79 protein-coding genes, 1 tRNA gene, 1 pseudogene and 1 riboswitch (1 of these 82 cut by a window edge) are annotated in these 90118 nt (G+C 71.1%); of the genes and pseudogenes, 33 read left to right on the forward strand and 48 right to left on the reverse strand.

Translation table 11 applies throughout. The annotated features are described in order from the left end of the window. Positions 1–228, forward strand: partial view of an arsenic resistance protein gene (locus HMPREF9719_RS03195; RefSeq protein ID WP_004600523.1) — the final stretch only. Its footprint begins 801 nt before the window's first position; only the last 228 of its 1029 coding nucleotides appear in the window; its start codon lies beyond the left edge, outside the window; it ends in the stop codon at positions 226–228. Here the strand turns inward: HMPREF9719_RS03195 and HMPREF9719_RS03200 are convergent. After that, positions 225–923, reverse strand: a complete 699-nt coding sequence (locus HMPREF9719_RS03200; RefSeq protein WP_004600524.1) for a YceI family protein — start codon at positions 921–923, stop codon at positions 225–227. The genes HMPREF9719_RS03195 and HMPREF9719_RS03200 overlap by 4 nt on opposite strands. Positions 924–937: 14 nt before the next feature. Next, positions 938–1273, reverse strand: a complete 336-nt coding sequence (locus HMPREF9719_RS03205; protein WP_004600525.1) for a hypothetical protein — start codon at positions 1271–1273, stop codon at positions 938–940. Positions 1274–1445: 172 nt separating this feature from the next. Between HMPREF9719_RS03205 and HMPREF9719_RS03210 the strand changes: the two genes are divergently transcribed. Further along, positions 1446–1838: an RNA polymerase-binding protein RbpA gene (locus tag HMPREF9719_RS03210; protein ID WP_004600526.1), complete on the forward strand. Its 393-nt coding sequence runs from the start codon at positions 1446–1448 to the stop codon at positions 1836–1838. A gap of 149 nt (positions 1839–1987) precedes the next feature. Here the strand turns inward: HMPREF9719_RS03210 and HMPREF9719_RS03215 are convergent, their stop codons facing one another. The 17 genes from HMPREF9719_RS03215 to HMPREF9719_RS03290 all read right to left on the reverse strand — a co-directional run bounded on the left by HMPREF9719_RS03215 (position 1988) and on the right by HMPREF9719_RS03290 (position 20252). After that, positions 1988–2758 (reverse strand): polyprenol monophosphomannose synthase, encoded by a 771-nt coding sequence (locus HMPREF9719_RS03215; RefSeq protein ID WP_004600527.1) that lies wholly within the window; start codon positions 2756–2758, stop codon positions 1988–1990. A 78-nt stretch (positions 2759–2836) separates the two neighbouring features. Then, positions 2837–4375, reverse strand: a complete 1539-nt coding sequence (lnt, locus tag HMPREF9719_RS03220) for an apolipoprotein N-acyltransferase (RefSeq protein ID WP_004600528.1) — start codon at positions 4373–4375, stop codon at positions 2837–2839. A 28-nt stretch (positions 4376–4403) separates the two neighbouring features. Next, positions 4404–4970, reverse strand: coding sequence for an FxsA family protein (locus HMPREF9719_RS03225; protein ID WP_004600529.1), 567 nt, complete (start codon positions 4968–4970; stop codon positions 4404–4406). A gap of 65 nt (positions 4971–5035) precedes the next feature. Continuing rightward, complete coding sequence (locus tag HMPREF9719_RS03230) at positions 5036–6157, reverse strand: M24 family metallopeptidase (protein ID WP_004600530.1); 1122 nt, start codon at positions 6155–6157, stop codon at positions 5036–5038. A gap of 91 nt (positions 6158–6248) precedes the next feature. Beyond that, positions 6249–6410 carry a hypothetical protein gene (locus HMPREF9719_RS09600; protein WP_158501204.1) on the reverse strand — a complete coding sequence of 54 codons (162 nt, stop codon included), beginning with the start codon at positions 6408–6410 and terminating at the stop codon, positions 6249–6251. 202 nt (positions 6411–6612) lie between these two features. Continuing rightward, a complete protein-coding gene (locus HMPREF9719_RS03235) occupies positions 6613–6930 on the reverse strand; it encodes a hypothetical protein (protein WP_004600532.1) in 318 nt (105 codons plus the stop codon). A gap of 155 nt (positions 6931–7085) precedes the next feature. Beyond that, on the reverse strand, positions 7086–9833 hold the full coding sequence (locus HMPREF9719_RS03240; protein WP_004600533.1) for a DEAD/DEAH box helicase: 2748 nt from the start codon (positions 9831–9833) through the stop codon (positions 7086–7088). A gap of 18 nt (positions 9834–9851) precedes the next feature. Then, positions 9852–10868 (reverse strand): twin-arginine translocase subunit TatC, encoded by a 1017-nt coding sequence (gene tatC / locus HMPREF9719_RS03245; RefSeq protein WP_004600534.1) that lies wholly within the window; start codon positions 10866–10868, stop codon positions 9852–9854. Positions 10869–10889: 21 nt separating this feature from the next. After that, a complete protein-coding gene (tatA, locus tag HMPREF9719_RS03250; RefSeq protein WP_004600535.1) occupies positions 10890–11123 on the reverse strand; it encodes a Sec-independent protein translocase subunit TatA in 234 nt (77 codons plus the stop codon). Between the two features lie 4 nt (positions 11124–11127). Continuing rightward, complete coding sequence (locus tag HMPREF9719_RS03255; RefSeq protein ID WP_004600536.1) at positions 11128–12132, reverse strand: helix-turn-helix transcriptional regulator; 1005 nt, start codon at positions 12130–12132, stop codon at positions 11128–11130. Beyond that, positions 12125–13120, reverse strand: coding sequence for a helix-turn-helix transcriptional regulator (locus HMPREF9719_RS03260; protein ID WP_004600537.1), 996 nt, complete (start codon positions 13118–13120; stop codon positions 12125–12127). Before HMPREF9719_RS03260 ends, HMPREF9719_RS03255 begins: the two co-directional genes overlap by 8 nt. Before the next feature lie 11 nt (positions 13121–13131). After that, entirely contained in the window at positions 13132–14550 is a 1419-nt protein-coding gene (pafA, locus tag HMPREF9719_RS03265; protein ID WP_004600538.1) for a Pup--protein ligase, read from the reverse strand. 6 nt (positions 14551–14556) lie between these two features. After that, on the reverse strand, positions 14557–14751 hold the full coding sequence (locus HMPREF9719_RS03270) for a ubiquitin-like protein Pup (RefSeq protein WP_004600539.1): 195 nt from the start codon (positions 14749–14751) through the stop codon (positions 14557–14559). A gap of 99 nt (positions 14752–14850) precedes the next feature. Continuing rightward, complete coding sequence (gene dop / locus HMPREF9719_RS03275; RefSeq protein ID WP_004600540.1) at positions 14851–16380, reverse strand: depupylase/deamidase Dop; 1530 nt, start codon at positions 16378–16380, stop codon at positions 14851–14853. An 8-nt stretch (positions 16381–16388) separates the two neighbouring features. After that, positions 16389–17987, reverse strand: coding sequence for a proteasome ATPase (gene arc / locus HMPREF9719_RS03280; RefSeq protein ID WP_004600541.1), 1599 nt, complete (start codon positions 17985–17987; stop codon positions 16389–16391). A gap of 94 nt (positions 17988–18081) precedes the next feature. Next, a complete protein-coding gene (locus HMPREF9719_RS03285) occupies positions 18082–18918 on the reverse strand; it encodes a tRNA (adenine-N1)-methyltransferase (RefSeq protein WP_004600542.1) in 837 nt (278 codons plus the stop codon). Positions 18919–18992: 74 nt separating this feature from the next. Next, the gene (locus tag HMPREF9719_RS03290; RefSeq protein WP_004600543.1) at positions 18993–20252 is read right to left on the reverse strand and encodes a M18 family aminopeptidase; all 1260 of its coding nucleotides are present in this window, start codon (positions 20250–20252) and stop codon (positions 18993–18995) included. A gap of 558 nt (positions 20253–20810) precedes the next feature. On the opposite strand from HMPREF9719_RS03290, the gene HMPREF9719_RS03295 reads away from it, so the two are divergent. The 5 genes from HMPREF9719_RS03295 (at position 20811) to HMPREF9719_RS03315 (ending at position 26847) form a co-directional block, all read left to right on the forward strand. Next, positions 20811–21698, forward strand: coding sequence for a RecB family exonuclease (locus HMPREF9719_RS03295; protein WP_004600544.1), 888 nt, complete (start codon positions 20811–20813; stop codon positions 21696–21698). Positions 21699–23216: 1518 nt separating this feature from the next. Continuing rightward, complete coding sequence (locus HMPREF9719_RS03300; RefSeq protein WP_004600547.1) at positions 23217–24371, forward strand: hypothetical protein; 1155 nt, start codon at positions 23217–23219, stop codon at positions 24369–24371. Between the two features lie 9 nt (positions 24372–24380). Next, positions 24381–25343 carry an ABC transporter ATP-binding protein gene (locus HMPREF9719_RS03305; protein WP_004601900.1) on the forward strand — a complete coding sequence of 321 codons (963 nt, stop codon included), beginning with the start codon at positions 24381–24383 and terminating at the stop codon, positions 25341–25343. Further along, a complete protein-coding gene (locus HMPREF9719_RS03310; RefSeq protein WP_004600549.1) occupies positions 25340–26071 on the forward strand; it encodes a hypothetical protein in 732 nt (243 codons plus the stop codon). The genes HMPREF9719_RS03305 and HMPREF9719_RS03310 overlap by 4 nt, the downstream gene beginning before the upstream one ends. Further along, on the forward strand, positions 26068–26847 hold the full coding sequence (locus tag HMPREF9719_RS03315; protein ID WP_004600550.1) for an ABC transporter permease: 780 nt from the start codon (positions 26068–26070) through the stop codon (positions 26845–26847). The genes HMPREF9719_RS03310 and HMPREF9719_RS03315 overlap by 4 nt, the downstream gene beginning before the upstream one ends. A 256-nt stretch (positions 26848–27103) precedes the next feature. Here the strand turns inward: HMPREF9719_RS03315 and HMPREF9719_RS03320 are convergent, their stop codons facing one another. Next, entirely contained in the window at positions 27104–28762 is a 1659-nt protein-coding gene (locus tag HMPREF9719_RS03320) for a formate--tetrahydrofolate ligase (protein WP_004600551.1), read from the reverse strand. Positions 28763–28838: 76 nt separating this feature from the next. On the opposite strand from HMPREF9719_RS03320, the gene HMPREF9719_RS03325 reads away from it, so the two are divergent. Both HMPREF9719_RS03325 and HMPREF9719_RS03330 read left to right on the forward strand, forming a co-directional pair. After that, positions 28839–29219, forward strand: coding sequence for a YidH family protein (locus tag HMPREF9719_RS03325; protein ID WP_004600552.1), 381 nt, complete (start codon positions 28839–28841; stop codon positions 29217–29219). Beyond that, complete coding sequence (locus tag HMPREF9719_RS03330) at positions 29216–29560, forward strand: DUF202 domain-containing protein (RefSeq protein WP_004600553.1); 345 nt, start codon at positions 29216–29218, stop codon at positions 29558–29560. The genes HMPREF9719_RS03325 and HMPREF9719_RS03330 overlap by 4 nt, the downstream gene beginning before the upstream one ends. Before the next feature lie 121 nt (positions 29561–29681). On the opposite strand, the gene aspA is transcribed toward HMPREF9719_RS03330, so the two are convergent. The 6 genes from aspA to HMPREF9719_RS03360 all read right to left on the reverse strand — a co-directional run bounded on the left by aspA (position 29682) and on the right by HMPREF9719_RS03360 (position 35502). Beyond that, positions 29682–31292, reverse strand: coding sequence for an aspartate ammonia-lyase (gene aspA / locus HMPREF9719_RS03335; RefSeq protein WP_004600554.1), 1611 nt, complete (start codon positions 31290–31292; stop codon positions 29682–29684). Between the two features lie 118 nt (positions 31293–31410). Then, entirely contained in the window at positions 31411–32256 is an 846-nt protein-coding gene (gene hisG, locus HMPREF9719_RS03340; protein ID WP_038075667.1) for an ATP phosphoribosyltransferase, read from the reverse strand. A gap of 67 nt (positions 32257–32323) precedes the next feature. Next, the gene (locus tag HMPREF9719_RS03345; protein WP_174269524.1) at positions 32324–32596 is read right to left on the reverse strand and encodes a phosphoribosyl-ATP diphosphatase; all 273 of its coding nucleotides are present in this window, start codon (positions 32594–32596) and stop codon (positions 32324–32326) included. A 34-nt stretch (positions 32597–32630) separates the two neighbouring features. Continuing rightward, complete coding sequence (locus HMPREF9719_RS03350) at positions 32631–33323, reverse strand: HAD family hydrolase (RefSeq protein ID WP_004601899.1); 693 nt, start codon at positions 33321–33323, stop codon at positions 32631–32633. After that, a complete protein-coding gene (gene mshC, locus HMPREF9719_RS03355; protein WP_004600558.1) occupies positions 33313–34605 on the reverse strand; it encodes a cysteine--1-D-myo-inosityl 2-amino-2-deoxy-alpha-D-glucopyranoside ligase in 1293 nt (430 codons plus the stop codon). The genes HMPREF9719_RS03350 and mshC overlap by 11 nt, the downstream gene beginning before the upstream one ends. A 69-nt stretch (positions 34606–34674) precedes the next feature. Then, positions 34675–35502, reverse strand: coding sequence for an undecaprenyl-diphosphate phosphatase (locus tag HMPREF9719_RS03360; RefSeq protein WP_004600559.1), 828 nt, complete (start codon positions 35500–35502; stop codon positions 34675–34677). A gap of 119 nt (positions 35503–35621) precedes the next feature. Here HMPREF9719_RS03360 and HMPREF9719_RS03365 point away from each other — a divergent pair, with 119 nt between their 5' ends. Continuing rightward, positions 35622–36653 (forward strand): WD40 repeat domain-containing protein, encoded by a 1032-nt coding sequence (locus HMPREF9719_RS03365; protein ID WP_004600560.1) that lies wholly within the window; start codon positions 35622–35624, stop codon positions 36651–36653. A 130-nt stretch (positions 36654–36783) separates the two neighbouring features. Beyond that, positions 36784–37887: a quinone-dependent dihydroorotate dehydrogenase gene (locus HMPREF9719_RS03370; protein ID WP_004600561.1), complete on the forward strand. Its 1104-nt coding sequence runs from the start codon at positions 36784–36786 to the stop codon at positions 37885–37887. Positions 37888–38052: 165 nt separating this feature from the next. Here HMPREF9719_RS03370 and HMPREF9719_RS03375 read toward each other — a convergent pair whose 3' ends face one another. Further along, a complete protein-coding gene (locus HMPREF9719_RS03375) occupies positions 38053–38601 on the reverse strand; it encodes a YbhB/YbcL family Raf kinase inhibitor-like protein (RefSeq protein ID WP_004600562.1) in 549 nt (182 codons plus the stop codon). Positions 38602–38853: 252 nt separating this feature from the next. On the opposite strand from HMPREF9719_RS03375, the gene HMPREF9719_RS03380 reads away from it, so the two are divergent. The 4 genes from HMPREF9719_RS03380 to HMPREF9719_RS03395 all read left to right on the forward strand — a co-directional run bounded on the left by HMPREF9719_RS03380 (position 38854) and on the right by HMPREF9719_RS03395 (position 41036). Next, a tRNA-Leu gene (locus HMPREF9719_RS03380) sits at positions 38854–38939 on the forward strand. Positions 38940–39065: 126 nt separating this feature from the next. Further along, positions 39066–39683 carry a GNAT family N-acetyltransferase gene (locus tag HMPREF9719_RS03385; protein ID WP_004600563.1) on the forward strand — a complete coding sequence of 206 codons (618 nt, stop codon included), beginning with the start codon at positions 39066–39068 and terminating at the stop codon, positions 39681–39683. Positions 39684–39687: 4 nt separating this feature from the next. Next, positions 39688–40419 (forward strand): TVP38/TMEM64 family protein, encoded by a 732-nt coding sequence (locus HMPREF9719_RS03390; protein ID WP_004600564.1) that lies wholly within the window; start codon positions 39688–39690, stop codon positions 40417–40419. A 53-nt stretch (positions 40420–40472) separates the two neighbouring features. Next, entirely contained in the window at positions 40473–41036 is a 564-nt protein-coding gene (locus HMPREF9719_RS03395; RefSeq protein WP_004600565.1) for a hypothetical protein, read from the forward strand. 7 nt (positions 41037–41043) lie between these two features. Here HMPREF9719_RS03395 and HMPREF9719_RS03400 read toward each other — a convergent pair whose 3' ends face one another. The 3 genes from HMPREF9719_RS03400 to HMPREF9719_RS03410 all read right to left on the reverse strand — a co-directional run bounded on the left by HMPREF9719_RS03400 (position 41044) and on the right by HMPREF9719_RS03410 (position 44921). Beyond that, a complete protein-coding gene (locus HMPREF9719_RS03400; protein WP_004601898.1) occupies positions 41044–41886 on the reverse strand; it encodes a DUF3097 domain-containing protein in 843 nt (280 codons plus the stop codon). Positions 41887–41892: 6 nt separating this feature from the next. Continuing rightward, entirely contained in the window at positions 41893–42954 is a 1062-nt protein-coding gene (locus tag HMPREF9719_RS03405; RefSeq protein ID WP_004600567.1) for a ferrochelatase, read from the reverse strand. A 131-nt stretch (positions 42955–43085) separates the two neighbouring features. Continuing rightward, positions 43086–44921 (reverse strand): DIP1281 family NlpC/P60 protein, encoded by a 1836-nt coding sequence (locus tag HMPREF9719_RS03410; RefSeq protein ID WP_004600568.1) that lies wholly within the window; start codon positions 44919–44921, stop codon positions 43086–43088. 798 nt (positions 44922–45719) lie between these two features. Between HMPREF9719_RS03410 and HMPREF9719_RS03415 the strand changes: the two genes are divergently transcribed. From HMPREF9719_RS03415 to HMPREF9719_RS03425, 3 genes are all read left to right on the forward strand, one after another. Beyond that, complete coding sequence (locus tag HMPREF9719_RS03415) at positions 45720–48533, forward strand: aconitate hydratase (protein WP_004600569.1); 2814 nt, start codon at positions 45720–45722, stop codon at positions 48531–48533. Positions 48534–48674: 141 nt separating this feature from the next. Further along, the gene (locus HMPREF9719_RS03420) at positions 48675–49247 is read left to right on the forward strand and encodes a TetR/AcrR family transcriptional regulator (protein WP_004600570.1); all 573 of its coding nucleotides are present in this window, start codon (positions 48675–48677) and stop codon (positions 49245–49247) included. A gap of 53 nt (positions 49248–49300) precedes the next feature. Next, entirely contained in the window at positions 49301–50056 is a 756-nt protein-coding gene (locus HMPREF9719_RS03425; protein ID WP_038075662.1) for a glutamine amidotransferase-related protein, read from the forward strand. Positions 50057–50363: 307 nt separating this feature from the next. On the opposite strand, the gene HMPREF9719_RS03430 is transcribed toward HMPREF9719_RS03425, so the two are convergent. Next, a complete protein-coding gene (locus tag HMPREF9719_RS03430) occupies positions 50364–51047 on the reverse strand; it encodes an NAD(P)H-binding protein (protein ID WP_004600572.1) in 684 nt (227 codons plus the stop codon). A gap of 84 nt (positions 51048–51131) precedes the next feature. Between HMPREF9719_RS03430 and HMPREF9719_RS03435 the strand changes: the two genes are divergently transcribed. The 5 genes from HMPREF9719_RS03435 (at position 51132) to HMPREF9719_RS03455 (ending at position 58102) form a co-directional block, all read left to right on the forward strand. After that, on the forward strand, positions 51132–51401 hold the full coding sequence (locus HMPREF9719_RS03435) for an ACT domain-containing protein (protein ID WP_004600573.1): 270 nt from the start codon (positions 51132–51134) through the stop codon (positions 51399–51401). Between the two features lie 86 nt (positions 51402–51487). Further along, positions 51488–52852 carry a PFL family protein gene (locus HMPREF9719_RS03440; RefSeq protein WP_004600574.1) on the forward strand — a complete coding sequence of 455 codons (1365 nt, stop codon included), beginning with the start codon at positions 51488–51490 and terminating at the stop codon, positions 52850–52852. 171 nt (positions 52853–53023) lie between these two features. Beyond that, a riboswitch (SAM riboswitch) is annotated at positions 53024–53130 on the forward strand. A gap of 12 nt (positions 53131–53142) precedes the next feature. Continuing rightward, positions 53143–54222 carry a methylenetetrahydrofolate reductase gene (locus tag HMPREF9719_RS03445; RefSeq protein ID WP_004600575.1) on the forward strand — a complete coding sequence of 360 codons (1080 nt, stop codon included), beginning with the start codon at positions 53143–53145 and terminating at the stop codon, positions 54220–54222. Between the two features lie 205 nt (positions 54223–54427). Further along, entirely contained in the window at positions 54428–56785 is a 2358-nt protein-coding gene (metE, locus tag HMPREF9719_RS03450; protein ID WP_004600576.1) for a 5-methyltetrahydropteroyltriglutamate--homocysteine S-methyltransferase, read from the forward strand. Positions 56786–57025: 240 nt separating this feature from the next. After that, positions 57026–58102, forward strand: coding sequence for an inositol-3-phosphate synthase (locus HMPREF9719_RS03455; RefSeq protein WP_004600577.1), 1077 nt, complete (start codon positions 57026–57028; stop codon positions 58100–58102). An 88-nt stretch (positions 58103–58190) separates the two neighbouring features. On the opposite strand, the gene HMPREF9719_RS03460 is transcribed toward HMPREF9719_RS03455, so the two are convergent. The 8 genes from HMPREF9719_RS03460 to HMPREF9719_RS03495 all read right to left on the reverse strand — a co-directional run bounded on the left by HMPREF9719_RS03460 (position 58191) and on the right by HMPREF9719_RS03495 (position 66444). Next, positions 58191–59822, reverse strand: a complete 1632-nt coding sequence (locus tag HMPREF9719_RS03460) for an ABC-F family ATP-binding cassette domain-containing protein (RefSeq protein ID WP_004600578.1) — start codon at positions 59820–59822, stop codon at positions 58191–58193. 130 nt (positions 59823–59952) lie between these two features. Next, the gene (locus tag HMPREF9719_RS03465; RefSeq protein ID WP_004600579.1) at positions 59953–60393 is read right to left on the reverse strand and encodes a metal-sulfur cluster assembly factor; all 441 of its coding nucleotides are present in this window, start codon (positions 60391–60393) and stop codon (positions 59953–59955) included. Then, on the reverse strand, positions 60390–60836 hold the full coding sequence (sufU, locus tag HMPREF9719_RS03470) for a Fe-S cluster assembly sulfur transfer protein SufU (RefSeq protein ID WP_004601895.1): 447 nt from the start codon (positions 60834–60836) through the stop codon (positions 60390–60392). Before sufU ends, HMPREF9719_RS03465 begins: the two co-directional genes overlap by 4 nt. Further along, positions 60837–62117: a cysteine desulfurase gene (locus HMPREF9719_RS03475; RefSeq protein WP_004600581.1), complete on the reverse strand. Its 1281-nt coding sequence runs from the start codon at positions 62115–62117 to the stop codon at positions 60837–60839. Position 62118: 1 nt separating this feature from the next. Next, complete coding sequence (sufC, locus tag HMPREF9719_RS03480; protein ID WP_004600582.1) at positions 62119–62877, reverse strand: Fe-S cluster assembly ATPase SufC; 759 nt, start codon at positions 62875–62877, stop codon at positions 62119–62121. A 111-nt stretch (positions 62878–62988) separates the two neighbouring features. Next, positions 62989–64158 carry a Fe-S cluster assembly protein SufD gene (gene sufD / locus HMPREF9719_RS03485; RefSeq protein WP_004600583.1) on the reverse strand — a complete coding sequence of 390 codons (1170 nt, stop codon included), beginning with the start codon at positions 64156–64158 and terminating at the stop codon, positions 62989–62991. Positions 64159–64164: 6 nt separating this feature from the next. Then, a complete protein-coding gene (sufB, locus tag HMPREF9719_RS03490; RefSeq protein WP_004600584.1) occupies positions 64165–65610 on the reverse strand; it encodes a Fe-S cluster assembly protein SufB in 1446 nt (481 codons plus the stop codon). Between the two features lie 111 nt (positions 65611–65721). Further along, complete coding sequence (locus tag HMPREF9719_RS03495; RefSeq protein WP_004600585.1) at positions 65722–66444, reverse strand: helix-turn-helix transcriptional regulator; 723 nt, start codon at positions 66442–66444, stop codon at positions 65722–65724. Positions 66445–66627: 183 nt separating this feature from the next. Here HMPREF9719_RS03495 and mptB point away from each other — a divergent pair, with 183 nt between their 5' ends. The 4 genes from mptB (at position 66628) to HMPREF9719_RS03515 (ending at position 71153) form a co-directional block, all read left to right on the forward strand. Next, a complete protein-coding gene (gene mptB, locus HMPREF9719_RS03500) occupies positions 66628–68325 on the forward strand; it encodes a polyprenol phosphomannose-dependent alpha 1,6 mannosyltransferase MptB (protein WP_004600586.1) in 1698 nt (565 codons plus the stop codon). Beyond that, on the forward strand, positions 68322–69260 hold the full coding sequence (locus HMPREF9719_RS03505) for an ABC transporter ATP-binding protein (protein WP_004600587.1): 939 nt from the start codon (positions 68322–68324) through the stop codon (positions 69258–69260). Before mptB ends, HMPREF9719_RS03505 begins: the two co-directional genes overlap by 4 nt. 23 nt (positions 69261–69283) lie before the next feature. Beyond that, positions 69284–70072: an ABC transporter permease gene (locus HMPREF9719_RS03510; RefSeq protein WP_004600588.1), complete on the forward strand. Its 789-nt coding sequence runs from the start codon at positions 69284–69286 to the stop codon at positions 70070–70072. 91 nt (positions 70073–70163) lie between these two features. Further along, a complete protein-coding gene (locus HMPREF9719_RS03515; RefSeq protein WP_004600589.1) occupies positions 70164–71153 on the forward strand; it encodes a COX15/CtaA family protein in 990 nt (329 codons plus the stop codon). Between the two features lie 496 nt (positions 71154–71649). Here HMPREF9719_RS03515 and HMPREF9719_RS03520 read toward each other — a convergent pair whose 3' ends face one another. Beyond that, on the reverse strand, positions 71650–72618 hold the full coding sequence (locus HMPREF9719_RS03520; RefSeq protein ID WP_162857759.1) for a heme o synthase: 969 nt from the start codon (positions 72616–72618) through the stop codon (positions 71650–71652). Positions 72619–73044: 426 nt separating this feature from the next. Here HMPREF9719_RS03520 and tkt point away from each other — a divergent pair, with 426 nt between their 5' ends. The 5 genes from tkt (at position 73045) to pgl (ending at position 79972) form a co-directional block, all read left to right on the forward strand. Beyond that, positions 73045–75141, forward strand: coding sequence for a transketolase (gene tkt, locus HMPREF9719_RS03525; protein WP_004600591.1), 2097 nt, complete (start codon positions 73045–73047; stop codon positions 75139–75141). 82 nt (positions 75142–75223) lie between these two features. Next, complete coding sequence (gene tal, locus HMPREF9719_RS03530; protein ID WP_004600592.1) at positions 75224–76306, forward strand: transaldolase; 1083 nt, start codon at positions 75224–75226, stop codon at positions 76304–76306. A 122-nt stretch (positions 76307–76428) separates the two neighbouring features. Beyond that, a complete protein-coding gene (gene zwf / locus HMPREF9719_RS03535) occupies positions 76429–77973 on the forward strand; it encodes a glucose-6-phosphate dehydrogenase (protein WP_004600593.1) in 1545 nt (514 codons plus the stop codon). Positions 77974–78044: 71 nt separating this feature from the next. Further along, positions 78045–79022: a glucose-6-phosphate dehydrogenase assembly protein OpcA gene (locus HMPREF9719_RS03540; protein WP_004600594.1), complete on the forward strand. Its 978-nt coding sequence runs from the start codon at positions 78045–78047 to the stop codon at positions 79020–79022. Between the two features lie 83 nt (positions 79023–79105). Beyond that, on the forward strand, positions 79106–79972 hold the full coding sequence (gene pgl / locus HMPREF9719_RS03545; RefSeq protein WP_004600595.1) for a 6-phosphogluconolactonase: 867 nt from the start codon (positions 79106–79108) through the stop codon (positions 79970–79972). A 107-nt stretch (positions 79973–80079) separates the two neighbouring features. Here the strand turns inward: pgl and secG are convergent, their stop codons facing one another. From secG to HMPREF9719_RS03585, 8 genes are all read right to left on the reverse strand, one after another. Beyond that, positions 80080–80313, reverse strand: coding sequence for a preprotein translocase subunit SecG (secG, locus tag HMPREF9719_RS03550; protein ID WP_004600596.1), 234 nt, complete (start codon positions 80311–80313; stop codon positions 80080–80082). 106 nt (positions 80314–80419) lie between these two features. After that, positions 80420–81187, reverse strand: a complete 768-nt coding sequence (gene tpiA / locus HMPREF9719_RS03555; protein ID WP_004600597.1) for a triose-phosphate isomerase — start codon at positions 81185–81187, stop codon at positions 80420–80422. 73 nt (positions 81188–81260) lie between these two features. Further along, complete coding sequence (locus HMPREF9719_RS03560) at positions 81261–82484, reverse strand: phosphoglycerate kinase (protein ID WP_004600598.1); 1224 nt, start codon at positions 82482–82484, stop codon at positions 81261–81263. Positions 82485–82643: 159 nt separating this feature from the next. Then, complete coding sequence (whiA, locus tag HMPREF9719_RS03565; protein ID WP_004600599.1) at positions 82644–83651, reverse strand: DNA-binding protein WhiA; 1008 nt, start codon at positions 83649–83651, stop codon at positions 82644–82646. A gap of 95 nt (positions 83652–83746) precedes the next feature. Continuing rightward, complete coding sequence (locus HMPREF9719_RS03570) at positions 83747–84715, reverse strand: gluconeogenesis factor YvcK family protein (RefSeq protein WP_004600600.1); 969 nt, start codon at positions 84713–84715, stop codon at positions 83747–83749. Positions 84716–84736: 21 nt separating this feature from the next. Beyond that, the gene (rapZ, locus tag HMPREF9719_RS03575; protein WP_004600601.1) at positions 84737–85633 is read right to left on the reverse strand and encodes an RNase adapter RapZ; all 897 of its coding nucleotides are present in this window, start codon (positions 85631–85633) and stop codon (positions 84737–84739) included. A gap of 11 nt (positions 85634–85644) precedes the next feature. Continuing rightward, a complete protein-coding gene (gene uvrC / locus HMPREF9719_RS03580; protein ID WP_004600602.1) occupies positions 85645–87792 on the reverse strand; it encodes an excinuclease ABC subunit UvrC in 2148 nt (715 codons plus the stop codon). 176 nt (positions 87793–87968) lie between these two features. Beyond that, complete coding sequence (locus HMPREF9719_RS03585) at positions 87969–88556, reverse strand: PH domain-containing protein (RefSeq protein ID WP_004601892.1); 588 nt, start codon at positions 88554–88556, stop codon at positions 87969–87971. Positions 88557–88751: 195 nt separating this feature from the next. Between HMPREF9719_RS03585 and HMPREF9719_RS03590 the strand changes: the two are divergent. After that, positions 88752–90118, forward strand: a pseudogene (locus tag HMPREF9719_RS03590) (hypothetical protein); the annotation flags it as partial.

Raw genomic sequence — 90118 nt, forward strand, 5'->3', positions numbered from 1 at the left:
CTCGGCGAGCCGGCGCGCCGCGCGGTGGGTTTCGCGGGCGTGACGAGGAACTCGCTTGTCGTGCTGCCGCTGGCGCTCGCGCTGCCGGCCGGCTTCGAGGTCGCGCCCTTCGCGGTCGTCACGCAGACCATGGTGGAGCTCCTCGTCATGGTCGCGCTCGTCTGGCTGGGGCGCCGCGTCCCCGCTCGCACCGCGGCGGGCCCGGGCGTGCGGAGAGCTAGGGCTTAAGAGCCGGCCTTCTCGAAGGCGAGGCGGATGTTGATCTCGCCCTCCTCGGCGATCTTCGCGGCGACGAACTCGGGCGCCTCGAGGTTGAAGTCCTCGCGCTTGATCGGCAGGTCCCCGGAGAGGATGACCCGGTCGCCGTCGCGCAGCGCGCGCAGCTCGGCGGTCACGGGCCGGGTGGCGTCCTTGATGGTGAGCTTCCCGGAGACCGTCACCGTCGCCGCCGTGCCGTCATCGGGCAGGTGGGAGACGTCCTCTCCCCCGTCGAGCGTGAGGTGCGCGGTGGGATAGGTGTCGGTCTCGAGGATCTTGCGGCGCACGTTCTCGTCGCGGACCTGCTTGTCCGAGGAGACGTCCGTGACGTCCACGGTGACCTGCCCGTCCTGGATCTTCTCGCCGGCGATGGTGACCGTGCCCTCGATGTCCTGCGTGGACCCGGAGGTCACCCGCTCGTCGACGGGGAGGATCTCGGCGAACGTGTAGCCGAGCGAGGAGGTGTTGCGCCCCGAGCCGGAGACGACCTCCCAGGTGCCGTCCATCTCCTCGGTGGCGGGGCTGGCGCCGCTGTCGCTCAAGCCCTCGGTCTTCACGCCGGGCCCCAGGATCGCGGAGAAAACCATGGGTGCCACGCCGATCGTGGCGACGAGCACGATGGCGACGATGAAGCAGGTGATAATGAGTTTCCGGTGACGCAACATGGTGCCTCTAAAACTTACCTGAGTCTCTCGATGTCCTTGGCCATGGCGACGAGCTCCTCACTGAGCGCGGCGATCTCCGAACCGTCGGCGCCCTCCCTGGCCGCGGTGGCGACGTCCTCGGCGGCGCAGCGCAGCGCGAACAGCGAGTCGCGCAGCCTGTCCGCCCGCTCGGCGCGCAGCACGACGTCGCCCTCCTTGACGCGGCGCCCGGCGAGGCCGCGGCGCTGCTCGTAGGCCGCCTGCCGGCACGACGCCGAGCAGAACTCCTTGGGCCGGCCGCGCCCGCCGGTCTGTAGCTCCCCGCCGCACCAGCGGCAGCGCCGCGTCGGGGCGGTCCGGGCTTCTTCCACGCGGCTGATGCTACCCGCCGGGCGCGCGGAAATGGGAACGGGAACACTGGCCCACCCGGCCGCGTTATGATAGGTGGCCCGGTAAGCCCCCGCCCCCGGCCGTGCGCGGGCGGGGCGAGAACGAGGACGATCGGCGGCAGCGATTCTAGCGCCGCGAAAGGATGGATGCGAGATGGCAGACCGCGTTCTGCGAGGCAGCCGCATGGGCGCCGTGAGCTACGAGACGGACCGCGACCACGACCTGGCCCCCCGGCAGACCGCCAAGTACAAGACCGAGTCCGGCAAGATCCACGAGGTGCCCTTCGCCGAGGACGCCGAGATCCCCGAGACCTGGCTGTGCAAGGACGGCGAGTGGGGCACCCTCATCGAGGGCAAGGGCGTGGCCTCGAAGCCCTCGAAGCCGCCGCGCACCCACTGGGACATGCTCCGCGAGCGCCGCTCTTTGGAGGAGCTCGACGAGCTCCTCGAGGAGCGCATCGACCAGCTCCGCAAGCGCCGCCGCGAGGCGACCCGGCTGCTCAAGCAGCAGAAGAAGGAGGAAGAGGCGGCCAAGGCCAAGAAGTAAGGCCCGCCGCTCCCCTCTCGAGCTGAGCTCAGCGACGACGCGGCCCGCCCCGGGTAAGAGACCCTGGGGCGGGCCGCGTCGTCGTGTCTAGGGCTGAAGTCGTGGCCGCGCGCCGCTCGCGTCGCGCGGGAGCCGCGTGCGGCGGTTCCCTAGCGGCCGCGGCGCGAGCCCGCGATCGCGCGCAGCGGCGCGGCGATCTGGTTGAAGCGGTGGCGGATCGCCCAGCGGGTGACCTCGATGAGCGAATGGGCGACGAAGCTGCCCGAGAGCTTCGACTCGCCGAGCTCCCGGTCGGCGAAGGTGATGGGCACCTCGTCGATGCGGAAGCCCGCCTGCGCCGCGCGGAAGGTGAGCTCGACCTGGAAGATGTAGCCCTTGTTGGAGAGCGTCTCCGCCTCGCACTCGCGCAGCACCTCCGGCCGGTAGGCGCGGAAGCCCGCGGTCGCGTCGCGCACCCCGAGCCCGAGCGCGACCGAGATGTAGAGGTTGCCTGCCTTGGAGAGCAGCCGGCGCTTGGCGGGCCAGTCGACGGTGCGCCCGCCGGGCACGTAGCGCGAGCCGATCGCGAGGTCCGCGCCATCGTCGATCGCCTCGAGCAGCGCGGGCAGCTGCTCGGGGCGGTGCGAGCCGTCGGCGTCCATCTGGCAGAGCACCCCGAAGCCGTGCTCCTCGCCCCACGCGAAGCCAGCGAGGTACGCGGCGAGCAGCCCCTCCTTGTTCTCGCGGTGGAGGACGTGGATGCGCTCGTCGTCGGCGGCGAGCCGGTCGGCGATCTCGCCGGTGCCGTCGGGGCTGTTGTCGTCGGCGACGAGCAGGTGGACCGAGGGGTTCGCGTCGAGCAGCCGCGCCGCGATCGTCGGGAGGTTCTCCGCCTCGTTGAAGGTCGGGATGATGACCAGCGCCTCGTCGCGTGCCGCCATGAGCTCGTCGGCTCCTTACCAGGGTCTATCCGGGGATGAGATTTGCCGGGGCGGCGGGTAGCGCCGCCGGCTCCGGCTCTAGGCGGCCGACCGCACCGTCGCGGCCCGGCGGTTGAGCCCCGCGGGCGCGGCTCCGAGCAGCGCGGCCGCCGCTATAGCGCAGCCCATGATAACGGCGCCCAATTCCAGCCAGAAACTCGCCCACGTCGCGGGCGTGCGGGTCTCCTTGAGCGGCAGCTCGTAGATGAGCGTCGCGGGCCGCCACAGCTCGGTCTTCTCCTCGACGGTGCCGTCGGGGTTGATGATCGCCGAGGAGCCGGTCGTCGCGGCGACGACGACCGCCCGGTCGTGTTCAATGGCCCGCAGCCGGCTCATCGCCATCTGCTGGTACGTCATGTCCGTCTCGCCGAAGGTGGCGTTGTTCGTCGGGGTGGCGAGCAGCTCGGCGCCGGCGTCGACGGCGTCGCGGTAGGCGGGGTCGAAGGCGACCTCGTAGCAGGTCGCCACGCCGAGTCTCACGCCGGCCATCTCCACGACGCCGTTTCCGTTGCCGGGCTTGAAGTCGCCGGCGTAGTCGACGAGGTCGGTGACGTGGCGCAGCGTGTCGCGCAGCGGCATCGTCTCCCCGAAGGGCTGGAGGTACTTCTTGTGGTGGACGTCGCCCACCCGGCCGGAGGTCTCGATGACGGCCATGGTGTTGCGCTCGCCTACCTCGTCGGTGGTGCGGGTGCCCACGAGCACGGGCGCATCGACGGCGCGCGCCGCCCGCGCGACGCGGGTGCGGGCCTTGGGGTTGTCGACGGCGTCGACGTCGGAGGAGTTCTCCGGCCAGATGACGAGGTCGACATCCTCGTCGATCCGCTCGGTGACCTCGGCGTGGTTGTTGAGCACGGTGAGCGCCTGACGGGTCTCATCGAGCCCGGTGCGCGGCACGTTGCCCTGCACGGCCGCGACGCGCGCGGTGCCGGTGACCTCCCCGCTGCCGACCCTCGAGCCGGCGAGAAGCGCCGCTAGCGTCACCGCGAAGATCACGACGAGCCCGGCGACGCGGCGGCCGCGCAGCCCGACGAGCGCGGCGAGTGCGCAGCCCACGAGCGCCGCGGCGAGGCTCACCAGCGCGGGCCCGCCCCAGCGGGTGAGCGCCTCCAGGGGGCCGCCGACCTGCCCCCAGGCGAGCCGCACCCACGCGAACCCGCCCCACGGGAAGTGGGAGCGGGCGTACTCGACGGCGACGTAGAGGAACGGGAAGGCGAGAAAGCCCAGCCGCCAGCGCGCGACCAGCACCCCGAGCGCGCCGGTGAGCAGCGCGTAGAGCGACAGCGCGACGACGAGCGCGAGGTAGGGCATCGCGCCGACGAACGACGCGATCCACGGCAGGAGGATGAGGTACTGGGCGGCGGCGTGGACGAAGCCGATGAGCGCCCCGCTCGAGGCCTTCGGATAGGGGTAGCGCTCGTCGGGCGCGCCGGCGACGCCGAGGCGGCGCCGCCAGGGCTTGAGCGCCGCGAAGAGCAGCGCCATCCCCACCAGCGCCGCGGGCCACCAGCCGGCGGGCTGGAAGGAGGCGGCCACCAGCGCCCCGGACGCGGCGGCAACAAGCAGTCGGAGCGGAAGCACGGCGGCCCTCCCCTATCTCGTTTTCTGGCTAGTCGTCCCCGCGGGGCTTGTCGTCGCCCGGGCGTCCGAAGTCCTCCGGAGAGATATCGCGCATGAGGCGCTCGACTTCGTCGTTGTCGATGACCTCGCCCGCGCCGCTTCCGCCGGCGGGGCCCGCGTTGCCGGTCGCGTCGGACTCGTCGCGCATGGTGCCGTAGACGGTGTGGGGGAAGCGCGCGGCGGAGCGCTCGTAGCCGCGCACGCCCATGGTCTCGACGTGGGCCTTGAGCCGCCCGGCGAGCAGCCCCCGAAGGAGCGCGCGGGTCGGCGGGAGGATGAAGAGCAGGCCCACCAGCGCGGTGAACAGCCCGGGCAGCGCGACGAGCAGCGCGCCGACGGCGGTGAGCCCGACGTCGGCGAGCGCGCGGCCGGCGTCCGTGCCGCGCGACTGGGCGTCGATGGCGATGCGCCTCATCTGCCAGCGCGCCAGCGCGAGCCCCCCGAACAGGGAGAGCAGCAGGGCGAGGATCGCCCAGCCGGGGCCGACCCAGCTGATGACGAGCGCGAGGAAGGACACCTCGAGGACGATGTAGGCGATGAGCAGCAATATAGGCACGCCGTCCAGCCTATCCGGCCGGGGTCGGGCTCCTCGAGGCGCGAGCCTGTGATCGGCGTTCGCCCTTAGCGAAGGACCCGCGGGTTGGCGTTGAGGTGCTCGACGCCGTTGGCCGTGACGGTGACGATGTCCTCGATGCGCGCCCCGTAGCGGCCGCGCAGGTAGATCCCCGGCTCGATGGAGAAGCACATCCCCTCGCGCAGCGGCACCTCGGAGCCGGGCAGGAGGAAGGGTTCCTCGTGGCCGGCGAGCCCGATGCCGTGGCCGAGCCGGTGGAAGAACGCGTCGCCGAAGCCGGCGGCCTCGATGACGTCGCGGGCGGCGGCGTCGACCGAGCCTGCGGCGACACCCGGGCGCGCGGCCTTGGCGGCCGCGGCGAAGGCCTCCTCGAGGACCTCGTAGAGGTGGCGCTCCTCCTTAGAGAGGGACTCTGGGTCCCCGCCGACGACGTAGGTGCGGGTGCAGTCGGAGTGGTAGCCCACCCCGAAGCTCCCGCCGAGGTCGACGACGACGAGGTCGCCCTCGCTCAAGATCCGGTCGGAGTGCGAGTGGTGCGGGTTCGCGCCGTTGGGCCCGGAGCCGACGATGACGAAGTCGACCTCGTCGTGCTCGGCGCGGATGAGCCGGTCGAGCTCCGCGGCGACCTCGTTCTCGGTGCGCCCGGGGATGAGCAGGTCGGGCACGCGGGCGTGGACGGCGTCGATGGCGCGGGCCGCGCCGCGCAGCTGCTCGATTTCGTCGGGCTCCTTGACAACGAAGAGCTCGGCGAGCGCGCTCGTCGCGAGGCGCGCCTCGCGGCCGGGAAGCTTCTCCATCAACGGGAGGAGGTGGTCGGCGGTGAGCGACGCGCCGTAGCCCACGGGGCCGGGCGCCTCGCCGAGGCGGTCCGCGGCCAGCTGGTGGGCGTCGTCCCCGTCGCGCCAGGCAAGCACGTCGACATCGAGGCCGGGCACGGCCGACTCGTCGAGGTCCGCGAGGTCAGTCTCGGGGCTGACTACCGCGGGCCTGCCCTCGGCGGGGATCACCAGCGCGGTGAGCCGCTCGTGCGAGGAGGCCTTCGAGCCGAGCAGGTACTCGAAGTCCGCGCCGGTACCGATGATGAGGCCGGCCAGGCCGTCGCGGCGGCACACCTCGGCCGCCTTGTCCAGGCGCCGGGCGTAGGTATCGGTGTCGAATAGCGCTGTCATGACCGCCCACGATAGCCCCGCGGCTGAAGGCGGGTGTGCGCCGCCCGGCTCGCGGGGCCCGGGGAGCGTGCGCCTCGCGCGGGTGCTCGCACTAAGCAGTATCGGCGTTGGCCTCGAGCCCGAGGACCCGGGTGATGCGTTCGGCGGCGTCGTCGCTGCTACACGAGACGATGACGGGCATGCGGGTGAGCCGCTCGACCTTGATGAGTGGCGTGCCGGCGGCGAACAGGATGCCCATCGGGTGCCACATCACTCCGAAGAGCCACCTCGTAGCCCACGGCGAGCCGCGTCGGCAACGGGGCGAAGACGATCGATCTGACGTTCTCGCCCTGCCCATCCGAGGCGGAACCGGCGCTTAGTTCGGGCCGCTGCGAGGCCATGCGGCCGATCCTAGCGTGCCGTGTCCCCCTCGCGGCGGCGCTGTGCGCGCCCGATTCGAGGGGTCGGCGAACCGGCTAGCTCCCGGCGAGGCTCGCGCCGAGGTAGTACACCGCGACGGTGAGCAGGGCGCTCAGCGCGATGGCGGCAACCACGGCGATCGCCGCGACGGTGCCGCTCCGTGGCTTTGGCCTGGTCTGCACCCAGCCGAGCGCCGCGGCGATGCCGAGGCCGGCGCCGGCGACGAGCGAGTAGGAGACCTCTCCCCCGATGCCGCGGCCGAGCGCCCGGTAGAGCACGACGACGATCCAGATGAGCCCGGTCCCGAGCGCCACCCAGGCCGCCGGCCACCAGTCAAGGTTCCTGGCGCCCGGTGCTGGCTCGGTCGTCGTCATGGCGTTATCCCTCCGCGCGTCGTCGCTTTTTCGCCGGCTCCGTTGTCCCGACGGGCCGAAAACTCGTTTCCCCACCAGGCTAGCGGCGATCCAGCGCGGTTTCGGGCGTCGCGGGAATCGTTATCGAATCGTTAGCCTTGGCGAACCACGTCTGGCTAGTGGCCGATGGCGACGACGCCGCGGCGGATAGCGTCGATCGCCTGGCGGGCGCGGCGGCGGGTCTCGGGGGCATAAGCCGTCGCCGCGACCTGCTCGAGGAGGTCGACCGCCTGGCGGCACCAGCGCACGAAGTCGCCCGGGGTGAGTTCCGCGCCGCACTCGCGGGCCGCGGCGAGGCAGTAGTCGAGCGGCGCGCCGGCGGTCCACTGGTGCAGCGCGAGCGCGAACGCCGAGTCGGGCGCAGGGCTCGCCGGCAGGCGGCGCGAGTCTTCTTGTGCGGCGATCTCCTGCCAGACCTCGACGGTGCGCGACATCGCCTCGGCCATCGCCTCGCCCGCGGCCTGCGGCACCCCGTCGGAGGCCTTGCGGTTCTCAAAGGAGCACAGGGAGACCACCCCGGCGAGCTCCGCGGGGTCGAGGCCGTCCCACACGCCGCGCTTGAGACACTCAGCGACGACGAGGTCGAGGCTCGAGTGGATGCGCGCGAGGCGCTCCCCATCCTCGGTGGCGCGCGGCTCCTCGCCGCCCTCGACGTAGCCGAGCGACTCGAGCAGGCCTAAGATGCGGCGGAACTTGCGGGCCAGGGTGTCGGAGTGCTCGGCCTGGCGCCGCTCGAGGTCCGCGATGTCCGCGCGCAGCCGGACGAGCTGCTCGGCTGGGCGGGTGAGGCGCTCGCGGTGGTTCGCGGGCCACGAGTGGGCGGGGTGGTTGCGCAGCTCCTCACGCAGCGCCTTCGCCTCGGCGCTGGGCCGCACCCGGGGCCTGGTACGCATCTTCTTCGGTCGCCCGAAGCTCTGTCGCTTGAACACGCCGGTGATGTAGCGCTTCTGGCCGCGCGGGTTGCGCGAGATACCGCGGGGCAGCCTCATGTGGCCGAGGCGCTGCGGCGCGGCGGAAAGCTCCCGGGTGCCGACGCGGCCGGTCCAGCCGGCCTCCGTGACGATCAGCGGGCGCGGGTCGTCGGGGCGACCGGCGGGCTTGACGACGACGGCGAGGCTCGGGCGCTTCTGGGTGGGAAGGGCGACGACGTCCCCGAGCTGGAGCTTCGCCAAAAGCCTGGTGATCTCCTTGCGGTGCTCCTCGTTGGCGGCGCGGCGGTGGCGCTTCTCCTCCTTGGAGAGCCGCACCCTGATGTCGGAGTATTCGACGAGCAGCGCGGCGGGGTCGTCGCCGGGCAGGCCCGCGGCGGCGACCTGCCGGTCGAGGTCGACCTCCCGCTCGTTGGCCTCTGCTGTCTTGCGGTCGATCTCGCGGGCCCGGTCGACGACGGTGCCGTCGGCCTGGAACTGGGCGAACGACTCCTCGAGGAGCTCGATGCCGCGCTCGAAGCCCAAGGTGCCGAGCAGGTTGATGGACATGTTGTAGCCGGGCTGGAAGGTGGAGACCAGCGGGTAGGTGCGCGTCGAGGCGAGACCGGCGGCGGCCTCGACGTCGAGGCCCGGGGACCACTGCACGACCGCGTGGCCGACCTCGTCGATGCCGCGCCTGCCCGCCCGGCCAGTGAGCTGCGTGTACTCCGCGGGCGTGAGGTCGGCGTGGGTCTCGCCGTTGAACTTCACGAGCCGCTCGAGGACGACGCTGCGCGCCGGCATGTTGATCCCAAGCGCGAGGGTCTCGGTGGCGAAGACGACGCGCACGAGCCCCTTGACGAAGAGCTCCTCGACGATGTGGCGAAAAGCGGGCAGAAGGCCCGCATGGTGGGCGGCGAAGCCGCGCATGAGCGCGCCCTTCCACGCGCGGAAGCCTAAGACCTCGAGGTCGGCCTCGTCGATGCCGGCGACGCCCTCGTCGACGATGCGGCCGATCTCGGCGGCCTCGGCCTTGGTGGTGAGGCTGAGCCGGCTGCGCGCGCACTGGAAGAGCGCCTTGTCGCAGCCCGAGCGGGAGAACACGAAGAAGATCGCCGGCAGCATGCTCGCCTGCTCAAGCGCGCGGACGATCTCGGGGCGGCCGGCGGGCTTCGCGCCGCGCGCCCGGTCGCGGCGCGGGTTGTGCTTCCCGCCGCGGCGCTCGTAGCGGGCCTCGGAGCGCTGCCCGTCGATGCTCGCGCCGGCCTTCGCGACGGCGCGCACGAGCTCCTCGGAGAGCTCCCCGCCGACCCCGTTAGCGTCCGTGGTGCCGGGCTCGAACATGGGGTGCACGCGGGTGCCGACGAGCATCCACTGATTGAGCGGCACGGGGCGGTCCTCGGCGACGATGACGTCGGTGTCGCCGCGCACGGCGTTGAGCCAGCGGCCGAACTCCTCCGAGTTCGAGACCGTCGCCGAAAGCCCCACGACGCTCACCGACTCGGGCAGGTTGAGGATGACCTCCTCCCACACCGGGCCGCGGGAGCGGTCGGCGAGGTAGTGGATCTCGTCCATGACCACATAAGAGAGGTGCTCGAGCGCGGGGCTCGAGGCGTAGAGCATGTTGCGCAGCACCTCGGTGGTCATGACGACGACGTCCGCGTCGGCGTTGATCGACTGGTCGCCGGTGAGCAGCCCGATCGCGTCCTCGCCGTAGGTGTCCTGGAAGTCGTGGAACTTCTGGTTGCTCAGCGCCTTGATCGGGGTGGTGTAGAAGCACTTCGTGCCGTGGGCGAGCGCCAGGGAGACCGCGAACTCTCCGACGACGGTCTTGCCCGCGCCGGTCGGGGCGCACACGAGCACCCCGCGGCCCTCCTCGAGGGCGCGGGCGCCGCGGCGCTGGAAGTCGTCGAGCGGGTAGGACTGGCGGCGCTCAAACTCGGGGAGGTGGTCCATGGCCACCCACGCTACCGCCTAGAGCACGTCGGAATAGTCGCCGGCCTGGCCGCCGTCCCAGCGCCGAGACGAGTTCGCCGGCGCCCCGATGCCGCCGGGCCGGGAGATCGGCGCGGGCCTGGAAATGCCTCCGGCGCCGCCCAGCGGTGCGGGCCGATCGATCGGGCCGGAGGCCTCGTCGTCGGAGAGCGCCGAGTAGTCCGGGGAGTTCTTCTTGCGGCGCCGGTCGTTGAGCCGGCAGATCTGCAGCGCGATCTCGACGAGCACGTAGATCGACGTGCCGAGCAGCAGCATCGAGTAGGGGTCGCCGGTGGGGGTGGCGACCGCGGCGAAGCAGTAGGCCGCGACGATGATGAAGCGCCGCTTGCCCTTCAAGGCCTCGTACTCGAGCACGCCGACGAGGTTGAGCATGACGAGCAAAAGGGGGATCTCGAAGCTCACCCCGAAGATGAGCAGCAGGGCGAGCAGAAAGTTGAAGTAGCGCTCACCGGTTAAGGCCGCCACCTGCGACTCGTCGCCGATGGTGAGGAGGAACTCGAGCCCGTAGCCCACCACGAGCAGCGCGAGCGCCGCGCCGAGCACGAAGAGCGCCACGGCGATCGTGACGAAGAGGATGGTGAAGCGGCGCTCGCCCTTCTTCAGGCCCGGGGTGATAAACGCCCAGATCTCGTAGAGCCACACCGGTGAGGCGAACACCGCGCCGACGAGCGTGGCGACCTTGAGGCGCAGCTTGAGCATCTCGAAGGGGCTGGTGGCGAGCAGGCGGCACTGCCCGCCGATGTCGATGCGCTTCTCGGGCGGAAGCGCGCAGTAGGGCTGCCGGAGGATCTCGCCGAGGCTGGGCAGCGGGCCGGGCGCCCACTGGTACCACACAAAGGCGACGATGCCGCCGACGAGAAGCGCGAAGACCGAGACCACGAGCCTGGAGCGCAGCTCCTTCAAGTGCCCCATGAGCGGCATCTCGCCTTTGGGGTTGCGGCCGCGGCGCCGGCGCAGCAGCCGGCGGCGGGCGGGCGTGGTCTCGGCCTCGGACACGGTGACGCGGACGCGGGCCCTCTAGGAGTTGCGGTCCTCGCCGCGGGGCGCGTCCACCTCGCGCGCGGCCTCGCCCTGGCCGTCGCGCTCCCCGTCGGAGGAGTTCTTGCCGTCGTTGCTCATCTCGCTGACCTCGGACTTGAAGATCCGCATCGAGCGCCCGATGGAGCGCGCGGCGTCGGGCAACTTCTTCGCGCCGAAGAGCACGACGATGAGCAGGACGATGATGAGCAGCTGTGCCGGACCAACGGTCATGGGGTTAATCCGATCCTTCCGCGGTTGGCGTGGGTGAATCACCCCCACTATAGGCCTCGAGCGCGGCCCGCGCCGCATCGTCGACCGCGCGGGCGAGCCCGATGGGCCCGGCGAGCGCGATCCGGTCGCCGTTCTCGAGGAGGAAACGCGTCGCCCACTCGCGCCGCGCCACGGGCAGGCTCGCCTCGAGCCAGCCGTCGGCGGCCTCGCCGGCGACGTCGATCGGCGCGTAGTCCGCGAGCCACGCCGCCTCGCGGCGGATCCTCACCCGCGCGGTCTCCCCTGCCTTGTCCTTGAGCTCGAAGGGGTCAGCCTCGTCGATGTCGTCGGCGCCCGCCACCGGTTCGGCCGGCGCGTCGAGGACCTCGGGGTCGGCCATGCGGGAGAGCTTGAACCAGCGCGCCTCGCCCGCGTCGTGGTCGTGGGCAAAGAGGTACTGGCCCCCGTCGTGGTTGAGCAGCCGGCCCGGGCTGAGCTCCCGCCGCGAGCGCCGGTCGCTCGAGGCCGTGTAGTAGGTCACGGCTATCCGGCGGGAGCCCTCGAGCGCCTCGACGACCGCGGTGCGCGCCGCCTCCTCGGGGCCGGGCTCGTCCCCGGCGTCGAGGTCGTCGATCGCGGCGCCCCCGGCCAGCGGGGCGATCTTCCCCGCCGCGGAGCGCACCGCCCCGGCGGCCCGCGGGGAGACGGAGTCGACGACGTCGTGGAGGACGACGAGCAGCATCGCCGCCTCGAAGGGCGTGAGCCTCATCGGGCGGTCGAGGCCCTGCGGGTTGATCACCGTCACCGCCCTGGGGTCCGGGTCGAGGTCGATTAAGTCGCCGTGCGCGTAGCCGGGCACCCCGCAGGTCCACAGCTCCCAGAGGATGTCCTGGATGTCCGGCCCGTCGACGCCGAGCTCCTCGCCCGCCTCGAAGACGGTGGCTCCCTCGTGGTTGGCGAAGTAGGCCAGGACGTTGAGCGCGAGGCTTAGGTCCTCGAGCGCGTCGCGGCCCGCGGGTTTCTTAGCCATGAAGCACTTCCTTTGCTGCGGCGAGCTGGCGCTCGAGGAGCGCGACGACGTCGCCGCGGGCGTCTATGGGTTCCTCGAGGACCGCGTCGGCCCCCAGCCCCGCGCACGTGCGCACGAGCCAGTCGCGGTCGACGTCCACGAGCCTCACCATCCCCGTCTCGTTTTCGGGCGGGGCCTCTGCGGCGCTGCGGCGCAGCTCGTGGGCCGCGCCGGCCGCGACCCGCACCCTCGCGTCGACGAGCTCGCGGCCCAGGCGCCTCGTGCCGCGCACGATCTCGCCGATGTCCTCCCCGCGGTGCGGGTGCTCGGCGGGCACGCCCGCGTCGCGGAAGCCGGAGGTGCGCACGAGCCGAAACGCCCTCGGCGCCTCCCGGTCGACGTCGAAGCCCACGAGGTAGAGGCGCCGCTCGTGGATCGCGACGCGCCACGGGTCCATGACGCGGGGCTGGGGCTCCCCCACCGGGTCCTGGTGGTAGTCGAAGTTCAGGCGGCGCCCGCCGCGGATGGCGCGCAGCACGATGTCGAGGTCGCGGCGCCCGAGCCTCGCGAAGTCCCCGGCGTTGTGGGCGCGCGCCTCGAGCGCCGCGCCGGGGTCGACGCCCGCGCCCGCGGCGGCGAGCTTGCGCCAGCCGGAGCGCGCGAAGCCCGCGAGCTGGCCCGTCCCGGCGAGCCTCCCGGCGAGCGCGACGACGGCGGCCTCCTCGGCGTCGAGCTCGACGTCCTGGTAGCGCTGCTCCTCGGGGCGGAGCCGGTAGGAGTTCTCCCCGGACCCGCCCACGCGGGTGATGGGCACCCCGGCCTTCGCGAGGATCTTTAGGTCCCGGCCGAGCTGCTTGCGCGCGGCGTCGCGGCCCTTGTGCCGGTAGCCCTCGACGTTCGCCGCGAGCCAGGAGGTGGGAAGCTCCTTGCCCTCGGCGTCGAGGAGCGCGAGGTAGAGGTTGATCCTGCGCTGCAGGTCGCTGGTCGAGTCGGTGGCGGCGTCTGTCACGCCCTCCCAGCCTAGCGGGGAGTCGACGCGGCCGCCGGGAGGCGCCTAACGATCCGGTCGAGGCCCTTCGGCTCCGGCTCGAAGGGGTCGAGCAGGTCGAGGACGTGGGGCTCGGGCCGGTTGACCTTGAGGTGGGTCCAGTCGACCGCCGCGTTCGCGCCGAGCCGCTCGGCCTCGGCGACGAACCGGCCGCGCGCCGCGGCGCGGGTCGTTTCCGGCGGGTTCTCGCGGGCCGCCTCGATGGCGTCCTCGCCGATCCAACGGTTAAGAAGCCCGCGGCCCTCGAGCGCGGAGAAGAGCCCCCGGCCGGGCCTGATGTCGTGGTAGGCGAGGTCGATCTGGCGCAGCCGCGGGTGGGTCCACTCGCAGCCGAGCCGCTCCCGGTAGCGGGAAAGCAGCCGGTACTTCGCGACCCAGTCGATGTCGCGCTCGACGGCCTCGAGGTTGCCCGAGTCGAGCGCGCCGAGGACCCGCTGCCACAGCTCGACGACCCGGGCGAGCTCCTCGGTCGGGGTGCCGGCGTCGACGCGGTACTCGAGCCACTGTTCCGCGGCGTCGGCGAGCGCCTGCTGGATCTCCAGGGCGGTGACCTCTCCCCCGCCCTCGAGCGGCAGCGCGGCGCGCCCGGTGAGGTCGGCGGCGACCTCCCTGATGTGGAGCACCGGCGCGACGACGGGGAACTCGGGCACGGGGAAGCCCGCCTCGAGCATCTCGACGAGGAGCACGAGCGAGCCGACCTTGAGCGCGAGCGTGGGCTGCGCCATCGACGAGTCGCCCGAGATGACGTGCATGCGCCGGTAGCGCGAGGAGTCGGCGTGCGGCTCGTCGCGGGTGTTGATGATCGGGCGGGTGCGCGTCGTCGCAGAGGACACGCCCTCCCAGAGCTGGTCCGCGCGCTGGGAGAGCACGAAGCCCTTGCGCCCGATAAGCCCGGCGCCCGAGGTGAGCTGCCGGGTGATGAGGAACGGCAGCAGCCGCTCCCCGAGCGTCTTGAGCGTCGTGGAGCGGGCGATGAGAAGGTTCTCGTGGCAGCCGAACGAGTTGCCCAGCGCGTCGACGTTGTTCTTGAACAGGTAGACCTGCCCCTTGACGCCCTCGGCGGCCATGGCCTCCTCCGCGGCGCGCGCGAGCGCGTCCATGATGCGGTCGCCGGCGCGCTCGTGGGCGATGAGCTGGCTTAAGCTGTCGCACTCGGCGGTCGCGTACTCGGGGTGCGCGCCGACATCAAGGTAGAGCCTCGAGCCGTTGGCGAGGAACGCGTTCGAGGACTGGCGCCTGGCGACGACGGGCTTGAACATGTAGCGGGCCGTCTGCTCGGGGCCTAAGGTGCGCTGCCCGCCGTCGGAGGTGGTGATGCCGTACTCGGTCTCGATGCCTAAGATCCGGCGGCTCAGCGCCGCCTGGGGGTCGGGCGTCTCGGGGGTGGACACGGCTGGCTACTCCCCGCCCTTCTGCACGTAGGAGTTGACGAACTCCTCGGCGTTGTCCTCGAGCAGCCCGTCGATCTCGTCGAGCAGGTCGTCGGCGCCGTGGGTGGAGATCTGCTCCTGGGCCTGCGGGGCGGCGTCCTCGGGCTCGTCGCCGTCGCCCTTGCCGTGGCGCTGCTGGAAAGGCTGCGGTTGCGTCGACATGTGTCCTCCTTGCACGAAAGGCTCGAGTGGGGCCGCCCGCTGGTCTGCCGGGAGCCCCGGTCCCTCCCGCCCAGCCTAGCTGCGTCTGGGTAGCGTTGCCTAGCCCATCGGCTCGACCGAGAGGCCGGCGTCGGCCAGCGCGCGCAGGGTGGCCTCGAGGTCGAGGCCCTCGAGGTCCGCGGGGCTGATGGCGGGGCTGGGCCCGTCGCCGAGGCCGACGCGGATCTCGGCGGTGGGGTCGTTGGGGTCGGCGAGCGCGACGGAGCGCCAGTTCGCGGAGACGACCGCCGGGCGGAAGCGCTCGACGAGCAGGCCGCGCAGCCAGGCGCGCGTGTCGCCGGGCGCGCTCTCGACGGCGTCGCGGAGTTCCTCGTCGCTGAAGAGGCGGCGCATCCGCCCGGAGCGCACGAGCGCGGAGTACAGGGAGCGCGACTCGTCGACGTCGGCGTACTGCAGGTCGACGGCCTGGAGCTTCGCGTCGCGGACGGGCGCGCCGCGCTCGAGGTAGCGGGAGATGATCGCCCACTTTGCGACCCAGTCGAGCCGGTCGGCGGCCCCGAGCACGTCGCGGGAGAGCTGCCCGAGAAGCTCCGCGGCGGTATCCAGGGCGCGCCGCTCGCTGGGCAGGGCGGGCGTGAGCCTCGAGAGGTACTCCTCGAGGATCGCGAGCGCGGGAAGCCGGCGCCCGTCTGAAAGCTCGAGGCGGTGGGTGAGCGTCGGGTCGTAGGACACGGCGGTGAGCTCGCCCACGGGGTCTGCGAGCGCGAGGTCGGAGAAGTCCACCCCGTCCTCGACGGCGGCGACGACCATCGAGGTGAGCGCCAGCTTGAGGAACGTCGCGGTCTCGGAGCGGTTCGCGTCGCCGATGATCGTGTGGAGCCGCCCGAAGCGCCTGGGGTTGGCGTGCGGCTCGTCGCGGGTGTTGACGATCCCGCGGTTGAGCGTCGTCTCCAGGGAGACGACCTGCTCGAAGTAGTCGGCGCGCTGCGAGATCTGGAAGCCGGGCTCCTCGCCGCGCTGGCCGCGGCCCATCCGCCCCGCGCCGATGAGCACCTGGCGGGTGACGAAGAACGGCACGAGCGCCGCGGTGAGCTCCTCGAAGTCGAGGGCGCGGTCGTACTGGTAGTTCTCGTGCGAGCCGAAGGACGCGCCCTTGCCGTCGACGTTGTTTTTAAAGATCCGGATCGGCGGGCAGGGGTCGCGGTCCTCGAGGACCGAGCGGCCCTCCTCGAACAGGCCCGCGATGTCGGCGGTCGCCTCGCGCAGCACGAGGTCCCCGGCGGCATCGTGGCGCGCCGCCTCGAGCGGGTCGGTGACCTCCGGGGTGGCGTACTCGGGGTGGGCGTGGTCGACGTAGAAGCGCGCCCCGTTTTTCAACACGACGTTCGCCACGCCCATGGCGTTGGGGTCGACGACCGGGGCCGAGCGGTAGCGGCGCAGGTCGAAGCCGCGGGAGTCCTTCAGCGGCGACTCGGCCTGGAAATCCCATCGCGAGCGCGCCGCCTCGCGGAGCGCGGCGTAGGCGACGACCGCGTGCGTGGAGCTCACGATGGGACTTAAGGCCGGGTCGGTGGGCGTGGTGATGCCGAACTCGGTCTCCGCGCCGAGGATGCGGTTTTCTAAGGCCACGGGTCTGTCTAGCTCCCCTCGCGTCCGATGCGGCGCACGAAGCGCACCTTCTTGCCCTTCAGGCCGCTGATGTGCAGCCACGCCGAGGGGTCCTCCCCGCCGGCGAGCGCCTCGTTCTCCGCGGCCTCCTGGCGCGCGGCGGCGCGCACGTGCTCGGCGGTAATGCCCGGCCGCCCGCCGGAGAGCTCGTCCTTGACGGCGATCTTCTTCGCCCGGTCGACGACGCTGGCGATCATCGCCCCGGAGACGAACTCGTCGGCGGTCATCGCCCGGGACGAGCCGTCGACGAACTCCACCTCGAGGACCGGGCGCTTCTCGTAGAGCACCGCAACTCCCGCGTCGACGAGCTCCGCCGCGGGCCCGGCGAGCGGGATCCCGCCGGAGAGGTAGCGCGCGAAGATGTCCGCGCCGGCCTTGCGGTCAGGCCGCGCCACGGGGATCTTCACGTCGAGGCGGCCCGGGCGCATGAGCGCGGGGTCGATGAGCTCCTCGCGGTTCGTCGCGCCGATGACGATAACGTTCTCGAGCTGCTCGACGCCGTCGAGCTCGGTGAGCAGCTGCGGCACGACGGTGGTCTCCACGTCCGAGCTCTTGCCCGAGCCGCGGGTGCGAAACAGCGACTCCATCTCGTCGAAGAACACCACCACCGCGGAGCCGTCCGCGGCGAGCTCCCGGGCCCGCTCGAAGATGGCGCGCACCTGGCGCTCCGTCTCGCCGACGTACTTGTTGAGCAGCTCCGGGCCCTTGATGTTGAGGAAGTAGGCCCTCGGCGACTCCGGGGCCTCCGTGTCGAGGCAGGGGCAGTCGCCGCGCAGCGTCTTCGAGGCCAGCGAGTGCGCCACCGCCTTGGCGATCAGCGTCTTCCCGCAGCCCGGCGGCCCGTAGAGCAACACGCCCTTCGGGGGCTTCAAGTCGTAGGAGCGAAAGAGCTCCGGGTGGAGGAACGGCAGCTCCACCGCGTCGTGGATCGTCGCGATCTGCTCGTCTAGACCCCCGATGTCCTCGTACGAGACCTCGGGCACCTCCTCCAGGGAGAGCTGCGCGACGTCCGTGACGGGCAGAAGCTCCACCGCGACGCCCGCCTTCGGCTCGACGAGCACTTCGTCGCCGGGCCTGGGGCCGCGGGCGGCCTCGCGCACCGCGCGCGAGAGGCGCACCACCCGCGCGTCGCCCGCGGAGTCGACGACCACGGCGCGGCGATCGTCGAGGACCTCCTTGATCGCGGCGACCTCCCCGGTGGGGCTCGGCCCGCACGCCTCGAGGACCTGGCTGCCCTCGCCGAGGCGCACGAGCGTGCCCGCCTCGAGCTCCCCGAAGCTCACCGCCGGGGAGACGGGCACCCGCATCTGCCTGCCCAGGGCGACGATCTCGGCGTGCTCGCCGTCCTCGGAGCGCTCGAGGAACGTGCCGTACGTCGACGGCGGCTGGTTTAAGTCCTCGATCTGCTGGCGCAGCGTGTCGAGCTTGTCCCGCGAGGCCTTGAGCAGCTCCGCGAGCTTCTTGTTGCGCGCGCTTAGGGTCCGGTTCTCCCGCAGCAGGTCCCCGTGGAAGCGCCGGTCGCCCTCGTCGCGGCCGGTGTGTCCGGTGTCGGGACGCGAAAGTGTCATGCCCTCCAGCCTAACGCACGATAGGCCCCGCTAACTTTGCCCCGCGACCCGCCCCGCGGCGCCGCAGCGCGGGTGACTCGATACGGGACGCTGGCTAGCGGCGGGCGGGTCGCTGGGGCTGCGGGGGCGTGACCCCGTCGGCGAGCCGGCGGGCCTGCACGAGGAACGCGGTGTGCGCGTTCATCCGGTGCTCCGGGCGCGTGGCGAGCCCCTCGACGCGCCAGCCGCGCACGAGCGACTCCCAGGCGCGCGGCTCGCTGAAGTGCCCGGTCTCGCGCAGCCCCTCGACGGTGTTCATGAGCTGCGGGACGGTCGCGACGTAGACCATGATCACCCCGCCGGGCAGGAGCAGGTCGCACACGGTGTCGAAGAAGTGCCAGGGCTCGACCATGTCGAGCAGCACCCGGTCGACCGGCCCGCCGAGGCCGTCCCGGGTGAGCTGACCGAAGTCCGCGAGCTTCGGCTCCCACCACTCGGGCCGGGTGCCGAAGTACTGCTCGACGTTGTCGATCGCATAAGCGAGGTGGTCGTCGCGCACCTCGACGGAGAAGACCCGGCCGTGCTCCCCGACCGCGCGCAACAGGGCGATGCTCAGCGCCCCGGAACCCGCGCCGGCCTCAAGCACGCGCGCGCCGGGGAAGATATCGCCCTCGATGAGGATCTGGCCTAAGTCCTTCGGGTAGATCACCGCCGCGCCGCGCGGCATGGAGAGCACGTGGTCGACCATGAGGTGGCGGAACGCGAGGTAGTCGGCGCCCAGCGAGGAGCGCACGACGCTGCCCTCGTCGCGGCCGATGAGGTCGTCGTGGGCGACCTGCCCGCGGTGGGTGTGGAACACCTCGCCGGGGCGCAGCACGATGGTGAAGTGGCGGCGCTTCGCGTCGGTGAGCTGCACGCGGTCGCCGGCCTGGAACGGCCCGGAGTAGGCCATGGCTCGATCAGCCGTCCTTTCGGTCAAAGAAACGTCTCGTCTTCCCCCGCCGAAAGGCGGGGCTGGCGTGCCGCTTACTCGGCGGCGGCGAGGTAGGCGCGAAGCGCGCGTGTGAGAGCCTCGACGTCGGCTGCCCCGGCGAGCTCCCTGGCGGAGTGCATGGATAAAAGCGGGATGCCGACGTCGACGGTGGGAATACCCACCCTGGTCGCGGAGATCGGCCCGATCGTCGAGCCGCAGGGCACCGCGTTGTTGCCGACGAACACCTGGTCGTTCACCCCCGCGGCGCGGCAGGCGCGGCGCCACGCCGCGACCGTGCGGTCGGTGGAGGCGTAGCGCTGCTTGGCGTTGATCTTCGTCACCGGCCCGCGGTTGATGAGCGGCAGGTGGCCGGGGTCGTGCTTGCCGGCGAAGTTGGGGTGCACGGAGTGCGCCGCGTCCGCCGAGACCATCGAGGAGCGCGCCAGCATCCGGTAGGTCTCCTCGCGGTCGAGGCCTAAGGCCGCTGCGGTGCGCTCGACGACCTCGGTGAGCAGCGGGCCGGCCGCGCCGCTGGTGGACTCGCTGCCGACCTCCTCGTTGTTGAACGCCGCGAGGACGAGCACGTCCCCGCCGGACTCCGCAGCGCCGGCGGCGCCCCTCAGGGCCTCGAGCCCGCAGTACACGGAGCTTAAGTTGTCGAGCCGGCCCGCGGCGATGAGGTCCCCGGCGGCGCCGAAGAGCCGCGGGGGCTGGGTGTCCGCCGTGATGACGGTGTGGCCGAGGATCTCGTCCGGCTCGCAGCCCGCAGCCTCGGCGAGCAGCTCGGAAACGCTCGCGTCGCCCTCGAGCGCGAGGATCGGGCTCGTGTGCTCCTGCGGGTGCGGGTTGAACTCGTTCTTGCGCTCGAGGTGGATCGCGAGGTTCGCGATGCGCGCCACCGGGCCGGTGTCGACGAGCCTGGTGGAGCCGTCGGCGAGTGTCACCCGCCCGGCAAGGGTGAGCTCGCGGTCGAACCACGAGTGCACGATCGGCCCGCCGTAGACCTCCACGGCGGCCTGCGCGAAGCCGAAGGCCGCCCGGTCGGGGTGCGGCTTGAGCGCGAAGCCGGGCGAGTCGGTGTGCGCGCCGACAATGCGGAAACCCGACTCGCCGGTGAGGGCGTCTGGCACCCACCACGCGACGACCGCGCCGTCGCGGGAGAGCACGTGCCCGCCGGGCTGCGCGTCCCAGGCTTGGGCGGGGTCCTGCCTAGTGAAGCCCGCCGCCTCGAGGCGGCGGGCGACCTCCTCGGCGGCGTGGAAGGCGCTCGGCGAGGCGGAGATGAAATCGAAGAAGTCCTGGGGCGCGTCCATGTACTTCAAAATATCCGCCCCGCCCGGGGCTATGTTGCTCGGGGCCGGGCAACCCGAACGGTGGCAATCACAGCGGCAGCCCAGGCCGCGCGTCCCGCACGCCGCGCCGGGGACGTAGAGCTAGCTGCGCCTGGGCCGGCGCTTGGCCGCCCACGCACGGACCTCGTCGGCGAGCCACACGCAGTTCCCGTCGGGCTCGCCGGCCGGGGCTGGGCACTGCCCGCGCGCTAAAAATAGGAGTTCCACGTCGAGTGCTTCATGCCGGCGGCGGTCTCGCGCTGCTTCGCGAGCTAGAGCTCCGCTGCGCTGTCGAGATCCACGATCGCCGACCTCATGCTGGTCGTCCTCTCCCCGAACGCTCGTTGGAGTGAATAGGTGCCCTCAACGAAGAACACCGCACCGGGGCGCGGCAACCGCGCGGGGCCGCGGGCCGCCGGGTTCCGCCGGTCGAAGCCCCGAGATAAGAGCGAACACCTTAGCCTGCGAGATCCAGCCTCACCGGCGGATTCCGACTCCCACCATCGGTGTCCACCCCCGTCGATACGATGTGGAGCCATTATGCCCTCCCCCACCAACGACGAGCCCGAAACGAACCCGCCCGCCCGCAAGAAAGCCAGGCCGCTGGCGCTGTCGCCCTCTCGGGCGTCGGACTACAAGCAGTGCCCGCTGCTCTACCGACTGCGCTCGATCGACAAGATCCCCGAGCCGAAGACACTCGCGCAGGTGCGCGGCACGCTGGTGCACGCCGCGCTCGAGGACCTCTACGGCATGCCGCGCGAGGAGCGCACCTTCCCCGCCGCGGTGAAGCGGCTCAAGCCCCGCTGGGAGGCGATGCGCGCCGACGACCCGGAGCTCGACGAGCTCGTTCCCGAGGTGGAGCTCCACGGCTTCCTCTCCGAGTGCCGGGAGCTCCTGCGCGGCTACTTCCGGATGGAGAACCCCCAGGGCTTCGACCCGAAGGACCGGGAAATGTTCTTAAACCTCGTGCTGCCCAACGGGGTGCCGGTGCGCGGCTTCATCGACCGCGTGGACGTCGCTCCCTCCGGGGAGGTGCGCATCGTCGACTACAAGACCGGCAAGAAGCCCAAACCCCGCTTCCAGGACGGGGCGCTGTTCCAGATGCGCTTCTACGCGCTGGTCTACTGGCGGCTCACCGGAAAGATCCCCGACGTCGAGCGGCTCATGTACCTCAAGGTCAACGACTCGCTCTACACGAGCCCCACGAAGCAGGAGCTCGAGTACTTCGAGCGCGACCTGGGCCGGCTGTGGGCACAGATCACGCTCGACGGGGAGCACGGCACGTTCCAGCCGAAGACCTCGAAGCTGTGCGGCTGGTGCTCCTTCCAGAGCCTCTGCCCCGCCTTCGGCGGCACCCCGCCGGAGTACCCCGGCTGGCCGGGCGCGATGGGCGATCGCAATGACAAGGACACCGGCGGGGGCAACTAAGGCGAGGGCGCTGGCCGATTGCCCGGCCATGCGACCAGGCCGACGCGCCCCCGGCAGTCCGCTTATCGGGGGCCTCGACCCTCTGACTCGGAATCTCGACCATCCCACTTTTGAGGAGGCGAAGCACACTGGCCCGCCACACGAAAAAGAAAAAGCGCCGCGGATCGAAGCGTCCGCACCTCTGCCCCAAGAACCGAAAGCACCAGTACCGCGCCTACGAGGAGGCCGCCCACGTGGCCATTCTCCGTTCGCGCGGGGCAGGGCCGCTGGCTATATACCGATGCCCATATTGCAGGACCTGGCATCTCACCAGTAGGCCGCAGCGAGAAAAGGCTCGTCGGCGCGCACGCCAGTAATACCGCCTCGCCGGCGACCCGCGAGCCCGTCCCATTCCGCGGGGTTGCGACCCCGCCAGTTACTTTCCCAGTATGCGCCGTCCCACCACGAGCCAGCCGGCACGGGTCACGACGGCGTGGGCCTTGCAGGCCAACTGAAAGCTAGGTTGCCTTCGCTGCCCGAGCAAAACGCACCGCGCTGCCCGTTCGCATACACCACCGGCGGGCCGATGCGGGCATCGTCTCTCCAGCGAAATCGAGGCACACCGATCGGCTGCCTCCGCGCAGGACACCGCGCTGTGCCACCGCGCGAGAAACGACCCCCGGGGCCTGCCGCGCTCGCCCCCGCCGGACTCGCCACGGTAGATCCCGCACCCGGGTGCCACGTGGCGCCCGGCGTCTGCCTCGCCGTCGACGACAACAAGACCGCTGCCCAACTGCCCGAACGGCGCGGACACGACGATGCACGGATGATAGCTCCCTTGCTCTCGCCGCGATCGCTGACGAAGAAGACGCGCGGCATTGACACGATCCCCGAGCGGGATTGAAACTCCTCACGTGGGGGCCGACGGCGACTTCACTCAGCGCACCGATGCGCGCCACAAGATCGTATGTCTTAGCGAAATCGCCCACGGCCGGCACGGCGAGCCCCTCGCGCCTTGGCCCCGAAACAACAGTCACACTCCGGCGGCCCGAGTGCCGCCCGGAGAACGACACTTCGCCGGCACCCGCTCCCGGTGTTCTGCGACATCCCGCGGAGCTAACCAGGCTGGCTGAGCGCGATGGGTTCCAGAGACTGATTTGGCGGGACATAAGTATCGCACTGGAGCTGACCCGAATACCTGCGCAAACTGAGGGCCCCGCCCAGTCTGACAGTCCCGCCCTGCGGAGCTCGCCGCCTCGGTAACGCAGGCGGGCGTTATGCGGCGTTCGCACTGACAACAGCTTCGCAACAGGAGCAGATGACCACCTCAAGAAGTGACCTTAGTCACATTTTGCAGGTTATCGTTGCTATTCTCCCCTCCACAGTGGAGAGTTAGTTCACTCCAGCGAGAAGGGGGTGAGATCATGGAACAGCAGATCTTGGAGGATCTGAACAGAGTGCAGACGGTATTTGCGCAGATGCAGTCGTATTGGAACCACGCGGCGCGCAGCTAGAAGCACATCAACTCCGGGAGGGGCCATGACGACCAACGAGCTGACTCGACATCTAGACCAGGTGTCCCAAGCGGCCGAGGGGAAGCCATCCCCTCCCGGCTTACTGCGCAGGATCCGGATCGCCCAGAGGATATCCGACAGGACGATCAGAGACCTCGCGTCACCACATTACCTCACCGATACAGGCGTGCGACGAGCTCCGGAGGCAAAGCTCTTCTGGAACCTTATCCTGGAACATTTTGCCATCGAGGACCGCGTCCGCTCGGAGGAACTATGCCGGCAGGCCGCCGACGAATCTTCTCAAGGGATTGTCGGACTAATCGACGATATCTCCCTCACGATCGGAGATTACCAACTGATGTACCGCATCGTGGCCTCTGCCCTGCCACGGCTAGCTGCACCCTCCGATTCCTACGCGGCCACCGCGGTAGGAATGGTATTAGCAACGGCGGGCGACGATAGGTGCGCCGATTTTTTCGACACTGCCTCCGTCGAGCAGCACCCCGTCGACAAGGCAATGAACCTGGTCAGGCTTGCCGCCTACTGCATTAAGAGGAAAAAGGCCTACCCACGATCTCAGGCAGCGCTCGAACGAGCGGTCGGCATTCTCGATGATAGCGAGCGATCGATTAAACCAGCCGAACGTCACGGCTGCCTCGCCTCGGTATACAACCTCGCATCACTGCTAGCCCTGCATACCGATGGCCCCATGGAGTCTGCCCGGAGCCTCGAGGCAGCACTCGATCACGCGCGTGAGGCCGTGATGTACCCGGACCGGCGAAGCGAAAACGCCCGCTACGGGATACAGATCTTTTGCAACCTGGCCCAGCTGCACTGTCTACGGGAGGAATATGAGGAAACACATAAGGCCATACTAGATAACGGAACCGTTTTTCTTGAACACGCGCCGGAGTACCGCACTGAGGTCGATTCGTGCCTCGCATACATCAACTACCTGGACGGCCACTTCACGGACGCGACGCGTCACGCGCGAGAGGCGATACGATCAATCGCCCGGCAGGCCTCGCCTCTCCGGCTAGCAGCCACTCGAAAGGTGCTTATCGGTTCCTTGATTCGTTTGGAACGCACCCACGATGCTGCCGCCGAGCAGGACAAGCTCATCCACGATCCGCTCGGTCTATCGGAGCTCAGCCACGATTGCCCGGGAAATTTTAGCTAGAGGTAAATATTGACACGCCTATCCTGTTCCGGGCTACGGAAATCCTATGGCTCGCGCGGTAAAGATGCCGTCTCTCAGGTCTCACTCGACATCGGACAAGGAAGTATCGTTTCGCTCGTGGGGCCGAACGGCGCGGGCAAGACCACCACGGTGCGGATGCTCGCCACTCTGCTCGCCCCGAGCGCGGGGAATATCACCGTCTGCGGGATTGATGCCGTGGCGCGGCGTCGCGCCGCGCGCCGACACCTCGGGTTGGTGCTCGGCGGGGACTCCGGCTTTTATCAGCGCGCCACCCTCCGCGATAACCTGCTCCTCTTCGCCGATATCGCGCGGGTACCTGGCAGCAAGCGTCACGAGCGAGTGTCCTCCGCCCTCGAGGCCGTCTCTCTTAGCGAGCAGGCCTCCTTACCGGTCTCCGCCCTGTCGAGGGGGATGAACCAGCGGCTCCACATCGCTCGGGGTCTGCTCAACAATCCTGAAGTGCTACTCCTCGACGAGCCCACCTCTGGCCTCGATCCGGAGGCCGCCCTCGATCTGCGACGTCTGGTCCGTGCACTCGCCAATGAGGGCACCGCCATCCTGCTGACCTCCCACTATCTCACCGAGGTCGAGGACCTCAGCGACGAGATCAACGTGATCGTCGACGGTTCTATTGTCGCCACCGGCGGGACGCACGACGTGGCGAAGGCCGCCGGCATCGGTGAGGTCACCACCGCGAGCCTGCCGGTCTCGCTCGGCGCAAGCATGGACGATGTGCTCGACCGCTTGCGGGATATCGACGGCGTGGTGCGGATCGCCTCCACTCGCTTCGAGGCGCGCGTGCTCATCTCGCTGAGCTGGCGCGCCTCGGCCCGCCCCGCGGTCGGCGCCGTGGAGTCGCTGCTCGCCGAAGCGGGTGTCAACTCACCGGCGGTGGTCACCAGACCCGCCACGCTGGAGGAGAGCTATCTCGGGCTGGTGGGCGCCGCATGATGGCTCTCATCCGGATGGCGGGCTTCCACCTGCGGGAGTTCGCCCGCGTCGGATTCTTCGCGACGCTGCTGGTGACCTCCACGATATCGGTGCTGGCCCTGCAGGCCCTCGGCTCTCGCGCCACCCCGGATCCCGCGGGCGACGGAGATATCTGGCTGCGCTCCGCGCAGGTGGGCATGTGGACGACCTGCACCGTCGCCGCCGGATTCCTCGGTTTCCAGCGTTTCCAGGGCACCTTGGTGCACCTGCTGTTCACGCCCCGCCGCCCGGCTGCGACCCTGCTGCCGATGATCGCGGACGGTTCCCTATTCGGGCTGCTTGCCTTCCCGCTTGCCGCCTGCCTCGCCGCGCTACTCGGCCTGCCGATCGACGCCGCCAGCCCGGCCGCGATAGCACTCGGAATCCCCGCGCTGTGGCTGGCGTGCCTAAGCCTCTGCACGATTATTAGCCCACTTTTCGTCCTCACCCCCAACGCGATCGCTTACGAGGGGCTACTCGCCGCGCCTATCGTGTTGCTCTCCGGGGTGTTCGGTTATCCCAACGACACCCTGGCTTATATTGGTTGGCTGCTTCCCACCGCGCATGGGATCGCCGTTCTTAACGGCGGCGGGCTGTGGCATCTCGCGGCAGGACTGACGCTGAGCGGGTTATTCGCCGCGTTAGGCTGCCTGCTACTACGCCGCGCCGACGATAAGGCCACCCGAGCAGGAAGCCTGGAGATCATATGAATGGCCTGCGCACTCATATCAAGGTGGCCGTCCGCTCGACACCGGCGTTGGCGAACGGCTCCACCGCGGTCACCACCTTGGGGCTTATCCCCTTAATCGAGACGGTCTTCCTCGTCGCCGTGGCCACCGCCGTCAACAGCCCCGAGACGACCATGACAGCCTACGCCGGGCTGATCGTCGGGGCAATCACCGCGACGATGGGCGGCGGGGTAGGCGCGGTGGCCCGCGACCGGGCGCTCGGGGTACTTGCCGAGGTGATCAGCTTCGGCCCCTTCAACCCGAAGCTGTGGCTCGCCCGCTTCCTGCCGGCCGCCGCCGTCACGGTGGTGTCCTCCGCGATCGGGGCGTGTGGCATATATGCGCTTGACTCGACCCACGACGTCGAAAGGCTCGTGGTGGCGCTGCTCGCCATTCTTGCCGCCGTGCCAGTGGGGGTCAGCGCTGGGATGGCCTGTGCGGCCGCGGCGACGGTGCTGCGCGACCCGTTTGCCGTCGTCAATGTGGTGGCCCCGCTGCTGCCCATCACTGCCGGCGTGATCCTCCCGCACGAGGCGTATCCCCCGGTGTTCAAAGAACTCGCCGCGCTGTGCCCGGGAACCTGGCTCATCGACGCGCTGCGCTCCGCGGCCGTCCCGGGTGTGGGCCTGGCGGAATCCGCGCCCGCCCTCGCGTTGGAGGGACTAGTCTGCGCCGGCTGGCTCGGGGTGGGGCTCGCTGCGATCGGCTGGGCCGCCAGGCGCGTCTATCGCACCGGCGACAACAGAGCGCTGCTCTAGCAGCTTCTTCGCCCGAGGGACGAGGACCTGGTAGGCGTAGCCTGGGCGAGCCGTTGTCCGGCCCCACCACCGCGAGACATCTCGCCGGTGGGCTTCTCCCAGCGGCCGGCCGCATGCTGTCCTCGGGAGGCGATCGCACGCCCCACAGTGGCTATTTCTTGTGGGCTCTAAAAGCCCGCCCCGGAAGCGTTCGTGCTTCCGGGGCGGGCTTTTCACGGCAACGCGGCACGTACGCCGCGGCTAGGGCGTGGTCCTCTTAGAAGAGGCCGACGACCTTGCCTTCCTCGTCGATGTCGATCTTCTCCGCCGAGGGCTTCTTCGGCAGGCCCGGCATCGTCATGACGTTGCCGGTGAGAGCGACGACGAAGCCGGCGCCGGTGCGCGGCTGCAGCTCGCGGACCGTGAGGGTGTGGCCCTCCGGGGCGCCGAGCTCGGAGGCGTCGTCGGAGAAGGAGAACTGGTTCTTCGAGACGCACACCGGGAGCTTGTCCCAGCCGTTGTCCTTGAGCTTCTTCAAGTCCTTCTTCGCGTCCTTGGTGAAGACGACCTTGTCGGCGTGGTAGAGCTCCTTGGCGATGGTGTTGAGCGTCGCCTCGACGCCCTCCTCCGGGTCGTAGAGCTGCTTGGAGCCCTCGCCGAGGTTGTCGAGCACCTTCTTCGCCAGGTCGCGGGCGCCCTCGCCGCCCTCGGCCCAGACCTTGGACTCGGAGAGCGCGACGCCGAAGTCCTCGGCCCACTTCGCCATGAACTCGCGCTCCTTGTCGGAGTCGATCGGGAAGAGGTTGAGGGCGACGACCGGCTCGACGCCGAACTTGCGGAGGTTCTCGATGTGGCGCTCGAGGTTGGGCAGGCCGGCCTTGAGCGCGTCGAGGTTCTCCTCGTTGAGGTCGTCCTTCGCGACGCCGCCGTTGTACTTCAGCGAGCGGATGGTCGCGACGATGACCGCGCCGGCGGCCGAGAGGCCGCCGAAGCGGGCCTTGATGTCGAAGAACTTCTCCGCGCCGAGGTCCGCGCCGAAGCCCGCCTCGGTGAAGACGTAGTCCGCGGTGCGCAGCGCCGTGTCGGTGGCGAGCAGCGTGTTGCAGCCGTGCGCAATGTTCGCGAACGGGCCGCCGTGCACGTAGGCTGGGGTGCCGCCGAGGGTCTGCACGAGGTTCGGGTTGATGGTGTCCTTGAGCAGGACGGTCAGCGCGCCCTCGGCCTTGAGCTCGCGGACGGTGACGGGCTTCTTGTCGTAGGTCAGCCCGATGTTGATGTTGCCGATGCGCTCCTTGAGGTCGGAGAGCGACGTCGCGAGCCCGACGACCGCCATGATCTCGGAGGCGGCGGTGATGGTGAAGCCGTCCTGGCGGGGCACGCCCGAGGTGGGGCCCCCCAGGCCGACGACCACGTGGCGCAGGGCGCGGTCGTTGACGTCGACGCAGCGCTGCCAGGTGACCTGGCGCGGGTCGATGTTGAGCTCGTTGCCCTGGTGGATGTGGTTGTCGATGATCGAGGCGAGCGTGTTGTTCGCCGCGGTGATCGCGTGGAAGTCGCCGGTGAAGTGGAGGTTGATGTCCTCCATCGGGACGACCTGCGAGTAGCCGCCGCCGGCAGCGCCGCCCTTGACGCCCATGACCGGGCCCTGGGAGGGCTCGCGGATCGCGGCGATGGCGTTCTTGCCCTCGAGGGTGAAGGCGTCGGCCAGGCCGATGAGCGTGGTGGACTTGCCCTCGCCGGCGGGCGTCGGGGACATGCCGGTGACGAGGATCAGCTTGCCCTTGCGGGGCTGGTCGGCCACGAGGCTGGCGTCGACCTTGGCCTTGTTGCCGCCGTACGGGATGAACGCGTCGTCCGGGATCCCCGCGCGCTTCGCGATATCCTCGATAGGCTCCAGCTTGTGGTTCTGTGCGATTTCGACATCGGAAAGTGCCATGACTCCGATGGTAGCGACGACACGGAGCCCCGTGTGGTGGACTTACTCACATTGCCGGACTTTGGGGGTTGTGCTAATGCCCGAGAGGGAAGACATTCGGCGCCGCGTGTTGGGCGGCGGCGAGGAACCCGACCCGAGATTCAGCCTCGCTAATGAGCGGACGTTTCTCGCGTGGACGCGCACGTCGCTCGCGCTGCTCGCCGGCGGCATTGCCGTCGGCGCGCTACCGAGCGAGTTCCTTCCCGGGACGAGCCGCCTGCCGCTGTCGGTGGCGCTGCTCGCGCTCGGGCTCGTCACGGCCGTCTCCGCGGCGGCGCGCTGGCTCAAGGTCGAGCGGGCGCTGCGCCACCGCCGCCCCCTGCCGCTGCCCGGCCTCCTGCCGGCGGTGAGCGCGGGCGTGGCGCTCGGCGCGCTGGCCGCGGCGGTCATCTTCCTGGTCTCGGGGCTGGGCTCGTGACCGGCGAGGCGAGCGGAGGCCCGGGCTTCGACCCGGGCCTCCAGCCGGAGCGCACCACCCTGTCGTGGACGCGGATGAGCCTCGCGCTGCTCGTCGTCTCCGCGCTCATCCTGCGCTGGCTCGACACGCTCGGCGCGGCGGCGCTCGTGCTCGTCTCCGGATTCGCGGCGCTCGCCTGCGGGCTCATGGCCGCGCAGCGGCGCCGCTACCGCGCCGCCCGCGGCGCCATTGAGAGCGGCGCGCCGCGCCCGCCGCTGGCGAGCATCGCGGCGATGACGGCGGGCGAGATTCTCCTCGGACTCGCCGCGCTCGCGATCGTCGTCGGCCACGAGATTCTCTAGCCGCCGGCAGCGCTAATGGCCCGCACCAAAGGGCGCCTGCGCACTCCCCTCCCCTATTTGCGGGGACGGCGCCGAGTTCGGCGGCCGACACCCGAAAATTAGGGAAGCGAAATAGAACCGCTTAGTCGTTGTCGAGGTAGATCTTCCCCTGGAATTCGGGGTGCATGAGATTCTCCGGGGAAAGGACCCGGTCGAGGGTCTTTTCGTCGAGGAGTTCGCGCTCGAGGACGACCTCGCGGACCGTTTTCCCGGTCTCGTGGGCCTCGCGGGCGACGAGGTCGCCGTTGTGGTGCCCGATGAACGGGTTGAGGTAGGTGACGATCCCGATGGAGTTGTCGACGTTGCGCCGGCACACCTCGGGGTTGGCGGTAATACCCTCGATGCACTTCTCCCGCAGCGTGATCGCCGCGTTGCGCAGGATGCGCAGCGACTGGAAGAGCGCCTCGCCGATGACGGGCTCCATGACGTTGAGCTGCAGCTGGCCCGCCTCGGAGGCCATGCCGACGGTGAGGTCGTTGCCGAAGACCTTGAAGGCCACCTGGTTGACGACCTCGGGGATGACGGGGTTGACCTTGCCGGGCATGATCGACGAGCCCGCCTGGCGGGCGGGCACGTTGATCTCCCCCAACCCGGCCCGCGGCCCCGAGGCGAGCAGGCGCAGGTCGTTGGAGATCTTCGAGAGCTTCGTCGCCGCGCGCTTGAGCGCCGAATGCGCGAGCACGTAGGCGCCCGTGTCCGAGGTCGCCTCGATGAGGTCGTAGGCCGTGGTGATCTCCAGGCCGGTGACCTCGGAGAGCGCCGCGACGACCTGGTGGCGGTAGCCGGCCGGCGTGTTGACCCCGGTGCCGATCGCGGTGGCGCCGAGGTTGACCTCGAGCAGGCGGCGCGCCGCGTCGCGCAGCACGTTCTGCTCCTCGGCGATGTTGTGGGCGAACGCGCGGAACTCGTCGCCGAGCGTCATGGGCACGGCGTCCTGCAGCTGAGTGCGGCCCATCTTTAGGATGTCGGCGAACTCGTTGCCCTTCTTCGCGAGCGCCTGCTCGAGGTCCTTGAACGCGTCGATGAGGCGCACGAGCTCGGCGTAGACGCCGAGCCTGAAGCCCGTCGGGTAGGCGTCGTTCGTCGACTGGCTCATGTTGACGTCGTCGTTGGGGTGGATGACGTCGTAGGTGCCCTTCTTCTCGCCCAGGTACTCGAGCGCGAGGTTCGCGACGACCTCGTTGGTGTTCATGTTCAGCGAGGTGCCCGCCCCGCCCTGGAACACGTCGAGCGGGAACTGGTCCATGCAGCGGCCCTTGTCGAGGATCTCGTCGCAGGCCCACATGATCGCCTCGGCCTTGCGGCGCGGCAGGGTGTGCAGCCGCCGGTTCGCGAGCGCGGCGGCCTTCTTCACGGCGACCATCCCGCGGATGAAGCTCGGCACCTGGTTGATCGTCGTGCGCGAGATCTGGAAGTTCTCCACCGCGCGCAGCGTGTGGATGCCGTAGTAGGCGTCGGCCGGCACCTCCATGGTGCCGAGCAGGTCCTCCTCGGTGCGGGTCTTGCCCGAGGTGCCCGGGCCGGCGGCCGCGCGGGCGGCGCGCTCCCGCTTCGCGGCCGCGGCCGCGGGGCTGATCTCCTCGCCGGTCGGCACGTCGGCGATCGTCTCGTCCGCGCCGGGCGTGGCCTCGGCGGGCTTCTTCTCGGCCGCGGGCTTGGCGTCGCTCTTCTTCTTCGGCTTCTTCGCCGCCATGGGTCGGTTCGTCCCCTCTCGCCTGACTATCTGTCTCGGACAGCGCCCGACCGCGCGTGCGCGCGGCCGGGCGGCTCGGGGTTCATGGTAGCGCGGGGGCCCGCGTCCGGGGGCGGCGCTAGATGCGCGCGATGCGCAGGTCCGAAGCGAGGATCGCCTCCGCGCCGACGGCGCCGAGCCGGTCCATGACCTCGTTGGCCTGCGCCCGCGGGATCATGGCGCGCACCGCGACCCAGCCCTCGCGCGCGAGCGGCGCGACCGTCGGGCTGGAGAGCCCGGGGCTTAAGCGCGTGGCCTCGTCGAGGCGGGCGGAGTCGATGTTGTAGTCGAGCATGACATAGTTGTGCGCGTTGAGGATGCCGGTGATGCGGCCGAGCACGACGTTGTGCGCCTCGGAGAGCTCGGCCCCCTTGCGCTTGACGAGCACCGCCTCGGAGGTGACGATCGGCTCGCCGAAGGGCTCGAGGCCCTGCTTGCGCAGCGTCGCGCCGGTGGAGACGACGTCCGCGATGACGTCGGCGACGCCGAGCTTGATGGAGACCTCCACCGCCCCGTCGAGGCGGATGACGGTGGCCTCGATACCGCGGCGCTCGAGGTCGCGGCGCACGAGCCTGGGGTACGACGTCGCGATGCGCAGCCCCCCGAGGTCCTCGGCGGCGATGCCCGCGCCGCGGGGCGCGGCGTAGCGGAACGTCGAGTCGCCGAAGCCGAGCGCCATGACCTCCTCGACGTCGGCGCCCGAGTCGAGCGCGAGGTCGCGGCCGGTGATCCCGAGGTCGAGCTGCCCGCCGGCGACGTAGATGGCGATGTCCTTGGGCCGAAGGAAGAAGAACTCCACCCCGCCGGCCTCGTCCCTCGTGGAGAGCGCCTTGCTGTCGCGGCGGCCGGCGTAGCCGGCCTCGGTGAGGATGGTGCTCGCCCTCTCGGAGAGGGAGCCCTTGTTGGGCAGCGCGATGCGGATCAGCGACATCTAGTCCTCGCTTCTTACTCGAACGGTGCGGGTGGGTCGATCGGGGGCCTTCTTTAGAGGCCTAGAGGTGTCGGTAGACGTCCTCGGGGCTAATCCCCCGGGCGATCATGACGACCTGCGCCCAGTAGATGAGCTGGGAGATCTCCTCGGCGAGCGCGTCGTCGGACTCGTGCTCGGCGGCGAGCCACACCTCCCCGGCCTCCTCGATGACCTTCTTGCCCAGGGAGTGGATCCCCCCGTCGAGCGCCGCGACCGTCCCGGAGCCGGCCGGCCGGGTCCTAGCCTTCTCGGCGAGTTCCGCAAAGAGTGTGTCGAAGTCTTTCACAGCACCTATTGTGGCACGGCTAACGAGCGCCCGCCCGGGCGGGCTAGCGGAACGACTCGTAGGCGGCCCGCACGTCCGCGACGTCCAGCCCGCTAAATCCCCCGGCGCCGAAGAGCTCGCCGAACACCCGCACGCCCGCGGGCGGGGTCTGCCCGGCGGCGGGCAGACCGATCACCCGGCAGCCGGCCGCGGCCCCCGCGGTCATGCCCGAGGTGGAGTCCTCGAAGACGAGGCAGTCCCCGGGCTCCACGCCGACGATGCCCGCGGCCTTGAGGTACATGTCCGGGGCGGGCTTGGGGCTTTTCACCTCGTCGCCGGCGACGGAGCCGCTAAAGAACTCCTCACCCACCGCCGCGATCGAGATGTCCGCCAGGCGGCGCACCGTGTTCGTCGTGACGAGCATGGGGACCCCCTCGTCGCGCAGCGCGCCAAGCAGCCCGCGCAGCCCCGGGTGCGGCTCGAGGTTCTCAGACAGTAGCCCCTCCATGCGCCGGTACATCTCCTCGCGCAACACCGCGGCCTCGGCGTCGGTGACGCTCACCCCGGCGTACTCCGCGCAGACCTTCAGCGTGTTGGCGAACGTCCCGCCGAGCGTGGTCTCCCGGATTGTCGGGGTGATGCGCCGGCCGAGCTTCTCGCTGAGCTCGTAGGTCGCGATCCCCCACAGCGGCTCCGTGTCGACCATGGTGCCGTCCATGTCCCAGAAGATCGCGGGCGGCGTCGGATTAGCGGCCAAGGCGGATCCCCAAGAGAGCCTCGGTCGCGGCCGCCACGAGCCTAGAGGAGGCCGGCAGCTCGCTCAGCGGCGCGGCCTCGGCGCGCGCCGGGCCGGCCTCCGCGCCGGTGGGCAGGATCTCGTCGGCCCACGTGTCGAGCGCGCGCAGCGCGCCCGGGCTGTCGAGGTCGTCGGCGAGGCGCTCGCGCAGCTCCGCGACGACGGCGCGGGCCCGCTCGTCGCTGCCGCCCTGGCCGGCGGCCGCCCGCCAGCGCGCGAGGCGCCGCTCGGCGACGGTGAGGATCTCCGCGGACCAGTCGCGATCACCCCGGTAGTGCGAGTCGTAGACGCTCGCGCGGATCGCGTCCGGCTCGTGCCCGTCGTCGGTGAGGTCCTTGACGAACACGAGGTTGCCCAGCGACTTCGACATCTTCGTGCCGTCGAGGGAGATCATGCCCGCGTGCACGTAGTGGCCCGCCATGCGCTCCACGCCGCGGGCCGCCTCGGCGTGCGCGGCGGAGTACTCGTGGTGCGGGAACGCGAGGTCCGAGCCGCCGCCGTTGATGGCGAACGGCACGCCCAGGCGGTTCGCGGCGATCGCCGCGCACTCGATGTGCCAGCCCGGCCGCCCGGGGCCGAACGGCGAGTCCCACGCCGGCTCGCCGTCGCGGTGCGCGCGCCAGATGAGCGCGTCGAGCGGGTCGCGCTTGCCGGGGCGGTCCGGGTCCCCGCCGCGCTCGGGGAAGATCTCCGCCATCTCCGAGTCGCTGTAGTTCGACACGTAGCCGAAGCGCGCCGTCGCCTCCCGCGAGGCGTAGACGTCCGGGTACTCGTCGTCGTCGACGACGTAGGCCGCGCCCTTATCCAGGAGCTCGCCGACGATCTCGACGATCTCGTCGACGACCTCGGTGGCGCCGACGAAGAAGTCCGGCGGCAGCACCCGAAGCGCGGCCATGTCGCCGCGGAACTTCTCCACCTGGGAGTCGCCCAGCTCGCGCCAGTCGACGTTGTCGCGCTCCGCGCGCTCGAAGAGCGGGTCGTCGACGTCGGTGACGTTCTGCGCGTAGCGCACGCTCACCCCGTTGTCGAGGAGCTGGCGGTTAATGAGGTCGAACGCGAGGTACGTGGCCGCGTGGCCGAGGTGCGTCGAGTCGTACGGGGTGATGCCACACACGTAGAGGCCGAGCGGCCCCTCCTCGGGGACGTCGACCTCCCTGATCTCGCGGTCGGCCGTGTCGTAGAGCCGAAGCGGCGAGGACTGGCCGGGCACGGTGGGGATGTCGGGGCGGCTCCATGTCTGCATGAGACACACTGTAACGCCCGACCACCCCCGGCCTCGGGCGGGCGGCTCGGCCCGGAAGCGAGCCTTACGCTACAGCGGGTCGAGCACGCCCACCGCGAGCAGCGCCATGACCGCGAGACCGACGGGGATGCGGTAGGCCGCGAACCACGCGAACGAGTGGTGGGAGACGAACTTGAGCAGCCAGGCGATGGACGCGTAGCCGATGACGAACGCGATCGCCACGCCCACGAGGATCTGCGGGGTGGTCGCCGCCTGGCCCACGGTGTTGCTGAAGACGTTGGGCAGCTCGAAGAGCCCGGAGCCGAAGACCGCGGGGATCGCCAGCAGGAACGAGAACCGCGCCGCGACCTCTCGCTCGAGGCCGAGGAACAGGCCCGCGGAGATCGTGCCGCCCGAGCGCGACACGCCGGGCACGAGCGCGAGGCACTGCGCCGCGCCCATCGTCACCGCGTCGCTCATCCGCAGCTCCTCGAAGCCGCGGCTCTTCGAGCCCGCCCGCTCCGCGAGGATGAACACGAAAGAAAAGGCGACGAGCACGCCCGCGGTGATCCACAGGTTGCGCAGGTTCCCGCGGATAAGGTCCTGGAGCAAAAAGCCCACCACGGCGACCGGGATGGAGCCGACGATGATCATCCAGCCCATCCGGTAGTCGAGGCCGCGCTTCGCCTTGTTCGCCAGGCCCTTAAACCAGCCGGTCGCGATCGTCCAGATGTCCTTGGCGAAGAACACGAGGACGGCGAGCTCCGTGCCGAGCTGGATCACGGCCGTGAACGAGGCGCCGGCGTCGGCGTCGAAGAACAGCTCCGAGACGATCCTCAGGTGCCCCGAGGAGCTCACCGGGAGGAACTCGGTGAGCCCCTGCACCACGGAGAGCACGAGGACCTGCAGCCAGGTCATATCGGCCGCCGGCTCCGCCGCGGCGGCGAGCGAAAGATCATGCACCCGGGAGAGCCTAATACATTCACGCTCCCCGCCGGGGCGCCGGGCCGGGCGGCCCGGTTGGTAGAATCCCGCCCGTGACTACCTCGCGCACCCTGTGCCTCGCGCCGGCCGCCGCGCTGCTCGCCGCGGCGCTGACGGCCTGCGGCGGCGGGCCCGCCGAGGAGGCGGCCCAGCCCGTCGGCAACGCCACCCCGGCCCCCTCGCCCGCCGCCGAGGATCCCGCCGGCGACGTCGTCGACCTGCCCGAGGCCGTCGGCGGCGCCCTCGACCTCGTCGCCGCGGGCGAGCGCCTCGCCGTGCTCGGCGAGTCGGGCCTCGCGGTCGGCACCCCCGACGAGTTCCGCTCCGGCGAGCCCGAGGTCTACGAGACCGGGGAGGGCTGCGGGCAGCTCTCCGCCCGCGGCGCGACCGTCGCCGTCGCCTGCGGCGAGACCGCCCTTATCCTCGACGCCGACTCCGGCGAGGAACCCCGCCGCGTCGAGCTCGACGCCGCCCACCCCGCTACGAGCGCGGTGGTGACCGGCGACGGGCGGCTCGTCACCGCGAACGACTCGGACGACGAGGTCGCCGTCTACCGCGACGCCAAGGGCGGGAGCCCCACCGACGTCATCGAGGTCGAGGCCCCCACCGACCGGCTCGTCGCGGTTGCCAACCACGACGGCCCGGACGGGGTGGTGCGCGTCTGGCGGGAGGACAGCACGATCCAGAACGTCGATCTCGAGGGCTCCCGCGAGGGCGGGCGGCTGCGCGTCGGGCTCGGCGTGGGCGAGGCCTCCCCCGGCGGCAGCGGCGTCATCGTCGCCTCCGACACCGCCGGCGACCAGGTCGCGATCTACACCTCGGCGGGCGTGGTGCGCCTCCAACAGACCTCGCCGGTCGCCGAGTCGCCCTGGGGCGTGGCGTTCGACTCGTCCCGCGGGCTCGCGCTCGTCGCCTCGACGAAGGAGAACGTGCTCCAGGGCTACTCGGTTGCCACCGGCGTGCCGGAGCTCGAGGCCGAGGCCCCGACCATCGCTAACGTGCGCTCGGTCGCGGCGACCGAGTCGGGCGAGATCGCGCTCGTCGCGGACGCCGGCGGGCAGCTCCAGCTCATCGACGAGCTCTAGCAAAGGCGCGATTGTGCCGCGCCCGGGCGGCGGTGGCACGATAAGACCGACCTACCGGTTCGGTTGAGCGAACAACCAGACGACGGCGCCGCGGCCCTTGAAACCGGCTGGCGACGCGAGGAGGACGACCATGGGCATTCGGCGCGGGGCATATCAGCTTCTCCTCAAGGGGCTCTTCCGCATCAAGCCCGAGCGGATCCACGGCATGGTCACCGACCTGCTGCGCGTCGCGCAGCTCGTTCCGGTCATCAGCCGCTCGCTCGGCGCGATCTTCCCCGTCAAGGACTCGATCCTCAGCCAGGAGATCTTCGGGGTGACCTTCCCCCGGCCGCTGGGGTTGGCCGCGGGATTCGACAAGGACGCCACCGCCCCGGACGTGTGGACGCCCGCGGGCTTTGGCTTCGCGGAGCTCGGCACGGTCACCGCCTCCCCGCAGGCCGGCAACCCCTACCCCAGGCTTTTCCGGCTGCGCGCCGACCGGGCACTGCTCAACCGGATGGGCTTCAACAACCCGGGCGCGGCGGAGGTCGCGACGAATATCCGGCGCCGCAACTTCGACGACGTCATCGGCATCAACATCGGCAAGACGAAGGTCGTGCCCCTCGAGCACGCGGTGCAGGACTACCAGCGCTCCGCGCAGCTGCTCGCGCCGCTGGCCGACTACCTCGTCATCAACGTCTCCTCGCCGAACACGCCCGGCCTGCGCGACCTGCAGGCCGTCGACGAGCTGCGCCGCATCGTCTCCGGCGTCCTAGAGGTCGTCACCGACTGCCCGGTGCTCGTGAAGATCGCCCCGGACCTGAGCGACGACGACATCGACGAGATCGCGGACTTCGCCCTCGAATCCGACATCGACGGGATCGTCGCGACGAACACCACCATCTCTAGGGAGGGGCTCACGACGCCCGCCAAGCAGGTCGAGGCGCTCGGCGCGGGCGGGATCTCCGGGCCGCCGGTCGCGGCGCGCTCCCTCGAGGTGCTCAAGCGCATCCGGCGCCGCGTCGGCGACGAGCTCGTGCTCGTCTCCGTCGGCGGCATCGAGACGCCCGAGCAGGCCTGGGAGCGCGTCGCCGCGGGCGCGTCGCTGCTGCAGGGCTACACGGGCATGATCTACGGCGGCGCGGACTGGATCCGCGACATCCACCGCGGGCTCGCCGCGGAGCTGCGCCGGCAGGGCTTCTCCAACATCTCCGAGGCCGTCGGCTGCGAGCGGCCCTGGATCGGCGAGGACTAGGCCCCTCTCCTCTTTCCCTCCTCCCCTCCGCGGGGTCGGAGGCTCCGCGGAGAAAGCAACGACGGCCGCCGCGCGCCCTACCTCGTGGCGCGCGGCGGCCGTCGCCGTCTCGAGGCGTTTGCGGGCCCGCGGCGGCCCGCCAAAGAGCCGAGGCGTTGTCGCCTCTTACTCCTCCTCGTTCTCGTACCAGCCCCACGTGATGGCGCGGGCCAGGGAGTGGAAGTAGAGGTTGAAGCCCAGCACCGTCGAGGTCGAGCCCTCGGGGATGTCGAGGGTCTCCGTGTCGACGGCGTGGACCGCGACGAGGTAGCGGTGCGGGCCGTGGCCGGCCGGCGGCTCGGCGCCGTAGTAGTTCGCCTCGCCGGAGTCGCCGGCGAGCGTGCGCACCTTCTCGCCGAGCCCGAGGTCGCCCTCCTTGCCGGCGCCGGCGGGCAGCTCGGTGACGTCGGCGGGGATGTTGAACGCCGCCCAGTGCCAGTAGCCGGACGCCGTCGGCGCGTCCGGGTCGAAGACGGTCACGGCGAAGGACTTCGTCTCCTCCGGCGCGCCCGACCACGACAGCTGCGGGGAGACGGACGTGGGCGCCGCCTGCTCGTCGGCGAGCTTCTCGCCCTCGTCGAAGGTCTCGGAGCGAAGCTCGAAGGAGGGCAGGTCGCCGAGCGGGGCGTAGGGGTCGGGTCCGGGGAAGCGGGGATCGTCTGCGTAAGAAGCCATGGCCCCAGTTGTACTAAACAACTCGGCGCGCCACCGCCGGCTTGGCTCACACTCCCCTCGCCCGCCCCGGGCAGGCTCGGAACCGGGCGCTTCCCGCGCCGCCTCGACGCGCCTTCTCGGAGCGCCGATCGCGCGTGCGCACCGCGCGCGTTTCCAGGCCGTTAAATGCCCGTTTTCCTGGGGATTTGTCCCCTAACACGGCGACCTATACACTGACTCCCCGTTGGCGCAGAGGGCGGCAACAAACACCCGGCCCGGGTGGCGGAATGGCAGACGCGCTAGCTTGAGGTGCTAGTGTCCTATTAACGGACGTGGGGGTTCAAGTCCCCCTCCGGGCACAACAAATAAGGCCCCGGGGCGATCATCGCCCCGGGGCCTTTTCGTATCCGCTCCCCGCCCCGTTGCCGTTTCCTACTCCGGCGGCCGCGGCCCGCGGCGGGGCCGGGAAGGTAGACTAGGCGGTCATGGCTATTTCTATTCGGGACTTTCGCGACGCCGACCTCGAGCCGCTCATCGAGCTCCTCGTCGAGGCCTTCGAGCACGACCCCTCGTTCGCCCGCTGGTTCGACATCAGCATCCTCGACGACCACCGGGAGACCCTCGAGCGGCTCTTCCGCACCCAGATCACCGCCGACTACCTCACCGCCGGCACGATCGACCTCGCCGTCGACGACGACGACAACCTCGTCGGCGCGGCGCTGTGGCGCCGCCCCGGGGAGAGCACCAACATCGTCGAGCAGATCAAGACGGTGCCCGAGTACGCCCGCATCTTCGGCCACCACGCCCCCACCGCCCTCTACCGGGAGAAGGTCTACGCCGACCACCACCCCAAGTACCCGCACTGGTACCTGTGGGTCATCGGCGTCTCCCCGAAGGCGCAGGGCCAGGGCGTGGGCAGCACGCTCCTCGACCACGGCATCGAGCGCGGCGGCGACGACGCGCTCTACCTCGAGGCGTCCACGGCGCGCTCCGCGAAGCTCTACCACTCGAAGGGCTTCGAGCCGATGGGCCCCATCGAGCTCGTCGAGGGCACGACGCCCGAGTTCGGGATGTGGCGCGGCCCCGCCATGCCCGAAGAGTAAGGCGGTGCCGACGACTCACACACACGGCGGAAGCGCCCGGATCGCGCCGCGCGGGCGCCGCGGCCGGCTGTTGGTCGCCGCGGGGCTCGCGGCGGCGGTCCTGCTCGCCGCCTTCTTTATCGAGGTGCCCAGCCTCGGGACGCTGCGCGCCTGGGCCGACGACGCGGGAGCCTGGTTCGTCGTCGTCTTCTGGCTCCTCTACGTCGCCATCACCCAGCTACCCGTGCCGCGCACGATCCTCACCGTCGCCGCGGGCGTGCTCTTCGGCGTCGCCGAGGGCATCGTCGTCGTGCTCACCGCGACGACGGCCTCGGCGGTGGTCTCCCTCGTGCTCGTGCGCCGCGTGCTCGGCGGGTGGCTGAGCTCCCGGCTCAAGCACCCCCTGGCCCGCGCCATCGACGAGCGGCTGCGGACCCGCGGCTGGCTCGCGGTCGGCTCGCTGCGGATGATCGCCGGCGTCCCCTTCGCGCTGATGAACTACGTCGCGGCGCTCACGAGCGTGCGGGTCGTGCCCTTCGCGGTCGCCACGTTCGTCGGCTCCGCGCCGGGTTCCATCGTCACGGTCGTGCTCGGCGACGCGCTCGGCGGGCGGCCCGACCCGCTGGCGATCGGCCTCACCGTCGTCATCGCGCTCGTCGGCTTCGCCGGCCTCGCCCTCGACGGCCTTTTGCCCGTCAGGAATCAAGGCTTGACACGCGACGAACGGGAGGGTTCACTGGGTAGTGATCAAGCCTAAGGGCTTGCCGAGACGGGAATGGCGGAGAGAAGCGAATAGAGGGGGTCGGCTCGATGCTCGCGATTCACGCGCGCTACCGGGGCACGGCGACGAGGCGCGCCGCGCTCGTCGAGGAGAGCGCCAAGGCGCTCTCCCGGATGCCGGGCGTCGGCCGCTTCGAGGAGCTCGGCGTCGAGGACCGCCGCGCCCCCGTCGAGAGCCCCGAGGCGCTCTGCGACGTCGTCATGGCGCTCATCGCCGACGGCGAGTGGGCGCTCGGCATCGGCATCGCCCCCGGCGACGCGGACGCCACGGGGCTCGCGACAGCGAGCCTCCCGGAGCGCGCCCGCGCGGGCCACGTCGGCTGCCAGGTCAGCCCCGCCGTCGACAAGTCGGCCACGAAGGCCTCGAACATCGCCGCCGCGTTCGCGCTGTTGAGCCACGTGCTCAACCGGCGCAGCCCCGAGGGCCGCGAGGCCACGAGCCTCGTGCGGCGCGGCTACACCCAGACCGAGGCCGCCGAGGCCCTCGGCGTGAGCAAGCAGGCCGTCTCGCAGCGGCTCGCGGCGGCGGGCTGGCGCGCAGAGGCCGCCGGCTGGCAGCTCGCCGTCAACCTCGTCACCGAGGCGGCCGCTTAGACGGCGCCTAGAAGTTCTCCTTGGAGAGCTCCGGGGTGGTGACGAAGTCGATGAGGCGCTCCACCGCGCCGACGAGGCTCGCGTCGAGGTCCTTGATCGTCGAGACCGCCCGGTAGACCCGGCTCCAGCCCTCCTTCGGGTCCGACCAGCCGAGCCGGGCGCACACCCCGGTCTTCCAGTCCTCGCCGCGCGGCACGTCCGGCCAGGCGCGCATCCCGAGGCGCTCGGGCTTGACCGCCGCCCACACGTCGACGAACGGGTGCCCGGTCACCAGCACGTCCTCGCCCACCGACGCGGTGAGGCGCTGCTCCTTCGAGCCCTCCACGAGGTGATCGGCGAGCACCCCCGCCCGCCGGCCCGGGCTGGGGCGGAACTCCTCGAGGCGCTCAGGCAGGTTGTCGAGGCCCTCGAGGTACTCGACGACGATGCCCTCGACACGCAGGTCGTGGCCCCACACCTTCTCGACGATCGCGGCGTCGTGCACGCCCTCGACGAAGATCCGGGAGGGCTGCGCGACCCTCGCCTCGAGGTTCTCCACGCGGCGCGAGCCCGAGTTCGAGCGCGTCGGGTGCGCCGGCGCCGCGGGCGCCGGGCGGGTGAGCGTGACGCGCTTGCCCTGGACGAGGAAGGCGCCGCGGCGCAGCTTGAACAGCCTGGAGTTGCCGCGCCGGTCCTCGAGGCGCACGAACTCGCCGTCCGGGGTGCGCTCCACGCCGAGCACCGCGCCGACGAAGCCGTCGGCGATGACCTCGGCGACGAGGTCGCGCTCCGCGGGCACCTCCGGGTACGAGGCGGGCCGGCGGCGCTGGTGGCCCTTGAGGATGTCGCCGGCGTAGGGGTCCACGGCCACGGCGGGCTACTTCGCCCGGCCCCGGAAGACCGCCGGGCTCGCGATGCCGTCGACGCTGCCGCCGGCCACGGTCACCTCGCCGAGGAACTCGGGCTCGCGGCGGCCCGCGGCCTCCTCGGCGAGGTCGAGGACCATCGCCGCGAAGTCCCGCTCGGGGCCCGCGGTGCGGGCCCTCACGTAGGCGATGCCTCGCTCCTCGGCGGCCTCCTTAAGCTCCGTGTCGAGGTCCCAGATGACCTCCATGTGGTCGGAGATGAACCCGATCGGGCAGCACACCACCGCCCCGATGTCCTCCTTGTCGGAGAGCTCCTCGAGGTGGTCGACGACGTCCGGCTCGAGCCACGGGGTCTTCGGGTTGCCCGAGCGCGACTGGTAGACGACGTCGTAGTCCCACACCCCGGCGGCCCTGGCGACGAGCCGGGAGGCCTCGGCGACCTGCCGGGAGTAGAGGTTCGACTCGAAGGGCGCGCCGGCCTCCTCGTCCGCGGTGAGCGGCACCGAGTGGGCGCTAAAGACCACCGCGGTGCGGCCCTTCGTCCCGGCGGGCACCTTCGCGATCGCCTCCTTGAGCGACTCGGCCATAAGCCGGACGAAGACCGGGTGGGAGAAGAACTGGCGGATCTTCACGAGCTCGACGGGCTCAAGCCCCTGCTCGGCGAGGTGGCGCTGGGCGCGCTTGATGTCGTCGTTGTACTGCCCGGTGCCCGAGTAGCCCGCCCACGCGGAGGTTGCGAACACCACGGCGCGGCGCACGCCGTCGCGCGACATCTGCGCGAGTGTGTCCTCCGCGAAGGGCTTCCAGTTGCGGTTGCCGAAGTAGACCGGCAGCTTCCAGCCGCGGTTGTCGATCTCGTCCTCGAGGTGGGAGATGATCTCCCGGTTGAGCGCGTTGAGCGGGCTCACCCCGTCGAAGTGATAGTAGTGCTTGCCCACAGCCTTGAGCCGCTCGCGGGGGATGTTGCGCCCCCGGGTGACGTTCTCCAGGAAGGGAAGAACCTCGTCGTTGCCCTCCGGGCCGCCGAAGGAGAGGACGAGGAGCGCGTCGAAGGGCTGTGAGCTGTCTGCCATGGCTGTCAGCCTAGAACGCCGACCGCCGGCCGAGCAAAACGCCGACGCTCCCCCGCCGGGCGCGCGAAAAGCCCGCCCGTACTGGGGTTTCCAGTCTCGGGCGGGCGTGTGGTTTCGCGGCTAGGCGGGGCCTAGAACATCCGCACGGCGTAGGGCTCAATGCCGCCCCAGCGCACCGGGCTGACCTGAACGGTCGAGCCGGACTGCGGGGCCTCGACCATCTGCCCGTCGCCGAGGTAGAGAGCGACGTGGCCCGGCCAGAAGAGCATGTCGCCGCGCTGCGCCTCGGCCACCGGCACCTTGGTGCCGGCCTCGTACTGGTAGCCGGTGTAGTGCTCGAGGTGGATGCCCACGCCCGCGAAGGCGTAGATCATCAGCCCCGAGCAGTCGAAGCCGACCTTCTGGTAGTCGCCGTGGGCGTCGGCCACGCCGCCGTCGCGGATGCCGAGCGTCGGGCCGTTGGCGTCGCCGCCGCCCCACGCGTAGGGCACGCCGATCTGGGACAGGGCGCGCTCGACGACGACCTCGACCTTCTGGGCGCGGTCGGCGTCCTCGCCCGCGGTCGGCGCGTCCTGCGCCTCGGCGGCCGCGCCGCCCTGCTCCGCGGCGATCTGCTGCTGCTGCTCGGCCTCCTCGGCCTCGGCCTGCTCCCGCTCGGCGGCCTCCGCCTCGGCGGCGTCCTCCGCCTCGCGCTGGGCCTCTTCCTCCTCGCGGGCGGCCTGCTCCTCGGCCTCGCGTTGGGCCTGCTCCTCCTCGAGGCGCTCCCGCTCGGCGGCCTCGGCCTCGGCGCGGGCGGCCTCCTCGGCCTCGCGCTGCCGCTCGGCCTCCTCGGCCTGCTGCTCGCGCTCGGCGGCCTCCGCCGCGGCGCGGGCCTCCTCCTCGCGCTTGCGCTGCTCCTCGGCGGCCTTGGTCGCGGCCTCGATGGCCTTCTCGCGCTGCGCCTGCTCCTCGGCGCGGCGCTGCTCGGCCTCGGCGCGCTCCCGCTCGGCCTTCGCCTGGCGCTCGGCCTCGGCGCGGGCCTCCTCCTCGGCGCGGGCGTCGGCCTCGCGCTGGGCCTTCTCGGCCGCGGCGCGCGCCTTCTCCTCGGCCTCGCGCTGCGCCTCCTGGCGCTCCTTGAAGTCGTCGTAAGCGCGCTTCTGCTTCTCGAGCTCCTCGGAGTCGCCGCGGGCCTCGGCGAGCGAGACCTTCGCCTGCTCCTTGAGGTCCTCGAGCCGGCGGTGCTCGTCGAGGTGGCCCTCCAGGGTCGTCGTCGACTGCGCGACGGCGGCCTTGGCGGCCTCCTCGGCCGCGGTGGCCTCCTCGGCGCGGGACTCGGCCGCGTCGCGGGCTTGCCGCAGCTTCGACTCGATATTCGCGTTCTCGGTGCGGATCCGGTCGAGCTCCTCGATCGCGGCGCGCCGATCCTCGGCCTGGGTGCGCAGGAAGGTCTGCCGCTCGAGGGCCTCCTTCTGCTCGTCCCCGCCGGCGAGCGCGCCCGCCCCGCCCGAGGCGGCGCGGCGGTAGTTCGTCCGGGAGATCTCGTCGAGCTCGGCCTGGGCCTCCTCGATCTTCTCCTGCGCGTCGTCGAGGTTCCCGCGGGCCTCGACAACCTCGCGGCGGGCGTCGTCGGCCTCGCCGCGGGCACGGTCGGAGTCCACGACGGCCTTGTTGGCCTCCTCGCGGGCTTGGCCCATCTCGGCCTCGAGCGCGTGGATCTGATCCTCGCGCTGGGCGATGAGCCGGGTGATCTCGCTGACGGAGGCCTCGCCGTCGTCGACGCGGCGCTGCGCCTCGGCGAGCTGCGCGTCGTCGGGGCGCTGCGGCTCGCTCACGTCCGCGGACTCGACGCCCGCGGCGGGCTCGCCCGAGCCGGGTGCGACGGAGGCGACGGCCGTGGTCGTCGACATGACCGACAGCGAGGCGACGGCCGCGAGGGCCGCGAGCCAGGGCCGCTTGCGGGCCCGGTGCGAAGAAGATGGCGTTGTCACGTGTCTCTGACTCCTGTGCTTCTTAAGGGGGCATCACCTGCGGGCCCGGGCATCGAGTACAGCCTTCAACCTTGATCCGGCCGTCGGCTGCCCGTCCGCCGAGGTGCGTGTCTTACTGCTCTATTGGCTAACTTCCGACGCTCTGGCGTCCGGCTGGCGCGCCGCCTTCAGCCCCGGGCGGCGGGAGTGATCCGGCGAGGCACGCTTCCCCACGAGCCACGACACGGCGTCGGCCCCTCCCGTGCCCGGCCCGGCGAGTCCAGCCCACCGGCTTGGCGGGCGGATGCCGGGGCGGCGGCGCGCAAGCCACGACCCCAAGAGTCGATAGTGGAACCATAGGGCACGCGAGCCTCGGAGTCTCCCTTAAAACCCAGAAAACCACAGCTCTCACAGCGGTTTCGCGCGCCGGAGGGCCCGTGGCCTGCGAAAAAGGATAACGATTTGATAACTATGAGATACGACACATCAAGCGCGACACGCCGCGCCGGCTGCCCGCTAAGGTCAACGCCACCGGCTATATGGGCGCCCACTCGGTCAAGTCCCAGACCTTCAATCCCGCCGGCGGGCGGAGTGACGGCGGCGACGATGAGACAACAGTACAGGCGTTCCGTTAAGCTGTGACCTAGACCGTGCACACGCGGCCTAAGAGAGAAGACGCGCCCGCCCCGCGGGCGCCGCGCCCGGCGGCGCGGGTGACTGTGCCCGCCCGCCACCCGGACTCCGGCTCCGGCGGCGCGGCCCGGCGGGGGTGGTTCATCAGCGGGCGCGAGCCCCACGAGCAACCGGTTGGAGCACACTGTGGTTGAAAGCAAGAACTCCTTTAACGCGAAGAAGAAACTCTCGGTCGGCGACCGGGAGTACGACTACTTCTCCCTCGACGCGGTCGAGGGGCTCAAGGACCTGCCCTACTCGCTGAAGGTGCTGGCCGAGAACCTCCTGCGCAACGAGGACGGCCTCAACGTCACCCCGGAGCACATCAAGGCCATCGCGAACTGGGACCCGGAGGCCGAGCCGGACACCGAGATCCAGTTCACCCCGGCCCGCGTGCTCATGCAGGACTTCACCGGCGTGCCCTGTATCGTCGACCTCGCGACGATGCGCGAGGCCGTGAGCAACCTCGGCGGCGACCCGGACCAGGTCAACCCCCTCAACCCGGCCGAGATGGTCATCGACCACTCCGTCATCATCGAGGCCTTCGGCGGCCCCGAGGCGCTCGAGAAGAACGTCGAGATCGAGTACCAGCGCAACGCCGAGCGCTACCAGTTCCTGCGCTGGGGCGCGGACAACTTCTCCAACTTCCGCGTCGTGCCGCCGGGAACCGGCATCGTCCACCAGGTCAACATCGAGTACCTCTCCCGCGTCGTCTTCGACAACGAGAACGTCGCCTACCCGGACACCTGCATCGGCACCGACTCCCACACGACGATGGAGAACGGGCTTGGCATCCTCGGCTGGGGCGTGGGCGGCATCGAGGCCGAGGCCGCGATGCTCGGCCAGCCGGTCTCGATGCTCATCCCGAAGGTCGTGGGCTTCAAGCTCACCGGCGAGATCCCCACCGGCGTCACCGCGACCGACGTCGTGCTCACCATCACCGAGATGCTCCGCGAGCACGGCGTGGTCCAGAAGTTCGTCGAGTTCTACGGCAATGGCGTGCGCGAGGTGCCGCTCGCCAACCGCGCGACCATCGGCAACATGTCGCCCGAGTTCGGCTCGACCTGCGCGATCTTCCCCATCGACGAGGAGACCATCAACTACCTGCGCCTCACCGGCCGCCCGGAGGAGCAGATCGAGCGCGTCGAGGCCTACGCCAAGGCCCAGGGAATGTGGCTCGAGCAGGACGCCCCGGAGGCGAACTACTCCGAGTACCTCGAGCTCGACCTCTCCACGGTCAAGCCGTCGATCTCGGGCCCGAAGCGCCCGCAGGATCGCATCCTCCTCGACGAGGCGAAGGAGACCTTCCGTAGCCAGCTCGGCGAGTTCACCGACGACCCGATCAACGAGGACGACAACGCCCCGCAGGCTTCCAACATGGACGCCGAGGGCGACCACAAGACCGAGGAGAACGCCGAGGCCGGCTACAACTCCTCGGCCCAGGGCCGCGGCGAGTCCGCCGCCGCCGGCGCGAAGGGCCGCCAGTCCCGCCCGGTGGAGGTCCGCTCCCCGCGCGGCGGCTCCTTCACCCTCGACCACGGCATGGTCGCCATCGCGTCGATCACCTCGTGCACGAACACCTCGAACCCGTCGGTCATGGTCGGCGCGGGCCTGCTCGCCCGCAACGCCGTGAAGAAGGGCCTCAACTCCAAGCCGTGGGTGAAGACCTCGATCGCGCCCGGCTCGCAGGTCGTCGACGGCTACTTCTCCCGCGCGGACCTGTGGAAGGACCTCGAGGGGCTCGGCTTCTACCTCGCTGGCTTCGGCTGCACCACCTGCATCGGTAACTCCGGCCCGCTGCCCGACGAGATCTCCGAGGCGATCAACGACAACGACCTCACCGCCACCGCGGTGCTCTCGGGTAACCGCAACTTCGAGGGCCGCATCTCCCCGGACGTGAAGATGAACTACCTCGCGTCCCCGATGCTCGTCATCGCCTACGCGATCGCCGGCACGATGGACTTCGACTTCGAGTCCCAGCCGCTCGGCCAGGACACCGAGGGCAACGACGTCTACCTGCGCGACATCTGGCCCACCCCGGAGGAGATCGAGGAGACCATCGAGTCCTCCATCTCCCGCGAGCTCTACGTCGAGGACTACTCCGACGTCTTCAAGGGCGACGAGGCGTGGCGCAGCCTGGACGTCCCGGAGGGCAAGACCTTCCACTGGGACGAGGAGTCCACCTACGTGCGCAAGCCCCCGTACTTCGAGGACATGCCCACCGAGCCGGACCCGGTCTCCGACATCGAGGGCGCCCGCGTGCTCGCGAAGCTCGGCGACTCGGTGACCACCGACCACATCTCGCCGGCCTCGGCGATCAAGCCGGGCACGCCCGCGGCGAAGTACCTCGACGCCAACGGCGTCAAGCGCCCGGACTACAACTCGTTCGGCTCCAGGCGCGGCAACCACGAGGTCATGGTGCGCGGCACGTTCGCCAACATCCGGCTGAAGAACCAGCTCGTCGACACCCAGGGCGGCTACACGCGCGACTTCACCCAGCCGGACGCGCCGCAGGAGTTCATCTACGACGCGGCGCAGCACTACAAGGCCGAGGGCATCCCGCTCGTCGTCATCGCCGGCAAGGAGTACGGCACGGGCTCCTCGCGCGACTGGGCCGCGAAGGGCACGAACCTGCTCGGCGTGCGCGCCGTCATCGCCGAGTCCTTCGAGCGCATCCACCGCTCGAACCTCATCGGTATGGGCGTGCTCCCGCTGCAGTTCCCCGAGGGCGAGTCGCACGAGTCGCTCGGCCTCGACGGCACGGAGACCTTCTCCGTGACGGGGATCACCGCCTTCAACGAGTCGAAGGACATCCCCAAGACCGTGCACGTCACCGCCGAGAAGGACGACGCGGAGCCGATCGAGTTCAACGCGGTCGTGCGCGTCGACACGCCCGGCGAGGCGCAGTACTACCGGCACGGCGGCATCCTGCAGTACGTGCTGCGTAGCATGGCGGCGTAACGAGGCAGCCGCCTAGCGGGGACGACCCCGCGGGGCGCCCACGAGGCGCCCGCCCCGCCCCGGGGATCCACCCCGGGGCGGGGCGCCGCCCCCACCGGGCGGCGCGCGACAAACTGTGGAAAGAAGGTCCGCCGAAAAGCCATGCCCGTGGTCAGCGAGGAGGAGCTCAGCAGGCGCCGCCAGGAGATCCTCGACGGCGCCAGACGATGCTTCTCGCGCTACGGCTACGAAGGCGCGACCGTGCGCCGCCTCGAGGCCGCCACGGGCAAGTCGCGCGGCGCGATCTTCCACCACTTCCGCGACAAGGAGTCGCTCTTCTTGGCGCTCGCCCGGGAGGACGCGGAGCGCCAGGCCGCGGTCGTGCGCGGCGCCGGCCTCGTCGAGGTAATGCGCTCGATCCTCGCGCATCCGGAGCGCCACGACTGGCTGGCCACCCGCCACGAGATCAGCCGCCTGTTGCGCACCGACGAGTCGTTTCGTGCCCGGTGGCGCGAGCACCAGTCGGTGCTCCACGACGCGGTGCGCGAGCGGCTACGCGACAACGCCGACGCCGACCGGCTGCGCGAGGACGTGCCGCTCGACACGCTGGCGACCTACCTCGAGACCGTCATGGACGGGCTCATCGGCCGCATCGCCAACGGCGAGGGCACCGAGGGCCTCGGCGGGATGCTCGACCTCGTCGAGCAGTCGATCCGCAAGTCCGCCGAAGCATAAAAATAGCGCGGCCCGCTTGCCCCTCGTAGACCGAGCGGTCTATGATGGCCGTCATGATTCGCTTGCTTCTGGTATCCCCCCGCCGCGGCGCGCAGGCCGCGGCCGCCGAGTACAACGATGTGCTTCGCGCGACGGGGATGCCCGCCATGTGCGTGGAGCAGCGCGTCCTCGACTCGCCGACCGCGACCGCCGGCTCCACCGCCGGCTTCGACGGCCTCATCATCGGCGGCAGCCCCCTCAACCTCACCGACGACATCGAGGCCGCCTGGCGGGCCCAGGCGATCCGGGAGATCCTCCGGCTCCTCGACGACAGCCTGCCCACCTACGCGATCTGCTTCGGCGCGACGGTGCTCGCCTCCTCGCTGGGCTCGGGCATCGGCACCGATCGCCCGGAGGGCGCCGGCGCGACGACGGTGCGGCTCACCGACAACGCCGCGGGCGACCCGATCTTCGGCCGCCTGCCTTCGACGTTCCGGGCGCTGACCGGACACAACGAGCACATCACCCTCGCGCCCGCGGCCGCCCGGCTGCTCGCGACGGGTCCGACGTGTCCGGTGCAGGCCTTCAAGGTCGGCACGCAGACGTGGGCCAGCCAGTTCCACCCCGAGATGGACGCCAAGGGCATGGCCAACCGGATGGGCTTCTACCAGACCAACGGCTACTTCGACCCGTCGAACTGGCAGGGCATCGTCTCCGAGATCAGCCGGGAGAACCTCTCGGCCTCGACGAGCCTGCTGCGCTCCTTCGCCGAGCACTGCGCCGGCGAGCGCATCGAGACTCCCGCGCTTGCGCGGGCGCACGCCGCCTAAGCCGGCCCACCCCCTCATCGCCGAGCCCCGCCGGCCGTCGCCGCAGACGGCCGCGGGGCCCGTTCTCGTGCCCGCGAAGCCGCCCGGCTCCCAGACGCGGGGCCCGACCGGCCGCTCGTCGCGCACGTCGCCGTTTGCCCGCGCGGGCCGCGGCCGGCGGCGCAGCACGGGGTGAGGGCCCGCGGGCCCCGGGCACGCGAAAACCGCCCCGCCTCCCCTCGCCGGTCAAGCCGGCGGGCGTGCTGGGAAGCGGGGCGGTGCGCTCGCTTCTCGGGGCGACGCGCGTGCCCCGAGGCGAGGTTGGGTTCTAAGCCGGGATCTCGGAGACGGCCTTGTCGCCGTCGATAAAGGCGAAGCGCTTGATCTTCGGCCAGCTCTCCCGGGTGGCGAGCTCGGTGAGGACCGCGGCGACGAGCTTGCGGGAGGTCGTCTTGTCGCGGGCGAAGGCCTTCTCGTCCTGGATCTCCTCGAAGCCGTCGACGTCCTCGTTGGTGAGCATCGTCGGGGCGATGACGATGTGCTCGAAGGAGCCCTCCTCGTCGAGCTTCTCGTCGACGACGCGCTTGGCCTCGCCGTAGTCGTACATCCCGTCGTCCTCGGAGAAGAGGTTCTCGCGGGAGCCGATGAAGGAGACGAGCAGCAGGCGCGGCGCCTTGTCGCCGAGGCGGCGCAGCGACGCGATGACCTCGAGGGCGGCGTCGCGGTCGATGGCGTAGGTGGCCTCGGCGCCGCCCTTGCCGCCGGCGCCGGCCGACCAGATAACGGTGTCGTACTCGGCGAGCAGCTCGTCCCAGGACTCGGGGCTCACCTCGGTGATGTCGCGCACCACGGGGGTCGCGCCGGCGGACTCGATATCCGAGCTCTGCTTCGGGTCGCGGATGAGGGAGGTCACCGACGCGCCCTTCTCCACGAGCCGCGGCGCGGTGAGGAGGGCCACGTTGCCGTGGCCGCCGATGATGAGAACCTTGTTGCCGTCGTTAGTGGAAGTCATACCTCAAAGCGTAGAGAAAACCCGCACGCTTGTCATTGACGGCCGTGGCGGGCATTACCTTTCCGAGGCGCTAAGATCCCCTTCATGCACTCCATCGTCACAGTCACCGGACCCGATCACACCGGAATTATTGCGGGCGTCACGACGACGCTCGCCGCCCACGACGTCAACGTCGTCGACTCCTCCCAGACCATCATGGACACGTGGTTCACGATGATCCTCCGGGTGGAGATCCCCGACGACTCCCCCGGCATCGCCGCTCTCGAGGACGTGCTCGCCGCCACCGGCCGCGAGCAGAACGTCTCGATCCGCGTCCAGGCCGAGGAGCTCTTCAGCGCGGTCAACGACCTCTAAAGACATAGCGGCGCCGCGCCCACGCTAAGGGCGGGCATTCGCGGCGCCGGGCAGTTTTCCCACCGACAGACCGGAGAGTAGTTGTCGTGAGTCTTAGCCCCTTTGCCGGCCGCGTGCTCGACACCATCGACATGATGGAGAAGTACCGGCTCGATATCCGCACCGTGACCATGGGTATCTCCCTCTTGAGTTGCGTGCGCTCCTCCACCCGCGAAACCGCGCGCGCCGTCTACGACCGGGTCACCTCCCAGGCTGCGGAGCTCGTCTCGGTGTGCGAGGGCATCGAGCGCGAGTACGGCGTCCCCATCGTCAACAAGCGCGTCGCCGTCACCCCGGTGGCACTCCTGCTCGGGGAGGCCGACGGCGACCCCGTGGAGATCGCCCGCGCCCTCGAGGCCGCGGGCCGCGAGGTGGGCGTCGACTTCATCGGCGGCTACTCCGCGCTCGTCGAGAAGGGCGCCACCACCGCCGACCGCCGGCTCATCGAGTCCCTGCCGCAGGCGCTCGCCGAGACGGAGATCGTCTGCGGCTCCGTCAACGTCGCGAGCTCAAGGGCCGGCATCAACATGGACGCCGCCGCCGCGCTCGGTCGCGCGATCAAGGACACCGCCGCCGCGACCGCCTCGCGCAGCGCGATCGGCTGCGCGAAGCTCGTCGTCTTCGCCAACGCCGTGGGCGACAACCCGTTCATGGCCGGCGCGTTCCACGGCGTCGAGGAGCCCGACCAGGTCGTCTCGGTGGGCGTCTCGGGCCCGGGCGTCGTCGACCGGGCGCTCGGCTCGCTCACCGGCGCGAGCCTCAACGAGGTCGCCGAGGAGATCAAGAAGGCCGCCTTCAAGATCACCCGCACCGGGCAGCTCGTCGGGAGCCTCGCCGCCGAGCGCCTTGGGGTGCCCTTCGGGATCGTCGACCTCTCGCTCGCGCCCACCGCGGAGCTCGGCGACTCGGTCGCGCACATCCTCGAGCACCTGGGCCTCGAGCGGGTCGGCACCCACGGCACGACCGCGGCGCTCGCGCTGCTCAACGACGCGGTGAAGAAGGGCGGCATGATGGCCTGCTCAAGGGTGGGCGGCCTGTCCGGCTCGTTCATCCCCGTCTCCGAGGACCGCGGCATGATCGACGCGGTGCGCGCCGGCGGGATCAGCCTCGACAAGCTCGAGGCCATGACCGCGATCTGCTCGGTGGGCCTCGACATGATCGCCATCCCCGGCGACACCCCGGCCGAGACGATCGCCGCGATCATCGCCGACGAGTCCGCCATCGGCGTGATGAACCACAAGACCACCGCGGTGCGCGTCATCCCCGCCCCCGGCACGGGCCCCGGCGACGAGGTGAACTTCGGCGGGCTGCTCGGCTACGCCCCGGTCATCGACGTCCACCCCGCCAGCGCCGCGACGCTCGTCGGGCGAGGCGGGTTCATCCCCGCGCCCGTCCACGGGCTGCGCAACTAGCGCCGCTCCCCGCGGAGCCGATTTATATTCGCTCCGAGATCACGGCAGCGGCGCGCAACGCCACAGGTCACAGACAGCTTAGTTCACATTTAGCCGGCCCCGAGCTGGTCGCGCCCCTCGCCGCGCACCGGTCGGGGCCGTTTGCGCTGTTAGGGTTGTCCGCAAGCCAGACACCTATTCTGAGCGGCCGAAAGACCCGGCTTAACGACGCCGCAGCAACCCACTCCGCCCCGCCTCTTTGGGGACGGGAAGGGTGCTAACGCCGGGTTCGATGGGAAAGAAGAGCTTCGTTGTCCACAGCGTTTCACTACACCGACTACCGGGCGGGAAGGCGCTCGAGCCACCCGACCGTCTCGTTCGAGCTCTACCCGCCGCGGAACCCGAAGCGCTCCTCGAGCATCTGGGCGGGCGTCGAGCGGCTCATCGCCCAGGCCCCGCACTACGTGTCGGTGACCTACGGCGCGGCCGGCTCGACGGTGGACACCCGCGACCGCTCCGTGCAGGTGCTCATGCACGTCCACGACAAGCACCCCGAGCTCCCCGCCGTCGCGCACCTGACGTGCTACGGGACTAGCCAGGGCGAGCTCGTCCTCATCGTCCGCCTCCTGCTGCGCGCCGGGGTGCGGGATTTCCTCGCGATCCGGGGCGATCCGCCGGCCGACGGCTCGGAGAAGCTCGCCGACAACGGGCTCACCCGCGCCGTGCAGCTGGTCCGCCTCATCCGCGCGGTCGCCGCCGACGAGCTGCCCGACGGGGTGGGCACCGGGCCGAACGGCTCGGGTCCGTCGACCGCGAAGAACCCGCGCGACTACGTCTCCGTTGCGGTGGCGGCCTACCCCGCGAGCCGCGGGATGGAGCGGCAGAACGACATCGACGCCCTGCTCGACAAGCAGGCCGCCGGCGCCGACTACGCCATCACCCAGGTCTTCTACGACCCGGACGACTACTCGACGCTGGTGAAGGACTACACGGCCCAGGGCGGCACGCTGCCGATCGTGCCGGGGATCCTGCCGCTGCACGATCTCAAGCGGCTGCGCGCGATGGAGCGGCTCGCGGGCATCCCCGTGCCCGAGCGGCTCTTGCGGATCTTCGAGGACAACCCGCCGGGCCCCGCGCGGGTGCGCGCCAGCCTGCAGGCGACCACGCACCTCATCGCGGACTGCCTCAAGGCGGGCGCGCCCGGCGTGCACCTCTACACGTTCAACCGGCCGCGGCCGACGCTCGACATCCTCGAGTACCTCAAGGCGGCGGGCTTCCTCACCCCGGCGGAGGAGACCTACCGGCAGCTCGACCCGGGCGCCTACCACAAGCTCGACCTCGACACCGAGCTCGCGGCGCTGTCCATGCACCACATGCCGCCGGGCGTCTAGCCCGGCCTCCGGCGGGCGAGACGGAATTAAGAGACGTAAAAGAGGAGCAACCGATGAGGACACCCCACCCCGCGGCCGGCGGGCGCCCTCCCTAGGGCGGCCCGCCCGCCCGCGCCGCCGCCCCGACCAGCGGGGCCTTGGCGATCGGGCCGGCTACCAGGACGACAAAGCTTTCGACGAAACGTTAGAGGTGTAATCGCACGCTATGACCACCAGCACGCCGGCGTTCCCGGCAGCAACGATTCTCGGCTACCCGCGCATCGGCGCGGACCGCGAGCTGAAGTTCGCGCTCGAGGACTTCTGGAAGGACTCGAGCACCGACCTGCCGGGCGTGGCGCGCAGCCTGCGCAAGTCGCGCACCGGCACGATCAAGGCCCTCGGCCTCGAGGGCACCGGAGCGGTGCCCGAGGACTTCAGCTACTACGACCAGGTCCTCGACATCCTCCTTACCGCCGGCGCGGTGCCCGAGCGCTTCGCCAAGGAGGGCGAGGTTCTTAAGGACAACGTCGAGACCCCGGAGTCCCCGGCCGTGCTCGAGGCGCAGTTCACCATCGCCCGCGGCGAGGGCGACCGCGCCGCCCTCGAGATGACCAAGTGGTTCGACTCCAACTACCACTACCTCGTTCCCGAGATCGGGCCCGAGACCCGCATCGAGTGGACCGGCTCGCCGCGGATCGGCGCGATCGAGGCGCTCGGCGAGGAGGCGCGCCCCGTACTCGTCGGCCCGGTGACCTTCCTCGCGCTCTCCAAGCCGGCGGAGTCCGCGCCCGAGAGCTACGACCCGCTCGAGCGGCTCGACGACCTGCTCGACGTCTACGCCACCTACCTCGAGAAGCTCGCCACGGCGGGCGCGAAATGGGTGCAGCTCGACGAGCCGGCGCTGGTGACCGACCGGCACCGCACCGACCAGGACCGCGCCCGCCTCGTCGAGCTCGCCGAGAAGGCCTACGCGAAGCTCGCGACTGATAGCGCGCCCCGGCTCGCGGTGGCGCTCACCTACGGGCACGCCTTCGACGCGGTCGACGCGCTCGCCCGCACGAACGTCGGCGCGGTCATCATCGACACCGTCCGCGGCAAGGAGCCCGGCGAGGCGGAGCTCGCCCGCTGGAAGGACGCGCTCGCCGGCCGCACGCTCGGCGTGGGCGTCGTCTCCGGGCGCAACATCTGGCGCAACCCGCTCGACGACTCGCTCGCGCAGCTGCGCCGCATCAAGGAGGGCCTCGGCGACGACGTCCAGGTCTCCGTGACGACGTCGACGTCGCTGTTCCACGTCCCGATCGACGCGACCCGCGAGACGAGCCTCGACCCCGAGCTCGTGAGCTGGCTGGCGTTCGCCGACCAGAAGATCCAGGAGGTCGTCACCCTCGCCACCGGGCTTAGGGAGGGCGACGCCGCGATCGGCGGGCAGCTCGAGGAGTACCGCGCCGCGGCCGAGTCGCGCCGCAAGAACCCGGGCGTGCGCGTCGACGCGGTGCGGCAGCGCACCGGCAGCGTCTCCGAGGCGGATCGCACCCGCGGCGAGTACGAGGCGCGCCGCGAGGCGCAGGCCGAGGCGCTCGGCCTGCCGGTGCTGCCCACGACGACGATCGGCTCCTTCCCGCAGACCAAGGAGATCCGCCGGACCCGCGCGAAGTTCCGCCGCGGCGAGCTCGCCGAGCAGGACTACATCGACGCGATGCGCCAGGAGATCAAGGACACCATCGAGCGCCAGGAGAAGATCGGCCTGGACGTTCTCGTCCACGGCGAGCCCGAGCGCAACGACATGGTGCAGTACTTCGCGGAGCACTTCGACGGCTTCGCCGCGACCGAGCACGGCTGGGTGCAGTCCTACGGCTCGCGCTGCACCCGCCCGTCGATCCTCTGGGGCGACGTCACCCGGCCCGCCCCGGTGACCGTCGAATGGTCGGCTTACGCCCAGTCGCTCACCGACCACCCGGTCAAGGGCATGCTCACCGGCCCGGTGACGATCATGGCGTGGTCGTTCGTGCGCGACGACGTCGCCCCTAAGGAGGTCGCCGACCAGCTGGGTCTCGCGCTGCGCGAGGAGATCAGCGACCTCGAGGAGGCGGGCATCCCCATCATCCAGGTCGACGAGCCCGCGATCCGCGAGCTGCTCCCGCTGCGCGAGGAGGACCGCGAGCAGTACCTCTCCTGGGCGGTGGGTGCGTTCCGCCTGGCGACCTCTGGCGCGGCGGACAAGACGAGCATCCACACCCACCTGTGCTACTCGGACTTCGCGACCATCGTCGACGCGGTCGACCGGCTCGGCGCGGACGTCACCTCGATCGAGGCGTCCCGCTCCCGGTTCAAGGTGCTGCCCGCGCTCGCGAGCCACGGTTACCAGCGCGGCCTCGGGCCCGGCGTGTGGGACATCCACTCCGCCCGCGTGCCCTCCGAGGAGGAGATCGAGGGGCTCCTCGACATCGCGGTGCGCGAGCTCGACCCGCGCCAGGTGTGGGTCAACCCCGACTGCGGTCTCAAGACCCGCGCCTGGGAGGAGACCACCCCGTCTGCGGAGCACCTCGTGAGCGCCGCGAAGAAGGTCCGCGAGAAGCTCTCCTAGGACACCTCGCCTGAGCCGGGCGGCCCTCCGCCCGCAACCCAGGCTTCCTCGCCCCGCCCCGGACGGCCGGATCACCGGCCGAACCGGGCGGGGCGTTCGCCGTCTTTGAGGAACCTCCCCCAACGGCGGGCGCGCTCCCCGACCCGCGGACCGGTTCTTGATCGATCAAGGCGGCGCGCTTGATCGATCAAGCGCGCCGGCCGGACCCGCGGAGCCGGATCCGGCCCTAGCCTCGGCTGCATGAGCAGCACGACCATTCGGGTGGCGCTGGCCGGCGTGGGCAACTGCGCGGCCTCGCTGATCCAGGGCATCGAGTACTACCGCCACGCCTCCGAGACGGAGGACATCCCCGGGCTCATGCACCCGCGGCTCGGCGGCTACCACGTCGGCGACATCGAGGTCGTCGCCGCGTTCGACGTGGATAAAGAGAAGGTCGGGGTCGACCTCGCGCGCGCGAGCCGCGCCTCGAGGAACTGCACCATCACCATCGCCGAGGGCCCCGACACCGGGGTGACGGTCCAGCGCGGCCCCACCCTCGACGGGCTCGGCGCCTACTACCGCGAGGCGATCGACGAGTCCGACGCCCAGCCCGTCGACGTCGCCGCCGCGCTCAAGGAAGCGCGCGTCGACGTGCTTGTCTCCTACCTACCCGTCGGCTCGGAGGAGGCCGACAAGTTCTATGCGGCCGCCGCCCTCGAGGCGGGCTGCGCGTTCGTCAACGCCCTGCCGGTGTTCATCGCCTCCGACTCAAAGTGGGCGAAGCGCTTCGCCGACGCCGGGCTGCCCATCGTCGGCGACGACGTGAAAAGCCAGGTCGGAGCGACGATCACCCACCGGGTGCTCGCGAAGCTCCTCGAGGACCGCGGGGTGCGCCTGGACCGCACGATGCAGCTCAACGTCGGCGGCAACATGGACTTCAAGAACATGCTCGAGCGCTCCCGGCTGGAGTCGAAGAAGATCTCCAAGACCGAGGCGGTGACGAGCAACGTGCCCCGGGAGCTCGCCGGGCGCGACGTGCACATCGGGCCTAGCGACCACGTCGAGTGGCTCGACGACCGCAAGTGGGCCTACGTGCGCCTCGAGGGGCGCGGCTTCGGGGACGTGCCGTTGAGCCTCGAGTACAAGCTCGAGGTGTGGGACTCCCCCAACTCCGCGGGAGTCGTCATCGACGCGATCCGCGCCGCGAAGATCGCGCTCGACCGCGGCGAGGGCGGGCCCGTGGAGGCGGCGAGCTCGTATCTCATGAGGCACCCGCCGACGCAGCTGCCCGACGACGAGGCCCGCGCCCGCCTCGAGGAGTTCATCGCCGGCGCCTAGCCCGACGCAGTACCCACGACGCGAGAGAGCCCGCCCCGGCCGTCACAGGCCAGGGGCGGGCTCGATCGTCTGTGCTCCCCTTCTGGTTTTAGGCGAGCTCGACGATGTCCATGTAGTCGTCGCTCCACAGGTCCTCGTCGCCGTCGGGCAGGAGCACCACCCGCTCCGGCTCGAGGGCCTTGACCGCGCCCGGGTCGTGGGTGACGAGCACGACCGCGCCCTGGTAGGTGCGCAGCGCGTCGAGCACCTGCTCGCGGGAGACGGGGTCGAGGTTGTTCGTCGGCTCGTCGAGGAGCAACACGTTCGCCTTCGAGCTCACCAGCGTGGCGAGCGCGAGGCGGGTCTTCTCGCCGCCGGAGAGGGTGCCCGCGGGCTGCTCGAGCTTGTCGCCGGAGAACATGAACGCCCCGAGCACGCCGCGCAGGTCCTGCTCATTGGCCTCCTGGCAGGCCTCGATGGTGTTCTCCCAGACGGACTTGTCGGGGTCGATGGTGTCGTGCTCCTGCGCGAAGTAGCCGACCTTGAGCCCGTAGCCGGAGACCACGCCGCCCTCGCCGTCGGTGCGCTCCACGCCGGCGAGCAGCTTAAGAAGCGTCGTCTTGCCCGCGCCGTTCGTGCCGAGCACGACGACCCGGGAGCCGCGGTCGATGGCGAGGTCGACGCCGGCGAACACCTCGAGCGAGCCATACATCTTCGTCAGCCCCTTCGCGTTCATCGGGGTCTTGCCGCAGGGCGCGGGCTCGGGGAAGGAGATGTGGGCGACCCGGTCCTCCTCGCGGACCTCGTCGAGCTCGTTCATCATGCGGTCGGCGCGGGCGACCATCTGCTTCGCGGCGCGCGCCTTCGTCGCCTTCGCGCCGAGCTTCTCCGCCTGGCGGCGCAGCTGGGAGGCCTTCTTCGAGGCGTTGGCATGCTCCCGGCGGCGGCGCGCCTCGTCCTGGGCGCGCGCCTTCTGGTACTTGGCGAAGCCCATGTTGTAGACGTCGGCCTCGCCGCGCACCGCGTCTAAGAACCAGATCTTGTTGCACACCTCGTCGAGGAGCTCGACGTCGTGGGAGATCATGAGCAGCCCGCCCTCGTGCTTGAGAAGGAACTCGCGCAGCCAGCCGATCGAGTCGGCGTCCAGGTGGTTGGTGGGCTCGTCGAGGAGCAGCGTGGTGTCCGACTTGCCCGAGCCGGTCTGCGCGCTAAAGAGGATCTGCGCGAGCTCCACGCGGCGGCGCTGCCCGCCGGAGAGGGTCTCGAGGCGCTGGTCGAGGACGCGCTCGGGCAGGCCGAGGTTGTCGCAGATCTGCGCGGCCTCCGCGTCGGCCTCGTAGCCGCCGAGCGCCTGGTAGCGCTCCTCCGCCTTGGAGAACTTCTCGACCGCCTTGGTCATCTTGGCGTCGGTCTCGGCGGTCTCGATGAGGCGCTGCTGCTTGGCCATCTGGCGGCGCAGCTCGTCGAGCCCCCGGGCGGAGAGCACCCGGTCGCGGGCGGTCTGGGTGGTGTCGCCCTCCTTGGAGTCCTGCGGCAGGTAGCCCACCGCCCCGGAGATCGTCACCTCCCCGCCGTAGGGCTTCGTCTCGCCCGACAGGGCGCGCATCGTGGTGGTCTTGCCGGCGCCGTTGCGACCCACGAGCCCGATGCGGTCGCCCGGCTGGATGCGCAGCTGCCCGCCGGGGGCGGTGAGCAGGGTGCGGGAACCGACGCGGATCTCGAGGTCAGACGTAGCAATCACAAGGGGTGAGTGTATCAACGCCGTCAATCGGGCCCGAGCGGCCACGAGCACAAGCGAAGCGCCCCGGCGCCGGGGCGGCGCGGGGCGCTGATAAGGAAACGGGCGGCGTGGCCGCCGCGCCGGGCTTCGGCTAGACGGCGAAGCCGAGCGCGCGGAGCTGCTCGCGGCCCTCCTCGCGGATCATCTGCGGGCCCCAGGCGGGCAGCCACACCCAGTTGATCTGCAGCTCGTCGCCCACCTCGTTGTTGACGATGGCGAGCTCGGACTGCTCCTCGAGCATCTCGGTGAGCGGGCACGCCGGCGAGGTGAGCGTCATGTTCACCACGACGCGCTTGCGGCCCTCCGGGTGCTCGATCCAGATGTCGTAGACGAGCCCGAGGTCGACGATGTTGATGCCGAGCTCGGGGTCGATGACGTCGCGCAGGTACTCCTCGGCGTCCGCCGCGTCCTTGATGTCCTGCTCGGACTGCTCGGGGCGGTTGGCGGGGTCCTGCGGGTCGAAGGGGTTGTGCTTCTTCTCCCCCTCGTCGTCGCTGCGGTCGGTCGGCTGCTGGTCGGTCGGTTCAGTCATGCCTTCTCCAATGCTTCCGCGGTCGCGGCCTGGAATGCCTTCCATCCTAAAAGCGCGCACTTGACCCGCGCGGGGTATTTCGCCACACCGGCGAATGCGATCCCGTCGCCGATCAAGTCCTCGTCGCCCTCGACCTCCCCGCGGGAGGTGATCATCCGGTCGAACTCCTTAAGCTTGGCCATCGCCTCGTCGACGGAGATCCCGATGATCTCCTCCGCCATGACCGAGGTGGACGCCTGGCTGATGGAACAGCCCACCGCGTGGTAGGAGACGTCCTCGATGGTCGTGCCGTCCTCGGAGAGCTGGATGCGCAGGGTCAGCTCGTCGCCGCACGTCGGGTTGACGTGGTGGACCTCGCCCTCGAAGGGCTCGCGCAGGCCCGCGTACTGCGGGTTTTTGTAGTGATCGAGGATCACTTCCTGATACATCGACTCTAGGTTCAACTACTTCACCCCGAAGAACTCGCGCGCGTGCGAGATCGCGTCGGCCAGCCGGTCGATCTCGCCGGTCGTGTTGTACAGGTAAAACGAGGCCCTCGCGCTGGCCTGCACCCCGAGGGCGCGGTGCGCGGGCCACGCGCAGTGGTGGCCCACCCTGATCGCGACGCCCTCGTCGTCGAGGACCTGGCCCAGGTCGTGCGGGTGGATCCCCTCGACGGAGAAGCTGATCGCCCCGCCGCGGCGCTCCGCGGTGGTCGGCCCGAGGATCGTCAGGCCCGGGATCTCGGCGAGCTTCTCGAGCGCGTAGGCGGTGAGCTCGTGCTCGTGGGCGGCGACGTTGTCCATGCCGACCTCGTTGAGGAAGCGCACCGCCTCGCCGAGCCCTACGACCTGGCTGGTCATCTGGGTGCCCGCCTCGAAGCGCTGCGGCGCCTCCGCAAAGGTCGTCTTCTCCATGGTGACGACCTCGATCATCGAGCCGCCGGTGAGGAACGGCGGGAGCTTGTCGAGCAGGCCGTCGCGCCCGTAGAGCACGCCCACGCCGTTGGGCCCGCACATCTTGTGCCCGGAGAACGCCGCGAGGTCAACGCCGAGCTCGTGGAAGTCCACGGGCTGGTGCGGCACCGACTGGCACGCATCCAGCACGGTGAGCGCGCCGACTGCGCGGGCGCGGCGCACGACCTCGGGCACGTCGAGGACCGCGCCCGTGACGTTCGACTGGTGAGTCAGGGCCACGACCTTGACGCTCTCGTCGAGCTCGAGGGAGTCGAGGTCGATGCGCCCGTCGTCGGTGAGGCCGTACCACTTGAGCGTCGCGCCGGTGCGCTCGCAGAGCTCCTGCCAGGGCACGAGGTTCGAGTGGTGCTCGAGCTCGCTGATGACGACAGTGTCGCCCTCCCCGACGGCCAGGTCCCCGGAGCGCGGGTCGCCGAGCACGAAGGCGGCGAGGTTGAGCGCCTCGGACGCGTTCTTCGTGAAGGCGATCTCCTCGCCCCGAGCGCCGACGAAGCGCGCGATCTCCTCTCGCGCCGCCTCGTAGGCGTCGGTGGCCTCCTCGGCGAGCTGGTAGGCGCCGCGGTGCACGGGGGCGTTCGTGCCGAGCACGAAGCGCTCCTCGGCGCGCCACACCCGCTCGGGCCGCTGCGAGGTCGCTCCCGAGTCGAGGAACGCCAGCGGCTTGTCGCCGCGCACCGTGCGGTCGAGGATCGGAAACTCCGCCCGGATCGCCTCGGTGTCGAGACGGCCGGCGCTGGTGAGATAGCTCGTGGTAGCCTCCCCGGTCATATTAGTGGATGAACTGGTCGTAGCCGTCGCGCTCGAGCTTCGCGGCGAGCTCCTTGTCGCCGGTCTCGATGACCTGCCCGTTGTGGAAGACGTGGACGACGTCGGGCTCCACGTACTGCAGGATGCGCTGGTAGTGGGTGATCATGAGGATCCCGCCGCCGGTCTCCTCCTGGTAGCGGTTGATCCCGTCGGAGACGATGCGCAGCGCGTCGATGTCGAGGCCGGAGTCGGTCTCGTCCATGACGGCGAACTTCGGCTTGAGCAGGTCGAGCTGGAGCACCTCGTGGCGCTTCTTCTCGCCGCCGGAGAAGCCCTCGTTGACGGAGCGGTCCTGGAAGGACTCGTCGATGCGCAGCTTCTCGCGGGCGGTGTTGACCTCCTTGACCCACTGGCGCAGCTTCGGGGCCTCGCCGCGGATCGCGGTCACCGAGGAGCGCAGGAAGTTCGACATGGACACGCCGGGCACCTCGGTGGGGTACTGCATCGCGAGGAACAGGCCGGCGCGGGCGCGCTCGTCGACCTCGAGGTCGAGGAGGTTGACCCCGTCGAGGAGCACCTCGCCCTCGGTGACCTCGTAGCGCGGGTGGCCGCCGAGCGTGTAGGCGAGCGTCGACTTTCCCGAGCCGTTCGGGCCCATAATCGCGTGCTTCTCGCCGGAGTTCACCGTGAGGTTGACGCCCTTGAGGATGGGCTTGGGCTCCGCGTTGTCGTCGGAGGGCAGCACCTGGGCGTGCAGGTTCTTGATCTCAAGCGTGGACATAAGAATTCAGGCTTTCCCTTATATCTCGGATGTGGAAACGACTCTTCGGCCCGCGCGCCGGCCGGGGGCTTGTGGGCCCGCCGGGCGCGTCGGGAACCGCTGCGGGGTCCCCTAGACCGTCTGCACCCGGGCGAGCTCGCCCACGATGCGCTCCTCGAGCTCCTCGCGGATGTCGCGGGCGGGGATGCGGTTGATGACGTCGAGGAAGAAGCCCCGGATGATGAGCCGGCGGGCCTCGACCTCGGGGATGCCGCGGCTCATGAGGTAGAAGAGCTCCTCGTCGTCGAAGCGCCCCACCGTCGCGGCGTGGCCGGCGCCGACGATCTCGCCGGTCTCGATCTCGAGGTTGGGGATCGCCTCCGCGCGGGCGGCCTCGCTGAGCACGAGGTTCTTGTTCGTCTCGTAGGTGTCGGTGTTCTCCGCCTCGCGGCGGATGAGCACGTCGCCGACCCACGTGGTGCGCGTGTCCGGCTTGTCCGACTCCGGGTCGCCCTGCAGCGCGCCCTTGTAGAGCACGTTGGACTTGCAGTTCGGGTGCTTGTGGTCGACGAGCAGCCGGGTCTCGAAGTACTGGCCGTCGTCGGCGAAGTACACGCCGAGCATCTCGACCTCGCCGCCCTGCTCGCGGAACTGCACGCGCGGGATGATGCGCACGAGCCGCCCGCCGAAGATCGCCACGGTGTGGCGCAGCACCGCGTCGCGCCGCACGGCCGCGCGGTGCTGGGAGAGGTGGACTGCGTCCTCGTCCCAGTCGGCGTCGGTGACGACGCTGACGCGCGCCGCGTCGTGGAGGTCGAAGACGACGTTGTCGGCGTAGGTGCCGCCGCCGACGTAGCGAAGGAGCACGGTCGCCTCGGCGGCCTGCTCCGCGACGATCGCGACGTTGCCGAAGGCCGTCTGGCCGTTACCGCGGACGGTGATCGTCACCGGCTCCTCGAGCGCGGCGTTCTTCGGGATCGTCACGAGGGTGACGCCGTCGGCCGAGGCCCACGCCTGCGCGGCGGGCCGGTCGGTGGGCGCGCCCGTCGTCGTGACCCTGGGGTCGTCGCCGGCGACCTTCTCGACGGTGACGTTGCCCGGGGCGTCGACGTCGATGGCGGCCTCACCGGGCTCGTCGAACTTCCCGTTGTGCAGGCCGCGCAGCTCCCGCATGGGGACGAAGCGCCACTCCTCGTCCTTCGCCCGCGGGACCGGGAAGTCGGCCGGGTCGTAGGAGCTAAAGAGGTCGCCCTTGTTCCCGGCGGTCGCCGATCCCGGGGTCTGCTTCGTAGCGGTAGTCATTTCTTGCTAACCCACCGATCCTTCCATCTGCAGTTCGATCAGGCGATTGAGCTCGAGCGCGTACTCCATGGGCAGCTCCTTGGCGATCGGCTCGATGAAGCCGCGCACGATCATGGCCATGGCGTCCTCCTCGGTGATGCCGCGGCTCATGAGGTAGAAGAGCTGCTCGTCGGAGACCTTCGACACCGTCGCCTCGTGGCCGAGGGTCACGTGGTCGTTGCGGATGTCGTTGTAGGGGTAAGTGTCCGAGCGCGACACGTTGTCGACGAGCAGGGCGTCGCACTCGACGTTCGCGGTCGAGTGGTGCGCGTTCGGGTTGACCTGGACGAGCCCGCGGTAGGCGCAGCGCCCGCCGGAGCGCGACACCGACTTCGAGACGATGTTCGAGGACGTGTTGGGCGCCATGTGGAGCATCTTCGCGCCGGTGTCCTGCAGCTGGCCCTGGCCGGCGAACGCCACGGAGAGGACCTCGCCGCGGGCGTGCTCGCCGGTCATCCACACAGCCGGGTACTTCATGTTGACCTTGGAGCCGATGTTGCCGTCGACCCACTCCATGGTCGCGCCCTCCTCGGCCTTCGCGCGCTGCGTGACCAAGTTGTAGACGTTGTTCGACCAGTTCTGGATGGTCGTGTAGCGGCAGCGGCCGCCCTTCTTCACGATGATCTCCACGACCGCAGCGTGCAGCGAGTCGGACTGGTAGATCGGCGCGGTGCAGCCCTCGACGTAGTGCACGTAGGCGTCCTCGTCGACGATGATGAGGGTGCGCTCGAACTGGCCCATGTTCTCCGTGTTGATGCGGAAGTAGGCCTGCAGCGGGATGTCGACGTGCACGCCCTTGGGCACGTAGATGAACGAGCCGCCCGACCACACCGCGGAGTTGAGGGCCGCGAACTTGTTGTCGCCGGCGGGCACGACGCTGCCGAAGTACTCCTTGAAGAGCTCCGGGTACTCGCGCAGCGCGGTGTCCGTGTCGAGGAAGATAACGCCCTGGCGCTCGAGGTCCTCGCGGATCTGGTGGTAGACGACCTCGGACTCGTACTGGGCGGCCACGCCCGCGACCAGGCGCTGCTTCTCAGCCTCGGGGATGCCGAGCCGGTCGTAGGTCTCCTTGATGTCCGTGGGCAGGTCCTCCCACGAGGTGGCCGGCTGCTCCGTCGAGCGGACGAAGTACTTGATCTGGTCGAACGCGATGTCGGAGAGGTCCGGGCCCCAGGTGGGCACGGGCTGCTTCTCGAACATGCGCAGCGCCTTGAGCCGTTGCTCGAGCATCCACTCGGGCTCGTTCTTCTTCGCGGAGATGTCGCGGACGACGTCCTCGTCGAGGCCGCGGCGCGCGGCCGCGCCCGCGGAGTCCTCGTCGTGCCACCCGTAGCTGTAGCTACCGCTGATGGACTCGACGATTTCGTCGTCATTCATCGGCTTTGAGGTCCCGGGGTTTTCCACCTGGGTCATGGGAGCCGCTCCTTCCTACGGAGATCGTGAATGATGGGGTTCGTCTAGGGACAGGTCATTGAAGGGGTCGCACGCCCTCGGGCCGGCCGGGCCCGGCCCGCCGCCCGCGTTTTACGGGTCGGCGCTGCCGGGCGCGAGCACCTCGAGCGGGATGTGCGTCGTGCACACGCCGTGGCCCGCGACGATCGAGGCCAGCGGCAAAACCCGGCGGCCCGTGCGTCGGGAGATCGCCTCGTGCTCGGCCTCGCACATCTCGGGATAGGCCTCGGCCAGCCTAGCGATCGGGCAGTGGTGCTGGTTGATCTGGATCCCGCCCTTGGCGAACGTCACCGTCGCGGCGTAGCCGTGCCGGTCGAAGGCCCGGGCCACGGCGCGGGCGGTCTCCTCGAGCTCCTCGCGGCTCTCGCCGCTGGGCCGCGGCACGCCGGCGAGGATCTCCTCGATGCGCTCCTCGGCGAGCCGGCAGACCGCCTGGCGGCCGGCCGTCTCGTCGAGCAGCTCGAGCGCGCGGTGCGCGACCGAGCCGTAGTCGTCGCCGAAGCCCGCCCGGCCCCGCTCGGTGAGGCGGTACGCCTTCGCCGGCCGGCCCCGGCCGGCGGTCGGGTTGCTGCCCACGCGGGGCGGGTCGGTCTTCTCGACGAGCCCGTCGTAACGGAGGTTGTCTAAGTGCCGACGCACCCCGGCCGCCCTGAGCCCGAGCTCGTCGGCGACCTGCGCCGCGGTCTGCGGCCCCCGGGTCAGCAGCGTGGAGAGCACCTGCTGGCGGGTGTCCTGCTCGGGATCGCGGGGCGCCGGCCGCGACGAGGCGGCCCCGCGCGCTGGTGACGTAGCCACTGGCTCTCGGCCCTCCTCTCGCGTCGGCATGATTAGACAACAACAGTGTTACAAAAAATCATCCCGCCCCGCTAGGATGGCTTCGCTAACCACAGTTCGATCTACCCCGGGCGGCCCGCGACGCGCCCTTCCCCGGCCCGTCGCCGCGGGGCGGACGGGCCGCGTCGCCTAGGATGAGGCCCCGTGCATGAGCAATCTCCGGCGTGGTGGGACCACATCTACCGGGAGCTCCCCGCCATGGGCGAGGCGGGCTCCCGCTCGAGCGTCCTCCACGACGCCGCCGAGCCGCCCGAGCGCAGCCTGCCGACCGCCCGCGGGATTAGGCCGCGCCACGCCCCGTGGTTTCGGGGCGTGCGCCTCGCCGGGACCGCCGGCGCGCTGCTGTTAGGCTTCGCGGGGCTCGGCGCCGGGGCTATGCCCGTGGTCGACAACCCTTTCCCCCGCCTCCCCGGCGGCGGGCTGCTCGCGCCTCTGTTGCAGGCCTCGACCGTGCTCGCCCTCGTAGGCATCGCCCTCATGGTCGCCGCGTGGCTGTGCCTCGCGCCGCTCGCGGGCGCGCCGCTGCGCTCAAAGGACCGGCGGGCGGACATCCTCGCCCCGGGCCAGATCTGGCGGATCTTCTGGGCCTGGTCGATCCCGCTCGTCGCCACCGCCCCGCTGTTCACCCAGGACATCTACTCCTATCTCGCGCAGGGCTCGATCGTCGACCGCGGGCTCGACCCGTACGAGGCCGGCCCCGTGGAAATCCTCCCCGAGAACGACCCGCTGGCCCGCTCGGTGCCTTTTATCTGGGCGCAGTCGCCCTCTCCCTACGGCCCGGTCGCGCTCGGAGTGGCGGGCGCGATCAGCTCACTCACCGACGACAACATCTACCTCGGGATCCTCGCCCACCGCGTGGTGAGCATCGCGGCGCTCGGGCTCGCGGGCTGGGCGCTGGCCCGCCTGGCGGGCCGCTGCGGGCTGCGCCCGACGACGGCGCTGTGGCTGGGGCTTATTAACCCGCTCACGATCCTTCACCTCGTCGGGGGCATCCACAACGAGTCGCTCATGCTGGGCCTCATGCTCGCCGGCTTCGAGCTCGGGCTCGTGGGCCTCGACCGGGCGCGCGCGGGCAGCCGCGGCCTCGGCTGGGCGCTGTTTCTCGCCTCCGGCGCGCTCATCTCGTGCGCGGGCATGGTGAAGGTCACCGCGCTGTGCGCGCTGGGCTTCACCGGCACGGCGCTGGCGCGAGACCTGTGCCGGCCCGCCCCGGAGGGTCGCGGGACGGGGCCGGCCCGGTCGCTCGCGGCGGCGGTCGGCGTGCAGGTGCTCGTCCTCGTCGCCACCATCGCCGCGGTCACGCTGATCACCGGCATCGGGCTCGGCTGGATCACCGGCCAGGGCGGCGCGGCGGCGGTGACGTCGTGGATGTCGCTAAGCACCGCGGTGGGGCTGCTCTCCTCGCTGCTGGGCATGCTGTTGGGGCTGGGCGACCACAGCGACGCGACGGTCGCGACGACGCAGCTGCTCGGCCTCGCGGTGGGCGGCGCGTTCATGGTGCGCATGCTCTGGGCGACGTTTCGGGGCCGCATCCACCCGCTCGGCGGGCTGGGCGTGGCGATGTTCGTGCTCGTCGTGTTCTTCCCCGTCGTGCACCCCTGGTACCTGCTCTGGGCGATCCTCCCGCTCGCCGCGTGGGCGAATAGGACCTTCTTCCACGTCGCGGTCGCCTGCTACACGGCGCTGTTTAGCTTCCTCGTCTTACCCCGCGGCCTGGCGCTGCCGCCGCTGACCGTCATCGCCGTCTACCTCACCGCGGCCGCGGCGGCCGCCCTCCTTCTTGCGGCGCTGTGGTTGTCATTCAAAAGATGGGTGCCCCGTCCCGTAGACTCTGCGGCGTGACTTCGAAAGCGTCGACCGCGCCCGGCCCCGCGCTCGAGCTCGCGGGCGTGCGCCAGTCCTTCGGCGACCTCACCGTCTTGGACGGGGTGAGCTTTAGCGTCGAGCGCGCCTCGATCGTCGCGCTGCTGGGGCCCAACGGCGCGGGCAAGACCACGACCATCGACCTGCTCGAGGGCTTCCGCCGCCCCGACGCCGGCACGGTGCGCGTCCTCGGCCTCGACCCGTTTAGCCAGGCGGAGGAGCTGCGCTCCCGGGTGGGCATCATGCTCCAGGCCGGGGGCACGTACTCGGGCATCCGCGTCGGCGAGATGATCGACCTCGTCGCGTCGTATAGCGCCGACCCGCAGGACCCCGACTGGTTGCTGGGCCTGGTGGGGCTCTCCGCGAAGAAGTCCCGCCCGGTGAGGCGGCTCTCCGGCGGGGAGCAGCAGCGCCTCTCGCTGGCGCTGGCGCTGCTCAACCGGCCCGAGCTCGTCTTCCTCGACGAGCCGACCGCCGGGATGGACGCGGAGGCCAGGCTCGCGTGCTGGGAGCTGCTGCGCGCGCTGCGCGCGGACGGGGTGACGGTGCTTCTCACCACCCACCTCCTCGACGAGGCCGAGGCGCTCGCCGACAAGGTCGTCGTGCTCGCCGGCGGGCGCGTGCAGGCCGAGGGCACGCCCGCGGAGCTCACCCGCCCCGAGCGCGCCGCCGTCGAGCTGGCCGCCGAGCCCCCGCTGGAGCCGGCCGCGCTCGCCGAGGCGCTCGAGCTCGGGCCCGAGGATGTCGAGGAGACCCCGGAGGGGCTCCTCGTGCGCGCCCGGCCCACCCCCGGGCTCGTCACGGCGCTCGCCGCGCACGCCGAGGGCCGCGGCTCTCTCATCACCCACCTCGGGCTGCCGCAGCGCAGCCTCGAGGACGTCGTGCTCGCCCTCGGCCGGGCGGGCGCCAACTAAAGGAAGGGAGCGGAACCTAAAAAGTGAGCACCCCAGCCGTCAACCCGCAGCGCGCCTTCCCGCCCGGCACCTTCCGCCCCGCGCCCAGACGCGCCTCCCTGGCGCGGCTCGTCGCCGCCCAGGCCAAGGTCGAGACCAAGCTCTTCCTCCGCCACGGCGAGCAGGAGCTCCTAAGCGTCGTCATCCCGCTCGCGCTGCTCATCGGGCTGCACGTCGTGCCCGTGCTCGAGGAGCCGCAGCCCGTCTCAGTGGTCTTCCCGCTCACCCTCGCGATCGCCGCCGCGTCCTCGGGGTTCACCGGCCAGGCCATCGCGCTGGCCTTCGACCGGCGCTACGGGGCGCTCAAGCGGGTGGGCGCCTCCGGGGTGCCGGTGTGGGTCATCGTCGCCGGGCGCTCGATCGCCGTGTGCGCGATGGTGCTCATCCAGGTCGCGGTGCTCACCGTCGCCGCTCTCATCCTCGGCTGGCGCGCCGAACCCGCCGGCGTCGCGCTCGCCGTGCCGATGCTGCTTCTCGGCGTGGCGTGCCACACCGCGCTCGGGCTGCTCATGGGCGGGGCGCTCTCCTCGGAGGCGGTGCTCGCCGGCGCGAACCTCATCTGGCTGGGGCTCGCGGGGCTGGCGGGGCTCGCGGCGCTGCAGTTCGGCCTCGAGGGCCTCAGCCCCCTCGACGCGATCCCCACGGTTGCTCTCGCCTCGGGACTGCACCAGGCCTTCGACGGCGGGCTGCCGCTCGCGCAGATGGGGATCCTCGCCGCCTGGACGCTTCTCGCGGCGGGCGCGGCGACCAAAGCGTTCCGCTTCACCTCCTAGCCGACCCCTTGGCTACCCTCATTAGGCCAGGTCACCCCCCGCATCCGGGCGGTTCGGCCGGGGGGCCTTAAGGGGGCTAGACTAGAGAGCCGTGACGACCTCGACGCCCGCGAAGAAGAAGACCCCGGCCGTTCCGACGATCCGCACGCAGCGCATCCTCGCGCTCATTTTGCTCCTCGCCCACGGCGGCATCACCGTGACCGGCTCGATCGTGCGCGTCACCGGCTCCGGGCTCGGCTGCGAGACCTGGCCCGCCTGCCACGAGGACTCGCTCGTGCCCGTCCCGGGCGCCTCGCCCGGGATCCATCAGGCCATCGAGTTCGGCAATCGGCTGCTCACCTTCGTCGTCATGGCCGCGGCGATCGCCGTGTTCGTCGCGCTGATCAAGGCTAAGCGCCGCCGCGAGCTCATCGTCTACTCCCTCATCGCCGGGCTCGGGGTGCTCGTCCAGGCCGTCATCGGCGGGATCTCCGTGCACGTCAACCTGCACTGGTGGGCCGTCGCGCTGCACTTCCTGCCCTCCATGATCCTGGTGTGGGTCTCCGCGCTGCTGTTTATGCGCGTCGCCGAGCCCGACGACGCAGGAGCCGTGCGCGGCTACCCGCGTGTCGCGCAGGCGCTCGCCGTGCTCTCCGCGGTGATGCTCTCCATCGTCCTCGTCACCGGCACGATGACCACCGGCGCGGGCCCGCACGGCGGCGACGCGACCATCGCCGCCGAGGACCGCCTGCAGGTCGACATCGACCTCATGGCCCACATCCACGGCTACTCGATGTGGGTGTACCTCGCCGCGACCGTCGCGCTGGTCATCTACCTCTACGCGAAGCGCGCCGAGCCGCGCTCCCTGCACATCGGCATCGGGCTCATCGCCGCGATCCTCGTGCAGGCCGCCATCGGGATTCTCCAGTACCGGCTGGGCGTGCCGCGCTGGTCGATCCCCCTGCACGTCGCGATGTGCTCGGTGGTCGTCGCGTTCACCGCGATCCTCTACAGCCGCGGCGTCGTGCGCGCCGGCGGCGAGGCCACGACCACCGGCTCGCCCGAGGGCGACCGGCGCCGCCTCGAGCGCGAAGCCGCCTAAAGACCCAGAACCGGAGAGCGCCCGCCCGTCGGTGGGCGGGCGCACTTTTGCGTCGCGGCGCCCCTTACGCCCGCCGGATCTTCGCCGCGACGCGTCGCGCTGCCGCGGCCCGCGCCGGCCGGCATGGGCTTCGCTTCCACCGCGGCACGGTGCTTCCCCTCCGGCCCGACTCGTGGGCTTTCCGGCCGGGCCGCCGGCCCACAGCGCCAAGCGAGGATCACCTTGCGCGCGCGGGCGAACCGGCCGTGCTCGACCCTGGAGCGCACTAGCCGCCGGACCTCCGCGCCCAGCACCTACAGGGACCGGCAACGCCGACGCCGTATCCGGCTCAAACCGAAGGACCCCGCGCCCTACCGCTCCTGCGGCAGCCGCTCCGGCTCGGCTTCCCCGGCCCGACCGGCGACGAGGGCCGCGCCGCGCGTCGCGGTTGCTCCCCTTCTAGAGACAACAAACCCCGCCCCGGGTGTCCGGGGCGGGGCGGGAATGCGGGCGGCGGTTAGCCGAAGAGCGCGGGCGACCAGCCGAGCGCCACGCCGATAGTCTCCAGGCCGAGGGCGGCGTCGATGGAGAGCGCCACGAAGAGCAGCGCGAGGTAGTTGTTCGACAGGATGAACAGGCGCAGCGGCTTGACCTTCTCGCCGTCGCGGACCTTGTTGTGCAGCCTCGTGGCCATGACGAGGAAGACGGCGCCGCACGCGATCGCGGCGATCGCGTAGAGCCACGACGCCGCCGGCAGCAGCAGCAGCGAGACGATCACCGTCGCCCAGCTATACGCGATGATCTGGCGGGTGACCTCCACGGGCTTCGCAACGACGGGCAGCATGGGCACGCCCGCGCGCTCGTAGTCGGCGCGGTACTTCATCGCCAGCGACCACGTGTGCGGCGGGGTCCAGAAGAAGACGATGAGCCACATGACGACGGCCTGCCACCACGCCCACGGCGATGAGTCCGGGTCGTTCGCGGCGATCGCCGCCCAGCCGACGAATGCGGGCATGCAGCCCGCGGCGCCGCCCCACACGATGTTCATCGGGGTGCGGCGCTTGAGCACCTTGGTGTAGACGAAGATGTAGAACGCGATCGTAATGAGCACGAACACGCCGGCCAGCAGCGAGCCGCACAGCAGCCACAGCCACAGGAAGCTCACGACGGTGAGCGTCCAGGCGAAGATGAACGCCGAGCGCTTGCTCACCGTGTGCCGCACGAGCGGGCGGGCGCGGGTGCGCTGCATCTTCTGGTCGATGTCGTAGTCGGCGACCATGTTGAACGTGTTCGCGGCGGCCGCGCCCATCCAGCCGCCCACGAGGGTGAGCACGATGAGCAGCAGGTCGATCGAGCCGCGGTTGGCCTGGAGCATCGCCGGCACCGCGGCGATGAGGAGCAGCTCGATGACCCGGGGCTTCGTCAGCGCGATATACGCCTTGATCACGTCCAGCAAGCTGCCTCCACCGTCGTCTCGCCTACACATCCCCCGCCGCGGGCCGCCCCGGGCCGGGCGGCGGGCGCCCCGGCCAGCCCGCCCTTGTCAAGGAGCGGGGGCTCGCCCCGCCTTAGGGGACTGGTCGTCGCGCGGCCCGGAAAAGTTCCCGCCCCGCGCGAAATCGCCTCCCGGCCGCCGGGCCGGGCGCATTTCAGCCCCGCCCATCTTAGCGGTTTGCCACCGCGCCTCGATAATTCCCCAAGCTCGCCCGCATGGCGTTCACGCTGCGGGTTTAACCCCTTAGACCCTTCCTTGGGAGGTTGAGGTGCGCCACAGTTCGAGGCGCCCCCGGCGGGCTTCATTATGATGGTGGCCATCATCGCGGCGGCCCACACGCCGGCGGGCGCGGCTCGTTTTCAGCCGCGCCCGTTTCCGCGGACGCAGGTTGTTCCCCGACGGATCAGGAGTACTCCCGTGACCCTCTCCCCCGAGCTCGCCGCCTTCACCCAGCGCCGCTACCCGGACGGGTGGACCGACGAGGACACCCGCGCGGTGGACACCGCCCGCGTGCTCGCCGCCGACGCCGTGGAGAACTGCGGCTCGGGCCACCCCGGCACGGCGATGAGCCTCGCGCCGCTGGCCTACACGCTCTACCAGCGGGTCCTCAACCACGACCCGAGCGACCCGGACTGGGTGGGCCGCGACCGCTTCGTGTTGTCTGCGGGGCACTCCTCGCTCACCCAATATATTCAGCTCTACTTCGGCGGCTTCGGCCTCGAGCTGGACGACTTGAAGGCGCTGCGCACGTGGGGCTCGCTCACCCCGGGCCACCCCGAGTACGGCCACACCAAGGGCGTGGAGATCACCACCGGGCCGCTCGGCTCGGGCATCTCGTCCGCGGTGGGCATGGCCATGGCGGCGCGTCGCGAGCGCGGGCTCTTCGACCCCGAGACCGCGCCCGGCGAGTCGCCCTTCGACCACGACGTCGTCGTCATCGCCTCCGACGGGGACCTCCAGGAGGGCGTGAGCGCCGAGGCCTCCTCGCTCGCCGGCACCCAGGCGCTCGGCAACCTCATCGTCTTCTGGGACGACAACCACATCTCCATCGAGGACGACACGCAGATCGCGTTCACCGAGGATGTCGTGGGCCGCTACCGCTCCTACGGCTGGCAGGTCATCGAGGTCGACGGCGGCGAGGACGTCGCCGCGCTCGAGGCGGCGGTCGCCGAGGCGAAGAGCGACCGCACCCGCCCGACGTTCGTTCGGGTGCGCACCGTCATCGGCTACCCCGCCCCGACGCTCGCGAACACCGGCAAGGCGCACGGCGCGGCGCTCGGCGCCGACGAGGTCGCCGGCGTGAAGGAGGCCCTGGGCTTCGACCCGGAGCAGCACTTCGCCGTCGAGGACGAGGTCATAGCCCACACCCGCGGGCTAATCGAGCGCGGCCGCGCCGCCCACGAGGCGTGGAACGACAGGTTCGAGGCGTGGCGCGCGGCCAACCCGGAACGCGCCGCGCTCTTCGACCGGCTTAGCGCCGGTAAGCTCCCCGAGGGCTGGGACGAGGCTCTTCCCTCCTTCTCCCCCGAGGACGGGGCGCTCGCGACCCGCAAGGCCTCCGGCAAGGTGCTCCAGGCGCTCGGCCCGGTGCTGCCCGAACTGTGGGGCGGCTCGGCGGACCTCGCGGGCTCGACGAACACGATCATCGACAACGAGAAGTCTTTCGGCCCGGAGGCGAACACCACCGGCGCGTTCGAGGCGCACCCGTATGGGCGCAACCTCCACTTCGGCATCCGCGAGCACGGCATGGGCGCGATCCTCAACGGCATCGCGCTGCACGGGCCGACGATCCCCTACGGCGCGACGTTCCTGGTGTTCTCCGACTACATGCGCGCCTCGGTGCGGCTCGCCGCGCTCATGGGCCTCAACGTCGTCTACGTGTGGACCCACGACTCCATCGGGCTCGGCGAGGACGGGCCGACCCATCAGCCGATCGAGCACTACGCCGCGCTGCGCGCCATCCCGGGCCTGACGTTCATCCGCCCCGCCGACGCGAACGAGACGGTCGCCGCGTGGCGCCTCAGCGTCGACGGCTCGGTTAAGGGGCCCAAGGCGCTGGCTCTCACCCGCCAGGGCGTGCCGGTGCTCGAGGGCACCGCGGAGAAAGCCCGCGAGGGCGTCGCCCGCGGCGGCTACGTGCTCGTCAAGGAGGACGCGGAGCGCCCCGACGTCATCCTTCTGTCCTCCGGCTCGGAGGTGCAGCTCGCCGTCGAGGCGGCCGCCACCCTGAAGGAGGAGGGCACCCAGGCGCGCGTCGTTTCGGTGCCGGCGATGGACCTCTTCGAGCGTCAGCCGCAGTCCTACCTCGACGAGGTCCTCCCGCCCGAGGTCACCGCGCGCGTCTCCGTGGAGGCGGGGATCGCCATGCCGTGGCACCGCTTCATCGGGCAGCGCGGCCGGGCGGTCTCCCTCGAGCATTTCGGCGCCTCCGCCGACCAGGCGCGGCTGTTTGAGGAGTTCGGGATCACCGCCGACGCCGTCGTCGCCGCCGCGCGCGAGTCGCTTCAGGCCTAGCGCGCCCGGGGCGCCGCGCCCCACCCACCTTTTAACTTCATAGTTTTCACTTGATTTCCCCTTCCGAGAGGAGACCCCGCCTATGACCAGCATCGACCGCCTCGCCGAGCTCGGCACGACGACGTGGCTCGACGACCTCTCCCGCGAGCGCCTCGACTCCGGGAACCTCGCCTCGATCATCGAGGAGAAGTCGATCACCGGGGTGACGACCAACCCGTCGATCTTCAAGGCGGCGATGACCTCGGGCACGAGCTACGACGAGCAGATCGCCGAGCTCAAGGGCGAGGGCGCGGCCGCCGACGACGCGGTCTACGCGATGAGCATCGCCGACGTGCAGCGCGCCTGCGACGTGCTGCGCCCCGTCTTCGACCGGACCGACGGGGAGGACGGCCGGGTCTCCATCGAGGTCGACCCCCGGCTCGCCGACGACGGGCAGGAGACCTTCGCGCAGGCGCTCGGCCTGTGGTCGGAGGTCGACCGGCCCAACGCGATGATCAAGATCCCCGCCACGCCCGAGTCGCTGCCTGCGATCGAGGGCGCGCTCGCCGAGGGCGTAAGCGTCAACGTCACGCTCATTTTTTCCGTGGAGCGCTACCGCGAGGTCATCGCCGCCTACAAGCGCGGCATCGAGCGCGCGAAGAACGACGGCCGGGACGTCTCCCAGATCCGCTCGGTCGCGTCGTTCTTCGTCTCCCGGATGGACACCGAGGTCGACAAGCGCTTAGAGGCGGTCGGCGGCAACGCGCTTGAGCTGCGCGGGCTCGCGGGCCTGGCGAACGCGAGGGCCGCCTACGCGCTCTTCGAGTCCGAGTTCGGCGAGGACGCGGGCCTGCCCGAGGGCGCGCACCCGCAGCGCCCGCTGTGGGCCTCGACCGGGGTGAAGAACCCCGACTACCCGGCGACCCTCTACGTCGCGGGGCTCGCGGGGCCGCGCACCGTCAACACCATGCCGGAGAAGACCATCGACGCGACCCTCGACTCCGACGTCGAGCTCTCCGACACGCTGAGCGGCTCCGGGCCCGCCGCCCGCGAGACGCTCGAGAAGATCCGCCAGGCCGGCGTCGACCTCGACGACGTCACCGCCGTCCTCGAGCGCGAAGGCGTCGAAAAGTTCGTCGCCGCCTGGAAGGAGCTCCTCGACTCCATGGCCGAGCGGCTCTCCTAACACCGCCGGGCGGGCGCGACCCTGATCATCGGGGCCGCGCCCGCGACCCCTCCGGCCGGGCGGCACTCCCCCGCCCGGCCGGCGGCAGCCTCGTTGTTGAGAAAGGCAGAATCATCAATCCCGTGAGCGATGAGAAGTCCTCGAGCGAGTGGGTCAACCCGCTGCGAGACCCTTATGACAAGCGCCTGCCGCGCATCGCCGGGCCCTCCGGCATGGTCCTCTTCGGGGTGACCGGCGACCTGGCGCGAAAGAAGCTCCTGCCCGCGATCTATGACCTCGCCAACCGGGGGCTGCTGCCCGCGGGCTTCACGCTCGTGGGCTACGGGCGGCGCGGCTGGTCGGACGAGGAGTTCGCCGACTACGTCTTCGCCGCGGTGAAGGAGCGCGCCCGCACCCGCCTCAACGAAGCGGTGTGGCGCCGGCTTAAGGAGGGCCTGCGCTTCGTTAAGGGCGACTTCACCGACGACGAGGCCTTCGATCGCCTCGCGGATCTCCTCCACGAGATGGACGAGCGGCGCGGCACGTCGGGCAACTGGGCGTTCTACCTCTCCATCCCGCCGCAGCACTTCGCCGCGGTGTGCAGCCAGCTCGCGCGCAGCGGCCTGAACAAGGCCCCCGAGGGCTCGTGGCGGCGCATGGTCATCGAGAAGCCCTTCGGCCACGACTACGAGTCGGCCGCGCGCCTCAACGAGGTGGTCGGCAGCGTCTTCGACGAGGAGTCGGTGTTCCGCATCGACCACTACCTCGGCAAGGAGACGGTGCAGAACATCATGGCGCTGCGCTTCGCGAACCAGCTCTTCGAGCCGTTCTGGAACGCGAACTTCGTCGACCACGTGCAGATCACCATGGCCGAGGACATCGGCGTCGGCGGGCGCGCGGGCTACTACGCGACGATCGGCGCGGCCCGCGACGTCATCCAGAACCACCTGCTGCAGCTGCTCGCGCTCGTCGCGATGGAGGAGCCCGTCTCCTTCGACCCGGAGCAGCTCCGCGCGGAGAAGATCAAGGTGCTGCGCGCCACCTCCCCGGTCGCGCCGTTCGACGAGACGACCGCGCGCGGCCAGTACACCTCGGGCTGGCAGGGCTCGACCAAGGTGCCGGGGCTCGCCGAGGAGGAGGGCTTCGACCCCGAGTCCACGACCGAGACGTTCGCCGCCCTCACCTTAGAGGTCGCCTCGAGGCGCTGGGCGGGCGTGCCGTTCTACCTGCGCACCGGCAAGCGGCTCGGCAGCCGCGTCACGGAGATCGCCCTGGTCTTCAAGCGGCCCCCGCACCAGCCGTTTGGCGACGAGCAGACCAAGTGGCTCGGCCAGAACGCCGTGGTCATCCGCGTGCAGCCCAACGAGGGCGTGCTCATGCGCTTCGGCTCGAAGGTCCCGGGCCCGGGCATGGACGTGCGCGACGTGAACATGGACTTCTCCTACACGGAGGCGTTCACCGAGGAGTCCCCCGAGGCCTACGAGCGGCTCATCCTCGACGCGCTGCTCGACCAGTCGAGCCTGTTCCCCACCAACGACGAGGTGGAGCTCTCCTGGCGGATCCTCGACCCCATCGTCGAGTTCTGGGCGACCCAGGGCCGCCCCGAGGAGTACCAGGCCGGCACGTGGGGCCCGCCGGGCGCCGACCGGATGATGGCGCGCCAGAACCGCCAGTGGCGCCGCCCCTAGGTCTGGCCCCACCGCCCAGCCGCCCCGCGGCGGCCGACCCGTTTCTACAGTAAGGACGGAACGACAACACCGTGCGCAAGGGACTTCGAGACACCTCCACCACCGCGATCGTCGAGACCCTCCAGGAGATCCACGACGCCTCGGCGAGGTTCACCGGCCGGGTGCTCACCCTCATCATCGACGCCTCCGCGGAGACCCAGGTCGACATGCTCACCGACGTCGTCTCCGAGGCCTCGCGCGAGCACCCCTCGAGGGTGCTCATGCTGCTCGGCGGGGACGGCGCGGACGCCGAGAGCCGCGTCGACGCGGACATCCGCGTCGGCGGGGAGGCCGGCGCCAGCGAGATCGTGCTCATGAGGCTCTCCGGGGCGGTCGCGAACCACCCCGCCGCGGTCGTCACACCGCTGCTTTTGCCCGACACCCCGATCGTCACGTGGTGGCCGAACGCGGCGCCCGCCTCGCCGGCGCACCATCCTCTCGGTCGGATCGCGCAGCGGCGCATCACCGACAGCTACACCGACCCCTCCCCCGACGCGCTCGCGCGGCGGGCGAACAACTACCGGCCCGGCGACTCGGACATGGCGTGGTCGAGGATCACGCAGTGGCGAGGCCAGGTCGCCTCCGCGGTGGAGGTGCGCCCCCGCGCGCCCATCGAGTCGGTCGTCATCGAGGGCCGCGCCGACAACCCGAGCATCGACCTGGCGGCCGGGTGGCTCGCCGCGCGCCTGGGGGTGCCGGTGACCCGCGCGGGCATCGCCGAGGACTCGATCGAGGAGCAGGGACTCGACCCGCACGACACGTGCCGGCTCACCCTGAGGCGGCCCGACGGCGCGATCGTGCTCGCCAACCGGCCGGGCTCGACGGTGTCGATCGAAGGCCCCGGGCGCCCGGACTCGACGGTCGCGCTCTACCACCGCACCGCCGCGGAGCGCCTCACCGAGGAGCTGCGCCACCTCGACCCGGATCTCGCGTACGCTGCGGCGGTGGGGGCCATCGGCTCGCTTTCCTACCCGGACTTCCCCTCCCCCGTGCCCGACGGGGAGGCCTAGGCGGCGCCCGCCCCCTCCTAAAAAAAAGGGCGGCGCCGCCGGACACCGACCGCGACCAGACATAGAAGGAGCAGCTGAGAGACGTGCCCACCCCGACCCGCCGTGTGTTGAGCGACCAGGAGGAGCTCGCCCGCACCGTGGCGCTTGCCGCCATCGACACCATCGCGACCATCCAGGCCGAGGGCTCCGGCGCCCACGGCGACGGCGAGCCGCGCGTCGTCGTCACCGGCGGGGGCGCCGGCCACGCGGGGCTTGGGGAGGGCGCCACCCCGGGGGGGGGCGGGGCCGCCGGCGCGGGGGGGGGGGGGGAGCCGCGCGTCGTCGTCACCGGCGGGCGCACCGGCATCGCGGTGCTTGAGGAGCTCGCCCGCCTGGAGCGGGCCGCCGCCGCGCAGGCGGACTCCTTCCCGGCCACGAGGATCGACTGGTCTAGGCTGTGGGTCTTCTTCGGCGACGAGCGCGCCGTGCCCGTCACCCACCCGGAGTCCAACCAGGGGCAGGCGCGCGCCGCGCTGCTCAACGAGGTGCCCATCCCCGAGGCGCGCATCGTGGGCATCGACGTCCACGAGGGCGACCGGGTCGACGCCGCGGCCCGCAACTACGCCGCCGCGATCGAGAAGATCGCCCCTGAGGGTTTCGACCTGCACCTGCTGGGCCTCGGGCCGGAGGGGCACGTCAACTCGCTGTTCCCCGGCTCCGCCGCGACCGCCGAGGATGAGGCGCTTACCGCGGCGGTGCACGACTCGCCGAAGCCCCCGCCGCAGCGCGTGACGCTCACGCTGCCGGCGGTGCGCCGCGCGGACCGGGTGTGGCTGCTCGCCGCGGGCGAGGAGAAGCGCGAGGCCGCGCGCCTCGCCGCGGGCGACGCCGACCCCAACGAGGTGCCGGCCGCGGGCGCGCGCGGCCGCGCCGAGACGGTCCTCTTCCTCACCGAGGACGCCGCCGGCTAGCGCGCAGCCGCCCCAACTACGCGACAGGGCGGCCGGCCCGGGTACTCCCCGGGCCGGCCGCCCTCTTTGTATGCACTATTGCCGGCGGCTTTTTCGCCGGCGGCGCGCTAGGCGAAGCGCTGGAGCAGGTTGAGCGCGACGATGCAGATCACCCACACGAGCGCCAGCACGATGGTGTAGCGGTCGAGGTTCTTCTCCACGACCGTGGAGCCGGAGAGGTTCGCCTGGGTGCCGCCGCCGAAGAGGCTCGACAGGCCGCCGCCCTTGCCCTTGTGGAGCAGCACGAACACGGTCATGAGCACCGCGGCGATGACGAGGATGATCTGTAGCGCGAGAACCAAGATGTGCGTCCTTTAATCGGGTGGTCGGTCGGCTGATGAATCAAGGTATAAGCGGAAGGCCGTGGAGGCGCCGCCGGGCTTAGCCTACACGACGTACCTTCGCCGGCTAGGAGGCGGCGGCCGCGACGAGTCGGGCGAACTCCTGCCCGTCGAGCGAGGCGCCGCCCACGAGCGCGCCGTCGACGTCGCGCTGCCCGACGACGCCGGCGACGGTGTCGGTCGTCACCGAGCCGCCGTAGAGGATGCGGAGCTTCTCCGCGGCGTCGGCGCCGGAGAGCTCCCCTGCGGCCTCGCGGATCGCGGCGGCGACCTCCTGGGCGTCCGCGCCGCTCGCGGCGCGGCCCGTGCCGATCGCCCACACCGGCTCGTAGGCCACGACGACGCGGGAGGTGTCGTCGATGCCCTCGAGCGAGCCGCGCAGCTGCTCGGTGACGTAGTCGACGTGGCCGCCGGCGTCGCGCACCTCGGCGGGCTCGCCGACGCAGACGATCGGGGTGAGCCCCGCGCCGAGCGCGGCGCGGGCCTTCGCGGCGACGAGCTCGTCGTCCTCGCCGTGGTCGCGGCGGCGCTCGGAGTGGCCGACGACGACCCACGTGCAGTTGAGCTTCGCGAGCATCGAGGCGGCGATCTCCCCGGTGTGGGCGCCCTCCTCGTGGCGGGAGACGTCCTGCGCGCCAAACGTGATGGGCAGCCGGTCGCCCTCGATGAGGGTCTGCACGGAGCGCAGGTCGGTAAACGGCACGGTGAGCCCGACGTCGACGCGCTCGTAGTAGTCCTTGGGCAGCGCGAACGCAAGCTTCTGGACGGCGTTGAGGGCCTCGAGGTGGTTGAGGTTCATCTTCCAGTTGCCCACGACGAGCGGGGTGCGAGGCATCGACGGCTCCTTACGATCGGCGAGAAAAACTTCGGTGACGGTCCGGTCTCTGTGTAGTGAGCGCTCGCGGCGGCTAGCCGCGGCGCAGCACCTTGAGCCCCGGGAGCTCCTTGCCCTCGAGGAGCTCAAGCGAGGCGCCCCCGCCGGTGGAGATGTGGCTGTAGCCGGCCTCATCCAGGCCCAGGCGACGCACCGCGGCGGCGGAGTCGCCCCCGCCGACGACGCTGCGCGCGCCGTTTTTCGTGGCGGCGACGATCGCCTCGGCGACGCCGCGGGTGCCATCGGCGAAGCGCTCGAACTCGAAGACGCCCATCGGCCCGTTCCAGAACACCGAGCGCGCCCCGGAGAGCTCCTCGGCGAAGGCCTCGACGGTGCGGGGCCCGACGTCGAGCCCGAGCCAGCCGTCGGGGATGGCGTCGGCGTCGACGACGCGGGACTCGGCCTCGGCGTCGAACTTCTCGGCGGCGACGACGTCGACGGGCAGGGCGATGGTGTCGCCGAAGCGCTCGATGAGCCCGCGGCAGGTGTCGACGAGGTCGCGCTCGACGAGCGAGGCCTTGACGTCGATGCCGCGCGCGGCGAGAAACGTGTAGCACATGCCGCCGCCGACGAGCACCCGGTCGGCGACCGCGGCGAGCCGCTCGATGACGGCGAGCTTGTCGGAGACCTTCGCGCCGCCGAGCACGACGACGTAGGGCCGCTCGGGGTCTTCGACCATGGAGGAGAGCTCGGCAGCCTCCCGCTCGACGAGCCGCCCGGCGAACGCGGGGAGGAACTCCGCGATCGTCGCGACGGAGGCCTGCTCGCGGTGGACGACGCCGAAGCCGTCGGAGACGAACGCCCCGTTATCCGCGGCGAGCGCGGCGAGCGCCTCGGCGAGCTCGCGGCGCTCCGCGTTGTCCTTGGAGGTCTCGCGGGGATCGAAGCGGACGTTCTCGACGAGCATGACGTCGCCCTCGGTGAGCCCGTTGGCGCGCTCGTGGGCGTCCTCGCCGACGACGTCCTCGGCGAGCTGCACGTACTGGCCGAGCCGCTCGGAGAGCTCCTCGGCGACCGGCGCGAGCGAGAGCTCCGGGTCGGGCTTGCCGCCCGGGCGGCCGAGGTGCGCGGCGACGATGACCTTCGCTCCCGCCTCGGAAAGCTCCCGGATGGTGGGCAGGGACGCCTCGATGCGCCCCGCGTCGCTGATCTGCCCGCCCTCGAGCGGGACGTTGAGGTCGGCGCGCACGAGCACGTGGCGCCCGGAGACGCCGTCGGAAAGGAGGTCGTCGAGGGTCGCGATGCGGGGGTTGCTCACGGGCTTTGGTCCTCACCTTGTCTGGTCGTCGTCGCTGCCGCGGCCGCGCCGCCGGCGCCGGTGGCGCCGAGAAATGCGGGCGGTCCGCCTACCCGAGGAAGCCTACCGGACGGGCGGCCCAGGCCCCCTCGGGCCCCACCCCGCTCCCCCGGGGCGCCGTTAGCTTCGTGCCGCGTCGAGCGTGTCGGGCACCCCGAGCTTCTTGGCCTGCCGGTCCGCGGAGTCGAACAGGCGCCGAAGCCTGCCCGCGATCGCGTCTTTGGTCATCTGCGGGTCCGCGAGCCGGCCGAGCTCCTCGAGCGAGGCCTTGTCGTGCTTGATGCGCAGCTGCGCGGCCTCGAGCAGGTGGGCGTCGGCGTCGGCGCCGAGGATCTCCAGGGCGCGGCGGGCCCGGGCCGCGGACTTCGCCGCCGCCGCGCTCGAGCGGCGCTGGTTCGCGTCGTCGAAGTTCGCCAGCCGGTTGACCTCGGCGTGCGCCTCCCTTTTTAGGCGCGCCCGGTCCCACAGCAGCGCCGCGCGGTACGCGCCCATCCGGTTGAGCAGCGCGACGACGTGCTCACCGTCGCGCACGGCGACGCGGTGCCCGCCGCGCGCGCTGCGCGTCTTCGCACCGAGGCCGAGGCGCCTCGCGGCGCCGACGAGGGCGGCGCCGGGCGCGGACTCGAGCGTGTCGAGCTGCTCGCGCTCCCGCTCGCTTAAGTCGGCGTCGTCGATGTCGAGGCCGGGGCAGGCGACCTCGAGCGAGGTGGCGCGCGCCGGGTCGGCGAGCTGGCCTGCGGCGAGGAACGCGCCGCGCCACGCCGCCTCGAGCTCGGCGGGCTCCCCGCCGACGAGCGCGGGCGGCAGGCCCACGGTGCGGTGCCCGGAGCGGGTAGTCAGCCCGGTGCGGGCGAGCACCGCGCTGGCCGGGCCGGCGGCCTCGACGAGGGCTGCGGGCCCGCCCTCGGGCCCGGGCTTGACCGCGACCGCCCCGTCCGCGACGGCGGAGAGCAGCCCCGCGACGCGCTCGGCGATCGCGGGCGAGCCCGCCGGCACGGCAAGCCGCCCGCCGACCGTGCCGGGCTCCCCGCTGAAGCGCAGGTAGGCGGTGAGCTCCGCGAGCCGCACCGGGGGCCGGCGCTCGTCGACCGCGGCGAGCTCCTCCTTCGCCTCGCTGGTGAGCGTCATCGCCCTTCAAGCCCTCCTCACACGTCGGGGACGTCGTCGAATGCTGGTTCTTGATAGTCCTGGCCCGGCCCCGCCGCGGGGCGCCGGGCGGATCGCTAGCTGCCGCGCAGCGCCTCGGCGAGCGCCCGGGCGAGCGCCTCGGGGTCGTGCGCGGCGCTCGTGCCGCGGCGCACGGGGGCGACCGCGAGCCTCGCGCCGATGCCCGCGGCGGCGCGCCGGATATTGTCGCGCTCCGCCTCCGAGGGGATCGCGGAGGGGTCGACGAGCACGTAGTCGGCGCGGATGTCGGGGGCCTGCTGGCGGAGCATGTGGATGTGACGCTCCGTGGAGAAGTCCTGCGTCTCGCCGGGCTCGCCGGCGAGGTTGACGACGACGACCTTCACGGCGCTCGTCTCGGCGAGCGCGTCGACGACGCCGGGCACGAGCAGGTGCGGGATGACGCTGGAGAACCAGGAGCCCGGCCCGATCGTCACGAGGTCCGCGTCGCGGATCGCGCGGAGCGCCTCCGGGTTGGGGGTGGGGTCATCCGGCACGATGCGCACGCGGCGCACCTGCCCCGGCGTGGAGGCGACCGCCACCTGGCCGCGCACGAGCCGCATGATGCGCGGGTCGCCGCCGAGGCCGCACACGTCGGCCTCGATGTCTAAGGGCGCGTCGACGACGGGCACGACCCGGCCCCGCGCGTCGAGCGCGCGGGCCGCCTCGTCGAGGGCGGCCTGCATGGAGCCGAGCTCCTCGGCGAGACCTGCGAGGATGAGGTTGCCGACGGCGTGCCCGGCGAGCGCGCCGTGCCCGCCGAAGCGGCGCTGCAGCAACCGGGCCCACAGGGCGCGGCGGGGCTCCTCGCCGTCGGTGAGCGCGACGAGCGCCATGCGCAGGTCACCGGGCGGGACGCTGCCGAGCTCGCGGCGGATGCGCCCGGAGGAGCCGCCGTCGTCGGCGACGGTGACGATCGCGGTGATCGCGGCCGCGCCGACGCGCCGGGCCGCCTCGAGGGTGCGGTAGAGGCCGTGGCCGCCGCCGAGGGAGGCGATGCGCGGCCCGCGTGGGGTGTCGTTAGTCACGGGTGGGTGCTCGCCTGCTTCCTAGGCCGTGGCGAGGTCGCGGTGGGTGACGGTGACATCCAGGTCGCCGGCCTCGGAGAGGCGGCGGCCGATCTCCTCGGCGACCGCGACGGAGCGGTGGTGCCCGCCGGTACAGCCGATGGAGACGGTGACGAAGTTCTTGCCCTCGTGGCGGTAGCCCTCCTGCATGCCGCTGAACAGGTCGAGGAAGCGCTCGATGAAGCCCTGGGCCGCGGGCCTATCGAGCACGAAGTCGGCGACGGGCTTATCGGTGCCGCGGAACTCGCGCAGCTCGGGCTCCCAGTAGGGGTTCGGCAGGAACCGCACGTCGAGGGTGAGGTCGGAGTCGCGCGGCGCGCCGTTTTTGAAGCCGAAGGACTGGACGGTGACGTGCGGCAGCCGGTCGACGACGCGCCCGAAGGTCTCCTCGATGCGGCGGCGCAGGTCGTGGATGGACATGTCGGAGGAGTCGATGACCACGTCGGCGTCCTCCTTGATCTCGCTTAAGGTCTCCCGCTCGCGGGCGATGCCCGTGGAGAGGCTGTCGCCGCCCTGGAGGGGGTGGGTGCGCTTGACGGAGTCGAAGCGCTTGATGAGCACGTCCTCGCGCGCGTCGAGGAACAACACGATCGGCGCGAGCCCGCGGGAGCGCAGCTCGTCGAAGGTCTGCAGGATGCTGCCGCGGAACATGCGCGAGCGCACGTCCATGACCATGCCGACCCGGTCGACGGGCGAGTCGTCGGCGGCGCACATCTCCGCGAGCTCGACGATGAGCTCGGGCGGGAGGTTGTGGGCGACGTACCAGCCGTTGTCCTCGAAGACCTTCCCGGCGGTCGACAGCCCGGAGCCGGACATCCCGGTGATGAGGATGGGCGGGGCGATGAGCCTTCCCGTCCCGCCTCTTGAGGCGCTCTCCATGGTGGCCGATACTACTCGCCGCGCGCGGCGAGCGAGTCGTGGACCTTCTCCGCGAGCTTCGGGCCCACCCCCTTGACCTCGGCGATCTCGTCGACGCTCGCGGCCTTGAGCTTCTTAATCGAGCCGAAGTGCTTGACCAGCTCGGAGCGCCTCGCCGGCCCGAGGCCGGGGATATCGTCGAGCGCGGAGCGCCGCATCCGCTTCGAGCGCTTCTGCCGGTGGTAGGTGATGGCAAACCGGTGCGCCTCGTCGCGGATCCGCTGGAGGAGGAACAGGCCTTGGGAGTTGCGCGGCAGGATGACCGGGTCCTCCTCGCCGGGCACCCACAGCTCCTCGAGGCGCTTCGCGAGCCCGGCGAGCGCCACGTCCGTGATGCCGAGCTCCTCGAGGACCTCCTTGGCGGCGGCGACCTGCGGGGCGCCGCCGTCGACGATGAAGAGGTTCGGCGGGTAGGCGAAGCGCTTGTTGTCGGTGGACATCTCCTCGACGACGGCCGCGCCGCCCTCCCCGCCCGGGGCGTCCCCGCCTCCCGAGGAGTCCTTGGGGGCCTGGCCGGGCGCGCGGGCGGCGACCTCCTCGGCAAACGAGGAGCCGTCGAACTCCTCCGCGTCGGGCACGTCCGACTTGTCCTCGTGGTAGCGCAAGAACCGCCGGCGGGTGACCTCCGCGATGGAGGCGACGTCGTCGCTCTTCCCGCCGCCGGCGGCCTCCTTGATGCGGTAGCGCCGGTAGTCGGACTTGCGCGGCGCGCCGTCCTCGAACACAACCAGCGAGGCGACGACGTCGGTGCCCTGCAGGTGGGAGATGTCGGTGCACTCGATACGCAGCGGCGGGTTGTCCATGCCGAGCGCGTCCTGGATGTCGTTGAGCGCCGCGGAGCGCGCCGTGAGGTCGCCGACGCGCCGCAGTTTGTGCTGGCGCAGCGCCTCCTGGGCGTTCTTCTCCACCGTCTCCAAGAGGGCGCGCTTGTCGCCGCGCTGCGGCACCCGGAACTCCACCGGCCCGCCCCGAAGCTCCTCGAGGAGCTGGCGGGTCTCGGCGGGCTGCTGCGGCGGGGCCTGGAGGAGCAGCTGGCGCGGGATCGCGCTCGCCTTCGTCGAGCTGCCCGCACGCGAGATGTGGTCGACGCCGCGGCGCTTAATCTGCCGCTCGTCTTCTTTTCGCTCCTCCTCGGCGCGCTCCGCGGCGTCGCCGTAGAACTGGACGAGGAAGTTCTGCATGAGCGCGGGCAGCGCCGGGTCCTCCTCGCCCTCCCCGGGCGCCTCGCTGGAGGCCTGGTCGCCGGCCTTCTGCACGACCCAGCCGCGCTGGCCGCGCACCCGGCCGTCGCGCACCTGGAAGATCTGCACCGCCGCCTCGAGCTCGTCGGTCGCGAACGCGACGAGGTCGGCGTCCGTGCCGTCGGTGAGCACGATGGACTGCTGCTCGGTGAGCTTGTCGATCGCGGCTAGGTCGTCGCGCAGGTGCGCGGCGCGCTCAAAGTTGAGCTCCTCGGCGGCCTCGCGCATCTCCTTCTCCACGCGGCGGCGCACCGGGGCCGTGTTGCCGCTTAAGAAGGAGACGACCTGGTTGACGATCTCGCGGTGCTCGGCGGGGCTCACCCGCCCGATACACGGCGCGGAACACTTGTCGATGTGGCCGAGCAGGCAGGGCCGCCCCTGGAGCTCGTGGCGGTTGTAGACCGCCTTCGTGCACGTGCGCATGGGGAACACGCGGGTGAGCAGCTCGAGAGACTCGCGCACCGCCCAGGCGTGCGAGTAGGGCCCGAAGTAGCGCACGTTCTTGCGCCTAGGGCCGCGGTAGAAGAACGCGCGGGGGATCTTCTCCCCCGTGGAGACCGCGAGCATGGGGTAGGTCTTGTCGTCGCGGTACATGACGTTGAAGCGCGGATCGAACTTCTTGATCCACGTGTACTCCAGCTGGAGGGCCTCGACCTCGCTGCCGACGACGGTCCACTCGACGGACGCGCCGGTGAACACCATGGTGCGGGTCCGCGGGTGAAGATCCGCGGGGTTCTGGAAGTAGTTGTTGAGCCGCTGGCGGAGGTTCTTCGCCTTGCCGACGTAGATGACCCGGCCGTTCTCGTCGCGGAACTTGTACACCCCCGGCGAGGTGGGGATCGTGCCCGTCGCCGGGCGGTAGCTCTGCGGGTCCGCCACTTTTCCTCTCACCCCTCCCAGGAACACGTCTCTCTCAGGAGCCCAAGCGCGGGCGGCGACGGCGCCCTGGCCGCCCTACCCCGCCCGGCGCCCGCCTCAGCCCCAACGCGCAAGGCCGCCCGGGCCTTCCCGGGCGCCGCGCGTCCCGGCCGCGCGGGGCCAGCGCTTCTTTCGGGCTAGTCGTCCTCGGGCAGGTACTTCGCCTCGAGCTCGCGGAAGCGGTCGACGGTGCCGAGGATCTGAGACTTGTCGGCGGCCTGCATGGCAAGCATGGGCACGAACTCGAACTCCGGCAGCTCGAGGCGCGCGGTGCGCGCCCCGCGGGGGAAGGACAGCCCGTAGATCACGGCCCACGGGTAGAAGCGCGTGCCGATGACGTTGCGGACCTCGACGCCGTCGGCGTTGGCCCGCACCCGCGGGCGCCAGAGCATGACGCCGAGCGCGACGGCGATGATGGTGCCGATGCCGACGAACGCGAGCTTGTCGACCGTGGTGACCGCCGCTCCGGTGTCGCCCACGCCGACGACCGCGGCCATGAAGATGTGGATCGCCATGACCACGACGACCGCCGCGACGGCGAGGCGGCGCATGAACGGCGAGCGGCACTCGAACTCCCATGGCTTGTCGCTCGTCGCGGCCGCCGGGTCGAGCGCGGTGTAGAGGTTCTCCTCGTCCTCGCTCAGCCGCCGCCGGGCCGGCCGGTCGACCCGGTCCGCGGCGCCGCCGGGCGCCGCGCCCTCGCCTTGGTTCTGTGCCTTCGTCACGGCCCCTAAGCCTACCGCCCGCCCGGCGAAGGACCTAAGAGCGCGGCCCGCCCCGAGCCACCACATTCACCCCGGTTTGTCTTGCCTAATAATACGGGTTTGGGTAGCGTATGCGCAGCGCACGCGCGCGGCCCCGCCGACCCGGTGCGCCCCGGCGGGCGCCCCATCCTTCGGTTTTTTAGGTAAAGGACGCGCATGCGACGATCCTCTCTTCCCCGCCGCGCGGCGGCGCTCGCCGCGGCGACGCTCGCCCTCGGCTCGCTGACCACCGCCGCCCTGCCCGCGGCCCTCGCGGCGCCCGCCCCGGGCGGCCCGGCCGCCGAGTCGCGCCCCTCGCCCATCACACTGGACGTCACGGCCACCCAGAACGGCCGCGAGATCGACCTCTCCGGCGGGCTCGCCGACCTCGACGTCACCCAGCCCACCGTGTTCCGCTTCCGCGGCGAGAACTACCTACCCGCGGCCGACTCGGCCGCGGTCAACGGCACCTACGTCATGGTCGCCGACCAGGAGAAGTGGCGCGTCGGCGAGGAGATCCACATGACCGGCGACGGCGACGCGCTCGTCGCCGACTGGATCACCCCGGCGCAAATCAAAAAGGGCGGCGGCTCCTGGGAGCGCACCCTCACCGTCGGCGGCGACACGTTCAAGCCCGGGCGCAGCTACGTCGTCGGCGCCGCCGCCGCGCACGCCCTGGTCTTGAGCGAGCGGCACTTCGACCGCGGCTTCTCCTTCACCGTCCCGGAGGCCACCCACGGCCCCGGGGTGCCCGCGCCTGTCGCGGTGCGCGCCGCCGTCGACGAGAAGCGCAACGTCAAGGTCGAGTGGGACTACGACAAGAGCATCCCCGGCACCCGCTTCCGCGTCACGCTGCGCTGCGTCGCCGAGTGCGGCCCGCTCAACGCCGACCGGCCCCGCCAGGTCGACGTGTCGCGATCCGCGGGGCGCGAGTACACCTTCACCGACTCCGACCCGGGCGTCTACGTCGCGTCCGTCTACGCCGCCCGCGACGGGGAGGACGGCGAGCCGGTCTTCTCCCCGGAGGCGCACAGCGCCCCCATCGCCGTCGGCGACGTCACGATCCCCGAGGAGCTGCTCACCCCGCCCGCCCCGGGGACCACCGCCGCGACCTCGGCGCCGGGGACCGCCGCGCCCACGACCGGCCCCTCGACCGGCGCGCCGTCGACCACGACGACCACGACGGAGCCGACGAGCGCCGAGACCGCCGGCACCGAGCCGACGAGCACGACGCCGAGCAGCATTTCGCAGACCCCGCCGACCGGCGGCGACGGCGAGACGCCCCCGCCGAATCAGGAGCCCACGCCCCAGCCGCCCGCGACCGAGGGTCCGGCCGGCGAGACCCCTGACGAGACGGCGCCGACGGACAAGAAGCCCGCCGGGGACGAGCCCGCCAACGGCGAGAAGCAAGACGCCCCCTCTGCCGCCGGGGCCGACGGGGAAAAGCCCACGGGCGCGGCCGCCGCCCAGGCCCAGGGCGAGAAGCGCCCCGCCCCGGCCGCGAGCCCCGCGCCGGCAGCTAAGCCCCAGCAGCCCGCGCCGGC

The organism is Corynebacterium otitidis ATCC 51513 (assembly GCF_000296405.1).
Taxonomy (GTDB): domain Bacteria; phylum Actinomycetota; class Actinomycetes; order Mycobacteriales; family Mycobacteriaceae; genus Corynebacterium; species Corynebacterium otitidis.

What these genes read in the sequence shown, in the direction of transcription:
- HMPREF9719_RS03200 (WP_004600524.1), bottom strand. Translation starts at nt 923, where the DNA reads ATGTTGCGTCACCGGAAACTCATTATCACCTGCTTCATCGTCGCCATC.
- HMPREF9719_RS03210 (WP_004600526.1), top strand. Translation starts at nt 1,446, where the DNA reads ATGGCAGACCGCGTTCTGCGAGGCAGCCGCATGGGCGCCGTGAGCTAC.
- HMPREF9719_RS03215 (WP_004600527.1), bottom strand. Translation starts at nt 2,758, where the DNA reads ATGGCGGCACGCGACGAGGCGCTGGTCATCATCCCGACCTTCAACGAG.
- HMPREF9719_RS03230 (WP_004600530.1), bottom strand. Translation starts at nt 6,157, where the DNA reads ATGACAGCGCTATTCGACACCGATACCTACGCCCGGCGCCTGGACAAG.
- HMPREF9719_RS03235 (WP_004600532.1), bottom strand. Translation starts at nt 6,930, where the DNA reads ATGACGACGACCGAGCCAGCACCGGGCGCCAGGAACCTTGACTGGTGG.
- HMPREF9719_RS03240 (WP_004600533.1), bottom strand. Translation starts at nt 9,833, where the DNA reads ATGGACCACCTCCCCGAGTTTGAGCGCCGCCAGTCCTACCCGCTCGAC.
- tatA (WP_004600535.1), bottom strand. Translation starts at nt 11,123, where the DNA reads ATGACCGTTGGTCCGGCACAGCTGCTCATCATCGTCCTGCTCATCGTC.
- HMPREF9719_RS03255 (WP_004600536.1), bottom strand. Translation starts at nt 12,132, where the DNA reads ATGGCTAAGAAACCCGCGGGCCGCGACGCGCTCGAGGACCTAAGCCTC.
- HMPREF9719_RS03270 (WP_004600539.1), bottom strand. Translation starts at nt 14,751, where the DNA reads ATGTCGACGCAACCGCAGCCTTTCCAGCAGCGCCACGGCAAGGGCGAC.
- arc (WP_004600541.1), bottom strand. Translation starts at nt 17,987, where the DNA reads ATGACACTTTCGCGTCCCGACACCGGACACACCGGCCGCGACGAGGGC.
- HMPREF9719_RS03285 (WP_004600542.1), bottom strand. Translation starts at nt 18,918, where the DNA reads ATGGCCTACTCCGGGCCGTTCCAGGCCGGCGACCGCGTGCAGCTCACC.
- HMPREF9719_RS03290 (WP_004600543.1), bottom strand. Translation starts at nt 20,252, where the DNA reads ATGGACGCGCCCCAGGACTTCTTCGATTTCATCTCCGCCTCGCCGAGC.
- HMPREF9719_RS03295 (WP_004600544.1), top strand. Translation starts at nt 20,811, where the DNA reads ATGCCCTCCCCCACCAACGACGAGCCCGAAACGAACCCGCCCGCCCGC.
- HMPREF9719_RS03300 (WP_004600547.1), top strand. Translation starts at nt 23,217, where the DNA reads ATGACGACCAACGAGCTGACTCGACATCTAGACCAGGTGTCCCAAGCG.
- HMPREF9719_RS03310 (WP_004600549.1), top strand. Translation starts at nt 25,340, where the DNA reads ATGATGGCTCTCATCCGGATGGCGGGCTTCCACCTGCGGGAGTTCGCC.
- HMPREF9719_RS03315 (WP_004600550.1), top strand. Translation starts at nt 26,068, where the DNA reads ATGAATGGCCTGCGCACTCATATCAAGGTGGCCGTCCGCTCGACACCG.
- HMPREF9719_RS03320 (WP_004600551.1), bottom strand. Translation starts at nt 28,762, where the DNA reads ATGGCACTTTCCGATGTCGAAATCGCACAGAACCACAAGCTGGAGCCT.
- HMPREF9719_RS03325 (WP_004600552.1), top strand. Translation starts at nt 28,839, where the DNA reads ATGCCCGAGAGGGAAGACATTCGGCGCCGCGTGTTGGGCGGCGGCGAG.
- aspA (WP_004600554.1), bottom strand. Translation starts at nt 31,292, where the DNA reads ATGGCGGCGAAGAAGCCGAAGAAGAAGAGCGACGCCAAGCCCGCGGCC.
- mshC (WP_004600558.1), bottom strand. Translation starts at nt 34,605, where the DNA reads ATGCAGACATGGAGCCGCCCCGACATCCCCACCGTGCCCGGCCAGTCC.
- HMPREF9719_RS03360 (WP_004600559.1), bottom strand. Translation starts at nt 35,502, where the DNA reads ATGACCTGGCTGCAGGTCCTCGTGCTCTCCGTGGTGCAGGGGCTCACC.
- HMPREF9719_RS03370 (WP_004600561.1), top strand. Translation starts at nt 36,784, where the DNA reads ATGGGCATTCGGCGCGGGGCATATCAGCTTCTCCTCAAGGGGCTCTTC.
- HMPREF9719_RS03375 (WP_004600562.1), bottom strand. Translation starts at nt 38,601, where the DNA reads ATGGCTTCTTACGCAGACGATCCCCGCTTCCCCGGACCCGACCCCTAC.
- HMPREF9719_RS03385 (WP_004600563.1), top strand. Translation starts at nt 39,066, where the DNA reads ATGGCTATTTCTATTCGGGACTTTCGCGACGCCGACCTCGAGCCGCTC.
- HMPREF9719_RS03395 (WP_004600565.1), top strand. Translation starts at nt 40,473, where the DNA reads ATGCTCGCGATTCACGCGCGCTACCGGGGCACGGCGACGAGGCGCGCC.
- HMPREF9719_RS03405 (WP_004600567.1), bottom strand. Translation starts at nt 42,954, where the DNA reads ATGGCAGACAGCTCACAGCCCTTCGACGCGCTCCTCGTCCTCTCCTTC.
- HMPREF9719_RS03420 (WP_004600570.1), top strand. Translation starts at nt 48,675, where the DNA reads ATGCCCGTGGTCAGCGAGGAGGAGCTCAGCAGGCGCCGCCAGGAGATC.
- HMPREF9719_RS03425 (WP_038075662.1), top strand. Translation starts at nt 49,301, where the DNA reads ATGATTCGCTTGCTTCTGGTATCCCCCCGCCGCGGCGCGCAGGCCGCG.
- HMPREF9719_RS03430 (WP_004600572.1), bottom strand. Translation starts at nt 51,047, where the DNA reads ATGACTTCCACTAACGACGGCAACAAGGTTCTCATCATCGGCGGCCAC.
- HMPREF9719_RS03435 (WP_004600573.1), top strand. Translation starts at nt 51,132, where the DNA reads ATGCACTCCATCGTCACAGTCACCGGACCCGATCACACCGGAATTATT.
- metE (WP_004600576.1), top strand. Translation starts at nt 54,428, where the DNA reads ATGACCACCAGCACGCCGGCGTTCCCGGCAGCAACGATTCTCGGCTAC.
- HMPREF9719_RS03455 (WP_004600577.1), top strand. Translation starts at nt 57,026, where the DNA reads ATGAGCAGCACGACCATTCGGGTGGCGCTGGCCGGCGTGGGCAACTGC.
- HMPREF9719_RS03465 (WP_004600579.1), bottom strand. Translation starts at nt 60,393, where the DNA reads ATGACTGAACCGACCGACCAGCAGCCGACCGACCGCAGCGACGACGAG.
- HMPREF9719_RS03475 (WP_004600581.1), bottom strand. Translation starts at nt 62,117, where the DNA reads ATGACCGGGGAGGCTACCACGAGCTATCTCACCAGCGCCGGCCGTCTC.
- sufC (WP_004600582.1), bottom strand. Translation starts at nt 62,877, where the DNA reads ATGTCCACGCTTGAGATCAAGAACCTGCACGCCCAGGTGCTGCCCTCC.
- sufD (WP_004600583.1), bottom strand. Translation starts at nt 64,158, where the DNA reads ATGACTACCGCTACGAAGCAGACCCCGGGATCGGCGACCGCCGGGAAC.
- sufB (WP_004600584.1), bottom strand. Translation starts at nt 65,610, where the DNA reads ATGACCCAGGTGGAAAACCCCGGGACCTCAAAGCCGATGAATGACGAC.
- HMPREF9719_RS03520 (WP_162857759.1), bottom strand. Translation starts at nt 72,618, where the DNA reads ATGTGTAGGCGAGACGACGGTGGAGGCAGCTTGCTGGACGTGATCAAG.
- tal (WP_004600592.1), top strand. Translation starts at nt 75,224, where the DNA reads ATGACCAGCATCGACCGCCTCGCCGAGCTCGGCACGACGACGTGGCTC.
- tpiA (WP_004600597.1), bottom strand. Translation starts at nt 81,187, where the DNA reads ATGCCTCGCACCCCGCTCGTCGTGGGCAACTGGAAGATGAACCTCAAC.
- whiA (WP_004600599.1), bottom strand. Translation starts at nt 83,651, where the DNA reads ATGACGCTCACCAGCGAGGCGAAGGAGGAGCTCGCCGCGGTCGACGAG.
- rapZ (WP_004600601.1), bottom strand. Translation starts at nt 85,633, where the DNA reads ATGGAGAGCGCCTCAAGAGGCGGGACGGGAAGGCTCATCGCCCCGCCC.